Origin of the sequence: Zobellella iuensis, from assembly GCF_016746085.1 — a bacterium.
Classification (GTDB): domain Bacteria; phylum Pseudomonadota; class Gammaproteobacteria; order Enterobacterales; family Aeromonadaceae; genus Oceanimonas; species Oceanimonas iuensis.
This window is the reverse complement of record NZ_JAERTZ010000008.1, coordinates 1-113,287: the sequence shown is the minus strand read 5'-3', so window position 1 is coordinate 113,287 and position 113,287 is coordinate 1. Positions and strand designations below refer to the sequence as shown.

At 63.8% G+C, this 113,287-nt stretch carries 105 protein-coding genes (1 of these 105 cut by a window edge); 72 read left to right on the top strand and 33 right to left on the bottom strand.

The window, feature by feature from the left end:
• Positions 1-10: the 5' end (the start) of an aspartate/glutamate racemase family protein gene (locus JKV55_RS03450; RefSeq protein WP_202082351.1), read on the bottom strand. 659 nt of this gene lie to the left of the window's left edge; only the first 10 of its 669 coding nucleotides appear in the window; it begins with the start codon at positions 8-10; the stop codon falls past the left edge of the window.
• A 17-nt stretch (positions 11-27) separates the two neighbouring features.
• Positions 28-510: a ribonuclease E activity regulator RraA gene (gene rraA, locus JKV55_RS03445; RefSeq protein ID WP_202082350.1), complete on the bottom strand. Its 483-nt coding sequence runs from the start codon at positions 508-510 to the stop codon at positions 28-30.
• 250 nt (positions 511-760) lie between these two features.
• On the opposite strand from rraA (JKV55_RS03445), the gene JKV55_RS03440 reads away from it, so the two are divergent.
• From JKV55_RS03440 to JKV55_RS03370, 15 genes are all read left to right on the top strand, one after another.
• A complete protein-coding gene (locus tag JKV55_RS03440; protein WP_202082349.1) occupies positions 761-1,831 on the top strand; it encodes an isocitrate/isopropylmalate dehydrogenase family protein in 1,071 nt (356 codons plus the stop codon).
• Between the two features lie 72 nt (positions 1,832-1,903).
• Positions 1,904-3,172: a 3-oxo-tetronate kinase gene (gene otnK, locus JKV55_RS03435; protein ID WP_369409616.1), complete on the top strand. Its 1,269-nt coding sequence runs from the start codon at positions 1,904-1,906 to the stop codon at positions 3,170-3,172.
• Positions 3,169-3,804: a 3-oxo-tetronate 4-phosphate decarboxylase gene (gene otnC, locus JKV55_RS03430; RefSeq protein ID WP_202082347.1), complete on the top strand. Its 636-nt coding sequence runs from the start codon at positions 3,169-3,171 to the stop codon at positions 3,802-3,804. The genes otnK and otnC overlap by 4 nt, the downstream gene beginning before the upstream one ends.
• Positions 3,805-3,813: 9 nt before the next feature.
• Positions 3,814-4,698, top strand: a complete 885-nt coding sequence (locus JKV55_RS03425; RefSeq protein ID WP_202082346.1) for a LysR family transcriptional regulator — start codon at positions 3,814-3,816, stop codon at positions 4,696-4,698.
• A gap of 126 nt (positions 4,699-4,824) precedes the next feature.
• Positions 4,825-7,512: an aconitate hydratase AcnA gene (gene acnA / locus JKV55_RS03420; protein WP_202082345.1), complete on the top strand. Its 2,688-nt coding sequence runs from the start codon at positions 4,825-4,827 to the stop codon at positions 7,510-7,512.
• 31 nt (positions 7,513-7,543) lie between these two features.
• Entirely contained in the window at positions 7,544-8,041 is a 498-nt protein-coding gene (gene rraA / locus JKV55_RS03415) for a ribonuclease E activity regulator RraA (protein ID WP_202082344.1), read from the top strand.
• Positions 8,042-8,383: 342 nt separating this feature from the next.
• A complete protein-coding gene (locus tag JKV55_RS03410; protein WP_202082343.1) occupies positions 8,384-9,367 on the top strand; it encodes a Bug family tripartite tricarboxylate transporter substrate binding protein in 984 nt (327 codons plus the stop codon).
• Entirely contained in the window at positions 9,367-9,810 is a 444-nt protein-coding gene (locus JKV55_RS03405) for a tripartite tricarboxylate transporter TctB family protein (RefSeq protein WP_202082342.1), read from the top strand. Before JKV55_RS03410 ends, JKV55_RS03405 begins: the two co-directional genes overlap by 1 nt.
• Entirely contained in the window at positions 9,810-11,327 is a 1,518-nt protein-coding gene (locus tag JKV55_RS03400) for a tripartite tricarboxylate transporter permease (RefSeq protein WP_202082341.1), read from the top strand. The genes JKV55_RS03405 and JKV55_RS03400 overlap by 1 nt, the downstream gene beginning before the upstream one ends.
• Positions 11,328-11,514: 187 nt before the next feature.
• Complete coding sequence (locus JKV55_RS03395; protein ID WP_202082340.1) at positions 11,515-12,426, top strand: LysR family transcriptional regulator; 912 nt, start codon at positions 11,515-11,517, stop codon at positions 12,424-12,426.
• Between the two features lie 146 nt (positions 12,427-12,572).
• Complete coding sequence (gene aptA, locus JKV55_RS03390) at positions 12,573-13,916, top strand: omega-aminotransferase AptA (RefSeq protein ID WP_202082339.1); 1,344 nt, start codon at positions 12,573-12,575, stop codon at positions 13,914-13,916.
• Between the two features lie 52 nt (positions 13,917-13,968).
• On the top strand, positions 13,969-15,459 hold the full coding sequence (locus tag JKV55_RS03385) for a CoA-acylating methylmalonate-semialdehyde dehydrogenase (RefSeq protein WP_202082338.1): 1,491 nt from the start codon (positions 13,969-13,971) through the stop codon (positions 15,457-15,459).
• 203 nt (positions 15,460-15,662) lie between these two features.
• Positions 15,663-16,325 (top strand): dienelactone hydrolase family protein, encoded by a 663-nt coding sequence (locus JKV55_RS03380; RefSeq protein WP_202082337.1) that lies wholly within the window; start codon positions 15,663-15,665, stop codon positions 16,323-16,325.
• A 139-nt stretch (positions 16,326-16,464) separates the two neighbouring features.
• Positions 16,465-17,649 (top strand): AAA family ATPase, encoded by a 1,185-nt coding sequence (locus JKV55_RS03375; RefSeq protein ID WP_202082336.1) that lies wholly within the window; start codon positions 16,465-16,467, stop codon positions 17,647-17,649.
• A gap of 3 nt (positions 17,650-17,652) precedes the next feature.
• Positions 17,653-18,189: a TroA family protein gene (locus JKV55_RS03370; protein ID WP_202082335.1), complete on the top strand. Its 537-nt coding sequence runs from the start codon at positions 17,653-17,655 to the stop codon at positions 18,187-18,189.
• A gap of 129 nt (positions 18,190-18,318) precedes the next feature.
• Here JKV55_RS03370 and amaA read toward each other — a convergent pair whose 3' ends face one another.
• Together amaA and amaB are read right to left on the bottom strand one after the other, a co-directional pair.
• Positions 18,319-19,599, bottom strand: coding sequence for an L-pipecolate oxidase (gene amaA, locus JKV55_RS03365; RefSeq protein ID WP_202082334.1), 1,281 nt, complete (start codon positions 19,597-19,599; stop codon positions 18,319-18,321).
• A gap of 170 nt (positions 19,600-19,769) precedes the next feature.
• Positions 19,770-21,263 carry an L-piperidine-6-carboxylate dehydrogenase gene (gene amaB, locus JKV55_RS03360; RefSeq protein WP_202082333.1) on the bottom strand — a complete coding sequence of 498 codons (1,494 nt, stop codon included), beginning with the start codon at positions 21,261-21,263 and terminating at the stop codon, positions 19,770-19,772.
• A 125-nt stretch (positions 21,264-21,388) separates the two neighbouring features.
• Between amaB and gcvA the strand changes: the two genes are divergently transcribed.
• From gcvA to nhaC, 4 genes are all read left to right on the top strand, one after another.
• Positions 21,389-22,273, top strand: a complete 885-nt coding sequence (gcvA, locus tag JKV55_RS03355) for a transcriptional regulator GcvA (RefSeq protein ID WP_202082332.1) — start codon at positions 21,389-21,391, stop codon at positions 22,271-22,273.
• Between the two features lie 224 nt (positions 22,274-22,497).
• Positions 22,498-23,751, top strand: coding sequence for a 2-aminoadipate transaminase (locus JKV55_RS03350; RefSeq protein ID WP_202082331.1), 1,254 nt, complete (start codon positions 22,498-22,500; stop codon positions 23,749-23,751).
• An 86-nt stretch (positions 23,752-23,837) separates the two neighbouring features.
• Complete coding sequence (gene hglS / locus JKV55_RS03345) at positions 23,838-25,193, top strand: 2-oxoadipate dioxygenase/decarboxylase HglS (protein WP_202082330.1); 1,356 nt, start codon at positions 23,838-23,840, stop codon at positions 25,191-25,193.
• 181 nt (positions 25,194-25,374) lie between these two features.
• Positions 25,375-26,904, top strand: coding sequence for a Na+/H+ antiporter NhaC (gene nhaC, locus JKV55_RS03340; RefSeq protein ID WP_202082329.1), 1,530 nt, complete (start codon positions 25,375-25,377; stop codon positions 26,902-26,904).
• Between the two features lie 611 nt (positions 26,905-27,515).
• On the opposite strand, the gene JKV55_RS03335 is transcribed toward nhaC, so the two are convergent.
• The 3 genes from JKV55_RS03335 to JKV55_RS03325 form a co-directional block, all read right to left on the bottom strand.
• Positions 27,516-28,406: a dihydrodipicolinate synthase family protein gene (locus JKV55_RS03335; RefSeq protein WP_202082328.1), complete on the bottom strand. Its 891-nt coding sequence runs from the start codon at positions 28,404-28,406 to the stop codon at positions 27,516-27,518.
• A gap of 113 nt (positions 28,407-28,519) precedes the next feature.
• On the bottom strand, positions 28,520-29,161 hold the full coding sequence (locus tag JKV55_RS03330; protein ID WP_202082327.1) for an FMN-binding negative transcriptional regulator: 642 nt from the start codon (positions 29,159-29,161) through the stop codon (positions 28,520-28,522).
• A gap of 140 nt (positions 29,162-29,301) precedes the next feature.
• The gene (locus JKV55_RS03325; protein ID WP_202082326.1) at positions 29,302-29,994 is read right to left on the bottom strand and encodes a B3/B4 domain-containing protein; all 693 of its coding nucleotides are present in this window, start codon (positions 29,992-29,994) and stop codon (positions 29,302-29,304) included.
• A gap of 43 nt (positions 29,995-30,037) precedes the next feature.
• Here JKV55_RS03325 and JKV55_RS03320 point away from each other — a divergent pair, with 43 nt between their 5' ends.
• The 7 genes from JKV55_RS03320 (at position 30,038) to JKV55_RS03290 (ending at position 37,705) form a co-directional block, all read left to right on the top strand.
• On the top strand, positions 30,038-30,655 hold the full coding sequence (locus JKV55_RS03320) for a helix-turn-helix domain-containing protein (protein WP_202082325.1): 618 nt from the start codon (positions 30,038-30,040) through the stop codon (positions 30,653-30,655).
• Between the two features lie 118 nt (positions 30,656-30,773).
• Positions 30,774-31,859, top strand: a complete 1,086-nt coding sequence (locus tag JKV55_RS03315) for a fatty acid desaturase family protein (protein WP_202082324.1) — start codon at positions 30,774-30,776, stop codon at positions 31,857-31,859.
• Between the two features lie 24 nt (positions 31,860-31,883).
• A complete protein-coding gene (locus JKV55_RS03310) occupies positions 31,884-32,198 on the top strand; it encodes a MocE family 2Fe-2S type ferredoxin (RefSeq protein ID WP_202082323.1) in 315 nt (104 codons plus the stop codon).
• Between the two features lie 7 nt (positions 32,199-32,205).
• Positions 32,206-33,435, top strand: coding sequence for an NAD(P)/FAD-dependent oxidoreductase (locus JKV55_RS03305; protein ID WP_202082322.1), 1,230 nt, complete (start codon positions 32,206-32,208; stop codon positions 33,433-33,435).
• Complete coding sequence (locus JKV55_RS03300) at positions 33,432-34,271, top strand: sugar phosphate isomerase/epimerase family protein (protein ID WP_202082321.1); 840 nt, start codon at positions 33,432-33,434, stop codon at positions 34,269-34,271. The genes JKV55_RS03305 and JKV55_RS03300 overlap by 4 nt, the downstream gene beginning before the upstream one ends.
• Positions 34,272-34,581: 310 nt before the next feature.
• Positions 34,582-35,592, top strand: coding sequence for a LacI family DNA-binding transcriptional regulator (locus tag JKV55_RS03295; RefSeq protein WP_202082320.1), 1,011 nt, complete (start codon positions 34,582-34,584; stop codon positions 35,590-35,592).
• A 670-nt stretch (positions 35,593-36,262) separates the two neighbouring features.
• On the top strand, positions 36,263-37,705 hold the full coding sequence (locus JKV55_RS03290) for an SLC13 family permease (RefSeq protein WP_202082319.1): 1,443 nt from the start codon (positions 36,263-36,265) through the stop codon (positions 37,703-37,705).
• Between the two features lie 62 nt (positions 37,706-37,767).
• Here JKV55_RS03290 and JKV55_RS03285 read toward each other — a convergent pair whose 3' ends face one another.
• The gene (locus JKV55_RS03285; protein ID WP_202082318.1) at positions 37,768-38,691 is read right to left on the bottom strand and encodes a LysR family transcriptional regulator; all 924 of its coding nucleotides are present in this window, start codon (positions 38,689-38,691) and stop codon (positions 37,768-37,770) included.
• 248 nt (positions 38,692-38,939) lie between these two features.
• Here JKV55_RS03285 and ttdA point away from each other — a divergent pair, with 248 nt between their 5' ends.
• The 3 genes from ttdA to JKV55_RS03270 all read left to right on the top strand — a co-directional run bounded on the left by ttdA (position 38,940) and on the right by JKV55_RS03270 (position 41,673).
• Positions 38,940-39,845: a L(+)-tartrate dehydratase subunit alpha gene (gene ttdA / locus JKV55_RS03280; RefSeq protein WP_094038451.1), complete on the top strand. Its 906-nt coding sequence runs from the start codon at positions 38,940-38,942 to the stop codon at positions 39,843-39,845.
• Entirely contained in the window at positions 39,842-40,450 is a 609-nt protein-coding gene (ttdB, locus tag JKV55_RS03275; RefSeq protein ID WP_106728134.1) for a L(+)-tartrate dehydratase subunit beta, read from the top strand. The genes ttdA and ttdB overlap by 4 nt, the downstream gene beginning before the upstream one ends.
• Before the next feature lie 227 nt (positions 40,451-40,677).
• Positions 40,678-41,673, top strand: coding sequence for a TAXI family TRAP transporter solute-binding subunit (locus tag JKV55_RS03270; RefSeq protein WP_202082317.1), 996 nt, complete (start codon positions 40,678-40,680; stop codon positions 41,671-41,673).
• Positions 41,674-41,935: 262 nt separating this feature from the next.
• On the opposite strand, the gene JKV55_RS03265 is transcribed toward JKV55_RS03270, so the two are convergent.
• A complete protein-coding gene (locus JKV55_RS03265) occupies positions 41,936-42,679 on the bottom strand; it encodes a FadR/GntR family transcriptional regulator (RefSeq protein WP_202082316.1) in 744 nt (247 codons plus the stop codon).
• 384 nt (positions 42,680-43,063) lie between these two features.
• Between JKV55_RS03265 and JKV55_RS03260 the strand changes: the two genes are divergently transcribed.
• The 14 genes from JKV55_RS03260 (at position 43,064) to JKV55_RS03195 (ending at position 59,120) form a co-directional block, all read left to right on the top strand.
• Positions 43,064-44,044 (top strand): tripartite tricarboxylate transporter substrate binding protein, encoded by a 981-nt coding sequence (locus JKV55_RS03260; RefSeq protein ID WP_202082315.1) that lies wholly within the window; start codon positions 43,064-43,066, stop codon positions 44,042-44,044.
• Between the two features lie 65 nt (positions 44,045-44,109).
• Positions 44,110-44,589: a tripartite tricarboxylate transporter TctB family protein gene (locus tag JKV55_RS03255; protein WP_202082314.1), complete on the top strand. Its 480-nt coding sequence runs from the start codon at positions 44,110-44,112 to the stop codon at positions 44,587-44,589.
• A gap of 19 nt (positions 44,590-44,608) precedes the next feature.
• Positions 44,609-46,135 (top strand): tripartite tricarboxylate transporter permease, encoded by a 1,527-nt coding sequence (locus tag JKV55_RS03250; RefSeq protein WP_202082313.1) that lies wholly within the window; start codon positions 44,609-44,611, stop codon positions 46,133-46,135.
• Between the two features lie 3 nt (positions 46,136-46,138).
• Positions 46,139-47,083: a 2-hydroxyacid dehydrogenase gene (locus JKV55_RS03245; protein ID WP_202082312.1), complete on the top strand. Its 945-nt coding sequence runs from the start codon at positions 46,139-46,141 to the stop codon at positions 47,081-47,083.
• A 178-nt stretch (positions 47,084-47,261) separates the two neighbouring features.
• On the top strand, positions 47,262-48,305 hold the full coding sequence (locus JKV55_RS03240) for a type 2 periplasmic-binding domain-containing protein (protein WP_202082311.1): 1,044 nt from the start codon (positions 47,262-47,264) through the stop codon (positions 48,303-48,305).
• A 78-nt stretch (positions 48,306-48,383) separates the two neighbouring features.
• Entirely contained in the window at positions 48,384-48,827 is a 444-nt protein-coding gene (locus JKV55_RS03235; RefSeq protein ID WP_202082310.1) for a tripartite tricarboxylate transporter TctB family protein, read from the top strand.
• A 19-nt stretch (positions 48,828-48,846) separates the two neighbouring features.
• Positions 48,847-50,379, top strand: coding sequence for a tripartite tricarboxylate transporter permease (locus tag JKV55_RS03230; RefSeq protein ID WP_202082309.1), 1,533 nt, complete (start codon positions 48,847-48,849; stop codon positions 50,377-50,379).
• Between the two features lie 8 nt (positions 50,380-50,387).
• A complete protein-coding gene (gene garD, locus JKV55_RS03225) occupies positions 50,388-51,932 on the top strand; it encodes a galactarate dehydratase (protein WP_237332636.1) in 1,545 nt (514 codons plus the stop codon).
• Positions 51,933-52,106: 174 nt separating this feature from the next.
• A complete protein-coding gene (gene kdgD / locus JKV55_RS03220; protein WP_202082307.1) occupies positions 52,107-53,018 on the top strand; it encodes a 5-dehydro-4-deoxyglucarate dehydratase in 912 nt (303 codons plus the stop codon).
• Between the two features lie 69 nt (positions 53,019-53,087).
• A complete protein-coding gene (locus tag JKV55_RS03215; protein ID WP_202082306.1) occupies positions 53,088-54,413 on the top strand; it encodes an enolase C-terminal domain-like protein in 1,326 nt (441 codons plus the stop codon).
• A 50-nt stretch (positions 54,414-54,463) separates the two neighbouring features.
• Positions 54,464-55,213, top strand: coding sequence for a FadR/GntR family transcriptional regulator (locus tag JKV55_RS03210; protein WP_202082305.1), 750 nt, complete (start codon positions 54,464-54,466; stop codon positions 55,211-55,213).
• A 67-nt stretch (positions 55,214-55,280) separates the two neighbouring features.
• On the top strand, positions 55,281-56,852 hold the full coding sequence (locus JKV55_RS03205; protein WP_202082304.1) for an aldehyde dehydrogenase (NADP(+)): 1,572 nt from the start codon (positions 55,281-55,283) through the stop codon (positions 56,850-56,852).
• A gap of 249 nt (positions 56,853-57,101) precedes the next feature.
• Entirely contained in the window at positions 57,102-58,046 is a 945-nt protein-coding gene (locus JKV55_RS03200) for an AEC family transporter (protein ID WP_202082303.1), read from the top strand.
• A 138-nt stretch (positions 58,047-58,184) separates the two neighbouring features.
• Positions 58,185-59,120 (top strand): CysB family HTH-type transcriptional regulator, encoded by a 936-nt coding sequence (locus JKV55_RS03195; RefSeq protein ID WP_202082302.1) that lies wholly within the window; start codon positions 58,185-58,187, stop codon positions 59,118-59,120.
• 23 nt (positions 59,121-59,143) lie between these two features.
• Here JKV55_RS03195 and JKV55_RS03190 read toward each other — a convergent pair whose 3' ends face one another.
• A complete protein-coding gene (locus JKV55_RS03190) occupies positions 59,144-60,343 on the bottom strand; it encodes a YeeE/YedE family protein (protein WP_202082301.1) in 1,200 nt (399 codons plus the stop codon).
• 129 nt (positions 60,344-60,472) lie between these two features.
• Entirely contained in the window at positions 60,473-61,396 is a 924-nt protein-coding gene (locus JKV55_RS03185) for a sulfurtransferase (RefSeq protein WP_237332635.1), read from the bottom strand.
• Between the two features lie 292 nt (positions 61,397-61,688).
• Between JKV55_RS03185 and JKV55_RS03180 the strand changes: the two genes are divergently transcribed.
• The 3 genes from JKV55_RS03180 (at position 61,689) to JKV55_RS03170 (ending at position 63,515) form a co-directional block, all read left to right on the top strand.
• On the top strand, positions 61,689-62,561 hold the full coding sequence (locus tag JKV55_RS03180; protein ID WP_202082300.1) for a hypothetical protein: 873 nt from the start codon (positions 61,689-61,691) through the stop codon (positions 62,559-62,561).
• A 131-nt stretch (positions 62,562-62,692) separates the two neighbouring features.
• Entirely contained in the window at positions 62,693-62,947 is a 255-nt protein-coding gene (locus tag JKV55_RS03175; protein ID WP_202082299.1) for a hypothetical protein, read from the top strand.
• Positions 62,934-63,515: an RBBP9/YdeN family alpha/beta hydrolase gene (locus JKV55_RS03170; RefSeq protein WP_202082298.1), complete on the top strand. Its 582-nt coding sequence runs from the start codon at positions 62,934-62,936 to the stop codon at positions 63,513-63,515. Before JKV55_RS03175 ends, JKV55_RS03170 begins: the two co-directional genes overlap by 14 nt.
• A 78-nt stretch (positions 63,516-63,593) precedes the next feature.
• On the opposite strand, the gene JKV55_RS03165 is transcribed toward JKV55_RS03170, so the two are convergent.
• The 5 genes from JKV55_RS03165 to JKV55_RS03145 all read right to left on the bottom strand — a co-directional run bounded on the left by JKV55_RS03165 (position 63,594) and on the right by JKV55_RS03145 (position 68,144).
• Complete coding sequence (locus JKV55_RS03165) at positions 63,594-64,661, bottom strand: sulfate/molybdate ABC transporter ATP-binding protein (RefSeq protein ID WP_202082297.1); 1,068 nt, start codon at positions 64,659-64,661, stop codon at positions 63,594-63,596.
• A gap of 18 nt (positions 64,662-64,679) precedes the next feature.
• Positions 64,680-65,546, bottom strand: coding sequence for a sulfate ABC transporter permease subunit CysW (gene cysW / locus JKV55_RS03160; protein ID WP_202082296.1), 867 nt, complete (start codon positions 65,544-65,546; stop codon positions 64,680-64,682).
• Positions 65,547-65,564: 18 nt separating this feature from the next.
• On the bottom strand, positions 65,565-66,401 hold the full coding sequence (gene cysT, locus JKV55_RS03155; protein WP_237332634.1) for a sulfate ABC transporter permease subunit CysT: 837 nt from the start codon (positions 66,399-66,401) through the stop codon (positions 65,565-65,567).
• 48 nt (positions 66,402-66,449) lie between these two features.
• Positions 66,450-67,475 carry a sulfate ABC transporter substrate-binding protein gene (locus JKV55_RS03150; RefSeq protein ID WP_202082295.1) on the bottom strand — a complete coding sequence of 342 codons (1,026 nt, stop codon included), beginning with the start codon at positions 67,473-67,475 and terminating at the stop codon, positions 66,450-66,452.
• Positions 67,476-67,859: 384 nt separating this feature from the next.
• Positions 67,860-68,144 carry a TRAP transporter small permease subunit gene (locus tag JKV55_RS03145; RefSeq protein WP_202082294.1) on the bottom strand — a complete coding sequence of 95 codons (285 nt, stop codon included), beginning with the start codon at positions 68,142-68,144 and terminating at the stop codon, positions 67,860-67,862.
• Here JKV55_RS03145 and JKV55_RS03140 point away from each other — a divergent pair.
• From JKV55_RS03140 to JKV55_RS03120, 5 genes are all read left to right on the top strand, one after another.
• Positions 68,143-68,916 carry a sulfatase-like hydrolase/transferase gene (locus tag JKV55_RS03140; protein WP_202082293.1) on the top strand — a complete coding sequence of 258 codons (774 nt, stop codon included), beginning with the start codon at positions 68,143-68,145 and terminating at the stop codon, positions 68,914-68,916. The two genes, JKV55_RS03145 and JKV55_RS03140, sit on opposite strands and share 2 nt — an antisense overlap.
• 294 nt (positions 68,917-69,210) lie before the next feature.
• Positions 69,211-70,230: an isopenicillin N synthase family dioxygenase gene (locus tag JKV55_RS03135; RefSeq protein WP_202082292.1), complete on the top strand. Its 1,020-nt coding sequence runs from the start codon at positions 69,211-69,213 to the stop codon at positions 70,228-70,230.
• Between the two features lie 43 nt (positions 70,231-70,273).
• Positions 70,274-71,101, top strand: a complete 828-nt coding sequence (locus tag JKV55_RS03130) for a MetQ/NlpA family ABC transporter substrate-binding protein (RefSeq protein ID WP_237332633.1) — start codon at positions 70,274-70,276, stop codon at positions 71,099-71,101.
• Positions 71,102-71,151: 50 nt separating this feature from the next.
• Positions 71,152-72,084, top strand: a complete 933-nt coding sequence (locus JKV55_RS03125; RefSeq protein ID WP_237332632.1) for a methionine ABC transporter ATP-binding protein — start codon at positions 71,152-71,154, stop codon at positions 72,082-72,084.
• The gene (locus tag JKV55_RS03120; protein ID WP_237332631.1) at positions 72,081-72,752 is read left to right on the top strand and encodes a methionine ABC transporter permease; all 672 of its coding nucleotides are present in this window, start codon (positions 72,081-72,083) and stop codon (positions 72,750-72,752) included. The genes JKV55_RS03125 and JKV55_RS03120 overlap by 4 nt, the downstream gene beginning before the upstream one ends.
• A gap of 82 nt (positions 72,753-72,834) precedes the next feature.
• Here JKV55_RS03120 and JKV55_RS03115 read toward each other — a convergent pair whose 3' ends face one another.
• Positions 72,835-73,998, bottom strand: coding sequence for a trans-sulfuration enzyme family protein (locus JKV55_RS03115; protein WP_202082290.1), 1,164 nt, complete (start codon positions 73,996-73,998; stop codon positions 72,835-72,837).
• A 91-nt stretch (positions 73,999-74,089) separates the two neighbouring features.
• Positions 74,090-75,100: an isopenicillin N synthase family dioxygenase gene (locus JKV55_RS03110; RefSeq protein ID WP_202082289.1), complete on the bottom strand. Its 1,011-nt coding sequence runs from the start codon at positions 75,098-75,100 to the stop codon at positions 74,090-74,092.
• Positions 75,101-75,457: 357 nt separating this feature from the next.
• On the opposite strand from JKV55_RS03110, the gene JKV55_RS03105 reads away from it, so the two are divergent.
• The 10 genes from JKV55_RS03105 to JKV55_RS03060 all read left to right on the top strand — a co-directional run bounded on the left by JKV55_RS03105 (position 75,458) and on the right by JKV55_RS03060 (position 88,425).
• The gene (locus JKV55_RS03105) at positions 75,458-76,396 is read left to right on the top strand and encodes a homocysteine S-methyltransferase family protein (RefSeq protein ID WP_202082288.1); all 939 of its coding nucleotides are present in this window, start codon (positions 75,458-75,460) and stop codon (positions 76,394-76,396) included.
• A gap of 27 nt (positions 76,397-76,423) precedes the next feature.
• Positions 76,424-78,010: an ABC transporter substrate-binding protein gene (locus JKV55_RS03100; RefSeq protein WP_202082287.1), complete on the top strand. Its 1,587-nt coding sequence runs from the start codon at positions 76,424-76,426 to the stop codon at positions 78,008-78,010.
• 92 nt (positions 78,011-78,102) lie between these two features.
• Complete coding sequence (locus tag JKV55_RS20200; protein ID WP_202082286.1) at positions 78,103-79,050, top strand: ABC transporter permease; 948 nt, start codon at positions 78,103-78,105, stop codon at positions 79,048-79,050.
• Positions 79,051-79,063: 13 nt separating this feature from the next.
• On the top strand, positions 79,064-79,885 hold the full coding sequence (locus JKV55_RS03090; protein ID WP_202082368.1) for an ABC transporter permease: 822 nt from the start codon (positions 79,064-79,066) through the stop codon (positions 79,883-79,885).
• Positions 79,878-81,521: an ABC transporter ATP-binding protein gene (locus JKV55_RS03085; protein ID WP_202082285.1), complete on the top strand. Its 1,644-nt coding sequence runs from the start codon at positions 79,878-79,880 to the stop codon at positions 81,519-81,521. Before JKV55_RS03090 ends, JKV55_RS03085 begins: the two co-directional genes overlap by 8 nt.
• A 291-nt stretch (positions 81,522-81,812) precedes the next feature.
• The gene (locus tag JKV55_RS03080; RefSeq protein ID WP_202082284.1) at positions 81,813-83,429 is read left to right on the top strand and encodes an ABC transporter substrate-binding protein; all 1,617 of its coding nucleotides are present in this window, start codon (positions 81,813-81,815) and stop codon (positions 83,427-83,429) included.
• Complete coding sequence (locus JKV55_RS03075) at positions 83,426-84,406, top strand: ABC transporter permease (protein ID WP_202082283.1); 981 nt, start codon at positions 83,426-83,428, stop codon at positions 84,404-84,406. The genes JKV55_RS03080 and JKV55_RS03075 overlap by 4 nt, the downstream gene beginning before the upstream one ends.
• A 27-nt stretch (positions 84,407-84,433) precedes the next feature.
• On the top strand, positions 84,434-85,333 hold the full coding sequence (locus tag JKV55_RS03070; RefSeq protein ID WP_202082282.1) for an ABC transporter permease: 900 nt from the start codon (positions 84,434-84,436) through the stop codon (positions 85,331-85,333).
• The gene (locus JKV55_RS03065; protein ID WP_202082281.1) at positions 85,330-87,006 is read left to right on the top strand and encodes a dipeptide ABC transporter ATP-binding protein; all 1,677 of its coding nucleotides are present in this window, start codon (positions 85,330-85,332) and stop codon (positions 87,004-87,006) included. The genes JKV55_RS03070 and JKV55_RS03065 overlap by 4 nt, the downstream gene beginning before the upstream one ends.
• Before the next feature lie 33 nt (positions 87,007-87,039).
• Entirely contained in the window at positions 87,040-88,425 is a 1,386-nt protein-coding gene (locus JKV55_RS03060; protein WP_202082280.1) for a flavin-containing monooxygenase, read from the top strand.
• Positions 88,426-88,427: 2 nt separating this feature from the next.
• Here JKV55_RS03060 and tauD read toward each other — a convergent pair whose 3' ends face one another.
• The 7 genes from tauD to JKV55_RS03025 form a co-directional block, all read right to left on the bottom strand.
• Complete coding sequence (gene tauD / locus JKV55_RS03055; protein ID WP_202082279.1) at positions 88,428-89,261, bottom strand: taurine dioxygenase; 834 nt, start codon at positions 89,259-89,261, stop codon at positions 88,428-88,430.
• A gap of 55 nt (positions 89,262-89,316) precedes the next feature.
• Complete coding sequence (gene tauC / locus JKV55_RS03050) at positions 89,317-90,135, bottom strand: taurine ABC transporter permease TauC (protein ID WP_202082278.1); 819 nt, start codon at positions 90,133-90,135, stop codon at positions 89,317-89,319.
• A complete protein-coding gene (tauB, locus tag JKV55_RS03045; RefSeq protein ID WP_202082277.1) occupies positions 90,132-90,929 on the bottom strand; it encodes a taurine ABC transporter ATP-binding subunit in 798 nt (265 codons plus the stop codon). The genes tauC and tauB overlap by 4 nt, the downstream gene beginning before the upstream one ends.
• 18 nt (positions 90,930-90,947) lie before the next feature.
• On the bottom strand, positions 90,948-91,940 hold the full coding sequence (gene tauA / locus JKV55_RS03040) for a taurine ABC transporter substrate-binding protein (RefSeq protein ID WP_202082276.1): 993 nt from the start codon (positions 91,938-91,940) through the stop codon (positions 90,948-90,950).
• A 253-nt stretch (positions 91,941-92,193) separates the two neighbouring features.
• Positions 92,194-93,543 (bottom strand): chromate efflux transporter, encoded by a 1,350-nt coding sequence (gene chrA / locus JKV55_RS03035; protein WP_202082275.1) that lies wholly within the window; start codon positions 93,541-93,543, stop codon positions 92,194-92,196.
• Positions 93,540-94,475 carry a chromate resistance protein ChrB domain-containing protein gene (locus JKV55_RS03030; RefSeq protein WP_202082274.1) on the bottom strand — a complete coding sequence of 312 codons (936 nt, stop codon included), beginning with the start codon at positions 94,473-94,475 and terminating at the stop codon, positions 93,540-93,542. Before JKV55_RS03030 ends, chrA begins: the two co-directional genes overlap by 4 nt.
• A 166-nt stretch (positions 94,476-94,641) precedes the next feature.
• Positions 94,642-95,517: a LysR family transcriptional regulator gene (locus tag JKV55_RS03025; protein ID WP_202082273.1), complete on the bottom strand. Its 876-nt coding sequence runs from the start codon at positions 95,515-95,517 to the stop codon at positions 94,642-94,644.
• Between the two features lie 191 nt (positions 95,518-95,708).
• Between JKV55_RS03025 and ampC the strand changes: the two genes are divergently transcribed.
• Positions 95,709-96,896, top strand: coding sequence for a class C beta-lactamase (gene ampC / locus JKV55_RS03020; RefSeq protein WP_202082272.1), 1,188 nt, complete (start codon positions 95,709-95,711; stop codon positions 96,894-96,896).
• 145 nt (positions 96,897-97,041) lie between these two features.
• On the opposite strand, the gene JKV55_RS03015 is transcribed toward ampC, so the two are convergent.
• Positions 97,042-98,604 carry a sensor domain-containing diguanylate cyclase gene (locus JKV55_RS03015; RefSeq protein ID WP_202082271.1) on the bottom strand — a complete coding sequence of 521 codons (1,563 nt, stop codon included), beginning with the start codon at positions 98,602-98,604 and terminating at the stop codon, positions 97,042-97,044.
• Positions 98,605-98,999: 395 nt separating this feature from the next.
• On the opposite strand from JKV55_RS03015, the gene JKV55_RS03010 reads away from it, so the two are divergent.
• The 6 genes from JKV55_RS03010 (at position 99,000) to recR (ending at position 103,852) form a co-directional block, all read left to right on the top strand.
• Positions 99,000-99,191 (top strand): hypothetical protein, encoded by a 192-nt coding sequence (locus tag JKV55_RS03010; protein ID WP_202082270.1) that lies wholly within the window; start codon positions 99,000-99,002, stop codon positions 99,189-99,191.
• A gap of 106 nt (positions 99,192-99,297) precedes the next feature.
• On the top strand, positions 99,298-99,690 hold the full coding sequence (locus JKV55_RS03005) for a YbaN family protein (RefSeq protein ID WP_202082269.1): 393 nt from the start codon (positions 99,298-99,300) through the stop codon (positions 99,688-99,690).
• A 70-nt stretch (positions 99,691-99,760) separates the two neighbouring features.
• Positions 99,761-100,306 (top strand): adenine phosphoribosyltransferase, encoded by a 546-nt coding sequence (gene apt / locus JKV55_RS03000; protein ID WP_202082268.1) that lies wholly within the window; start codon positions 99,761-99,763, stop codon positions 100,304-100,306.
• A gap of 6 nt (positions 100,307-100,312) precedes the next feature.
• Complete coding sequence (gene dnaX, locus JKV55_RS02995; protein WP_202082267.1) at positions 100,313-102,661, top strand: DNA polymerase III subunit gamma/tau; 2,349 nt, start codon at positions 100,313-100,315, stop codon at positions 102,659-102,661.
• Between the two features lie 41 nt (positions 102,662-102,702).
• Positions 102,703-103,032 (top strand): YbaB/EbfC family nucleoid-associated protein, encoded by a 330-nt coding sequence (locus tag JKV55_RS02990; protein WP_094038499.1) that lies wholly within the window; start codon positions 102,703-102,705, stop codon positions 103,030-103,032.
• A 214-nt stretch (positions 103,033-103,246) separates the two neighbouring features.
• A complete protein-coding gene (recR, locus tag JKV55_RS02985; RefSeq protein ID WP_202082266.1) occupies positions 103,247-103,852 on the top strand; it encodes a recombination mediator RecR in 606 nt (201 codons plus the stop codon).
• Between the two features lie 201 nt (positions 103,853-104,053).
• On the opposite strand, the gene JKV55_RS02980 is transcribed toward recR, so the two are convergent.
• The 7 genes from JKV55_RS02980 to JKV55_RS02950 all read right to left on the bottom strand — a co-directional run bounded on the left by JKV55_RS02980 (position 104,054) and on the right by JKV55_RS02950 (position 108,801).
• On the bottom strand, positions 104,054-104,287 hold the full coding sequence (locus tag JKV55_RS02980; RefSeq protein WP_202082265.1) for a hypothetical protein: 234 nt from the start codon (positions 104,285-104,287) through the stop codon (positions 104,054-104,056).
• Positions 104,288-104,391: 104 nt separating this feature from the next.
• A complete protein-coding gene (gene cdd, locus JKV55_RS02975; RefSeq protein ID WP_202082264.1) occupies positions 104,392-105,228 on the bottom strand; it encodes a cytidine deaminase in 837 nt (278 codons plus the stop codon).
• Positions 105,229-105,248: 20 nt separating this feature from the next.
• Complete coding sequence (locus JKV55_RS02970; RefSeq protein ID WP_202082263.1) at positions 105,249-105,938, bottom strand: LrgB family protein; 690 nt, start codon at positions 105,936-105,938, stop codon at positions 105,249-105,251.
• Positions 105,935-106,273: a CidA/LrgA family protein gene (locus JKV55_RS02965; RefSeq protein WP_202082262.1), complete on the bottom strand. Its 339-nt coding sequence runs from the start codon at positions 106,271-106,273 to the stop codon at positions 105,935-105,937. The genes JKV55_RS02970 and JKV55_RS02965 overlap by 4 nt, the downstream gene beginning before the upstream one ends.
• Positions 106,274-106,283: 10 nt before the next feature.
• Positions 106,284-107,702: an exodeoxyribonuclease I gene (gene sbcB / locus JKV55_RS02960; RefSeq protein WP_202082261.1), complete on the bottom strand. Its 1,419-nt coding sequence runs from the start codon at positions 107,700-107,702 to the stop codon at positions 106,284-106,286.
• Positions 107,703-107,880: 178 nt separating this feature from the next.
• Positions 107,881-108,219 carry a MaoP family protein gene (locus JKV55_RS02955; RefSeq protein ID WP_202082260.1) on the bottom strand — a complete coding sequence of 113 codons (339 nt, stop codon included), beginning with the start codon at positions 108,217-108,219 and terminating at the stop codon, positions 107,881-107,883.
• 372 nt (positions 108,220-108,591) lie between these two features.
• Complete coding sequence (locus tag JKV55_RS02950) at positions 108,592-108,801, bottom strand: cold-shock protein (RefSeq protein WP_202082259.1); 210 nt, start codon at positions 108,799-108,801, stop codon at positions 108,592-108,594.
• Between the two features lie 321 nt (positions 108,802-109,122).
• Between JKV55_RS02950 and ectA the strand changes: the two genes are divergently transcribed.
• From ectA to JKV55_RS02930, 4 genes are all read left to right on the top strand, one after another.
• Positions 109,123-109,635, top strand: coding sequence for a diaminobutyrate acetyltransferase (gene ectA / locus JKV55_RS02945; RefSeq protein WP_237332630.1), 513 nt, complete (start codon positions 109,123-109,125; stop codon positions 109,633-109,635).
• Between the two features lie 68 nt (positions 109,636-109,703).
• Positions 109,704-110,975 (top strand): diaminobutyrate--2-oxoglutarate transaminase, encoded by a 1,272-nt coding sequence (ectB, locus tag JKV55_RS02940; RefSeq protein ID WP_202082257.1) that lies wholly within the window; start codon positions 109,704-109,706, stop codon positions 110,973-110,975.
• Between the two features lie 49 nt (positions 110,976-111,024).
• Positions 111,025-111,432 carry an ectoine synthase gene (locus JKV55_RS02935; protein WP_202082256.1) on the top strand — a complete coding sequence of 136 codons (408 nt, stop codon included), beginning with the start codon at positions 111,025-111,027 and terminating at the stop codon, positions 111,430-111,432.
• Positions 111,433-111,555: 123 nt separating this feature from the next.
• On the top strand, positions 111,556-112,992 hold the full coding sequence (locus JKV55_RS02930) for an aspartate kinase (RefSeq protein ID WP_369409615.1): 1,437 nt from the start codon (positions 111,556-111,558) through the stop codon (positions 112,990-112,992).
• The last annotated feature ends 295 nt before the right edge of the window (positions 112,993-113,287 follow it).

Here is a 113,287-nt window from a genome sequence, read left to right as displayed (position 1 = left end):
GTGCTGTCATCGTCATCGCTCCTGGGGTCACTGGTCGGCGGGGGTATCGAGCACGATAACCCCGTCTTCGTCGGCGTAGATCCGGTCGCCGTCGGCGATGGGCTGGCCGCCGATGTCCACCGCCAGGCCGACCTGGCCTTCGTCCCGCTTGACCGACTTGCGCGGCGAGGTGCCCAGCGCCTTGATGGCGATGTCCAGCCCGGCGAGGGCCGCCTTGTCGCGGATGCAGCCGTTGATGATCACGCCCGCCCAGCCGTTGTTCAGCAGATCTTCCGCGATCACGTCGCCCAGCAGGGCGCAGCGGTGGCTGCCGCCGCCGTCGACCACCAGCACCCGGCCTTCGCCCGGCTGCCTGCTCAGCGCCTTGATGCGCGAATTGTCCTCGAAGCATTTCACCGTCACGGCGGGGCCGGCGCAGCGGGCGCGGGCGCCGAAGTCGATAAGGGGCAGCGCCACTACGCGCGCCTGGTCGCCGTGCTCGTCACAGAGATCCGTGGTGTTGAATGTCATTTTCCCTCCTGGGTCATTGCGGTTGGTCGAATCGTTAAAAGAGTTGCCTATATTGGATTTGTATGCAATAAAATGCAATATGTTCGTGGCGTGGAACGGAATCCATCTCCCGTTTGTGTGATGAACATTTCATTTTTACGTGCAACCAGGCAGATGTCCCATGGTTGACCGGGTCATTCGCGGAGCTTGACGCCGCGGCAATCGACCCCGCCATGGACAGCCTGAGACCAACCCATGTTAGGAGAGTGTGATGCGAATTCTGGTTCTTCCCTGTGATGGTATCGGCCCCGAGATTGTCCAGTCGTCCATGTCTGTGCTGCAGGCGGTAAACGGCAAGTTCAACCTGGGCCTGCAGTTCGATTACGACGACGTGGGCTTCAAGAGCCTCGAACAACACGGCACCACCCTGCGCGACCAGGTGCTGGAAAAAGCCAAAACCTACGACGGCATCATCCTCGGTACCCAGTCCCACGCGGATTACCCCGCGCCGGAACAGGGCGGGCGCAATGTGTCGGCGGGCTTCCGTATCGGGCTGGATCTCTACGCCAACGTGCGCCCGGCCCGCACCCGTCCCTTCCTGGCCTCCAACATGAAGGAAGGCAAGCGCATGGATCTGGTGATCATGCGCGAGGCCACCGAGGGCTTTTACCCGGATCGCAACATGACCCGGGGCTGGGGCGAGGTGATGCCGAGCCCCGACATGGCGCTGTCCACCCGCAAGATCACCCGCCACTGCAGCGAGCGCATCGCCCGCCGGGCGTTCGAGCTGGCCATGAAGCGCAACAAGAAGGTCACCGCCATCCATAAGTCGAATAGCTTCCACATGACCGACGGCCTCTTCCTGGAGTGCGTGCGCGACGTGGCCAGGGACTTTCCCGAGGTGGCGCTCGACGATCTGCTGGTCGATGCCTCCACCGCCCACCTGGTGCGCAGCCCCGAGCGCTTCGACGTGCTGGTGGCCACCAACTTCTACGGCGACATCATCAGCGATCTGGCCAGCGAGCTGTCCGGCAGCCTGGGCCTGGCCGGCTCCATCATGGCCAGCGACACCCACTGCTGCGCCCAGGCCCAGCACGGCTCCGCCCCCGACATCGCCGGCCAGGACAAGGCCAACCCGGTGTCGATGATACTGTCGGTGGCCATGCTGCTGGACTGGATGGGCGAGCACCACGGCAAGCCGGCCCTGTCGGACGCGGCCCGGGTCATGGAGCAGGCGGTGGACCGGGTGCTGGAGGATCCCGCCCGCCGCACCGCCGATCTCGGCGGCCGGCTCGGTTGCCGCGCCTTCGGCGAGGCGGTGGCCGAGGTCATCAACGGCTGACGGGCCCGGCTCATGGAGTGAACCCAGGCGACGGGCCGGCGGCAGGCCGGCCCGTCCATCAAGGAGAATATGGTGAACAAACCCTTGCTCGGCTGTATCGCCGACGATTTTACCGGCGGGACGGATCTGGCCAGCACCCTGGTCGCCAGCGGCATGCGCACGCTGCAGGTGATCGGGGTGCCGCGCGAGCCGGTGCCCGCCGATATCGACGCCATTGTCATTGCCCTCAAAACCCGCACCCAGCCCGCCGGCGAGGCGGTCGCGGACTCGCTGGCCGCGCTGGACTGGCTCAAGGCCGCCGGCTGTCGGCAGTTTTTCTTCAAGTACTGCTCCACCTTCGATTCCACCCCCGAGGGCAACATAGGGCCGGTGGCGGATGCCCTGCTGGCCGCGCTGGAGTGCCGCTTCGCCCTGGCCTGCCCGGCCTTTCCCGCCAACCAGCGGACCCTGTACCAGGGCTACCTCTTCGTCGGCGAGCTGTTGCTGAGCGAGTCCGGCATGCGCCACCACCCCCTGACCCCCATGACCGACGCCAACCTGGTGCGGGTGCTGCAGCGGCAGACCGCGAGATCGGTGGGGCTGGTGCCCTGGCACACCGTCTCCCGCGGGGCGCCGGCCATCCGGGCCGCCTTCGACCAGCTCGAACAGGCGGGGCATGGCTACGCCATCGTCGACGCCCTGGACGACGGGCATTTGCGGGCCATCGGCGAAGCCGCCGCCGGGCACCGGCTGATCACCGGGGGCTCGGGGGTGGCGCTGGGCCTGGCGGAAAACTTCCGCCGCGCGGGCCTGCTGGGCGATAACCGGCAGGCCGGTGCGCTGCCCGGGTTGGAAGGGCCGTCGGCGGTGCTGTCCGGCAGTTGTTCGCTGGCGACCAATGCCCAGGTGGAGCACTGGCAGCGCCATCGGCCCAGCTTTCAGCTGGATCCGCTGCGCCTGGCCGAAGGGCGGGATCTGGTGGCGGAGGCGCTGGCCTGGGCCGCGCCCCTCGTCGCCCGCGAGCCGGTGCTGATCTACGGCAGTGCCCGGCCGGAGCAGGTCAGGGCCGCCCAGGAGCAACTGGGCGCGGCCCGGGCCGGGGAGCTGGTCGAGCAGGCGCTGTCGCGCATCGCGGTGGGGCTGCGGGAGCTGGGCGTGAGCAAGCTGGTGGTGGCCGGCGGCGAAACCTCGGGTGCCGTGGTCAAGGCGCTGGAGGTGCGCGCCCTGCGCATCGGCACCCTCATCGATCCCGGGGTGCCCTGGACCCGGACCCTGGGCGACCGGCCCCTGCTGCTGGCGCTGAAGTCGGGCAATTTCGGCTCCGTCGACTTTTTCGAGAAAGCCCTGGGGAGGGTGGAATGAACGAACACAAGCAACGGGAAGAGATAGTGCTGCTCGGCAAGTCCATGTACGACCGCGGCCTGACCCACGGCGGCACGGGCAACATCAGCGTCCGGCTGGACGATGGCTGGCTGCTGACGCCGACGGGCTCGTCCCTGGGCCGGCTGGATCCGGCCCGGCTGTCGAAGCTGGACTGGCAGGGGCGCCATATCGGCGGCGACCTGCCGTCCAAGGAGGCCATGCTGCACCTGGCCATGTACCAGGAGCGGCCGGTCAGCGGCGCCGTGGTGCACCTGCACTCGACCCATTCGGTGGCGGTGTCGGTGCTGGACCAGCTGGATCCGGAGGACGTGCTGCCGGCCATCACCGCCTACTACGCCATGCGGGTCGGCAAGCTGCCCCTGGTGCCCTATTACGCGCCCGGGGACCCCGCCCTGGCCGAGGCGGTGCGGCGTTTTTCCGGCCGGCACCATGCCATGCTGCTGGCCCACCACGGCCCCGTCGTGGCCGGCTCGGATTTGCATGCCGCGGTGGATGCGACCGAGGAGCTGGAAGCCACGGCCCAGCTGTTCCTGCTGCTGTTCCAGCACAAGTTCAAAACCCTGACGCCGGAGCAGGTGGCCGATCTGCAACGCCGTTTCGCCAAGCGCTAGGAGGCCGCCATGATGCGCTACGACCTGCTCAGCCTGGAGATCTTCATGGCCGTGGCCGAGCAACGCAACCTGACCCGGGCCGCCGAGCGTTGCCACCTGGCCACCTCGGCGGTGAGCAAGCGCATCAGCGAGCTGGAGGCCAGGGTGGGGGCGCCGCTGTTCGTCCGCGCCCCCCGGGGCATGGAGCTGACCCCGGCCGGCCAGTCGCTGCACCATCATGTGCGGCAGCTGCGCGCGACCCTGCAGCAGATGGACAGGGAGCTGAGCGAATACGGCGCCGGCGTCACGGGCCACCTGCGCCTGCACGCCATCACCTCGGCCCTGGCCCAGCAGCTGACCCTCGACATCGCCGGCTTTATGCAGGCCCATCCGATGATCCGCTTCGACATCGAGGAGGGGGTCGGCACCGGCGTGGTGACGGCGGTGGCCGACGGCCGCGCCGACCTCGGCATCATCGCCGAGCAGACGCCCACCCTGGGGCTGGCCAGCCGACCCTACCGCAGCGACGAACTGGTGCTGGTGATGGCGGCCCGCCATCCCCTGGCGGAGCGTACCCGGGTGAGACTGGCCGAGGCCCTGGCGTACGAATTTATCGGCTCCCATCCGGACAGCTCCCTGCAGCAGCTGCTGTCGGTCCAGGCCGCCCTGCTGGGCCAGGCGCTGCGCCAGCGGGTGCGGGTCGGCAGTTTCGAGTGCATGTGCCGCATGGCGGCGACCAACCTGGGCATCTGCCTCTTGCCTCGGGATGTGGCGGCATCGCACCGGCAGGCCCTCGACCTGCGCCTGGTGGGCCTGGAAGACGGCTGGGCGCGCCGGCAACTGCTGCTGGTCGCCCGGGACTTCGGCCAGTTGCCGGCCGTGGCGCACAGCTTTGTCGAGCACCTTTGCGGATAGCGTTCGCCGTTGGCGAACGCGGGCTTGGCCAATGCTCAATTTTCACGGCCCCGGGGCCTTTCTAGAATCAAGCCCAACCCGGTCCTCCGGCGAGGATCCCTGGCAAATTTGGTAATGGTGATACCCATGATGTTGACAAACCCCAGTCCCGACCACCTCAGCGAGCTGCAGATCGACGGCCGGCGCTACGCCTACGTGGATCTGTACAAGCTGCTCGAGCCGGCGGCGCTGTGCCGCCTGCCTTATTCCCTGCGTATCCTGCTCGAGAACGTGGCGCGCTGCTCCCCCGAGATGCTGGACGAGGTGCTCGCCTGCGCCCGGGGCCAAGGGGCCGCCTGCGAGGTGCCCTTCTACCCCAACCGCCTGATGTTCCACGACACCACCTGCCTGCCGGCGCTGGCCGACTTTGCCGGCATGCGCGACCGGGTGGCGGAGCTGGGCGGCGATCCCGGCGCCATGAACCCCATGATACCGGCGGTGCTGACCATAGATCACTCGGTTATCGTCGAGCACTATGCCGAGGAGGCGGCGGTGGAGCGCAACCTGGACATCGACTACCGGCGCAACGGCGAGCGTTACCGCTTCATCAAGTGGGCCCAGCAGAGCCTGGACAACTTCAGGGTGGTGCCGCCGGGCACGGGCATCATCCACCAGGTGAACATGGAATCCCTCGGCACCGTGGTGTGGGAGAGCCGCACCGAAGACGGCACGCCGCTGCTGCACCCCGACGACATGGTGGCCACCGACAGCCATACCCCGATGATCAACGCCATCGGCATCCTCGGCTGGGGCGTGGGCGGGCTGGAAGGGCAGGCCGCCATGCTGGGCGAGCCGGTGCCGATCCGCTTTCCCGAGGTGATCGGCATCCGCCTGCGCAACCGGCTGCGCCCCGGGGTCACCGCCACCGATCTGGCGCTCAAGGTCACCGAACTGCTGCGCCGCAAGGGGGTGGTGGGCAAGTTCGTCGAATTCTGCGGCCCGGGCCTGGCGGAGCTGGGCTGGGCGGCGCGCGGCACCCTGTCCAACATGGCGCCGGAATACGGCGCCACCGTGGTGTTCTTCCCCTTCGACGACGTCACCATGGAGTACATGGAGCTGACCGGCCGAAGCCCCGGGCTGCGCGCGCAGATCCGCGGCTACCTCGAGGCCCAGGGGCTGTGGCGGCGGGACGCGCTGCCGCAGCCCGAGTTCGCCGAGCTGATCGAGCTGGATCTGGCGGACATCGCCCCGGCGGTGGCCGGCCCGCACCAGCCCCACCAGTGGCAGCCGCTGGCCGAGGCCGGCGCCTCCTTCCGCCGCGAGGTGCTGGGCCTGGGCGAGGGGGTGATCGCCGGCACCCTGGACCCGGACGCCCGCTTTGTCGAGCCGGCCTTCGGCGAGGCGCTGGGGCACGGCGCCGTGTCCATCGCCGCCATCACCAGCTGCACCAATACCGCCAACCCGGCGCAGATGATCCAGGCCGGGCTGTTGGCCCGCAACGCCCGCCGCCGCGGCCTGCGCCCCAAGCCCTGGGTCAAGACCTCGCTGTCGCCGGGTTCCCGGGTGGTGGCGGACTACCTGGAGCAGGCCGGGCTGCTGGCGGACTTTGCCGCCCTCGGCTTCTCCCTGGCCGGCTTCGGCTGCATGACCTGCATCGGCAACTCCGGCGCCCTGGAGCCGCGGCTGGACCATCTGGTGGAGCAGGGGCTCAGGACGGCGGTGGTGCTGTCGGGCAACCGCAACTTCGAAGGCCGGGTCAACCCCAGAGTCCAGGCGGGCTACCTGGCCTCGCCGGCGCTGGTGGTGGCCTACGCCCTCATCGGTACCGTCGACACCGACCTGACCCGCGCCCCCCTGGGGGTGGACGAGGAGGGGCGGGAGGTCTACCTGCACGAGCTGATGCCGGGCGAGGAGGAAATCCAGCAACTGGTGGCCGCCAGCCTGCACCCGGAGCAGTTCGCCCGGCGCAACGCCAGCCTGTGGGACGGCACCCATCACTGGCGGGAGCTGTCGGCCGAGGGCAGCGTGCGCTTCCCTTGGGATCCCGGCTCCACCTACCTGCGCCGCCCCATCTATACCCAGGCCATCGCGCCCGCGCCCGGGGCCAGCCTGGCCATCGACAACGCCCGCGCCCTGCTGGTGCTGGGCGACAACGTCACCACCGACCATATCTCGCCGGCCAGCGCCATTCCGGCCGACAGCCAGGCCGGCCGCTGGCTGCTGGCGCGGGGCGAGTCGCCGCGGGATCTCAACCAGTATTCCACCCGCCGCAGCAACCACGAGGTGATGATGCGCGGCGCCTTCGTCAACCGGGCGGTGCAGAACCGGTTGCTGCCGGAGCAGCCCGGCGAGGGCGGCTGGGCCAGGGCGGCGGACGGCCGGCTGCTGCCGGTGTACGAGGCGGCGCTGAGCTACGCGGCCGAGGCGGTGCCCCTGGTGGTGTTCGCCGGCTTCAACTACGGCGCCGGCTCCAGCCGCGACTGGGCCGCCAAGGCGCAGGCCACCCTGGGGGTGCGGGCGGTGGTGGCGCAAAGTTTCGAACGTATCCACCGCAGCAACCTGATCGGCATGGGGGTGTTCCCCATCGAGTTCGAGCCCGGCATCGATGCCGCGCGGCTGGCGCTGAAGGGCGACGAGCGGTTGTCGTTCGGCGGCCTGGACGCGCTGGCGGTGGGCTGCAATGCGGTGGAGCTGGAGATTGACCGGGTCGACGGCCGTTTCGAACGAGTCGGGTTGCGGCTGCGGATCGACTCCCGCCAGGAACTGCGCTACCTGAGCCAGGGGGGCATCCTGCCCTACGTGGTGCGCAAGGTTACCGCCGACACCCGTAACTGATTCATATGGACAACAAGAAGAGGACACAGGCATGAACACAACGGAATTATGCGATCGGCTGGGCGAGAGGATCGGCTTCCTCACTCCCCGGCTGCGGGATCTGGGCGGCCGGCCGCGTTTCGCCGGCGAGGTGGTCACGGTGAAATGCTTCGAGGACAGCTCCCGCATCAAGGAGCTGATTGAAACACCGGGGCAGGGCAAGGTGATGGTGGTGGACGCCGGCGGCAGCGAGCGCTGCGCGGTGTTCGGCGACATGAGCGCCGCCACCGCCATCCGCAACGGCTGGGAGGGGGTCGTCATCTACGGCTATATCCGCGACGCCGAGCCCATCGCCCAGATGGATCTGGGCATGCGCGCCCTGGGCGTGGTGCCCATGGGCTCGACCCGGCGCGGCCTGGGGCTGACGGAACTGGCCATCGACATCCAGGGCGTGCGCTGCCAGCCCGGCGACTACCTGGTGGCGGACGAGGATGGGGTGGTGGTGATGCCCGCGGCCCTGGCCGGCGAGGCGCTGGCGGCCGGGGCCTGACCCCTTGGGTCTGGCCGGGCGGCTCCGCTGGCGACGATTTGGGAAAACTGGATAAAGGCACGCTTAAGTTCACCCTGGCGCTGGCCGGGCGAGAGCCCGGTTCCGCTTGGATTCGGGCAATATAATGGCGGGATGCGCGCCTTGTCGGCGGTATTGTGCTCTAAATCATGAATTGTATTTTTAGTTTCAAAAGTGCAATTGCAATGTTGACGACTCGTTAAATCAGGAGTAGATTGCATTTTAAGGCGTAAATGTACAGTTAGTTGAGGGGCCTCGGCCTGGTACTGCGCTTAACCCTTATCTCCGAGAGATAAATCGTGTGTAACAAGGAAGGACGAACCTATGCATGTTAACAGTCTGAAAATGGTAGCCGCGGCAGCCTGCCTGCTTTCCACCAGCCAGGTGATGGCGCTCGAAGCCCCCAAGCGGGTCGAGTGCATCGCCCCGGCCGGCCCCGGCGGCGGCCTGGATTTTATCTGCCGCAGCATCGGCAAGGCGCTCAATGATCTGGACATCGTCAGCGGCAATATCCAGGTGACCAACATGCCCGGCGGCGGCCACGGCGTCGGCTATGCCCATACCGTGTCCAAGCGCAAGGGCGATGCCGGCGTGTTCGTGGCCACCAGTACCGGCACCACTACCCGCCTGGCCCAGAATGCCTACCCGGGCCTGGATTCCTCCATGGTCAACTGGGTCGCGGCCATGGGCGCCGAGCCGGGGGTGATAGCGGTGCGCAAGGATTCTCCCTACCAGTCGCTGAGCGAGGTGCTCGATGCCATCGGCCAGAACCCGGGCAGCGTGACTTTCGCCGGTGCCAGCCCGCTCGGCGGCGACGACAACCTGCGGGTGCTGCTGACCGCCAAGCGGGCCGGCGTCGATGAGCTCAAGGATCTGCGCTACCTGTCGTTCAACAACGGCGGCGATGCCCTGGTGCAGGTAGTGGGCGGCCATGTGGACGTGTTCTCCGGCGATCTGTCCGAAGCCATGGGCTTTTTCGACTCCGGCGATCTGCGCATCCTGGCGGTGCTGGCGGACGAACGGCTGGACGGCAAGCTGACCGCCGTGCCCACCGCCAAGGAGCAGGGCGTTGACGTGACCTGGCTGAACTTCCGCGGCGTCTATGTGGCGCCGGGCATCAGCGACGAACAGTACAACTGGTGGCAGCAGACCTTCAGCAACCTGTATGAAACGCCCGAGTGGAAGAAGGTCATGCAACAGAACGGCCTGATCCCCTTCCACAAGACGGGGGCGGAGTTTACCGATTACGTCAACGCACAGATCGGTGAAGTGCGCCAACTTTCACAAGAACTGGGGATTATCAAGTAATGATTAACGATCGCGTCCTGGGGCTGCTGGGCTTGATCCTGGCCGTGGTTTACGGCCTTCATGCCCAGGAGTTTCAACCGGCGTTCGGCGGCGGCGGGGCCATTGGCCCCTCCGCCTTTCCAACGCTGTTGGCCGTATTGCTGGCCATCTCCTGTATCTACCTGATGGTAAAACCCGATCCCGACGAAGCCTGGCCGCCCCTGAAAACCCTGGTCGAGCTGGCGCTGATCCTGGCGGTGCTGCTGGGTTTTGTCGTCATCCTTGAACCGCTGGGCTTCATCCTGTCCGCGGGGCTGGCGGTCACCCTGCTGGCCTGGCGGATGAACGCCAGCCTCAAGCCGGCCGCCCTGGTCGGGTTTTGCAGCAGTGTGTTCATGTTTGCGCTGTTTACCTACGGGCTGGATCTTGCCCTCCCGGTGGGCACCTTGTGGGGAATGAACTGATGGATATCTTGCAGTTGCTGATGCAGGGCTTTGCGGTGGCCCTGACACCGGAAAACATGATGTATGCCCTGATCGGCGCCTTTCTGGGTACCCTGATCGGCTGCCTGCCGGGCCTGGGGCCCGCCAACGGCATCGCCATCCTGATGCCGCTGTGCTTCTCGCTGGGGCTGGGCGCCGACAGCGCACTGATCATGCTCACTTCCGTCTATGCCGGCACCATGTACGGCGGCCGGATTTCCTCCATCCTGCTCAACATTCCCGGCGACGAGCCGGCCATGATGACCTGCCTGGACGGCTATCCCATGGCCCGCAAGGGCAGGGCGGCCGAGGCGCTGGCGCTGTCGGCCATCGCTTCCTTCATCGGCAGTTTCCTGGCGGTGATTGGCCTTATCATCATGGCGCCGCTGCTGGCGAAGTTCGCCCTGCACTTTGGCCCGGCGGAGTATTTCGCACTCTTTATCCTGGCCTTCGCCACCCTGGGCGGCATTACCGGCAAGAACCCGATGAAAACGGTGCTGGCCACCGCCCTCGGGCTGATGCTGTCGACCATCGGCGTCGACATGACCACCGGGGTGGAGCGCTTTACCTACGGCAACCTCCACCTGTACGAGGGAATCGACTTTATCGTCATCATCGTCGGCCTGTTTGCGGTGTCGGAGCTGTTCATCTTTATCGAGTCCCATGCCAAGCAGGACCGGGACATGATCAAGGTGGAGAAACTCAAGCTCACCGCCAGGGACATCCTCGGCGTACTGCCGACCTCGTTGCGGAGCAGCCTGCTCGGCTTTATTTCCGGGGTGTTGCCGGGGGCCGGCGCGTCGCTGGGCAGCTTTATCAGCTACACCCTGGAGAAGAAGGTACTGGGCAAGAAGGGTCACTTCGGTGAAGGGGATCCCCGCGGCATAGCCGCGCCCGAGGCCGGCAACAACGCCGCCGCCAACGGCGCCCTGGTACCCATGCTGACCCTGGGCGTGCCCGGCAGCGGCACCACCGCCGTGCTGCTGGCGATGCTGGTTACCCTCAACATCCAGCCGGGTCCGTTGATGTTCCAGCAGAACGCCGACGTGGTCTGGGGGGTGATCGCCGCCCTGCTGTTCGGCAACATACTGCTGCTGTTCATGAACATCCCGATGATCGGCGTGTTCGTGAAGATACTGTCGGTGCCGTCCAAGTACCTGATGCCGATGGTGACCATGGTGGCGGTGGTGGGGATCTACTCCATCAGCAATTCGACCACCGAGCTGTACATGATGATCGGCTTCGGTGTGCTGGGTTATGTGCTGCGCAAGCTCGACATTCCGCTGGTGCCGATCGTGCTGGGCACCCTGCTGGGCCCCACCATGGAGGTCAACCTGCGCAATGCCATGAGCCTGTCCGGCGGCGATGTCGGCATACTGTGGAACAGCGCCATTTCCGTCTCCATCTGGAGCATCGCCATCATCGGCCTGCTGGCGCCGGTGGTAGTCGGCCCCCTGCTGCGCCGCAAGATGAAGGCCGCGCACGAAGTGGTGGAATAACAAGAAGATCTCGTTTGTTGCTGATGTTCAGCAAGGCCCCGCCGGTGATGGCGGGGCTTTTTTTGTGTGTGGTGCGGGAGGCCGGGTCTTTGCCATCGGTAACCGAGGGAGCCGGCGAGGCTTGCACCGGCGCCATGGTTGAGTTAACTCTGTAGTAACCTCGCTTTTGTTGAGTAAATGCAAAACCATGAGATCAAAAACACTCTTGTCCCAGGTGACCGACTTCGATCTGCGCCTGTTGCGCCTGTTCAAGGTGGTGGCGGAGTGCGGGAGCTTTTCCGCCGCCGAAAGCGCCCTGGGGGTGACCCGTTCGGCGGTGAGCCTGCAGATGAGCGATCTGGAAAAGCGCCTGGGCATGCGCTTGTGCCAGCGTGGCCGGGCGGGCTTTGCCCTGACCGACGAGGGCAGGGAAGTGCTGCGGGCGGGGGAGGTGCTGCTGAGCGCGGTGGAGAACTTTCGCGCCGAGATCAACCAGATCAACCGGCAATTGCGGGGCGAACTCAATATCGGCATCGTCAACAACCTGGTGACTCAACCCCATATGGAGATCACCCGCGCCCTGAAGGCGCTGCGCGAGCGCAGCGACGAGATCCGGGTCAACATCAGCATGAGCACCCCCGGCGAGATAGAGCGGGGGCTGTTCGACGGCCGCCTGCACGTGGGCGCCATTCCCCTGACCACGCCGCTTTCGGGCCTGGACTACCGCCTGCTCTATGAGGAGCGCTCCAGCCTGTATTGCAGCCGCGAGCATCCGTTGTTTCACGCCGAGGTGGAGCCGGACGACGACACCCTGGGCTCGGTCGACGCCGTGGTGCCCGGCTACCCCATGACGACGGAAGTCCTGGGCCTGCACCGGCAACTGAACTGCACCGCCACCGCCTCCGACCGGGAGGGCATCGCTTTCTTGATCCTCACCGGCAGCTACATCGGCTATCTGCCGGATCACTATGCCGCCAACTGGGTCGCCAAGGGGCAGATGAAGCCCCTGTGTCCGGAGCGGTTGTTTTTTGACTCCAAGCTGGCCGTTGTGACCCGCAAGGGACGCCGCCCCAATCTGCTGCTGGAGAGCTTTCTCGACTCCCTGCAAGCCCCCCGCTGAATGGCGCCCCTGCCGCCCTGGTGCCCGGGCTGGAAAGTTAAGCATTGGCTTACCTATGGTTAAATACATTTGAATTTAACTTAACCAAACCGGGCGCCAGAATGGTCCTGTTATCGCTTTCCATCAACGGCAGCAGGGATTGGATCATGGCTAAACAGGATATTTTGCAGCGCGCCGGCCTGAGCCCCGCGCAGCTCGACGCCTACTGGATGCCCTACACCGGCAACCGCCAGTTCAAACAGGATCCGCGCATCATCGTCGGCGCCGAGGGGGGCTACTACCGGGATGTGTACGGTCGCCGCATTTTCGACGGCCTGTCCGGGCTCTGGACCTGCGGCGCCGGCCACAACAGGCCCGAGATCGCCGAGGCGGTGGCCAGGCAGCTGCGCGAGCTGGACTATGCCCCGGCCTTTCAGTTCGGCCATCCCAAGGCGTTTGAGCTGGCCCATCGCCTCCGCGAGCTGACTCCCGCCGGCCTAGACTACGTCTTTTTCACCGGCTCCGGCTCCGAGAGCGCGGACACCGCCCTGAAAATCGCCCGGGCCTACTGGCGCAAGAAGGGCAAGGCCGGCAAGACCAAACTGATCGGTCGCGCCAAGGGCTACCACGGCGTCAACTTCGGCGGCATCAGCCTGGGCGGCATCGGCCCCAACCGGGCCCTGTTCGGCCAGGGGATAGACGCCGACCATCTGCCCCATACCCTGCTGAAGCAAAACGCCTTTACCCGCGGCATGCCGGAGCGGGGCGCCGACAAGGCCGAGGATCTGCTGGAGCTGATTGCGCTGCACGACGCTTCCAATATCGCCGCGGTGATCGTCGAGCCGCTGGCCGGCTCCGCCGGGGTGATACCGCCGCCGGTGGGCTATTTGAAGCGGCTGCGCGAGATCTGCGATCAGCACGACATCCTGCTGATCTTCGACGAGGTGATCACCGGCTTCGGCCGCATGGGTTCCATGACCGGCGCCGAGGAATTCGGGGTGGTGCCGGACATCATGAACCTGGCCAAGCAGCTGACCAACGGCGCCGTGCCGATGGGGGCGGTGATCTGCCAGGGCGAGATCTACCACACCTTTATGGAGCAGGGCGGGCCCGACTACCTGCTCGAGCTGCCCCACGGCTACACCTATTCCGGCCATCCGGTGGCCTGTGCCGCGGCGCTGGCCTCGCTCGATATCCTCCAGCAGGACCAACTCGTTCCCCGCGTGAAGGAGATGGCGCCGTATTTCGAGAATGCGCTGCACGGCCTGAAAGGCACCCCTTATATCAGCGATATCCGCAACTACGGCCTGGCCGGTGCCCTGCAGATCGAAAGCTACCCCGGCGAGCCGGCGCGCCGCCCCTTCGAGATTGCGATGAAGTGCTGGGAGAAGGGTTTTTACGTGCGCTACGGCGGCGACACCATCCAGCTGGGGCTGCCCTTTATCGTGGAGCGGGAAGAGATAGACCGGCTGGTCAACGCCCTGGGCGAGGCCATCGGCGAACTGGGTTGAGCCCCGGCCACCGCCGCGAAAGACAAAAATTCATATCAAGCGAGGTACATGGATGAAGATTATCGGCCACCTGATCAATGGCGCCATCGTGACCGACGGCACCCGCACCCAGGATGTGTTCAACCCCTCCACCGGCGAGGTCGCCAAGCAGGTGGCCCTGGCCGGCAAGGCCAGGGTGGAGGACGCCATCGCTGCCGCCCAGGCCGCCTTTCCGGCCTGGCGCAACACCCCGCCGCTGAAGCGGGCGCGGGTCATGTATCGTTTCAAGCAACTGCTGGAAGAGCATGCCGAGGAAATCTGCCGGCTGATCGGCGAGGAGCACGGCAAGATAGCGCACGACGCCATGGGCGAACTCACACGCGGTATCGAGAACGTCGAATATGCCTGCGGCGTGCCCGAGCTGCTCAAGGGCGAGCACAGCAAGAACGTGGGCCCGGCCATCGACTCCTGGAGCGAGTTCCAGCCGCTGGGCGTGGTGGCCGGCATCACCCCGTTCAACTTTCCCGCCATGGTGCCGCTGTGGATGTACCCCATGGCCATCGCCTGCGGCAACTGCTTTGTGCTCAAACCCTCCGAGCGGGATCCGGGCTCGACCCTGTACATCGCCCAGTTGCTGATGGAAGCGGGCCTGCCGGCCGGGGTGATCAACGTGGTCAACGGCGACAAGGAAGCGGTCGACACCCTGCTGGACGACCCGCGGGTGCAGGCGGTGAGCTTCGTCGGCTCCACTCCCGTTGCCGAATACATCTACGCCAGGGCCAGTGCCAACGGCAAGCGCTGCCAGGCGCTGGGCGGAGCCAAGAACCACGCCATCCTGCTGCCCGATGCCGACATGGACAACGCCGTCAGTGCCCTGACCGGCGCGGCCTTCGGCTCTTCCGGCGAGCGCTGCATGGCGCTGTCGGTCGCGGTGGCGGTGGGCGACGCGGCCGCCGAGGCCTTTATAGAGAAGATGAAGGCGCAGATGCAAAGCCTCAAGGTTGGCGCCTTCAATGACAAGCGCAACGACTTCGGCCCGGTGATCACCCGCGCGCACATGGAAAAAGTAGTCGGCTATATCAACAGCGCCGAGGAGCAGGGCGCCGAGATAGTGGTGGACGGCCGCCACCCGAGCGTGCCCGGTTTTGACAACGGCTTTTTCGTGGGCGGCACCCTGATCGACCGGGTCACCCCGGACATGCTCTGTTACCGGGAGGAGATCTTCGGCCCGGTGCTGCTGGTGGTGCGGGTGGCGACCATGCAGCAGGCGATGGAGCTGATCGATGCCCACGAATACGGCAACGGCACCTGCATCTTCACCCGCGACGGCGAGGCGGCCCGTTACTTCAGCGACAATATCCAGGTGGGCATGGTCGGCATCAACGTGCCGCTGCCGGTACCGGTGGCCTACCATTCCTTCGGCGGCTGGAAGCGCTCGCTGTTCGGCGATCTCTATGCCTACGGCCCCGACGCCGTGCGCTTCTACACCCGGCGCAAGACCATCACCCAGCGCTGGCCCTCGGCGGGGGTGCGCGAAGGGGTGCAGTTCGCCTTTCCGTCCTGAAGTCACACCGTCGGGCGCTGTTTCGCCGCCCGGCGGTTCTCCTTTTTCTGCCCATCTCTAATGATAAATTTCAGACCCTTTCGCCCGGCGAGCACCGTCACCGCCCTTCCGATGCCATAGTTGAAAGAGGAGGGGCGCCGCCGGCCCGGGCCGGGCGGTTGGGGCGAACGGCGGCGTCGCCTGTCGGCGCGAGGAGGTGGATTATGGACGGGGCAGTGGTTCGGCGCGAGGTGCGGCTTAATGCCGCCGGTGTCACCCTGGACGGGTTTCTGGCGTTGCCGGTGGGAGGGCAGGCCCTGGTGCTGTTTGCCCATGGCAGCGGCAGCAGCCGGTTCAGCCCGCGCAACCGGCTGGTGGCGGAGCGGCTCAATGCCGCCGGTATCGGTACCCTGCTGTTCGATCTGCTGACGGCGGATGAGCACCGCATCGACGAGGTGACGCGTGAGTTCCGCTTTAATATTCCGCTGCTGTCCCGGCGGCTGATCGGCGCCATCGACTGGGCGGACGGCGAGGCCGATACCCGGGCCTTGCGCCTCGGGCTGTTCGGATCCAGCACGGGCGCCGCGGCGGCCTTGCTGGCGGCCGCCGAACGTCCCCGGCGGGTGGCGGCGGTGGTGTCCAGGGGAGGGCGGCCCGATCTGGCGGGCGCGGCCTTGCCCAGGGTGCAGGCACCGACCCTGCTGCTCGTTGGTGGCGAGGATCATCAGGTGCTCGGCCTTAACCGCGAGGCGGCGCAACAGATGCGGAGCCGCCCCCGGCTGGAAACCGTGGCGGGCGCCAGCCACCTGTTCGAAGAGCCGGGCACGCTGGACAGGGTGATCCAGTTGGCCATCGACTGGTTCGTGCGCCATCTGTGCCGGGATTGAGCCGGCATTGCCGAGGTACCACCCTGCGCTTTCTTCCGCTTCTTGTTCCTTGTGCTCGACCCAAAATTGTCGGTAAGGGCTTGCCAGGCTGGCTGTTAAAGTGAAAGAATCAACAAAACTTTGTGGAAATTGAGAGAATATGATTGCTTCACTTCGGTTCAGCAACTTCTACAGCTTTGCCGACGACACCCTCGTCGACTTCACGCTGGGCAAGAAGCCTACGCCTTCCGGCTATGATATCGAGCTGGCCGATGCTCGCCTGAACAAGGTTATCGCCGTGGTGGGGGCCAACGGCTCGGGCAAAACCCAGTTCATCAAGCCGCTGGCGTTTTTAAGCTGGTTTATCTGTGATTCCTTTCTTAACAGCGATCCGGATCAGGACATCGTCTATGCGCCGCATGCGCTTTGCTCCGAAGAAGAAACCCGGATGGAGCTTGATTTTATCCTCGACGGCACCGAACACCGCTATCAGCTGGTGATGAAGGAGCACAGGGTGGTGAGTGAGGCACTCTTTGTTCGCACCAGCAGCCAGTTCAGCTATGTGTTCAAGCGCGAGCAAAGCGGGGACGGGTATCACTTTCGGCAAAAAGGGTTTCCCTTTCCCAGGGCGCAGGCCGAGAGCCTGCGCGCCAATGCTTCCCTGCTGGCGGCAGCGCACAGCTACGACATCAAGGAAGCCAGGCCCTTTATTGAATATTTTCGCCGCATCGTCACCAACGTGGCCAGTAGTGGCCGGCGCCACTTTCAGCATGGGGCCGTGGTACATGCGGCCGAATTGTACGAAAAGGCGCCCGAGCTGAAGGCGCGCATGGCCGAGGTGATGCGTGAATTCGACCTGGGGCTTGATGGCGTGGCCATCAGAAAACTTGAAGGCACCACCCAAGACGGCAAAACCGAAAGTTTCTACATGCCTTTTGGCGAGCATCGCACTACGTCGGGGGACGCGTTTGAACTGCCCTTTTTCGAGGAATCCAGCGGTACCCAGTCGGCCTTTGTGCTGCTGGAGCGGGTGCTCAGGGTGTTGCATCAGGGTGGCCTGGCGGTGATCGATGAAATAGACAACGATTTGCACCCGCACCTGGTGCCCATCATGCTCGACTGGTTCCGGTTTGAGCACAGTAATCCGCACCAGGCTCAGATCGTCTTTACCTGCCACACGCCCGAGGTACTCAACCGTTTGCAAAAGCACCAGGTTTACCTGTGCGAAAAGCAGGATCAGTGCTCCACTGCCTGGCGGCTGGATGAGATGGCGGGCCTGCGCGCCGACGACAACCTTTACGCCAAATACATGGCCGGCGCCCTGGGCGCCGTCCCGGATGTATAAGCCATGAGCAAGCGCAAAGGCAGAAGCGTAAAAAAGCACCTGGTGGCGCACACCACGCTGCTGGTCGTGGGTGAGGGCGCGGACGACAAGGCCTTTATTACCCACATGAAAACCTTGTTCTGCCCCAGAGGCAGCGGCCATAGCGTCAAGGTGGAAGCCGGTGATGGCGGCTCGGCAGGCAACATTATTACCAACGTGATCCGAACCCACAGGAACAGTGATTTTGACCGCCGTATTCTGGTGCTGGACTCGGATCTTCCGCCGGCTCAGGCCGAACGCCGCAAGGCGGAGCAGGCCGGTTATGGCATTATCCTCTGGCGCCCCCAATGCCTGGAGGGCGCCCTGCTGGAAGTGTTGGGCGAAAGAATAGGCGCTCACGAAAACAGCCAGCAGCTCAAGCAGCGCCTTCACCCCCGCCTGGCCGACAGGCATACCGAACCGGCGGCCTACGCCGTGCTGTTTCCCAGGCCGGTGTTGGAAAAAACAACCAATGAGTCCGTTTGCTCCCTGCGCCATTGCCTTGAAAACAAACAGAATTAATCGACGTCATACCTCCTGAACCGCCGAAGCATCCGCCGCCCTGATGCGCCGCCACCTCAACCAGGCCCTGAGGGTGAAGCGGGCATTCCGGCTGGAGCCCCGAACGGAATGCCCGGCCATCATTAAGCCTCAGCTCACCAGGCGCAGGCACTGCCCGGTATGGTAGAGGGTGAAGCCGCTTTCGTAACCGGCGCTCAACAGCGACTTTGCGCGTATCGCTTGGTGGCTGCGGATCGGCAACGGCAACAGGGCGTCATCGCCGGTGGTCAGGTAGCGGGCGAACCCCTTGCCGACAATGGTGCCGGTGGTGACGCCGCGGCCATTGTAGCCGGTCACCGCCACTATGCCCGGCGCCGGCTCGAACAGGCGCAGGGTGTGTTCCGGCGTAAAGGCGATCCGTCCGGTCCAGGTGCATTCCCATTCGAGCCGGCCCAGTTGCGGAAAGTAGTGCTGCTGCACCCGATCGGCCCAGCAGCGCAGGTAAGGCAAGGGTTTGCCGTCCCCGCGGCCCAGGCTGCCCAGCAGCAGGCGGCCCTCGGCGTCACGCCGGATGCTGCTCAGCACCATGCGGGTATCCCAGGCGCCCTGCCGGCCGGGCAGGATATCGCCGGCGAGTGCTTCCGGCAGGGGGCGGGACGCCACCTGGAAGTAGTAGCCGGCAAAGAAATGGTCGCGCACCTGGTTCCAGTGATCTTCGGTATAGGCGTTGGTGGCGATGACCACCCGGGGCGCCCGGATGCTGCCTTGGGGTGTCATCACCTGCCAGTCGTCCCCTTGGCGGCTGATACCGGTGGCGGGGCTCTGGGTATGCAGGCGCACACCGGCCGCCATCGCCGCCCGGGCCAGGCCCCGGGTATAGGCAGCGGGGTTGAGGGTGCCGGCGCGGTGGTCGAGCAGGGCCCGCCGGATGCGCCGGGTGCCCACCTGTTGGTGGCAGGCTTCGTCTTCAAGCAGTTCCACGGGGGCGCCGCGGCGCTGGAACTGGGCAAGCCGGCGCGCCAGCTCCTGTTCGCCCTTGGCGTTGTGGGCCAGGTGCAGGTTGCCGGTACGGGTGGCGTTGCATGCGATGCCGTGGCGTTCGATCAGCGCAAAGACCTCCGCCGGGGCACCGCCGAGCAGGGTGTTGGCGCGTTCGCCGTCTTCCTCGCCCAGGGTCTTGATGATGTCGTCCGGCGGTATCCACAGCCCGGCATTGACCAGGCCCACGTTGCGGCCCGAGCCGCCGGTGGGGATCTCGCTCGCCTCGATCAGGATTACCGCCACCCCGGCCTCGGCCAGGTGGAGGGCGGTGCTGAGCCCGGTGATACCGCCGCCTATGACCACCACCTCTGTGGTGTGATGGTCCTGCAGGGGAGCCAGCGCCGGCGCCGGCTCGGGTGAAGTGTCATGCCACAGGCATCTCTCTTTCATGCATACCTCCTTATGTCGATCTCCCCTTGTGCAGGATAGAGAGTGCGAAAACCCGGCGAGTCGCAAGCGACAGCCAGGCTTCCCGGCCATGAGCCCGGTGTTCGACGCGGGTCGCGCCACTGTTCCCGGGATCATGTCCCTAGTTATTCCGTAACGCAATTGCCAGGGCGTCAGTCGAACTTGATGCCCTGGGCCAGGGGCAGTTCGCGGGAGTAGTTGACGGTGTTGGTCTGGCGCCGCATATAGATCTTCCACACGTCCGAGCCCGACTCGCGGCCGCCGCCGGTTTCCTTCTCGCCGCCGAAGGCGCCGCCGATCTCGGCACCGCTCGGGCCTATGTTAACGTTGGCGATGCCGCAGTCGCTGCCCATATCGGAGACGAAGGCTTCCGCCTCGCGCACATCGGTGGTGAAAATACAGGAAGACAGGCCCTGGGGCACGTCGTTGTTCATGGCCAGGGCCTCGTCGAACTCGCGATAGCTCAGCACGTAGAGGATGGGGGCGAAGGTCTCGCTCCTGACCAGATCGTCCTGGCGCTCGACCTCGACGATGGCGGGCGCCACGTAGTAGCCATTGGGGTAGACGTCGGCCAGTTGCCGCCCGCCGCCGAACACGGTGGCGCCGCGCTGGCGCGCCTGGGTCAGGACAGATTGCATCTGGTCGAACGCCTGGGCATCGATCAGCGGACCTACCAGGTTGCCTTCCATCGGGTTGCCGATGCTGATGCCTGCATAGGCCTTCTTCAGCCGTGCTATTACTTCGTCGCGCAGTGATTGGTGGACGATCAGGCGGCGCAGGGTGGTGCAGCGCTGTCCGGCCGTGCCCACGGCGGAGAAGAGGATGGCGCGCACCGCCATGTCGAGATCGGCGCTGGGGGCCAGGATCATGGCGTTGTTGCCGCCGAGTTCGAGGATGCTGCGGCCGAAACGGGCGGCGACGCGGGGCGCGATTTCGCGGCCCATGCGGGTGCTGCCGGTGGCGCTGATCAGGGGCACCTGGTGAGAGTCGGTCAGCCTTTCGCCGGCCTCGCGGCCACCGATGATGACCTGGCTGAGATCGTCAGGCGCATCTGCACCGAACTCGGCCATGGCCCGCTCCAGCAGGGCCTGGCAGGCGAGGGCGCTGAGCGGGGTCTTCTCGGACGGCTTCCACAGCAGGCTGTTGCCGCACACCAGTGCCAGGGCGGCATTCCAGGCCCAGGGCGCCATCGGGAAGTTGAAGGCGGTGACCAGGCCGATGGGGCCCAGCGGATGCCAGCTTTCGCGCATATGGTGGCCGGGGCGCTCGGAGGCGATGGTCAGGCCGTACAACTGGCGGGACTGGCCGACGGCGAGGTCGCAGATATCGATCATCTCCTGAACCTCACCCAGGCCCTCCTGCAGGATTTTGCCGCACTCCAGGGTGACCAGGGCGCCCAAGTCATCCTTGTGGCGGCGCAGCTGTTCACCAAACAGGCGGACCAGCTCGCCCCGGCGCGGCGCGGGCACCTGGCGCCAGGCTGCAAAGGCAACCTGGGCACGTTCGATGCGGGCGTCCACCACCTCGGCGGATTCAAAACTGAGCCGGCCGATTTCGGCGCCGTCGGTGGGAGAGGTAACGGGGTAATCCCCCTGGCGATACAAAGACTCGGCTACGCCCAGGCGCTGCATAATGGTGTCAATCATTCATCCTCCTAATGATGTTTCCAGATTGATAGACAACACCGGCAGTATTGCCTTCGGGCTTGATCTAGATCAAACGACGCTTTATAACGATATCATTCCATTTTTTCTTGATTTGGGTCCCAAGCATGAATCGTCGCCATCTGCCTTCCCTCTCCGCCATGCAGTGCTTCGAAGCCTCGGCACGTCATTTGAGCTTCACGCGCGCGGCGGTGGAACTCAGCCTGACCCAGAGCGCCGTGAGCAAGCAGGTGGCCCAGCTCGAGTCGCTCCTCGAGCACCCGCTTTTCCGCCGGGTACGCAAGCGGCTCCAGCTTACTCCGGAGGGCTCGCTCTACCTGACCGAGGTGCGCAAGATCCTGACCCAGGTCGAGATGTCGACGCGCTACATGCAGTCCTACGGCGGCCAGAGCGAGGTGCTCAACGTCACCACCCTGCCGACCTTCGGTGCGCGCTGGCTGATCCCCCGGCTCAACGGCTTCCGTTTCCGGCATCCCGACGTCTACCTGAACATCAACAACAGGACGGAGCCGTTCGACTTCGAGGAGGAGCGCATCGACGTCGCCTTCTTTTTCGGCCAGGGCTCCTGGCCGAAAGCCGAATGCCTCAAGCTGCTGGATGAAGAAATGGTGGCGGTCTGTTCGCCGTCCGTTATTCCCGCGGAAGGCATTCAGGACCCCTTGGAGCTGACCCGGCTGGTGCTGCTGCAGCAGGCGACGCGCCCCGAGGCCTGGCACGACTGGTTTGAAGGCCAGGAGCGCTACACCAGCCACAGCTACCACGGACCACGCTTCGACACCTTCTATATGTCTCTGCAGGCGGCCCGTTCGGGGTGCGGCGTTGCGCTGGTGCCACGCTTCCTGGCCGAGGAGGAGCTGCAGGCCGGGCAACTGGTCATCCCCTGGCCATTCTCGCTACGCAGCCGCAACGCCTATTACCTGGCCTATCCGGAGCACAAGGCCGACGTCGGCAAGGTAAAAAACTTTATCGAATGGATACTGGAACATCGATAAAGGCAGAAGGAGACAGGCGTCGGCCACCGTCATCACATTCCTCCAATTCATGTTCTAGGAGTTGTCCGCTTTCACACCAAGTGCCTGAACGGATGGACAAAAAACAACCTATCAACCAATTCATTATTTTTTGGAATGAATTGGTCCTTTTTTTTCGTTTGCGGCCCATGGCGGGGTCTGTTTTTATCGTTACCTCTTTCTTCAGGAGTTAACGGGGACCCTATATGGATTTAGCATGCATCAGCCAGTCGCTCGGCGTGATCCACCCCATCTGCATGGAACGCGGCCGCAATGCCGAGGTTTGGGATGAGCAGGGCAAGCGCTACATCGATTTCGTCGGCGGCATCGGTGTGCTCAACCTGGGACATGGCCATCCGGCGGTAGTCGAGGCGATTCGGGCCCAGAGCGACAAGCTGCTCCATTCCGCCTTCAACGCGGTGCCGCACCGCGGTTACCTGGCGGTGGCCCGGCAACTGGCCGAGTTCGTGCCGGTGTCCTACCCGCTGTCGTGCATGCTGACCAACAGCGGCGCCGAAGCGACCGAAAACGCCCTCAAGGTGGCCCGTGCCGCCACCGGCCGGCAGGGGGTGATCGCCTTCGACGACGGTTTCCATGGCCGTACCCTGGCGGCGCTGAACCTGAACGGCAAGGTCAAGCCATACAAGCATCGTCTCGGCGCCTTGCCCGGTCCGGTGTACCACCTGCCCTTCCCGAGCCGCGATAGCGATGTTGGCGCCGATCAGGCCATGGCGGCGCTGGCGCGCCTGTTCGAGGTCGAACTGCCGCCGGAAGAGGTGGCCTGCATCATCGTCGAGCCGGTGCAGGGCGAGGGCGGCTTCCGCCTGCTGTGTGCCGATTTCGCCGCCCGCCTGCGCGCGCTCTGCGATGCCCACGACATCCTGCTGGTCTTCGACGAAATCCAGTCGGGCTTCGGCCGCACCGGCAGCCGCTTCGCCTTTTCCCACCTCGGGGTGGAGCCGGATCTGTTGCTGATGGGCAAAAGCATGGCGTCCGGGCTGCCGCTGGCGGCGGTGGCCGGCCGGGCGGAACTGATGGATGCCCTGCCCAAGGGCGGGCTGGGCGGCACCTATTCGGGCAACGCCCTGGCCTGTGCCGCGGCCCGGGTAGTGATGGATCTGATGAGCGAGCAGCAACTGCGCTTGTGGGGTGCGCGCCAGGAGCGGGCCACTCTGGCGGCATACCAGGCCTGGCGGGCCTCGGGGCGCTACCCCATGCTGGGCCGGCTGACCGGGATCGGCGCCATGCGCGGCATCGTTTTCGAAGACACCGCCAACGCCACGGGCAGCGAGCATCTGGCGGCCCTGCTGGATGCGGGCCGGGAACTGGGAGTGCTGCTGATGCCGAGCGGTCGTCGCCGCAACGTCCTGCGCTTGTTGCCGCCATTGACCACCGAGCCAGAGGTGCTGGCTGAAGGGCTGGCCTGCCTGGAGCGGGCGCTGGAGACGCTGCGCCCATGATAGCCCGGCTGGGCGCACGATGGACAACCCCGATTTACCCAAGACAGCAATGTCATCCCGATAGGAACAACGGAGACGAATGAAGCATGACCACCTATTTATCCTGTGACGAGATCCGCGACCGCTTTGCCGGCGCCATGTCGGCCATGTACCAGGCCGAGGTGCCGCAATACGCCACCCTGCTCGAGCTGGTGGAGCAGGTGAACCGGGAAACCCTCGCCAACCATCCCGCCCTGGCGCAACGCCTGGCGGAGGGCGGCGAGCTGGAGCGGCTCGGCGTCGAACGCCATGGCGCCATTCGCGTCGGTACCGCCGGTGAGCTGGCCATGTTGCGCCGCCTGTTTGCGGTGATGGGCATGTATCCGGTCGGTTATTACGATCTTTCCGAGGCCGGCGTGCCGGTGCATTCCACCGCCTTCCGCCCGGTAGAGGACACGGCCCTGGCCCGCAATCCCTTCCGCATCTTCACCTCGCTGTTGCGGCTGGAACTTATCGAGGATCCCAACCTGCGCGAGCGGGCCGCCGCCATCCTCGCCGCGCGGGACATCTTCACGCCGGGCGCGCGGGAATTGATCGATGCGCACGAACGTCAGGGCGGGCTGACCGAGTCGCAGGCGGAGCGCTTTGTGACGGAGGCCATCGAGACCTTTCGCTGGCACCGGGACGCTACCGTCGACCTCGACACCTATCATGCCCTGCACACCGAGCATCGCCTGATCGCCGACGTGGTCTGCTTTCGCGGCCCGCACATCAACCACCTGACCCCCCGCACGCTCGATATCGACGCGGTACAACAGCGCATGCCGGCGGCGGGCATGGACCCCAAGGACGTCATCGAGGGGCCGCCCCGCCGCAATTGCCCCATCCTGCTGCGCCAGACCAGTTTCAAGGCGCTGGATGAAGCCATTCGCTTCGCCGGTGAACAACAGGGCTCCCACACCGCGCGTTTCGGCGAGATAGAGCAGCGCGGCATTGCGCTGACCGCCAAGGGGCGGGCGCTTTATGATCGGCTGCTTGCCGAGTCGCGCGGGCGGACGACGGGGCTCGACAACGCCAGCCATCAGCAGGTGCTGGCGGAGGTGTTCGCCGACTTCCCCGATGACGAGGCGCAGCTGCGCCGCCAGGGGCTGGCCTTCTTCGACTACCGGCCGACGGCCGCCGGCAAAGCCGCCGCCGGCGTGGACAGCCGGGACATGGAAGCCTTGATCGAACGCGGCCTGGCCACGGCCAAACCGATGACTTACGAGGACTTTCTGCCGGTGAGCGCGGCGGGCATTTTCCAGTCCAATCTCGGCGGCGGCCAGAGCGAGGCCTACGAGGGTAATGCCAACCGGGGCGCCTTCGAGCAGGCGCTGGGCGCGACGGTAATCGATGAACTGGCGCTCTACGCCGAGCGCGAGTCGTCCTCCTACCGGGCGACGCTGCAGGCATTGGCCCAATAACCACTATGACGGGGAAGGGGGCGGCCATGCCGTCTCTTTCCCCCTGTTCAGACCAACACCGAAGAGGTAAGCAACGACAGCACAAGTTAAATCGCCGTTCCCAATACCGCTGCACTTGGATGGCAGTGAACCCAGGGATCGTAACCGACTATCGAGTGGATACTCCACAGGGAGAAATAATATGAATAAATCAATAACATCAACAGATTGCAAACTGCCGAGCCTGCCATTGGCACTCACCCCCATCGTCCTCACCCTGCTGGTGCTGGGCGTCCAGCTGTTCTATTTCGGCGACTTCACGCCCCATATCCCCCTGGCCATCGGCCTGGCCATCACCGCCTTGCTCGGCATCACGCTCGGCCTGAGGTGGCGCCAGATAGAGGAGGGCATCTTCCACGTTATCCACGTTTCCTTGCCGTCCGTGTCGGTGCTGATCTGTGTCGGCATGACCATAGGGGTCTGGATTGCCAGCGGTACCGTCCCCACCCTCATCTATTACGGCCTGACCGTGCTCTCGCCGCAGCTGTTCCTGGCGGCGGCCATGATCCTCTGCTCGGTCGTGTCACTGGCGCTGGGCACCTCCTGGGGCACCGTCGGCACCGTGGGGCTGGCGCTGATGGGCATCGGGGCGGGCTTCGACATCCCGATGTACTGGACCGCCGGCGCCGTGGTGTCCGGGGCCTTCTTCGGCGACAAGATCTCGCCGCTGTCGGATACCACCAACCTGGCCCCGGCGGTAACCGGCACCGATCTGTTCTCCCATATCAAGAACATGCTGCCGACCACCATCCCGGCCATGCTGGTTGCCTTTGTCATCTATCTCTTCGCCGGTTTTTCCCTGATCGGTCCGGAGAGCGCCTCCTTCGACAAGATCAACGCGATCACCGCTTCCCTGCAGCAAAATTTCGTGATCTCGCCCTGGCTGCTGCTGCCGGCGCTGCTGGTTATCGTGCTGGCGGTCAAGCGCATGCCGCCGATCCCGTCGCTGTTTGCCGGCGTGCTGGCCGGCTCGGCTGCCGCCATGCTGGTGCAGGGCGTGGGCCTGCATGACATTTTCACCTACGGCAACAGCGGCTATTCGATCAGCACCGGCGTCGGCGAGATAGACAGCCTGCTCAGTCGGGGCGGCATCCAGTCGATGATGTGGACCATCTCCCTGGTGCTGATCGCGCTGGGCTTCGGCGGCGCCCTGGAAAAGACCCGCTGCCTGGAAGCCATCATCAAGGTGATCATCGGCAAGGTACGCGGTTTTGCCGGGGTGCAGACGGCGGCGATAGGGACTTCCGTTGCCACTAACCTGGTGGCCGGCGACCCCTACCTGTCCATCGCCCTGCCGGGCCGGATGTATGCGCCGGTGTACCGGGGCATGGGCTACTCGCCCCTGAACCTGTCCCGCGCCATCGAGGAAGGCGGTACCCTGGTTTCCCCCCTGATCCCCTGGAATGCCGGCGGCGCCTTCGTCATCGCCGTGCTCGGGCTCGGCATCGCCGAAGGCAATATCGAGAACCTGCTGTACATCCCCCTGGCCTTCGCCTGCTGGCTGTCGCCGATACTGGGCATCGCCTATGCGTATTGCGGCTGGTTTTCGCCGCGCGCCAGCGAGGCCGAGCGCCGGGAGTGGGCGGAAAAAGGTGAGCTGATCGCCGATCTGGGCGGTAGCAACGGCGCGGCGGCCGGGCGGCTCGGCGCCGGCGAAGCGCTCAAGAGCTGATGCCAGGCGGGTGGGATGCACTTCTACACCCGGCGCAAGACCATCACCCAGCGCTGGCCCTCGGCGGGTGTGCGCGAAGGGGTGCAGTTCGCCTTTCCGTCCTGAAGTCACACCGTCGGGCGCTGTTTCGCCGCCCGGCGGCGCTTCCTGGCTTGCCCATCTCTAATGATAAATTTCAGCCCCTTTCGCCCGGCGAGCACCGTCACCGCCCTCCCGATGCCATAGTTGAAAGAGGAGGGGCGCCGCGGGCCCGGGCCGGGCGGTTGGGCAAACGGCGACATCGCCTGCCAGCGCGAGGAGGTGGATTATGGATGGGGCAGTGGTCCGGCGCGAGGTGCGGCTTAATGCCGCCGGTGTCACCCTGGACGGATTGCTGGCGTTGCCGGTTCAGCCCGCGCCCCATTCGGTCACAGGTGCTTTAGAAGGAATGCCCGGCCATCACACCGGCAGCGCGACATCTCACCGGTAGGTGCCCGTTTACGTGGCACAAACCTGCTCCTGGGGCGCAGGCGGCCCGCCTGCTTTCGCGCGCAGCGCGAACCCCTGGCCAGGAAAGCAACGCGCCAGCCTCGGACATAATCCCTACGCGGGCCGCCTTCCCTGCGGAGACCTTACGCCAACGCCGGCTCCGCCAGCCATTCGGCGAGCCGTTGCCGGTCGTGCCCGGCCAGGGTGTTGAGCGGCAGCGGCAGGCTGGGCGCCTCGACCAGACCCAGCAGCTCGGCGGCGGTCGCGGTGACCCGCAGGCTGCCGTACTGGCGGAACAGCTCCCACTTTGGCTGCAGCCGGTCGGACAACTGCAGGGCCCCGTGGGCGTCGCCGGCCCGGGCGGCCCGGGTGATGGCCAGAGCCGTCTGGGGGAAGAGGCCGCCTATTACCGAATACCAGGCCTCGCAGCCGGCGTTCAGCCCCCTGGCGGCCAGGGCATCGCCGCTGATGCCTATGGTCAGGTGCGGGGGAAGCTGGGCGCGCAGGCGCTCGACGCGGGCCCGGGCGGCCTCGGCGTCGTCCGGCACGCCGGGGATCTTGATGGAAGCCACCCGCGGCAGCCCCGCTATCCGGCCGTGCAGCTCGTCGCTGAAGGTGAAGTGGGTCGTGCCGGGGTTGTCGTAGACACAGAGCGGCACGGACAGGGTGCGGGTCACGTCCCGGTACAGGCCGAACACCTCGTCGTCCGACAGTTTCTGGTACGACACCGGCGCCAGCAGCACGCCGGCGGCCCCCGCCTGCTGGGCGTCTTCGGCCAGCTCCTGCACGGCGCGGGTGCGCAGGGCGCCGATGCCGGCGATCACCGGCACCGTCCCCGCGTGCCGCACCGCCAGCTGCACGACACGGGCCCGTTCGGCCCGTGTGAGGTAGGCATAGTTCCCCGTCGAGCCGAGCACGCCGATGGAGTCGACCCCGGCGCCGGCCAGGCGTTCGACCAGGCGGATAAAGGCGGCTTCGTCGATGCCGCTCTCGTTCATGGGGGTGAGGGGAAATGCACTGAGGCCTGCAAACATGGTCGATTCTCCTGGTAACAAAGTTGCTGACAAGGGTTGGCTGCCCCGTGGTTGAACACCGACGCCCATCATCCAGGGCATGCTGCCGATGTTGCGGTATCGGCAGCCGTTATTTACTCATTCTTTGTGCCCGGCACCTGGGCGAGCATCGCCTCGCCGATCACATGGTTTCCACAGGCACTGAGCGCCTGGCCGGCACCCAGTCTGTCTTGTTCTACTTCGTCCTGCCCAAGCTTGTGCTTGCCGACGAGGCGGATGATGTCGATCCGCAGGCCGATGATCTGCTCGAGCAAAGCGTCGATGTAGTCTCGGGGAGCGTCCGCCATCTTCCAGGGTGAGGGTTGCGATGCTTCGTGAGTGCGGGTCAGCCTGGCCACCACGCCCCGCACATACTTTTCGTCATCGAGGAAGTGGATACGGCCATGGGCGTGGACAACCCTATAGTTCCAGGTGGGTACCTGTCGGTGCGACTCGTGTTTGGTCGGATACCAGTTGGGCGAGATATAGGCATCGCCCGCCCGAAAAGCCACCAGCACTTGGTCGCCATTCTCGACGTCTTGCCATATCGGGTTGGCCCGTGCGATATGGGCCTTTAATACGCCCTGTTCGCCTTCACTCGCCACCAGCTCGAAGGGAAGGTGGTTGGCATCCAGGCCATGCTTGCCATGGGTGATCAGGGTTCCGAACGGATGCTTTTCAATGCATTCGTGCAGTATCTGGGTTCGGGATTCATTGAAATGGACGGGTAAATACATATTTGCTCCAAGACAGGCTGAGAGAGAGGAGAGTAGCAAACACCCTCCTGTCAGCCTTCCTTTTAATAAAACAATGGGCTTTCGACTCAGGTTTTTATTCATAACGGTAACCCGTGCCCGTTACCAGCAACACGCTGTTGCTAGCCCTCGACGCCGACCAGCCGGGACTCTATGGTGGCACCCGGCATCATAAGGTGTAATCCCTGGATCAATTGCTCGCCTGCCTGGTGCAGTGCAGCCAGCGGCATGGCCGGCAGGCTTTCCAGAATAAACCACATCTGCCTGGCGTCGGCACCCAGCCGGGTCCTCACTCCCTGCCGCCAGTTCCAGCGCCGGCAGGTCACCCCGATGTCGTCACGCCATACCACTTCCCCTAGTTCGGGGGATTCGTGAGCCGGCGCTCCGTCCTTCATGGTGTCGAACAGCTCGGTGCCGTCCGCGACGACCAGCCGGGGCGTGCCGGCATAGGCCGCCAGGTTCTCGCCGCCGACGGGAACGGCGTACTGGATGCTGATGGCGTTGTACAGATCGACCACCGGATCGATGCTCGGCAACTGCTGGTCGCGCCGTACCCGCTTGAGCAGGGCCTCGGCGGAGCAGGGGGTGCGCTGGGGCTTGGCGCCGAACCGCCTGAACACCTCGGCCCAGGCCTGCAGGTGCGCCTCGGCCCAGGGCGCGCCTCCCGTGCTCAGCGACTGGCAGGCGCGATTCAGGGCGTCGGCGCCGATGTGCGGGTTGATGATCTCGGCTGCATCGACGCTGATGCTGAGAGCGCGAAAGCCGGGCGCCAGAGCGGCGATAGCGGGATCTATTGACGGCAGTACGGTGTGCATTGCAGAATCCTCTAATGACCAATTTATTCCATGCTAACGACCGATGACCAATAAAGTCAATATATCGACCGATCCGGGCGCCGATGTTCAGACCGTCAGCCAGGCCGTCGCCACCCGGCTCAAGGCGCACAGAAAAAGGCAGAAGCTCTCCCTGGACGAACTCTCCCGGCGCGCCGGGGTCAGCAAGGGCATGCTGGTCGAGATCGAGAAGGGCAGCGCCAATCCCAGTATCGCCATCCTCTGCAAGGTGTCGGCGGCACTCGGGGTGTCGGTGGCGGACATTGTCAACGTGGCCAGCGCACCTTCGGTGCACCTGATTGAAAACAAGGACATCGCCACCCTTTGGACCGGCCCTGGTGGCGGCTCCGCGCGCCTGCTCGCCGGTACCAGCGGACCCGACATGATCGAGCTGTGGCGCTGGGAAATGCAGCCCGGCGAGCGCTTCGAATCCGCCGGACATCCACCGGGTACCGTCGAGTTGTTCCATGTCGAGCAGGGGCAGCTGACGCTCAGGGTGGGGGAGACCGAGCTGCTCGTCGCCGCCGGCTGCTCGGCGGTGGCCAGAACGGATGTGCCCCATCACTATGCGAACGAGGGCGAGCTTGGGCTGGTGTTTTCGATGACGGTGGCCGAGCTGCACGGCCGGACGGCTCAGCCCTGAGGGCATGAACGGGCCCTGATGCTTTTGCATCAACGCCGTGCTGTCTAACGGTTAACGTTTTGTTTACTTTTCCTGTCGAGGGGCCCGCCTGGGCCGCACCACAGACAGGAACAACACCATGACCGCATCCGCAAGCACACGCGACTACCGCCTCACCGGCCCGAGCGCCCGGGAGGCGGTGGCCCGGGGCCTGGCCTCGGCCCGGTGGTACCAGACCCCGGTACCGCGCAAAACCCTCAAGGCGCTGATGCAGCGCCAGGACCGCAGCGCCATCCGCGACACCCTGCTGTGGTGGGCGCTGCTGCTGCTGTTCGCTACCTTGAGCGTGCTGGCCTGGGGCAGCTGGCTGGCGGTGCCCTGTTTTCTGGTTTATGGCGTGCTGTACAGCTCGGCGTCGGACGCCCGTTGGCACGAGTGCAGCCACGGCACCGCCTTCCGCACCCCCTGGATGAACGATCTGGTCTATCGCCAGGCCAGCTTCATGATCCTGCGCGAGCCCTCCGTCTGGCGCTGGAGCCACGCCCGCCACCACACCGACACCATCATCGTCGGCCTGGATCCGGAGATTAACGCGCCCCGTCCCACTCCGGTGCTGCGCCACCTGCTCGGGATGCTGGCCATTCCCGCCGTGCTGGGCACCCTGCAAAGCCTGCTGCGCCACAGCGGCGGCCGGCTCACCGAGGACGAGCGGGCCTTCATTCCCGAGATGGAGTGGCCCAAGGTGTTCCAGCAGGCGCGCATGTACCTGGCCCTGCAGATGGCCGTGCTGCTGCTGGCGGTGGGGCTGCAGTCCTGGCTGCCGGTGATGCTGGTGGGGGTGCTGCCCACCATGTACGGCGCCTGGCTGGCCTACCTGTTCGGGCTGACCCAGCACGCCGGCCTGGCCGACAACGTACTGGATCACCGCAAGAACAGCCGCACCATCCGCATGAACCCGGTGTTCCGCTTTATCTACTGGAACATGAACTACCACACCGAGCACCACATGTACCCCATGGTGCCCTATCACGCGTTGCCGGCCCTGCACGAGCAGATAAAGCACGATCTGCCGCCGGTGTATCCCAGCACCTGGGCGGCCCTGTGCGAACTGGTGCCGGCCCTGTGGCGCCAGCGCCAGGACCCGGATTATTTCGTCGACCGGCCGCTGCCGGCGGCGGCCGAACCACCCGCCGACGCTGACCTGCGGCCGGCCCATTCCCTGTAAGTCCCCCTGGGGGAGGAGAGCAAGATGAGCAACTGGATAGACGTGTGCGCCTTCGACGATATCGACGAAGAGGATGTCATTCGGGTCGACCGCGGCGAGCGGACCCTGGCCATATACCGCAGCCCGGACGACGAGGTGTTCGCCACCGCCGGGCTCTGCACCCACGAGGCGGTGCACCTGGCCGACGGCCTGGTGATGGGCGACATCATCGAGTGCCCCAAGCATAACGGCCGTTTCAACTACAAGACCGGCGAGGCCAAGAACGCTCCCGCCTGCGTCCACCTCAAGACCTATGCTGCCAAAGTGGAAGGCGGCCGGGTCTACGTCTGCCTGGATTGAGGTGAGCATGGACGAGCGCATCATCATCATCGGCGCCGGCGAGGCAGGCATCCGCGCCGCCCTCACCCTGCGCCAACAGGGCTGCCGGACGCCGATCACCCTGTTCGGCGACGAGCCCCACGCCCCCTACGAACGGCCGCCCCTGTCCAAGGCCGGGGGCGGCGAGCCGGTAGCCATCGGCGACCTGGTGGCCATGGAGCGGGTCGAGCTGCGCCTGGGCGAGCGGGTGGAACATATCGACCGGGCCCATCGCCAGCTGGTTACCCAGCACGGCGAGCGCCTGCCCTACCGGCAACTGCTGCTGGCCACCGGCGCCCGTGCCCGGCGGCTGGTGCTGCCCGGCCTGGCGGCGGACGCGGCCCTGACCCTGCGCACCCTGGACGACGCCCGCCGCATCTTCGCCCGGGTGGCCCCGGGCAAAAGGGTGGTTATCGTCGGTGGCGGCTTCGTCGGCCTGGAGCTGGCCGCCGCCCTGATCGGCAAGGGCGCGCGGGTCAGCCTGCTCGAAAGCCAGCCCCGGCTGCTGCAGCGGGCGGTGCCGGCGGAACTGGCCCGCATCGTCGAGGAGGAGCATCGGGCGCGGGGCGTGGCGCTTTACCTGGGCGCGGGCATAGCGCGGGCCGAGCCCCGGGGCGAGGGCGCCCGGCTGACGCTCGATGATGGCCGCGAGCTCGAGGCTGAGCTGCTGGTGGCCGGCATCGGGTCCGAGCCCAACACCCAGCTGGCCGCCGGCGCGGGGCTGGCGCTCGACAACGGCATCGCCGTGGATGCCGAGCTTCGCACCAGCGATCCGGCCATCTTCGCCGCCGGCGACTGCTGCTCCTTTCCCCATGCCCTGTACCAGCAGCGGCTGCGGCTGGAATCCTGGCGCTGCGCCCGGGAGCAGGGCGAAACCGCCGCCCTCAACATGCTGGGCGGCCGGCACGCTTACGCCCCGGCGCCCTGGTTCTGGTCGGATCAATTCGATCTGGGCCTGCAGATAGTGGGCCTGTCCCATGTTGCCGAGCGCACCCTGTGCCGGGAGCTGGGCGAACGGGCCCGGCTGCTGTTCCACCTGGACCGGGACGGCCGGCTGCTGGCCGCGAGCGGCATCGGCCCCGGCAACGCCGTGGCCAAGGACATCAAGCTGGCCGAGCGGCTGATCAACCTGCGGGCCCGCCCCGATCCCGTGCTGCTCGCCGATCCCGGCGTCAGGCTCAAGCAACTGTTGTCCACCGCCACCGGGGAGGTCGCATGAAACTCTTGATCCTGCAATCCATGTGGGCCATGGAAAACATTCTGCCGGGCGGCGACACCCTGCCGCTGCCCGAGGCGGTCCGGCGCATTGCCGAGCACGGCTTTGCCGGGGTGACCGACCACTTTACCGATCGCCGCCACGTGCAGCGGCTCACCCAGGAGCTGCGGCCGCTGGGGCTGACCGCCGAGGCCCAGTGCTTCCCTCAAAGCGTGGACGAGCTGCAACCGACCCTGGAGCTGGCGGCCGAGTTCGGCTGCCACCACGTCACCATCCAGCCCGATGTACGCACCCGCGACAAGCAGGCGGCGATGGCCCTGCTGCGGGGCTGGCAGCGGCTGGCGGAGCAGGTGGACTTTCCGGTGCTGGTGGAAACCCATCGCTACCGGCTGACCAACGATCTGTTCTTCACCCTGGAGCTGCTGGAGGAGCTGCCCAGCCTCCGGCTGGTGGGGGACTTGTCCCATTACGTGGCCGGGCACGAGCTGCCGCTGGTGGAGGGCGATCCCCTGGCCGAGGCACAGCTCAGGGAGATCATGCGCCACTGCCACGCCTACCACGGCCGGGTGTCCAACTGCGAGCAGGTGCAACTTCCGATAAGCTTTGCCCAGCACCAGCCCTGGCTGGCGCAGTACCGCCGGCTGTGGCGCTGGGGCTTTGCCAACTGGTGCGAGCGGGCCGCCCCCGGCGACAGCCTGGCCTTTACCTGCGAGCTGGGCACCCGTCCCTATGCCATCACCGGCGCGGACGGGCAGGACATCACCGACCGCTGGGCCGAATCCCTGCAACTCAAGCAACTGGCCGAAACCATCTGGGCGGAAGTACGGCGGGGCTTGTAGGTCGAATTTATTCGACCGAATATGGCGCTGCTGGTGAGGTGGTCGATTGAAATCGACCCTACGGTGGCCCCTGGGCGGACCCGGTGCAACCGGGACTTGTAGGGTCGAATTTATTCGACCGGATGCGGCGCTGCTGGTGAGGTGGTCGATTGAAATCGACCCTACGGTGGCCTCTGGGCGGACCCGGTGCAACCGGGGCTTGTAGGGTCGAATTTATTCGACCGGATGCGGCGCCGGCTCTGTGCCGGGCTCCCGCCTTGTGCTGAAATGGCGTCCTTACCGGCAACAACCTGATGCAAGGCGGAGCAGCGTGAAAAAAACCACCATCGTCGAGATCGCCGAACGGGCGGGCGTGGGCCGGGCCACGGTGGACCGGGTGCTGAACGAGAGGGGCAACGTCACCCCGGTCACCGCCGAGCGGGTATTGCAGGCGGCCCGGGAGCTGGGGCTGAAACGCACCCTGCCGGACGCCTGGCAGCCGCTGCGCCACCTGGAGGTGGTGCTCTGCGACAACGGCGCCAGCTTCTTCCGCCGGCTGGAGCAGGGTTTTGTGCGCGCCGCCGAGGTGCTCGGCAAGCGCCAGTTGGTGCTGCACCGCACCCTGGTGCGCGAGCCGGAGCCGGAACGGCTGGCCCGGCTGCTGGAGCAGGCGGCGTCGCGGCGCGACGGCATCGTCCTGTTCGGCCCCGCCCATCCGGCGGTGGCGGCGGCGGTCAACCGCGCCGGCCAGGCCGGCGTGCCGGTGGTCACCCTGGCCACCGTGCTGCCCAACACCCATCCGCTCTGCCATGTGGGCATCGATCAGTACGCCGCCGGGCGCACCGCCGGCTGGCTGCTCGGACAACTGTGCCGGGAGCCGGGGGAGGTGCTGGTGGTGTGCGGCCGGCTGGAGCTGACCGCCCACCGGGAGCGGGTGCGCGGCTGCCTGGAGCGGCTGGCCCAGTCCAGCCCCCAACTGCAGCCCCGGGTGCTGGCAGGGCGCGAGCAGAACGAATTGATCGACTCCCTGGTGCGGGAGCGGCTGGCGGCGGGGGAGGTGGCCGGGCTGTACAACACCGGGCCCGGCAACGGCATCATCGCCGGCCTGCTGGAGCGGCGGCAACTGGCCGGGCGCTGTGTCTTTATCGGCCACGAGCTGCACCCCACTACCCAGGCCCTGCTGCGCCAGGGCAAGATGCACCTGACCCTGGATCAAAACCCGGAGCTGCACGCCTTCCGCGCCCTGGAGCTGCTGATCTGCCACCTGGAACGGACCCCGCCGCCCGCCGCCGGCGGCCGCATCGACTTTACCCTGTACACCCCGGAAAACCTGGGCGACTGAGGGCGGTGACGCCGGATCGCGAGTGGCCGGCTTTGCCCCACTGTGGCTCTCGTCGCCAGACGGGCCACCGCGGATGTAGAGAGACGATGCTTTCGAGTCATCTTGAGCAAAATGTCGCTCAAAAAAGCCAGATTCAATGATTTTTGAGCAAAACTTTGTGCAAAGAGCGGGGCAGTGGCAGCTCAATCCTGGCGGTGTTCAACGCCATCCTCAAACCCTTCGGCCTCAAGGAAGGGCCTGCTGCCGCGCAGCCCGGCACCGGGCATGAATTATTGAGCTCATTTCAATAATGAAGTGAATCCACGTTAATCCATTACATCTTGCAGGGAGTTATATTAACAACACGTTAACGGTTTGTGGCGATTGAGGCCTGACGTTAACGCCAGGCAAGGTATATAAGGATTATGATTGCATCCGCCCCGGATGCAATAAACAGACTCGTCCCTATTTATATGCCAATGGAAATAGCTGAAAGGGTTTTTACCGGCCCAAACAGAAAAGGGAGTTATCGGCCATGTCATCCGTCAGGACATTCTGGAATCAAATGTGGGCTTGGAACGATCAGGCCAAAAGAACGCTGAGGTTTATTCTCACACTGGGATTGAGTCCGGGAAACCAGGATTCGGCCGCGGACAATAAAAGATCGAGGAGTTACAGTAACGCGCAATGGATGGGGCTGCTGATGGGGCCGGCCCTGTTCTTTATTATCAATGCCTTTTTCGCGCCGGCAGGCATGTCGGCCGGGGCGGTGGCGGTATTGGCCATCGTGACCTGGGTGGCGACCTGGTGGATCACGGAAGCCATTCCCATTCCGCTGACTTCCCTGTTGCCGCTGATCCTGTTCCCGCTGATGGGCGTAATGAACACGGGCGCGGTGTCCGCCTCCTATGGCGATCCGCTGATCTTCCTGTTCGTGGGCAGCTTCATGATGGCGCTGGCCATGGAAAAATGGAACCTGCACCGCCGGATCGCGCTCGGCATCATTTCCTTCATCGGCACTAACCCGAACATGATTATCCTCGGATTCATGACGGCCACCGCCTTTCTGTCGATGTGGATTTCCAACACCGCCACCACCATGATGATGGTGCCCATGAGCCTGGCGGTCACCAAGCACCTTGCCGACGCCATCCAGAAGAACAGCCCCGGGGTGGACACCACGCCCGGCAACTTTCCCTTCGGCACGGCGATGATGCTGGGCACCGCCTATGCCGCCACCCTGGGTGGCTTCGGCTCCCTGATCGGCGCCCCCGCCAACACCATACTGGCGGCCACCGTCAAGAAGCTGTACGACGTGGAGATCTCCTTTGCCCAGTGGCTGCTGTTCGGCATTCCGCTGGTGGCCATACTGGTGCCGCTGATCTGGCTGTACCTGGTTAAGATTGCCTTTCCGATGAAGGTCAAGCATCTCCCCGGTGGCGTGGAGGTGATTAGAAAGGAGAAGAGGGAACTGGGCAAAATGAGCTTCGAGGAAGCGGTGGTGCTGGCGGTGTTCTCGCTGGTCGCCCTGGCATGGATAACCCGCAGCTTCGTGCTCAAGGCCCTGATCCCCGGCATCGACGACACCATCATCGCCCTGTGCGGCGCCTTGGTGCTGTTTATCCTGCCGGCCAGGAACGCCGTCGGCACTATCCTGGACTGGGACACGGTGAAGAAACTGCCCTGGGGAATACTGTGGCTGTTCGGCGGCGGCCTGGCCATTGCCGGCGGTATCACCAGCTCCGGCCTGGATCAGTGGATAGGCGGGCAACTGGTCAACTTCACCGAGGTGCCGCTGTGGCTGACCATAGCGCTGATCGTGGGCGTGATCACCCTGCTCACCGAGTTCACCTCCAACACCGCCACCGCCACCATGGTGTATCCCATCGTGGCCGCCGGGGCCGCCGCCCTGGGCATGGATCCCATCATCCTGATGGTGGCGGCCTGCATGGGGGCGACCTTCGCCTTTATGTCGCCGGTTGCCGCGCCGCCCAACGCCATCGTGTTCGCGACCGGTTACCTGAAGATAGGTACCATGGTGAGGGCCGGGATATGGCTGAACCTGCTCGGCGTGGTGTTCTCGGTGATCATCATCTCGTACCTGGTGCCGCTTATCTTCGGCGGCATGCTCTGAGCCTCGGGGCGGTAATATAAAATGACGAAGGGCGGCAAGGGATGCCGCCCTTTTTTCGTTGCCTACCAAATGGAAGGGTTGTCATCCCGCTCCTGCCTTTCCGGCAAGAAGGATTCCTGCAAGTAATCGAGAAAGGCCACGACCTTGGCCGAGATGTTCAGTTTTTCCAGGTAAACCGCGTAAATGTCCGCCGGCGGGGTGACGTAGTCCTCCAGTATCAGCTCCAGCCTGCCGCTGCGCAGGTAGCGGGCCAGATCCCATTCCGCCCGCATCAGGATCCCGTGGCCGTCCAGGGCCCACTTGAGCGCCACCTCGCCGTCGTTGGTGCTGGCCTTGCCGCTGACCCGGATGTTTTCGGTCTTGCCGTCCTTGGACAGGCGCCACAGGCCGTAGGCGGCGTCGTTCTGCCGGAGCACGATGCACTGGTGCCCGGACAGCTCGGCGGCCGTGGCCGGCCGGCCGTGCCGCTTGAGGTAGCCGGGGGCGGCGCACAGCAAGCGGCGATTGGCGGCGATTTTCCTGGCGAACAGCCGGGAGTCGGGGATTTCGCCGAAGCGGATGGCGATGTCGATGGCCTCGTCGGGCAGGCTGATGGGCCTGTCGGTCAGTGTCAGCTGTATTTCCACCTCGGGATAAAGCTGCATGAATTCGGACGCCACCGGGGCGATATAGGAGCGGCCGAAGCCGAGCGGGGCATTGATGCGCAGCAAGCCCTTGGGGGTGGTGCGGCTGTGGGCAACCAGCCCTTCCATGTCCGCGATGTCCGTCAGTATCCGCTGGGCGTGGTGCAGGTAGATCTCGCCTTCGTTGGTCAGGCTGATCCTGCGGGTGGTCCGGTTCAGCAGCCGCACCCCCAGCCGGTCTTCCAGGCTCGACAGCCGCTTGGTCACGGCGGAGGGGGTGACGTTCATCTCCCGGGCGGCGGCGGCCAGGCTGCCGGCCTTGGCCAGCAGGACGAAGAAGCCCAGCTCGGAAACTTGGTTCATTGTTGACCTCAAGGAAAGAATGAAGTGAGCCCTAATCAACCTCAACATTTGATTAACAGCTTACAATGCAATTGTACCATATGAACATCCCTTCCATAAAAAGGGATTAACCACATGGATATTGAATGGATGCGGCAATAACGCATCGGGTTTTAACCGGGAACCAATTCAAATGACGTGCCTCTTGTCTTTATTTTGGACAAGCCGACAGGAAATGCCGATTTCTGAACAAGAAGAGGATAGCCGTAATGAGCTTAAATCATGACGAAGCCGTAGGTAAATTGACTGATGTCATCGCCAAGTTTACCAGTTATATCGGTAAGCGACTGCCGACGGATGTAAAGGAAAAACAGGCCGAGCTGAGAAAAAAAGAAACCAACCCGCTGGCCATCGCTATTTTCGATACCATGGCGGAGAACCAGGATGCCGCCGACAAGCTGAATAGACCCAGCTGTCAGGATACCGGTGTGATTCAATATTTCCTTACCGTCGGCGCCAAGTTTCCCTATTTGGGCGAGCTGGAAGAAATACTGCGCAATGCCACCATTGAAGCCACCCGTATCGGCCCCCTGCGGCACAACGCGGTGGAAACCTTCGACGAAAAGAATACCGGCACCAACGCCGGCTCCAAGATCCCGTGGCTGGACTGGGATATCGTCCCCGGCGACGACAGCGCCACCATCGAAGTCTATATGGCCGGCGGCGGCTGCACCCTTCCCGGCTCCGCCAAGGTATTGATGCCCGGCCAGGGATATGAAGGCGTGGCCGAGTTCGTGTTCGATGTGATCACCTCCCGCGGCATCAATGCCTGCCCGCCCTTGCTGGTCGGCGTCGGGGTGTCCACCTCGGTGGAAACGGCGGCGCGCCTGTCCAAGAAGGCCATACTGCGCCCGGTGGGCAGCAAGAATGCCAACGACAACGCCGCCCTGATGGAAGAGCTGCTGACCGACGGCCTCAACGAAATAGGCATCGGCCCCCAGGGCCTGACCGGCAACACCAGCGTAATGGGGGTCAACATCGAGTCCTCCGCTCGCCATCCTTCCACCATCGGGGTGGCGGTGTCCACCGGCTGCTGGGCGCACCGCCGCGGCACCATCCGCTTCAATGCCGACCTGTCGTATGAAGTCTTGTCACATCAAGGAGTTGTGTTATGAAAAAAGTACTGACTACCCCCATCAGAGACGAAGATCTCGAGTCCCTCAACGTGGGCGACGTGGTGTACCTGACCGGGCAGTTGGTAACCTGCCGTGATGTGGCGCACCGGCGGCTGATCGAGCTCAAGCGCGAGCTGCCGGTCGATCTGAAGGGCGGCGCCATTTTCCATGCCGGCCCCATCGTCCGGGAAAAAGAAGACGGCGGCTTCGAGATGGTGTCCATCGGTCCCACCACCAGCATGCGCATGGAGAAGTTCGAGAAGGCCTTTATCGAGCAGACCGGCGTCAAGCTGATTGTCGGCAAGGGCGGCATGGGCGAGGAGACGGCCCAGGGCTGCCTCGAGCACAAGGCGGTGCATGCGGTGTTCCCCGGCGGCTGCGCCGTGGTGGCGGCCACCAAGGTCGAGGCCATAGAGCGTGCCGAATGGCAGGATCTGGGCATGCCGGAAACGCTGTGGGTCAATCGTGTCAAGGAATTCGGCCCGCTGATCATCTCCATCGACACCAAGGGCAATAACCTCTTCGAGCAGAACAAGGCCCGCTTCAACGAGAAGAAAAAACCGGTGCTGGAAAAAATCTACGAGCAGGTCCGCTTCATCAAGTAAGCCGCAACACGCCATGGGGCCCGGTATCCGGGCAGGCCAAGGGGCCGGAGCGCGGCGGCGGGAGGCAAGGGTGGCGACCGGACGGACCGGGCAGGCATGCTGTGGCGGGGGCTCGGTATGTCGGTGGTGGAAGTCCGGTCGCCGCCGGCTCCGGCCGCCGCGCTCCGGCGCGGAATTGGCGCCTGACGGATACGGGACCCCGCCCCGGCATAAATAAGGAAATCACCATGACGTTGACGCAACGGTTCAACCCCTTCAGGGCGCTGGCCTCCCTGATCCTGTCCGCCCTGGCGGCTGTCGGCATCAACGCCCCGGTCGCGGCCGAGCCCCTGACTTTCTCCGGCGGCCCCGACGGCAGTACTTTCCAGTCGTTCTCCGAGGGCATCGCCAGCCGGTTGTCGAGCTCCATGGAGGGGGTGGACGTGTCCAGCCTGTCCTCCGCCGGCTCGGTGGAAAACCTGCGCCGGGTCGACGCCCGGGACGCCGACTTCGGCATCGTCTATGCCGGCGACATTTACCTGGGGATGCAGGGCAAGCTGGACAACGACCCCCGCCGCTACCGCAACGTCCGGGCCGTCGCCTACCTGTACGGTGCCCCGGCCCACCTGATCGTGCGGGATGGTTCCGGCATCACCGACGTAGCCCAACTGGCCGGCAAGAAAGTGGCCGTGGGGGCGGTTGGCTCCGGAGCTGCCGCCTCTGCCCGGCGCTTCTTCGAGGGGGTGGGACTGTGGGACAAGATTGAGCCCCAATATATCGGCAACAACCAGGGCGCCGCCGCCTTGGGAGAAAGCCGGATCGATGCCCTCTGGGTGTTCGCCGGCTTTCCCAACGAGTCTGTCAATCAGGCCGCCAACAGCAACAGGATCCGCCTGCTGCAGCTGAACGAGGCCGCCGAGAAAGGCACCCTGTTCCATGATCATCCCTACTACGCCACAGTGATCATCCCCGCCGGTACCTATCCGGGCGTGGATTACGACGTGGTCACCATCCAGGATTCCGCCCTGTGGGTGGCCGGCCCTCATATGGACAAGGACAGGGTTTACCAACTGACGGGCAGCATCTACTCGCCGGAAGGCCTAGCATACCTGCACCAGGTGCATGACGCCGCCAGGGCCATGACCATGGCGTCCGGGCTGAATGGCGTGGTGAACAAGGTCCATGAAGGCGCGGCCCGCTTCTGGACGGAAAATGGACTGACCCTGACGCAGAGCCAAAAGTAAGCCGGTGTACCACTCCATCGGTACGAACTCATGGGAGGTACGACAGGCGCAGGGCGTGCTCTTGCAGTTCCCACCGTGCTCCATGAACAGGGCCTGGCAGGATCATGGATGTGATCCCGCTCCCTGTTTGGCCGTTGCATTAGCATTTGTATGATGTATGATTAATGAGCCTGGTACAGCCAGGCCATAGCACAACGCACAACGGAAACTTGTAAAAAACGGGGCATCTTGGCCGCCTTTCCCGCCGGGGGAGGCGGCTTTTTTATGTCTTGGGCTCCAGCAGTTTCAGGATGCGCAGCCGGCTGTTGATCAGGTGCATGCGCATGGCGGTGCGGGCCGCGTCCGCGTCTTGGCGGACGATGGCGTGGTAGATGTCCTCGTGCTCCTGGCCGATGCGGTTGAGCAGCGAGGCCCGATCCTGGGTGCTGAGCCTGGCGCTGCGCAGGTGGTTGCGCGGGATCAGGGCGTTGCCGAGATGATTGATGAAGTCGAGGAAGTAGCGGTTGCCGGTGGCCTCCGCCAGCAGCAGGTGGAAGCGGGCATCGTGGGCGGTGTTGTCCCGGCCTTCCTGCAGCGCCTGCAGGAACAGCCGGTGGGTTTCGCTGATCTGCTGCAGCTGTTCCGGGGTGCGGTGCAGCGCCGCCAGCGCCGCCGACTCGGACTCCAGGCTGGCACGCAGCTGCAGCAGCTGCAGCAGATCCTGCACCGTCAGCTCGAGCTCGGGATCGATCAGCGGCTTGTGCCGGGGCGGCGGGGTGAGCACGAAGGTGCCGGCGCCCTGGCGGCGCTCGATCAGGCCGCGCTCGCGCAACTGGGACATGGCTTCCCGCACCACGGTGCGGCTGACCCCGTGCTCCCGGGCCAGCTCCGACTCGGTGGGCAACTGGTCCCCCGGCCGGAACCGGCCCGAGGCCATCTGCCCGCTCAGCCGCTCGACGATGGCCTGGCTCAGGCTGGCGGGTTTGGTGCGCAGGGGGTCCGACTGGGGGGTATTGCTTTTGTTCATGGCGCTCTATCGGGGTGGGACAGGGGCCCAGTATAGCCAAATGTCATATGTCTGAGTATTCATTGTTGGCCAGCGGCCGGGCTTCCTGCCTCCGAGGTGGGCCTTGCATTTTATCCCCTGATTTTTAACGCTTTTCGTTACCTTACCGGCCTTTCCCAAGTGGTGGCGGGGGGCGCAGGCGGAAAAAACGGCAAAATTTGTCTGATCTTTTACTCCGAACCACTTGAAACATCATACATATGACAATAATATGTTGTACAAATGTTGCCTGTGACGGTGTTTAAAGGCAGTTTTCAGATTAAATGTCTGACAACTTGCCGGCCGGGTGGCGCATTTACCGCCGGTGGCGGTCGCGATGGACGACAACAGACTGTGAGGTATGGAATGAAACAAGCACGTAAACGGATGAACACCGCCCTGAAAGGGGCCGCCTGGCTGTCGATGATGGCCCTGGCCTTGCCGCTGTATGCCGCCGGGGCCTACCCCGAAAAAACGGTGCAGGTGATAGTGCCGGTGGGGGCCGGCGGTGACACCGACCTCAACGCCCGGCTGTTCGGCAAATACCTGGAGGCGGAGCTGGGCCAGTCGCTGGTGGTGGTCAACGTCAGTGGCGGCGGCGGCACCATCGGCATGAAGCGGGTGAAGGAGGCGGCGCCGGACGGCTATACCGCGCTGTTTTTCCATGGCGAGGCGATGATCCCCAAACTGGCCGGCCTGACCAGCGATGGCATCGACGCCCTTGCCATGGTGGGCATCGGCATCGTGGACGACACCACGGTGCTGGCCACCCACAAGGGGGCGCCCTATCAGACCCTGGCCGAGCTTGTCGACTATGCGCGGGCACACCCTTATGAGGTGGACTTCGGCATCCTCACCGGCGGCTATCCGCACCTGATCGGTGTGGCCCTGGAGCAGCTCGCCGGCATCAAGTTGAACATGGTGGACGTGGGCGGCAACGCGGCCAAGACGGTGGCGCTGAAGGGGCAGAAAATCGACCTGATCAACACCCAGTACGGCCTGACCAAGGATTACTTCGACAACGGCGACTTCGTCAACCTGGGGCTGATGGCGGAGCAGCGCAACCCGCTGTTCGGCGAGGTGGCCACCACCGCCGAGCAGGGCCTGCCCGCCGCCTTCAACAAGTTCTTCTTTTACGCCATGCCGCCGGGCACGCCGGCCGAGATCGTCGGCACCTTCTCCGCCGCCATGAAAAAGGTGGTCGAGAATCCGGCCTACCAGCAGGAGGCGGCCCGCCTGTTCGTGACGCCCACCTACCTGGATCCGGTGCAGGCGGGCGAATACGCGGACGCCCAGTACCGCTATTTCGCGCAGTTCCAGGAGCTGTTCCTGGCGGGCAGCCACTGAGCCTGACGAGGCAGGGCATGGTTCCGGCGGGGACCATGCCGCCCGGCAACGAGGAGAAGAAACGGATGGCGGATATCAGGGATATGGTGACCGGCGGCTGTGTGATCGGCCTGGGGGTGGGGCTCTTCCTGCTCGGCGGCGAGGTCAGGGACTTCGCCCGCACCGGTATCGGCGCCGGTTTTCTGCCGCGGGTGGCGGCGGTGCTGCTGGTCATGCTCGGCGGCGTGCTGCTGGCCAACGGCTGGCGCCGGCCGGCCACGGCGGGGGCGGCGATCCCGGCCCCGGAGGCGGCGCCGGTGTGGGGCGGCTGGGGTGCGGTGCTGGCTTCGGCCGGGTTGATGGGGGCCTATGTCGCCAGCCTGGACGGGCTCGGCTTTATCATCGCCTCCGCGCTCTATGTGTTTTTGCAGACGCTGATCCTGTGCAAGAACGCCAGGCGCCGTTACCTGTGCTTCGGCCTGGTCTCGGTGCTGGTGCCGGTGGGCGCGTACTGGCTGTTCGTGCGCGTGTTCGAGGTGATGATCCCGGCCGGCCTGCTCGGCTAGTGGAACAAGGATGACGCAAATGTTAATGACAGGCATTCTTTCCGTATTTACGCCGGAGGCGCTGCTGCTGATTTTCGGCGGCACCCTGGTCGGCATCATGATGGGGGCCATCCCCGGCCTGACCGTGACCATGGGGGTGGCGCTGTTTCTGCCGGTGACCTTCGGCATGGCCCCGGTCGAGGGCATTTCACTGCTGCTCGGGCTCTATATCGGCGGCACCTCGGGCGGGCTGATTTCGGCCATACTGCTGAAGATCCCGGGTACCCCGGCGTCCATCGCCACCACCTTCGACGGCCACCCCATGGCGGCCCGGGGTGAGGCGGGCCGGGCGCTGGGCATCGGTATCGTCTACTCCTTCCTGGGCGGGGTGCTGAGCCTGCTGGTGCTGTTTTTCGTGTCGCCCTGGCTGGCCGATGTCGCGCTGCAGTTCGGGCCCTACGAGTACTTCGCCATCGCCCTGTTTTCCCTCACCCTGGTGGCCGGCCTGTCGGGCGGCTCCCTGGTGCGGGGGATGATCGCCGCCCTTATGGGGCTGACCATCGCCTTCGTCGGCATGGCGCCGATCACCGCCTACCCGCGCTTTACCTTCGGCCTGAGCGAGCTGGACGGCGGCATCGGCATGCTGCCGGCGCTGATCGGCCTGTTCGCCGTGGCCCAGGTGCTGGAGCAGGCCGAGAGCCGCAAGGCCCAGGAGACGCTGCAGGTGGCCGGCTACCGCATTCGCGGCTTTGGCTTCAGCCTCCGGGAGTTTCTCGGTCAGGGCGGCAACCTGTTGCGCTCCTCCGCCATCGGTACCGGCATCGGCATACTGCCGGGCCTGGGCGGGGCCGTGTGCAATATCCTGGCCTACGGCGCCGCGAGGAAGCGGGCACCCGACCGGGAGCGGTTCGGCCAAGGCGCCATGGGCGGCATCGTGGCCAGCGAGTCGTCCAACAACGCCTCGACCGGCGGCGCCCTGGTGCCGCTGCTGACCCTGGGCATCCCCGGCGACAACACCACGGCGATACTGCTGGCCGGCTTCATGATCCACGGCATCACCCCGGGGCCGTTGCTGTTCGACACCGACGCGGTGCTGGTGTACGGCATCTTCACCGCCCTGCTCATCGCCTATGCGTTCATGCTGGTGATGATGTTCGGCGGCATGCGCGGCTTTGTGCGCATCCTCGCCGTGCCCAAGCATATACTGCTGCCGGTGATCATGGCGGTGTGCGTGATCGGTGCCTACGGGCTCAACAACCGCCTGTTCGACGTCTGGACCATGCTGGCGTTCGGGGTGCTCGGCTTCCTGATGAAGAAGGCATCCCTGCCGACCACGCCGCTGCTGCTCGGTTTTATCCTCGGGCCCATCATAGAGGTGAACCTGCGGCGTGGGCTGATGATGAGCCGGGGCGACTTCACCCCCTTCGTGACCGAAACCATTTCCGGCGCCCTGTTGGCGCTGACCCTGGCGGTGGTGGGCTACACCCTCTACCGGGAATGGGGCCAGCTGCGCCGGCGCCGCCTTCTCACCCATCAGGCCGGATCCGGCCTGCCCAATCAGGAGTAATACATGGACAAGACAGAAGTACTGGTGGTGTGGCCGAACCGGCCCGCCCAGATGCAAATGCTGGAACAGCGCTACCAACTGCACCGGCTGGACCTGGCGGCCGATCCGGAGGCCCTGCTGGCGGAGGTGGGCGGTCGCGTCCGGGCGGTGGTTACCTCCCACGGCGGCGGTTTCCCGAAACACCTGCTGGACCGGCTGCCCAACCTGGAAATCGTGGCCTCGTCCGGGGTGGGGGTGGACACCCTCTGCGTGGCGGACTGCCGGGCCCGGGGCATACCGGTGACCCATACCCCGGACGTGCTGACCGAGGACGTGGCCGACATGGGGCTGCTGCTGCTGCTGGCCACGGTGCGCCGGCTGCTGCCCGCCGAGCGTTGGGTGCGGCAGGGGCACTGGCAGCAGCGGGGCATGATGCCGCTCAACCGTTCGGTCACCGGCAAGAAGCTCGGCATAGTGGGGCTGGGCCGCATCGGCAAGGCCATCGCCCAGAGGGCGGAAGCCTTCGGCATGGAGATCTGCTACTACGGCCGCCGCCGGCAGGAAGGGGTGGCCTATCCCTGGTATGGGAATCTGGTGCAACTGGCCCGGGAAGTGGACATCCTGATGCCGGTGCTGCCCGGCGGGGAAGAAACCCGGGGCATCATCAGCGCCGAGGTGCTGGGCGCCCTGGGGCCCGAGGGCTATTTCGTCAATATCGCCCGCGGCTCTGTGGTGGACGAGCCGGCCCTGGTCGCGCTGCTGCAACAGGGTGGGCTTGCCGGCGCCGGGCTGGACGTGTTCGCCGACGAGCCCAGGGTGCCCACGGCCCTGCTGGACCTGGACAACGTGGTGCTGCAGCCGCACTGTGCCAGCGGCACCGAGGAAACCCGCGGCGCCATGGCGCAGCTGGTGGTCGACAACCTGGCGGCCCATTTCGCCGGCCGGCCGCTGCTGACCCCGGTCGGCTGAGGGGAGGGGCCGGCCGATGATTTGTTAACGGTTTTTACAACTGTGATCGGGTTCACGTAACAAGTGTTGCACCTGAGTTTGTATGATGTACGATGAATAACAACCCCGCCGGAGCGAGCCTGGCTCACTCCGGCAACAGGGGGCCCATGTACCATACACAAGCGATAGGGAAGGACACATGAAAGGATTAATGTTTGGCGTGCACCTGGCAGTATGCGGACTGGCGGCAGTGACCGCAACCCAGGCCCTGGCCCAGGAGAAACTGATCAAGGGCAACGTCAGAGTCGTTATCGGCTCCACCTCCACCGGTGGGGATACCTATCAGAACGCCAGCATCATCGCCGAAGAGCTGGCCAAGAAGCTCGGCGTCAACGTCAAGGTCGACGCCGTGGGCACCTCCGCCGCCTTCAGGGCCCTGGCCCGGGGCGCCAACGGCAATACCCTGATGTTCTTCCACGATCAGTCCTATCTCGGCAATCTCTACGGTATTCGCGGCTATGACGACATCTTCACCGAATACAAGGTGGGCCCCATGGTGTCCATCAACCCGGGCGACGCCTTCCTGACGCCCAAGAACTCGCCCTACCAGACGGTGGAAGACATCATCGACGCCGTCGGCCAGGACAAGCAGGTGCGGGTGGCCATCCAGCCCGGCGGCGTGTCCGAAATCGGCTATTCGGCGCTGAAGAACGCGGTCATCCTCACCCACCCGGACAAGGAAGGCAACCTGGTGGCGGTGAACACCGGCTCCCAGGCCGACAAGAACCAGCTGCTGTTCGACGGCCAGGCGGATCTGATCCACGGCTCGGTGCAGGCCAACGAGCAGTACACCCGCTTGCCGGCGAACGATCAGAAGGCGATGAGCTTCGCCTGGCTGATGGCCCGCCAGGGCACCCTGGCCCAGGCCAACGAGGAAGGCTTCGGTGAAACCAACCGCGAGGCGCTGCTGGGCTTTGCCGAGCCCAATATCAGCGTGACCCTCAACGGCCGCGATAGCTTCACCTTCGACAAGGAATTCTTCTTTATCTACAACAAGAACATCAAGCCGGAAATCGTCGGCTATATCGACCAGGCCCTGGCCGAGATCTATGCCGAAGGCCAGGTGCAGCAAAGCTTCAAGCAGAACTTCTTCATTCCCAACTTCATGCCCGCCGCCGAGTCGGAGCAATACCTGAAAGAGAAGGCCGGGCAGTACAAGAAGATCATCCAGGCCATCCAGTAACCGGGGGCGGGGTTGCTCCTTGCGAGGAGCAGCCCCGCAGTTCCCGTCGTTGAATTGAACGTTCATATAGGTGTCGATATGGAAAGTCGTCTTTCTTCCATGCTCGAGGTGTCGATCGATTTCGGACAGTCACATCTTTTCTTCCCCAAGATAGTCATAGGCACCTTGCTGGTACTGTTGACCATGATTGTGCTGGTGTACGGCCGCGGCTTCTACCGCGATGTCCGTGCCGGCAAAAGATCCCTCGCCTTTTTCAACGAACACTCGGACAAGTTCCGGCTGTTCGCCACCCTGGCCCTGACCGTGGCGTATTTCCTGCTGATGGACTGGGTCGGCAACCTGTTTCCCAACATGGGGTTCGGCTTCCTGTTCGTGTCCATGCCCTTCATGTTCCTGATGTCGCTGCTCTATGCCCACGACATCTGTAAGAAGAAGCTGACGGCCATTGCCGCCAACGCGCTGATCGCCCCCCTGGTGGCCTGGTACGTATTGGCCAACCTGTTCAACATTTCTCTGCCCTAACTGAGCGAGGATTTACAAGATGGACTTTTTATCGCTCCTGTCGCCCATGTTTTTCGTGCTGGTGGCCTGCGGTGCCCTGATCGGCATTATCTTCGGCGCCATCCCCGGTATGACCGCCACCATGGCGGTGGCCGTGTGCCTGCCGCTGACCTATTCGCTGGGGCTGGAGGAAGCCCTGGCGCTGCTGCTCGGGCTCTATGTGGGCGGCATTTCCGGCGGCCTGGTGCCCGCCATACTGCTCAACATACCGGGCACGCCGTCCTCCATTACCACCACCTTCGACGGCTACCCCATGGCCAAGCGGGGGGAGGGGGAGCGGGCGCTCAAGATCAGCATCGTCGCTTCCCTGTTCGGTGGCCTGTTCAGCGCCCTGGTGCTGTTCCTGTTCGCGCCTGTGCTGGCGGATTTCGCCATCAAGTTTTCCTATATCGAGAAGTTCCTGATCATCTTCTTCGCCCTCACCGTGATCGCCTCCCTGTCCAAGAACATGCTGGTGGGCATCTTCAGCGGCGTGCTGGGGGTGCTGCTCAGTCTGATCGGCACCTATGACATCTCCTCCGGCGGCAACGGCGAGCCGCGGCTGATGTTCGAGTTTATGGAGCCCTACCTCGACAACGGCTTCTCCCTGCTGCCGGTGCTGATCGGCCTGTTCGGCCTGGCCACCATCCTGGAAGACGCGGAAAGAGGCGTCCGTGGCGAGGGCGCGGACGGCAAGATCAACCTGAGCAAGGGCAAGCGCTTTTCCCTCGGGGTGTTCCGCGGCCAGTTCGGCAACCTGATACGCTCTTCCTCCATCGGTACCTTCGTCGGCATGCTGCCCGGCGTCGGCGGCAGCGCCGCTTCCGTGCTGGCCTATACCCAGGAGAAGAACTTCTCCAAGGAGCCGGAAAAGCTGGGCAAGGGCGCGCCCGAGGGGCTGGTGGCTTCCGAGTCGGCCAACAACGGTCTGACCGGCGGTGCCCTGATCCCGCTGCTGTCCCTGGGCATCCCCGGCGACAGCACCACGGCGGTGCTGATCGGTGCCTTCACCCTGCAGGGTATCCAGGTGGGGCCACTGTTCATCGGCGAGAACCTGGACACCTGGTACGTGATGATGGCCGGCCTGCTGATCGCTAACCTGATGATGTTCGCCATCATGTTCTTCGCCATCAAGTACGTGGCCCGGGTGGTGCTGGTGCCCAAGTACATCCTCTACCCCATCATCGTGATGATGTGCGTGGTGGGGGCCTATGCCATTAACTACGGCATCATGTTCGATGTCTGGACCCTGCTGATCTTCGGCATCTTCGGCTACGTGGCGCAAAAAATCGGCATCGAGCTGGCGCCTCTGGTCATCGGCTTTATCCTCGGCGCATCGGCGGAGATCTACTTCGTCAAGAGCCTGGAATCCTTCGGATCTTTAAGCATCTTCTTCACCAAGAGTCCCATTGCCCTGGTGCTGTGGCTGCTGATCCTGGCTTCCATCGCCTTCTCGGTGTTCGTGGCCTTGAAGTCCAGGCGCTCCCGGGCCGCCGTCGCCGCCGGCCACTGCCCCCATCAAACCGAATCATGAGGTCCCCCATGCAACTTACCATCAAGGTCAACGACATCGACAACGTCGCCATCGTGGTCGAGGCCGCCGGCCTCAGGGCCGGCACCGAGCTCGACGACGGCACCCGCCTGCGGGAGCCGGTGCCCCAGGGCCACAAGGTGGCGCTGGAAGACATCCCCGAAGGGGGCGACATCGTCCGCTACGGTGAAATCATCGGCCAGGCGCTGCAGCCCATCGCCCGAGGCGCCTGGATCAACGAAACCATGGTGCGGCTGCCCCGGGCGCCGGCGCTCGACGAGCTGCCCCTGGCCACCCGCGCCGCACCGCTGCAGGCGCCGCTGGAGGGCTACACCTTCGAGGGCTACCGCAACCCGGACGGCAGCGTCGGCACCAAGAACGTGCTGGCGATCAGCACCAGTGTGCAGTGCGTGGCCGGCATCACCGATTATGTGGTGCGGCGTATCAAGCAGGAGCTGCTGCCCCGTTATCCCAACGTGGACGACGTGGTGGCCCTAACCCACAGCTACGGCTGCGGGGTGGCGATCAATGCCCCGGCGGCCATAGTGCCCATCCGTACCCTGCAGAACCTGGCACGTAACCCCAACTTCGGCGGCGAGGTGATGGTGATCGGCCTGGGCTGCGAAAAGCTGCAACCGAGCCGGCTGCTGCCCGAACTGCCGGAAGGGCAGGTCATCCAGGTGGGAGAGGGGCGGGAGCCGATCCTCAGCCTGCAGGACGAATCCCTGCACGGTTTTGCCGACATGGTCGAGGGCATGCTGGCGATGGCCCGCCGGCACCTGGAAAAGCTCAACCGCCGGCGGCGCGAGACCTGCCCGGTATCGGAGCTGGTGGTGGGGGTGCAGTGCGGCGGCAGCGACGCCTTCTCCGGGGTGACCGCCAACCCGGCGGTGGGCTTTGCCGCCGATCTTATCGTGCGCGCCGGCGGCAGCGTGATGTTCTCGGAAGTGACCGAGGTGCGCGACGCCATCCACCTGCTGACCCCGCGCGCCGCCGACCAAGCCGTTGGCCGCGCCCTGCTGCGGGAAATGCAGTGGTACGACGACTACCTCAACCAGGGCCAGGCGGATCGCAGCGCCAACCCCTCGCCGGGCAACAAGAAGGGGGGGCTCAGCAACGTGGTGGAGAAGGCGCTCGGCTCCATCGTCAAGTCCGGATCCAGCCCCATCGTCGACGTGCTGGGCCCGGGGGAGCGCATCCGCCGCAAGGGGCTGACCTTCGCCGCCACCCCGGCCAGCGACTTCGTCTGCGGTACCCTGCAGCTGGCCTCGGGCATGAACCTGCAGGTGTTCACCACCGGCCGGGGCACCCCCTACGGCCTGGCCATGGCGCCGGTGATCAAGGTGGCCACCAACCGGGCCCTGGCCCAGCGCTGGCACGATCTTATCGATCTGGACGCGGGGCGCATCGCCACCGGCGAGGCCAGCATAGAGCAGGTGGGCTGGGAGCTGTTCCAGCTGATCCTGGAGGTGGCCAGCGGGCGCCGGCAGGTGGCGGCGGACGCCCTCGGTCTGCACAACGATCTGGTGCTGTTCAACCCGGCGCCGGTGACCTGAGAGCGGGATCACAGCGGCGTTAATAAAGGGTTAAGTTACGCTTGAAAGTTAGTTTGTATGTTGTATGATGTATTACAAGCAACAGGCAATCATACTGTTACCGAAAGTTGAACCAGTAAACGGGATAGGACTCCGGGAGGGGACTGCCCGGCAACCGAACAAGGAACCAGCAAAATGGCATTTTCTGTAGAGCAAATCAGACAAGCACTGGGTAACGGCTTACTGTCCTTCCCCATCACCGACTTCGACGACGATGGCCGTTTCGATGCCGAGAGCTATCGCCAGCGCATCGAGTGGTTTGTCGGCAACGACGTGTCCGCGGTGTTCATCGCCGGCGGCACCGGCGAGTTCTTCTCCCTCTCCTTCGAGGAATACCAGGACATCTGCCGCATCGCGGTGGAGACCGTGGCCGGCCGGGTGCCGGTGATCGCCAGCGCCGGCCGCAGCATCCCCGACGCCAAGGCCTTCTGCAAGGCGGCGGAAGCGGCCGGGGTCGACGGCATCCTGCTGATGCCGCCCTACCTGACCGAATGCCCGGCGGAAGGGGTGGCCGACTACGCCAAGGCGGTGATCGACAGCACTTCCCTGCAGGTGATCTACTACAACCGCGGTAACGGCATCCTGGACGCCGAAAGCGTCAAGCGGCTGGCGGCTTCCTGCCCCAACCTGGTGGGCCTGAAGGACGGCGTGGGCAACATCGCCGCCCTGAACGACACCATCAAGACCGTCGGCGACCGCCTGGTGTACATCGGTGGCGTGCCCACCGCCGAGATCTTCGCCGAGGCCTACCTGGCGATAGGGGTGAACACCTATTCCTCCGCCGTGTTCAACTTCATGCCGGAAATGGCCAACCGCTTCTACAAGGCCCTGCGCGGCGGCGACCAGGCCACGGTGAACGGCATCATCAAGGACTTCTTCGTGCCCTTCTGCCGCCTGCGCGACACCAAGAAGGGCTACGCGGTCAGCCTGATCAAGGCGGGCGCGGACCTTATCGGCCGCCCGGCCGGCGACGTGCGGGCGCCGCTGACCATGCCCTCGGCCCAGGACAAGAAGGCGCTGGAAGCCATTATCAACGCCAACCGTTAATGGGCCGGCCTTCCCCGTGTCGGTGGGGCGCGGGGAAGGCGGAAGGAACCCTATATCAAGGAGCAACAGATGTTCAGCACCATTAAGAAAATGACGGTCGTGCCGGTGGCTGGTTACGACGGCTTTTTGCTCAACCTGAGCGGCGGCCATGCGCCCTGGTTCATCCGCAGCGTGGTGGTCCTGGAAGACAACGCCGGCCGCATCGGCCTCGGCGAGGTACCGGCCACCCAGGGCATCCTGGATACCCTGGAGCGGTGCCGCGAACTGGTGGAAGGCCAGAGCGTGGGCCACTACAAGGCCATCATCAGCCGGGTGCGCCAGGCCACCTCCGGCCAGGCCGACGACGTGCGCGGCAACCAGACCTTCGACCTGCGCATCGCGGTGCATGTGATCACCGCCATCGAATCGGCGCTGCTGGATCTGGCCGGCCAGAATATGGAACTGCCGGTGGCGGATCTGCTGGGCCAGTTCGGCCAGCAGCGGGACGAAGTGGAAGCCCTGGGCTACCTGTTCCTGCTGGGTGACCCCAAGAAGACCGACCTGCCTTATCCGAGCTGCGACAAACCCCGGGACGACTGGGATCTGGTGCGCACCCAGGAGGCGCTGACCCCGGAAGCGGTGGCCAGGCTGGCCAAGGCGGCCTACGCCCGCTACGGCTTCAAGGATTTCAAGCTCAAGGGCGGGGTGCTGGACGGCCGCCAGGAGGCGGAGTGCATTGCGGCCCTGTACGAGGCCTTCCCCGAGGCGCGGCTGACACTGGACCCGAACGGTGCCTGGACCCTGCAGCAGGCCATCGACTACCTGACCCCGATCAAGCACATGCTGAGCTATGCGGAAGACCCCTGCGGCCAGGAAGGCGCCTGGTCCGGCCGCGAGACCATGTCGGAGTTCAAGCGCCGCACCGGCCTCAAGACCGCCACCAACATGGTCGCCACCGACTGGCAGCAGCTGCGCAACGCGGTGCGCCTGGACTCGGTCGACATACCGCTGGCGGACTGCCATTTCTGGACAATGCAGGGGGCGGTGGCCGTGGGCGAGCTGTGCCACGAGTGGGGCCTGACCTGGGGTTCGCACAGCAACAACCACTTCGACATTTCGCTGGCGATGATGACCCACGTGGCCGCCGCCTGCCCGGGCGAGATCACCGCCATCGACACCCACTGGATCTGGCAGGACGGCCAGCGTATCACCAAGGAGCCCCTGTTGATCCGCGACGGCAAGATCAAGGTGCCCCGCAAGCCGGGCCTCGGCATCGAGCTCGACTGGCAGCAACTGGAGCGGGCCAACGCCCTGTACAAGACTCTGGACGTGGGCCAGCGCGACGACGCCATGGCGATGCAGTTCCTGATCCCGGGCTGGCGTTTCGACCCGAAAAAACCCTCGCTTGTCCGCTGAGGGAATGACGGGGATAATCGGGTGAAATAAATGTTATCGGACATCGGTTTATGAGCAATCACGATCTTAATGCACAGACACCCTTTCAGGTTGAACGGGTGCAACAATCCGGCAGTCTGGCCAAAAACGTGGCCGGGCAACTGGAAAAGATGATCATGCAGGGCCAGATTGAGGTTGGTCAGAAACTGCCGACCGAAAACAGCCTGTGCGACATGTTCGGCGTGAGCCGCACCGTGATCCGCGAGGCCATCACCCAGTTGAAATCCTTGAACCTGGTGGAAACCAAGCGCGGCGTCGGCACCACTGTGCTGCGCAGCACGCCGGCCGACAGCTTCTACGCCCGCGCCATCAACCCCACCGCGGTGGAAGACATTCTGCACGTGCTGGAACTGCGGCTGGCGCTGGAGCCCGCCGCCGCCGAGTGGGCGGCGCTGCGGCGCGACGAGGAGGATCTGCGCCAGATCGAGCAGCACTTGCTGGCCTTCCAGCAGGCGCGCCGGCAGCACGGCCAGGCCCGGGAAGAGGATTTCGCCTTTCACCTGAGTATTGCCGCGGCCAGCAAGAACCCGTTGATCCATAACATTTACGAGCAATACAACAACAATATTATCCCTCGCTCAAAGATCCTTAAGGAAAACATCGATCAGGAGGCGGCTGAAAAGTACCTGCTGCGGGTGGAGCAGGAGCACGTCGACATCTTCGAGGCCATCAAGGCCGGGGATGCCGTCGCCGCCAGGGCGGCCATGCACCAGCACCTGTTCCGCTCCTACCAGATGTACAAACAATACAAGGCGGGCTGACGGGCCCGCCGGACGAGGCTTCCTGAACGACGGAACCATTACTCCGCATTATTGACAGAGGTTACCCATGGAAATTCGAGGTGAGATGCTGATTGGTGCCCAATCGGCAAAGGGCTCGGCCGCGCCGGTGTTTGCCATCAACCCGGCCAGCGGAGCGCAGTTGCAGCCCGGTTTTGCCGGTGACGACGGCGTCCTGGTGCGCCAGGCCTGCGAGCTGGCTGGCCAGGCCTTCGACGACTATCGCGCCCGGCCGCTGGAAGAGCGCGCCCGGCTGCTGGAAGCCATCGCCAACCAGATACTGGCCCTGGGTGATGCCCTGATCGAGCGGGCCATGGCCGAAACCGGCCTGCCGCGGGCTCGGCTGGAAGGGGAGCGGGGCCGCACCGTCGGCCAGCTGCGCCTGTTCGCCGCCGTGGTGCGGGCCGGCGACTTCATCGATGCCCGCATCGATCCGGCCCAGCCCGAGCGCCAGCCGCTGCCGCGCGCCGATCTGCGCCTGCGCCACATTCCCCTGGGGCCGGTGGCGGTGTTCGGCGCCAGCAACTTCCCGCTGGCGTTTTCCGTGGCCGGCGGCGATACCGCCTCGGCCCTGGCCGCCGGCTGCCCTGTGGTGGTTAAGGCCCACTCCGCCCATCCCGGCACCTCCGAGCTGGTGGGGCGGGCGGTGCAGCGGGCGGTGGCCGAGTGCGGCCTGCCGGAAGGGGTGTTCTCGCTGCTGTTCGGCTCCGGTAACCTGGTCGGCTCGGCGCTGGTGAGCCATCCCGCCATCAAGGCGGTGGGTTTTACCGGCTCCCGCGGCGGCGGCACCGCGCTGATGCGGCTGGCGGCGAGCCGGCCCGAGCCGATCCCTGTCTATGCGGAGATGAGCAGCATCAACCCGGTGTTCCTGCTGCCCCAGGCGCTGGAAGCCCGGGGCGACGCCATCGCCAAGGGCTTTGTCGGCTCCCTGACCATGGGCGCCGGCCAGTTCTGCACCAACCCGGGCCTGGTTATCGCACTGGAAGGGCCGGCGCTGGCTCGCTTCCTGGCCACGGCGGAAGCGGAACTGGCCGGGGTGGCCAGCCAGACCATGCTGACCCCGGGCATCCATCGGGCCTACAGCGAAGGCGTGGGCCGGCTCGAGGCGCATCCCCAGGTAAGCGTGCAGGCCCGGGGCCAGGAGGGCGACGCCCCCAACCAGTGCCGGGCCGGGCTCTATGTGACCGATGCCGACGCCTTCCTGGCCGAGACGGCATTGCATGAAGAAGTGTTCGGTTCGGCCTCACTGGTGATCCGTTGCCGCTCGCTGGCGGACTTCGGCCGGGTGGCCGAGGCGCTCGAAGGGCAGCTGACCGCCACCCTGCAACTGGACGAGGGCGACGTGGATTCGGCCCGCGCCCTGCTGCCGGTGCTGGAGCGCAAGGCCGGCCGTATCCTGTGCAACGGCTACCCCACCGGGGTGGAGGTGTGCCATGCCATGGTGCACGGCGGCCCCTTCCCGGCCACCTCCGACAGCCGCACCACCTCGGTGGGCAGCGCCGCCATCTCCCGCTTCCTGCGCCCGGTGTGTTACCAGGATCTGCCGGCGGCGCTGCTGCCGGCGGAGCTGCGGGACGACAACCCGCTCGGGCTGCGGCGCCTGCTGGACGGCAGCTACTGAGCCTTTGATTGTTAACGCCCCGGCCAGGGGCGTTTTAGTGTGCGGACAAGCCTGCGTATTACTCTGTGGTCACTCCCGCGAAGGCGGGAGTCCAGTGCAATATTTCATGGATCTCCGCCTTCGCGGAGATGACCAGGGTTAAACGGCCATGACAAAGGGAAATGTTTGGCGAAAAAACGGGAGCTAGACTTTGCCGACAAACCTTGATGCCCCGTCCAGGGGCGTTTGCCATTGTACGGGAGCCCATTGATGAATAACGAGATCTTCGCCCAGGTGTTCGCGGTGACCGCGCCGGTGTTCACCATGGTGCTGCTGGGCGCCCTGCTCAAGAAAATCCGCCTGATCGACGATGCCTTTATCGGCACGGCCTCGATGCTCACCTTCAAGGCCACCATGCCGACCCTGCTGTTTTTGAGCATATTGCGGGCGGATCTGAGCACGGCGCTGCAGCCCTGGCTGGTGGGCTATTTCTGCATCGCCACCTGCCTGACCTTCGCCGGTGCTTGGGCCTGGGCGGCGAGGCGGGTGCCGGCGGCGGAGCGGGGCATATACGTGCAGGGGGCCTTTCGCGGCAACTGCGGCATCATCAGCCTGGCGCTGGCGGCGGGGCTGTACGGCGACTACGGCCTCTCGGTGGGCGGGGTCATGGCCGGGCTCATCATAGTGGTGTTCAACGTGCTCTCGACCCTGGTGCTGTCGGTTTACGGCGGCGGCTACCGGACCACGGCCTGGACGGTGCTGCGGGATCTGGCTCGCAATCCGCTGATCATCGCGGTGGCGGCAGGGCTGCTGGGCTCGGTGGCTGGGCTTTCCCTGCCACACTGGCTGCTGGTGTCCGGCGACTACTTCGCCGGCATCACCCTGCCGATCGCCCTGATCTGCGTGGGCGGCAGCCTGTCGCTTTCGGCCTTCTGCCGGTCCGGCAGCCTGGCGCTGGGAGCCAGCCTGATCAAGGTGCTGTGGTCGCCGCTGCTGTTCACCCCCCTGGCCTGGGCGCTGGGCTTCGGCGGGCGGGAGCTCGGCATCCTGTTCCTATTTCTGGCCAGCCCCACGGCGGCGGTGAGTTACGTCATGGCCAAGGCGGCGGGCAGCGACGGCCGGCTGGCGGCCAGCATCATCGCCATCTCCACCCTGTTGTCGGCGGCCAGCGTCATGGCCGGGCTTTTCCTGTTAGGTTTGCTGGGCATAGCCTGAGTTGCCCCATCCTGGCCCCGAGCAGCCGAGCCTGTTACTACCAATACTGCTATAGATATCGAAAAAGATTATTTATGAATATATGAATGGGATTTTATATTTCATAAAGGAATAAGAAATCAGAGGCCAGGCAGGATCATGAACCTACAGCAGTTACGGATAGTACGGGAAACGGCGCGGCGGCAGTTCAACCTGACGGCGGTGTCGACGGCCCTGTTCACTTCCCAGTCCGGGGTCAGCAAGCACCTGCGGGATCTGGAGGAGGAACTGGGCGTGACCCTGTTCGAACGGCGGGGCAAGCGGCTGCTGGGGTTGACCGAGCCGGGCGAGCTGGTGCTGGGCTCGGTGGAGCGGATCCTGGCCGAGCTCGACAACATGCGCCAGGCGGCCCAGCAGTTCGTGCACAGCGACAGCGGCAGCCTGCGCATCGCCACCACCCATACCCAGGCCCGCTACGCGCTGCCGGCGGTGCTCAAGCAGTTCCAGCAAAAATTCCCCAAGGTGCGGCTGGCGCTGCACCAGTGCGGCCCCGACGAAATCGCGGAGCTGCTCAAGGCCGGCGAGGTGGACGTGGGCATTGCCACCGAGGGCCTGCTGGCCAACCAGCGGCACTTCGCCTGCTTTCCCTACTACCGCTGGCATCACGGCGTGGTGGTGCCCGAGGCGCACCCCCTGGCCCGCCTGCCGCAGGTTTCGCTGGCCGATATCGCCGCCTTTCCGGTGATCACCTACCACGAGGGCTACACCGGGCGGAACAACATTGACGAGGCGTTCCGGACGGCGGGCATCCAGCTCGACATCGCCATGTCGGCCCTGGACGCCGACGTAATCAAGACCTATGTGGAGCTGGATCTGGGTATCGGCATCATGGCATCCATGGCCTTCAACGAGCGGCGGGATCAGGGGCTGCGGCTGCTCGACTGCCACCACCTGTTTCCCACCAACACCACCTACCTGGGGGTGCGGCGGGGCTCCTTTCTGCGCGGCTATGTCTACGACTTCCTCGGCCTGTGCAGCCCCGGGCTGACCCGGGAAGCGGCCGACGAGGCCATTTTCGGCGCCGAGGAGAGCTGAGGGGAGGAAAGCCTCCCCAAGCATTATCCCGGCAGGCGCCGGCGCAATCCCAGGCCCGCGAGCAGCCCCAGCAGGCAGCACAGCAGGAACACCCAACCCGACAGCGCGGCCGCCATGATGCCCGACAGCAGGGTGCCGACGGTGCAGCCCAGGGCCACCATGGCGCCCCAGCCCATCAACACCCCTCCCGCCAGGTTGCGGCCTATCTCCGTCAGGGTGGGCCGCCGCGGACGCCAGTCTCCGGCCAGCAGGGCCGACGCCCAGGAGGCCAGCACTAGGCCGGCCACGAAAACGCCGTTGTTGGACAGCAGGCTTTGCTTGATCACCGTCATGCAGCCGGAAAAGCCGTCCAGCCCTTCCAGTCGCGTCGGCAGCAGTCCCAGTTGATCCGCGCCGGTGCGCGCCAGGCTGCCCAACTCGGCGGTGACCCCGAGCGGGGCGACGCGGAAGTAGGCCACCACTCCCAGCATGCCGATCAGAATGCCGCCGACAAAGGTGGGCCAGCGAGCTCCGAACAGCAGTCGATAGAGCGACGCGTCGCCGCCAGCCGGGCTTCGGGGAGGGGCCCGGTGAAACCTCAGCAACACCAGGGCGAGCACGGCCAGCACCGCCAGTTGCAGCAGCACGGTGGCACCGTAGCCCAGGTGCCCGGGCAGCCAGACCACCGGCGCCTGTTGCAGGCTGCCGAGATAAAGCGGGTTCCAGCTGATAAAGCCCAGTATGAATCCAGCCAGGGCGCCGAGCAGGGCGAAGGGCGAGGCCAGGGCGCCTTCACCCAGGCGATAGAGGTGGGCACTGATACAGGATCCGGACAGGCTCATGCCCAGGCCGAAGCTGAAGGCGCCGGCCGCCAGCACCCAACTGACCGGCCCGATATGGGCGCCGGGCGGCAGGCGCCCGCTGCCCGGGTCGGGCACGAAGGCGCCGAACACCGCCGCGTAGCCGAGGGTACCGACCGCCAGGGCGGCGAGCAGCCCCAGCAGCCCGGAGGCGTTGCGTTGCTCGATAAAATCCCGGCTGATGCAGAAAAAGCAGAACCGCGAGCGCTGCAGCACCAGGCCGAACAGGGCGCCACTCAACAGGGAAAAGGACAGGGCATCGCCGTCGGCACGTGACGCGAGCGCGAAGCCGCCCCAGAGCAGCGCACCGCCGATGGCCGCGGCCAGCCACCACCGATGGGGCATCGCCGGGGTGGAGGATGAAACGACAAGAAAACCAGGCATAACGAAGAGTCCCAATAAAAAAACGGGTATCAAAGGCTGATACCCGTGCCGGCCTGCTCAGGTCCTGGCAAGATGGAGCAGCCATGGCGGCCTGCAACGGAACAAGGAAGCATCAAGCAATAACGGAATTCAGAGCCCGCCCCAGACGGTACCGGCCGGGTTGGTCACAGGAACCCCCACGCTGTTGCCGTATTCGGTCCAGGAGCCGTCGTAGTTGCGCACCTCGTAGCCGAGGATCTTGCTGAGCGCGAACCAGGTGTGGCTGGAGCGCTCGCCGATGCGGCAATACACGATCACCGGCTTGCTGCCATCGACACCCACGGACTGGTAGAGGGCGCGCAGCTCGTCGGCCGGCTTGAAGCTGCCATCCGCCGCCACCGCGCTGCTCCAGGGCACGTTCACCGCACCGGGCACATGGCCGGCCCGTACCGCCAGCTCCTGCACCCCGGCCGGTGCTATCACCTTGCCCTGGTATTCATCGGGCGAGCGGATATCGATCAGGGCCTGGTCTTCACGCCCTTCCGCCACCGCCACCACGTCCTGCAGGCGTGCCCTGAGCCGAGGGTTGTAGCCGGTCAGGGTGATGTTGCCGCCGTTGTAACGGGCGGCGCGGGTATCCAGTGGGCGGCCTTCCGCCTCCCATTTGTTGCGTCCGCCGTCGAGCAGCTTGACGCCCTCTACCTGGTAGACATCGAAAATCCAGGCGCCCCAGGCGGCGAACCAGTTGTTGTTGTCCCCGTAGAGCACCACAGTGGTGCCGTCGGAGATGCCCGCGTCACGCAGCAGTTGCTGGAAATTTTCCTGGCTGGCGATGTCCCGCTTCACCGGGTCGACCAGATCGCTGTGCCAGCGGAAGTTGACGGCGCCGGGAATATGGCCGCGCTCGTAAACGCCGGGCGTGACGCTGACTTCGACGATACGGATTTTGTCGTTATTCAGGTTCTGCTCCAGCCAGTCGGTACTGACCAGTACCTCGTTTCCGGCATGGACCTGAAAGGCGAGCAGGCCAGTAACGGCCACCACCATGCGCTGAACGCGTTTTTTCCATTTCATATTCGACTCCTTGGTATTGACTGAAATAGGGAAAGTAGCATCGATAATTAACGAGAGCGGCAAGGGAGTAAAACAACCATTCATGGATTGGATATCGATAAAAATGGATAAGGGATAAATATTTTTCGGTATTTATATATCGGTTATTTTGCTTTAGGAAATAGTTTTTGGCACGGTATGCTCAAGATGGACTTTTACCCGGAGGAAACAAGAATGCCCGTCATCTTTAATGATTGCTGTAGAAAGAAAATGTTGTTCTTAACCGGCTTCTACCATATTTCAGGAGGCAGCGATGCTATTGCCCGACCCCTATGACGATGTGCTCGAACAGCTTTATCTTCTCCACCCCCGCTCGGTACTGCGGGAGCTGGCCGTGCTGCGCCGGCAAGGCGAAGAGCTGGTCGCCGGCCTCGGCGGTCTCAATATCACCCCCCACCACGGCGGCATCTTCGGCGCCTACCGGCACCGCCCCTTGTTCAATGAAACCTCGCTGCGGGTGACCGGCGAGTCGGGCAACCATATCAACCCGGATATCCTCTACCTGCAGGCCTGGAACGAGGCGGACATCCTGTTCCTGGATCGCTTCCTGCGCATGGTTCATGTGCTCCATCACCAGCTCCACCGGCGCCAGGGTGGGCTTATCGTCGATGTGCATCCGCGCCATATCGGCTCCCTGCCGGGGGATCACGGCAAGGTATTCGGCCGGCTGCTGCAGCGAGTGGGACTGACACCCAGCGCGGTGATCCTGCGCCTGGCCGCCGCGCCCTTGCTGGCCGAGGGACATGTGCAAAAGGCCGCCCGCAGCTTTATCAGGCACGGTTACCGGATCCTGGCCGAGGCGGTGCCCCAGGAGCCCGAGGCCTTGTCGCGACTGGCCAGCATCGGAGTGCACTGGGTGTCGCCGGACCTGGACATCAAACACCCGGGTGCCCGTCGCCGCCGGCTGCGGCTGTGGCTGCAACAGGCGCACCGGACCGGTCTGCTCAGCCTGGCACCGGCCTCGACGACGCAGCTGGCGCAGGAGGGTTTCCGGCAAATGGGGTTTCTATTGACACGTACGCCATCAGCGCCGCTCCAGGATGCTATTACGCCGGTTCCCATGACTCGGGTCGGGAATATGGTTCCGGCCAGTGCGGAAGACAATCCGCCCTCCTGGTTGTTGTAATTGTCATCGCTTGTATGACGGCGGCTATTGCCATTACCATGGAAACCGAAATATAAAGCATAAATTCTTGGTTTTATTGCGGCGTAATAGCACTAACCTTAATGACACCTTAGGATTCATCAGGAGTCGGCATGAGTGTCTTGTATCAGGATGCCTATTGTTATCAGGGTAAAATCATGGAACTGTACCGTGGGCCGGCGATATCGGAGCTGGATGTGCGCACGGCACAAGGTATGTTGTCCGTATTCGTCGCCAGCCGCCTGATTGACGAATTGGCACTCAGGCCCGGTCTCAATATCAGCGGGGACGCCATGACCCTGTGCGTCCGTACCGGGATGGATGACGGCAGGGCTGATTATCGGAGGAAGCATCATGTGGATGCATGACGGCCCGAATGAAGTCGACTTTATCATGGTGCCGGGCTGGAAGGGTTCGGGCCCCGAACACTGGCAAAGCCACTGGCAGCAGTTATTGCCGGGGGCGAAACGGCTGTCGGTGCAGAGCTGGGACAAGCCCGATCCGGACGACTGGATCCGCAGCCTGGATGGGATGATCCGCCGCGCCCGCCGCCCGGTGGTGCTGATCGCCCACAGCCTGGGCTGCGTGACCATTGCCCACTGGGTGGAATGCCATGGGCGCGAAGCCGCGTTGCGGGTGGCGGGCGCCCTGTTGGTGGCGCCGGCGGATGTGGAGCGCCCGGGGGCACCGGACGAACTGCGTCCCTTCGCGCCCCTGCCGCGCACGCCCTTGCCCTTTCCGGCGCTGATCCTGGGTTCGGAAACCGATCCCACCGCCAGCAGCCGGCGGGTATGGCAGTTCGGCGACTGGTGGGGGGCCGAGACCCATATCCTCGGGGACGTGGGTCATATCAATACCGAGTCCGGGCACCGCCAGTGGCCGGAGGGAATGCGTTGGCTGGCGCGGTTGCCGCTGGCGGCCGGGGTGAATGCATAAGGCCGGGACAAGAAGAGCCACGGGAGATAAACAAGGGGGAGGCCGCGGCCTCCCCCTTGCTTGAGCTTTTTTGAGGATTCAGGCGCTGTGCTGGTCGAGGAACACCTTGCTGCGCAGCGGGCGCAACCAGGCATCGTCGCCCTGCAGCAGTCCCAGGGTGCGGAAGTGGGTCTTGGGCAGCTCGGCCTGGATCAGCCCCTTGGCGTCGTCCGCCCTGAGCTCCAGCCGGACGGTGGGGCCGACCACGGTCAGGCTCTCGAGCACCGCGTGCAGGGCGTCCGGCGCCGGGCCGGCCAGTACCTCTATCTCGTGGGGGCGAACGTAGGCCAGGCCGGTTTCGTTTTCCACTTCCTTCAGCTCCGGTACCGGCAGGCGCAGCCCGCCGATGGTGGCGGCGCCCTGGCCCACCCGGGCGTGGAACAGGTTGACGTTGCCGAGGAACTGGTACACGAAGGGATTGGCCGGGTGATCGTACACCTCTTCCGGCGAGCCTTCCTGCTCGACCCGGCCCTGGTTCATCACCACCACCCGGTCGGACACCTCCAGCGCTTCTTCCTGATCGTGGGTCACGAACACGCTGGTGACGTGAATTTCGTCGTGCAGCCGGCGCAGCCAGCGGCGCAACTCGGCCCTGACCTTGGCGTCGAGGGCGCCGAAGGGTTCGTCCAGCAGCAGCACCTTGGGCTCCACCGCCAGGGCGCGGGCCAGGGCGATACGCTGGCGCTGGCCGCCGGACAACTGGGACGGGTAACGGTCGGCGGTCCAGTCCAGCTGCACCAGCTCCAGCAGGCTCATCACCTTCTTGCGGATGGCGGCCTTGTCCGGGCGCAGCCGGCGCGGGCGCACGGTCAGGCCGTAGGCCACGTTTTCGAATACCGTCATGTGCTTGAACAGGGCGTAGTGCTGGAACACGAAGCCCACCCCCCGGTGGCTGACGTGCAGATCGGTGGCGTCTTCCCCGTAGAAGGAGATGCGGCCGGAATCCGGCTGCTCCAGGCCGGCAATCATGCGTAGCAGGGTGGTCTTGCCCGAGCCGGAGGGGCCGAGCAGGGCGGTGAGCTGCCCGTCCGGCAGGGTCAGGTTGATGTTGTCTACCGCGACAAAGTCGCCGAAGCGCTTGTTTAAATTTTCAATCTTGATGCTCATGGGTCAACTCGCAAAATGTCAGTGGTTACGCTGTTCGAGCCACTCCACCCCGGATTTGAGGGCGATGGTGACCAGGGCCAGGCCGGTGAGGATGGAGGACACCGCGAAGGCGGCGGTGAACATGTACTCGTTGTAGAGCACCTCGATATGCAGGGGCATGGTGTTGGTTTCGCCCCGGATCCGCCCGGAAACGATGGCTACGGCCCCGAATTCGCCCATGGCGCGGGCGTTACAGAGGATGATGCCGTAGATGAGGCCCCACTTGATGTTGGGCAGGGTCACGTACCAGAAGGTCTTGAGGCCGCTGGCGCCCAGGGTGAGGGAGGCTTCTTCCTCCTGCTTGCCTTGTTGTTGCATCAGCGGGATCAGCTCGCGCGCCACGAAGGGCAGGGTGCCGAAGGTGATCACCAGCACTATGCCGGGTACGGCAAAGATGATGCGCAGCTCATGGGCGCTGAGCCAGTCACCCAGCCAGCCCTGGGAGCCGAACAGGATCACGAAAATCAGCCCCACCACCACCGGCGAGATGGCGAAGGGCATGTCGATAATCGACAGCAATATAGGCTTGCCGCGAAACTCGAACTTGGCGATGGCCCAGGCGATGGCCACCCCGAAGATGACGTTGGCGGGCACCACCAACAGCACCACCAGCAGGGTGAGGCGGATGGCGGCGGCGGCGTCGGGTTCGGTCACGGCGGCGAGCCAGACCGACAGCCCCTGCTCGAAGGCGCCGTACAGCACCACCAGCAGCGGCAGCACCAGGAACAGCGCCAGAAAGGTGAGGGCGATGCCGGTGAGGGTGCGCCTTACCCAGGCGGGCTCTTCGGTGGCCCGCTGCCAGTCGCTGCCGGTGGCGACCGGGGCGGAATGGGTCAGTGTGGTCATGGTATGGTCTCCGACAAATCAGTGGGCAAAGCGGCGGCTGGACCACCACTGCAGGAAATTGATCACCAGCAACATCACGAAGGCGGCCAGCAGCATCACGGTGCCGATGGCGGCGGCGCCGTTATAGTCGTACTGCTCGGCCTTGGCCACGATCAGCAGCGGGGTGATCTCGGTCTTGTAAGGCAGGTTGCCCGAGATAAACACCACCGAGCCGTATTCGCCGATGGCCCGGGCGAAGGCCAGGGCGAAGCCGGTGAGCAGGGCCGGCAGCAGGGCGGGCAGTATTACCCGGCGTACCGTGGTCAGCCGGCTGGCGCCCAGGCTGGCGGAGGCTTCCTCCAGCTCGGCTTCCAGATCCTCCAGCACCGGCTGCACGGTGCGCACCACGAAGGGCAGGCCGATGTAGGTCAGCGCCAGCACCACCCCGACCTGGGTATAGGCGATGCGGATGCCGAAGGCATGGAAATACTGGCCCACCCAGCCGGTGCTGGCGTACAGGGTGACCAGGGCGATGCCGGCCACGGCGGTGGGCAGGGCGAAGGGCAGGTCGATAAGCCCGTCCACCAGCCGCTTGCCGGGAAAGGAATAGCGTACCAGCACCCAGGCCACCAGGGCGCCGAACACCAGGTTGATGGCGGCGCCGATAAAGGCGGCCGAGAACGACAGTTTGTAGGAGGCCACCACCTGGGGATGGCTGATGGCGCGCCAGAACTCCTCCCAGCTCATCAGGCTGGTGTAGAGCAGCAGGCTGCCGACCGGGATCAGGAAAATAAAGGTCAGGTACAACAGCGAAAATCCCAGGGTCAAACCGAACCCCGGGATCACGCTCCGACGCCTGGTGGAGGAAAACATCATATTGCACTCCTTTAACGGGGCCCGAGGGCCCCTGAGTTCTGTTAACGGTTAACGCTTGGCGATGCTTTCGAGGATCTGGTCGAACTTGCCACCGTCGTTGAAGTGGGTGTCCTGGGCCTGCTGCCAGCCGCCGAACAGCTCATCCACGGTGAACAGCTCAAGCGCCGGGAAACGATCGGCAAACTCGGCGGCGATTGCGGGGTTGGACGGGCGGTAGTAGTGCCTGCCGGCCAGGCGCTGGGCGTCATCGCTGTAGAGCCCTTCCAGGTAGGCCTGGGCCTGGGCGCGGGTGCCCTTGCGATCCACATTTTTATCCACCACCGTGACCGGTGGTTCGGCCAGGACGCTGAGCGAGGGCACCACTATCTCGAACTGCCCCTTGCCCAGTTGTTCCACCGCCAGGAAGGCCTCGTTTTCCCAGGCGATGAACACATCCCCCAGGCCACGCTGCACAAAGGTGTTGGTGGCGCCGCGCGCGGCGGGATCCAGCACCGGCACGTTTTTGAACAGTTTTTCCACGAATTCATAGGCTTTCTGCTCGTCGCCGCCATCTTGCTTGAGGGCGTAACCCCAGGCGGCCAGGTAGTTCCAGCGGGCGCCGCCGGAGGTTTTGGGGTTGGGGGTGATCACGGCCACGTCGTCGCGGATCAGGTCGTCCCAGTCCTTGATGTTCTTGGGGTTACCGTCGCGCACCAGCAGCACTATGGTGGAGGTATAGGGCGAGCTGTTGTTGGGCAGGCGGGACTGCCAGTTTTCCGGGAGCAGCTCGCCGTGCTGGCGCAGGGCGTCCACGTCGTAGGCCAGGGCCAGGGTGACCACGTCGGCGTCCAGGCCGTCGATCACCGCGCGGGCCTGGGAGCCGGAGCCACCGTGGGACTGGCGCACATTGAGCGACTGGCCCTGTTCGGCCTGCCACTGCTCGCTGAACCACTGGTTGTATTCCCGATACAGCTCCCGGGTGGGATCGTAGGACACGTTGAGCAGATTGGCGGTTTGTGCCTGGGAGGCAAAACCGGCCAGGGAAAGCAGGCTGATGCCGGCCAGTTGTTTGAGGGTACGATTGAGTTTGGACATCCTTTTGTCTCCTGAGTCGATGATGGTATCGGTGTCTGGAGAGGATGTTAGGGCAGGGGTTAACCTTTAAAAACGAAATAAAAAATAAATTCTTATCTGAAAAATGAATAAAGAGGGGGGGTTGGCAAAGGGACGGAGCATCAGTGTACGCAGGGCTGAATTTGTAGATATAAACGCCAATAATGGCGCATGTTTTAGAGCAAGATATGGACAAATGGGGTGTCCGGGTACTGCAGCTCGTCAACGGGGTGGCTTGGAGCGCCAGAAAACGGCCTGAGGCCGCTTTCTGGCGTCGGTAACAAGGTAAGTGGGGGCGTGTTCAGCGATAGTTAAAGGCGTCGGGCAGCAGGAAACTTGCAATCAAGGTCAGGATTGGCGGCATGCTCAGATATCCTCCTGCGGATGAGGGACCGTGCGTCCCGTGAGCAGGCAGCGCAGATCATCATAAACGACCTCGATGGTGAACAGCGCCATCGCCAGTCCCGATATCGGCATGGCCGCGAACACATAGGCCAGAGGCATGCCGAGCGCGATGGACGAGCGGCGCCAGCCCATGCCGGTAAAGATATGGCCGTGAACGACCAGAACATAGTTCACCGGCAGGTAGGCCAACACCGCCGAATGGGAGGCGCTGTCGGACGCGCAACGGCAGGCCTCGGCGCGCGCCATGGAGGTCTACGCCGCCATGGTCGAGCGGATGGACTGGAATATCGGCCGGGTACTGGCTTACCTGCGCGACAGCGGGAAACTGGATAATACGGTGGTGCTGTTCCTGTCCGACAACGGGGCCGAAGGGGCCTTGCTCGAGGCCTATCCGCAGTTAGCTCCCAACCTGGAGCAGGTGATTGCCGAATACTACGACAACAGCCTGGACAATATCGGCAACGCCAACTCCTATGTCTGGTACGGACCGCGCTGGGCCCAGGCCGCCACGGCACCGTCGCGGCTGCACAAGGCTTTCACCAGCCAGGGCGGTATACGGGGGTCGGCGTTGCTGCACTATGGGGGATTCCGGCGCCAGCGGCAGATAAGCCATGCCTTCGGTTCCGTGATGGATGTGGTGCCGACCCTGCTGGAACTGGCGGGTGTCGTCCATCCGGGGCGAGAGTACCGAGGGAGACCGATCGAGGCGCCGCGCGGCCGCTCCTGGCTGTCTTATCTGCAGGACGAGGCCGACTATGTCCATGACGCCGACAGCGTGATCGGCCGGGAGCGGTTCGGGCGCAAGGGCAAATGGAAACTGGTGTATATACCGGCGCCGAGCGGTCTGGCAACCTGGCAACTGTACGATCTGGAGCGGGATCCGGGGAAGGTACGCGATCTGGCGGACAGCCAGCCGGAAAAACTCACGGAGCTGCCGGCCGACTGGCATGATTATATGATTGAAACCGGGGTCATTGAATTCGAGCGACGGGGAATCACGTTCGGGGGCATTATTTAGCATTGCTTCTATGTGCATTGAGGGGCAGAGGTTGCCCCTTTTTTATTACCGCGCTTTTGGCCCGTTCTGATTTCATCTAAGCGTTTTTATTCAATAGCAATCCTTTTTTAATTGGTAAACAAGAGCGGTGCCCTGGTTTATAACTGGCTGTGTCCTCAGGGATATAAATGTTCCTGTATTGAAATGTGATATTGAAAGAGGTGGTGATGGCTCTTTGTCGTTGTTGTTGCTCACAACTGGGAATCTTGGTAATCAAAGCGCGATTGGAATGTTATCGTCAATATGGAGTGAAATATGAAGCGGGGGTATTCTTCGGATAGTCTGCCCATACTGGATTTGTCCCGATATGATGCGGGGACGATTCAAAAGACGCAATTTCTTGCCGATTTGCGCGGTGCCGCCCGGGACGTCGGTTTTTTCTATCTGACAGGTCACGGCATTTCGGCCGAACTCTTGTTACAGGTACAACATCTTTCCCACCGTTTTTTTGCCCTGCCGGAACAGGAGAAGCTGGCGGTGGCCATGGTGAATTCCCCTCATTTTCGCGGTTACAACCGGGCCGGGGCCGAACTGACCGGTGGCGCGCCGGACTGGCGCGAGCAATTCGACATTGGCGCCGAACGGGAGGCCTTGCCAGCCGCACCTGATACTCCCCTCTGGACGCGTCTGCAGGGCCCCAATCAGTGGCCCCGGTCCTTGCCGGAACTTCGGCCGACGCTGTTGCGCTGGCAGGCGGAGATGACCCTGATGGCGCGGCGCCTGGCCCGCGCCTTCTCCGAGGCCCTGGGGTTGCCGGAGTCCGCATTCGACAGCCTGTACGAGGACAAACCCAACCAGCATATCAAGCTGTGCCGCTATCCGGGGCAGGCGGGCCAGGCCCAGGGCGTGGGGGCGCACAAGGACGCGGGCTTCCTGACGTTTTTGTTGCAAGACCGCCAGCGGGGTCTGCAGGTCGAGGTGGAGCCTGGCCGGTGGATCGATGCCGTGCCGCTTGAGGGCACCCTGGTGGTCAATATCGGCGAACTGCTGGAGCTGGCCACCGATGGTTACCTGAGGGCCACCACGCACCGGGTATTGGCGCCACCCTCCGGCGAGGACCGGCTATCTGTCGCCTTCTTTCTGGGCGCCCGGCTCGATGCCGTGGTTCCCCGTTATGCGCTGCCCGCGCCATTGGCGGCACAGGCCCGGGGAGTGGCGACCGATCCCGCCAATCCCCTGTTCAGGGAGGTGGGGTTCAATTATCTCAAGGGGCGACTACGTTCCCATCCCGATGTGGCGCTGCGCCATTATCCGGAGCTGGAACATCATCTTTGATAATAGTTTTTAATATTTTTTATTTTATATCTGGAGATTGACCATGTTTAACAGCCTAATGAGTCGTGCCATCAGTGTTGCGTTGTTTTCTTCTTCCCTTTCCGTGGCGGGCGTAAGCCAGGCCGCGGAGGTATTGCGGGTGGCGGCGGATGCCGTACCCCATGCGGAAATATTGCAGTATATCCAGAAAAACGAACCGAACTTGAAATTGCGGATCATCGAAATTTCCAGTGGCGTAAATTCCAACGAGCTGCTGGCCCATGGGGATGTCGATGCCAACTACTTTCAGCACGTGCCCTATCTCAGGGCCCAGGAGCAGGCACTGGGGCGTGAGTTCGCCATTGCCGCCACTGTACATATCGAGCCTCTGGGGATCTACTCCAGCAAATACCGGCAATTGAGCGAGCTGCCGGACAAGGCCAGGGTCGCCGTTCCCAACAACGTGACCAACCTTAGCCGAGCCCTGTATCTGCTGCAAGATCAGGGCCTGATCACCCTTAAAAAGGGGTTCAATGATCCGGCGCGGGACCAGGCGACACCCAAGGACATCGCCGATAACCCCAAAAGCCTGGAGATCCTGGAAGTGGAATCGCCCTTGATCCCCCGGGCGCTGGCCGATGTGGATCTGGGGGTGATCAACGGCAACTACGCGCTCGAGGCGGGCCTGGTTCCCGCCAAGGATGCCCTGGCCCTGGAAAGCGAACAGAACAATCCTTATGCCAACATACTGGTGACCACCCCCGAACTGGCGGAGGATCCCCGCATTCGCAAGCTGGCCGATGAGTTGCAGTCGCCGGAGGTGGCGGCCTTCATCAAGGAGAAGTACGCCGGCTCGGTGATTCCGGTACGAGATGGGGACACCAATTCATGATCGTTATCGAACATCTGAACAAGGTTTATCGGCATGCCGGTAGTCATACGATGGCGTTGAAGGATGTGTCGCTGACCATTCCCACCGGTTCGGTGTTCGGCATTCTGGGGCGCAGCGGAGCCGGTAAAAGTACCCTTATCCGCTGTCTGAACCTGCTGGAGCGGCCCTCGGCGGGCCGCATCCTGCTGGACGGGCGGGATCTGACCCTGCTCGACAAACGGGAGCTGCGACTGCAACGCCAGCGCATCGGCATGATTTTCCAGCATTTCAATCTGCTGCATGCCCGCAACGTGGCCGACAACGTGGCCGTTCCGCTGGAGATCATCGGGGTGCCCAAGGCGCAGCGGCGGGCGCGGGTGGCCGAGTTGCTGGAACTGGTGGGGCTGGGCAACAAGGCGGATGCCTTTCCGTCGCAACTGTCTGGCGGGCAGAAACAGCGGGTGGGCATTGCCCGTGCCCTGGCCGCCAATCCGCGCTACTTGCTCTGCGACGAGGCGACCAGCGCCCTGGACACGGAGACGACCGCTTCCATACTGGCGTTGTTGCAGGATATCAACCGACAACTGGGACTGACCATAGTGCTGATCACCCACGAACTCGAGGTGGTAAAGGCGATCTGCGACGGGGCCGCCTTGCTGGATCAGGGGAGGGTGGTCGAAACCGGGCCGCTGGCGGAGCTGCTGACGAGAGCGGATTCCCGGCTTGGGCGGGCCTTGTTGCCTTACTGCGATCCGGGGCACAACGGAGAAGCATCGGTGGCCGAACTGACCTTCTGGGACACCACAGTGGCTTCGCCGGTACTGAGTGAGTTGCTGCGGCAGTCCGGCATCGGCGTGACGCTTCTGAGCGGCGGTGTCGAAGCCGTCGCTGGCAAGCGCATTGGACGGCTGCGGCTTGGTCTGCACAGCCCGGCGGACGGGCAAGCGCTGAGTGACTTGCTGCGGTCACTGAATGAACGTGGAATCGCCGCGGAGTGGGTATGAACACTGGCATGGATTGGTATGAACTGGCGGCGCTGGTGTTTGGCGCCACCCTGGAAACACTGTACATGGTGGCGGTGGCCGCCCTGCTGACCTTGCTGATCGGCTTGCCGCTGGGGGTCTTGCTGTTCATCACCCGGCAGGGGGGCACACTGCCCTTGCCGGGAGCTTGCTCGGTACTGGGCACTGTCGTCAATGTCGGGCGTTCATTGCCCTTTATCGTGCTGTTGATCGCCTTGATCCCCCTTACCCGCTGGATAGTGGGTACTACCCTGGGCAGCACGGCGGCCATAGTTCCCATTACCATAGGCGCCTTTCCCTTCTTTGCGCGGGTGGTGGAAGCCGCCCTGGACGAGGTGGAGAAGGGACGGATTGAAGCCATATTGGCGATGGGGGGCTCGGTACGTCACGTGGTGTTCAAGGTGCTGCTGCCCGAAGCCTTGCCCGCCTTGCTGGCCGGTCTGACGTTGACGGTGGTGATGCTGGTCGGCTTTTCATCCATGGCCGGCGTGCTCGGTGGCGGTGGCCTGGGCGATCTGGCCATCCGCTATGGCTATCAGCGGTTCAACAATGACGTGATGATGGCCACGGTAGTGGTGCTGATCCTGATAGTACAGGGCATCCAGATGGTGGGGGATCGACTGGTGCGTGCGCTGGCCCACCGGCGCTGATAACGCGACCCTGTCGGCAAGGCCCGCTCAAGGATCCTTGAGCGGGCCTTCTTTCTTGTTGCTGAAACCTGACGCCGGGGTATTAAAGCGAATCCAGCGCCTGTTGCAGATCGGCAATCAGATCGGCCGGATCTTCAACGCCGATGCTGAGCCGGACCAAGTCGTCGGTGACGCCGGCATTGGCCCGGCTGTCCGCATCCATGGCGGCATGAGTGGTACTGGCCGGATGGCAGGCCAGGCTTTCCAGATCACCCAGGCTGACGGCCTGGGTAAAGAGTGCCAGTTTGTCCAGGAAGCGGCTGGCGGTATCGAAACCACCGTTCAGCTCGATGCTGATCATGGCGCCGAAGGCACCGATGCTTTCGGCCAGCACCGAATGGCCAGGATGGCCGTGCAGGCCGGGATAAAGCACTCGGTGCACCCGAGGGTGTGCGGTTAAAAATTCGGCCACCCTGGCGGCGCCAGCCAGATGGGCGTCCATGCGCAGGGCCAGGGTGCGCAAGCCCCTCTGTAACAGATAGGCTTCCTGAGGGCCGATGGCCGCACCGAGGTGCTTCAGGCCCAGGGTGCGGATGGGTTGCATCAGCTCGCGCCGGCCGGCCACCACGCCGGCGATAATGTCGCCGTGGCCGCTCAGGTACTTGGTGCCGCTGTGCAGCACGATATCGATACCGGCCGTCAGCGGTTTGAACAGGTAGGGGCTGAGGAAGGTGTTGTCGCAGACGGTGATGGCGCCGACCCTGTCGGCGGCGGCCTTGATCTTGCGATGGTCGTTCACCTTCAGGTCGGGATTGGTCAGTGGTTCGAACAGCACCAGGCGGGTGGCCGGATCGAGGTCGGCCAGCAGGTGCCCGTCATCGCGGTAGCGGCGGACTTTTATGCCGGCACGGCTCAGGGTTTGCTGCAGAAACGCCGCCGTGCCGCCATAGACGGGATCGATGACGGCGACTTCGTCTCCGGCACTGGCCAGGGCGTAGAAAACGCTGCTGACGCCGGCCATGCCACTGGCCAGCACCAGTGCCTCGTCGGCGCCTTCCAGGCTGGCCAGTTGCCGTTCCAGGGCCGATACCGTCGGGTTCGCCATCCGGCTGTAAATGTATCCCTCCTGCTCGCCGCCGAAGCGGGCCCGGCCGGTTTCGGCGCTGCCATAGCCGAAGGTGCTGCTCAGGTATATCGGGGTATTCAGGGCGCCGGTTTCCCGGTCCGGTCCCGCGCCGCTGTGTATGAGTTGTGTCTTGAAATGCATATTTTTGGTTGTCGCCGATTCGGTGATGATAATAGGTTGTTTCAATCTGGACCTGGGCTGACCGTCGAGACAGTGCGCTCGGTACCCTGGGTCAAGCCGGCACGGCCAGATCCCGGTAATGAGCCTGGGCCACATCGGGGTGGGAGCGCAGGCGCCCTTTCAGCACGTTTTGACCCACCTGGTAGAAGAGGGGATTGAGCGGGTCGCTGGCCGGCCCTTTGGCCAGTTCCGCCAGATGTGACGGGAGCGGCAACAAGGGAACGGTCGCATCGAGCCGGGCGGCCATGAAAAAGGCGCAGGAGAGGCGTTCTATTCCCGCCGGCGGGCTGACCACCCTGTGGTAGGTGGCCCGCAAATAACCGTTGGACGCCAGTTCCAGCAGTTCGCCGATATTGACCACAAAAGAGCCGGGTAAAGGGCGGGCTGCCAGCCAACCGTCCTCGGTCAATACTTCCAGGCCGGACTGCTCGCCTTGCAATACCAGGGTGAGATAACCGGGATCCTTGTGGGCGCCGACGCCTTGCTCTTCGTCGGGCAAGCTGCGGCCCGGATAGCGGATCAGCTTCATGTGTTGGTAAGGTGCATCCTGAATCGTCTCGTCAAAGATGTGTTCCGGTTGTTGCAGCACCAGGGCGAAGGCCCGTAACAGGGTGACGGTGATATCGCTCAGTTCCTGCTGCCATTGCAGCAAAACGGGGCGCATCTGCGGGAGTTGTGCCGGCCACTGGTTGGGGCCGTGCAGGCGCCACCAGGTCGGCTGGTCCCGAGCCTGGGGCCGTACGGGCTCTTCCCGCATGATATCGAACTGTTCGCGCGAATCCGGCCGTCCCAGGGTGACTTCCCCCTGCAGGCGGGTGTAGCCACGAAAGTGCGGTGAATGACGCATTTCAACCTCCAGTTTCTGTGCCAACGGCAGGGCGAAAAAATCCGCCGCCAGCTGCATGACCTGCCGCTGCTGTTCGTTCGTTAACCCATGGCCGACCAGATAGAAAAAGCCGACATTGCGTGCCGCTTCGCCAAGGTCATCCAGAAAGGATTGCCGCCGTTCTCCGCCAGCGTGGAAATCACTCAGATCAAGTACAGGTAGTTGCAATTCTTTCATAACTCATTCCTCGTTTAAGTGAAAAGTGGCTGTATTTTATTTTCATTAATCTGCTCGGCTAACGAATTAAAAGCTAATAGATATCCATTTTTTAAGATAATGCCGCGGCTGTGCTCGTCGGTGGTGGCAATATCTGGTTTTCTTATATGTTTATCTGTTTTTTTGGGGCCAGTTTGTCATAGGGTCAGGGTGAACGCTGTCGACGGTACAATTATTTAGATATTCATATCGATAATTTATGTTTTGAAATTTTATTTGGTCATGGGATTTTAGCCGCTCAAATCCAGCCGCTATGTGGTTGAGGCGATATTTTGAGCGTCAGCTTTGGGTGCGCGGTCATTTAAAAAGGATAAACGGATGTCCGGATTAATCACGATACTTGATGGGGGAATGGGGCGCGAGTTATTGAGACGAGGCGCCCCGTTCCGACAGCCGGAATGGTCCGCCTTGGCGTTGATGGAAGCGCCCGCCGTGGTGGGCCAAGTACACGATGCCTTCATCGATGCGGGGGCCGAGGTCATCACGACCAATTCCTACGCGCTGGTCCCCTTTCATATCGGTAGCGAGACCTTCGCCAGCCGTGGCCTTGAGCTGGCCAGGCTGGCCGGCCGGTTGGCGCGTGCGAGCGCTGACAAGTCACCGGGCCCGGCGAGAGTCGCCGGCTCATTGCCACCACTCTTCGGTTCCTATCAGCCCGAACTCTTCGATGAGATCCAGGCTCCGGCCATTATTGGGCCCTTGGTGGAGGGGTTGTCACCCTATGTGGATCTGTGGCTGGCGGAGACCTTGAGTTCGGTTGCCGAGGTGAGGGTGGTCGCGGATGCCCTGCAAGGCGATGCCCGACCGCGCTGGTTTTCCTTCACGCTCGAGGAGGACGGCAGCGGGGCCGGGGGCGAGAGAAGGGTGAGGCTCCGTTCGGGCGAGTCTATCGAGCAGGCGGTGGAGGCAGCCATGGAGGCAGGGGCCAGTGCCTTGCTGTTCAACTGCAGCCAGGCCGAGGTGATGGAAGCGGCCATCGGTCGGGCTCGGGCAGTGCTCGACGCCGGAAGGCTGTCTCTGCGGCTGGGCGTATATGCAAACAGCTTCGTCCCCCAGGAGAAAGAGCAGGTGGCGAATGAAGGGCTCAGCACCCTGCGCGATGACCTGGATACAGCGGCTTATCTGGCGTTTGGCGAATCCTGGAAAAAGGCCGGGGCCGACATTATCGGCGGTTGCTGCGGCATTGGCCCTGAACATATCCAGGCGCTTGCTCGTGCTCTTGGCGGCGACCGGCCAAGCCGAAGTTCCGAGTATTGATACCTTGTTACCTTGAGAGAAGATCCCATGACCAAACTTTCCGATATCCCCAGCGACTTGTCCGTCGATGGCCATAGCCGTCGTCTCTTCCTTCAGCAAACCTCGGCGGTAACCGCCGGTGTCCTTGCCGGAATGATACTGCCGGGCAGCGTCCTGGCCAGCCTGGCCCCAAAAACGCCACAACGCGGTGGCCATCTGATACTGGGCATCGATAACGCGTCCAGCAGCGACCGTATCGATCCCGCATTTTATTTCGAACAATATATGTACCACATCGGCCGTCAGCTGTTTAACACCCTGACCGAGCTGGATGATGATGGCTCACTCAAGCCGGGGCTGGCGGTGGAATGGACTCCTCGGCAACAGGGCGCGCAGTGGCTGTTTACTCTGCGCGATGGGGTCACCTTTCACAACGGAAAGACGTTGGCGGCGGCCGATGTGGTTTATTCACTCAATCATCATCGCAAGGAAGACTCACAGTCCGCCGTGCGCGGTTACATGAGCCAGGTAACCGGCATCGAGGCCGTCGACAACAAGCAGGTAGTCATTACGCTGCATTCTCCCAACGTGGATTTTCCTTTCCTGCTGGCCGAGGTTAACTTCGCCATTACCGCCGCGGGCGAGGATTTCGACAAAGGGATCGGCACCGGGCCTTACGTGCTCGAACGTTTTGAGCCCGGCGTGAGAACCCTGACGTCTCGTAACAAGGACTACTGGAAGTCGGACCGCGCCTTCGTGGACAGTGTCGAAACCCTGGCATTCAACGACAGCGCGGCCCGGGTTGCCGCCCTGCTGAGCGGTGCCGTGCACTTTATCAATCGGGTACCTCATGGAGTGGTTTCCCGCCTGGAAACCGCAAGAAGCGTTCAGGTACATCGTAATCCAGGCAGTTTCCAGGTGACCTTCCCCGGTCTTGCGGACCGCGAGCCCTTCTCCAACCCGGATGTGCGCCTTGCGCTCAAGTATGCGCTGGATCGGGAGCAACTGCTCAAATCCCTGGTCAATGGCTATGGGGAGGTTGCAAACGACAGTCCTATTTTCCCGACCAACCGCTACTTTACCCGCGACTTGCCACAGCATGCTTATGATCCGGACAAGGCACTGTTTCACTGGAAAAAGTCCGGCCACAGTAAGGAGATCGTGCTGAGCGCGGCCGAGGGGGCCAGCTTTGACGGGGCTGTCTCCGCAGCCGAAATATACCGGCAGTCGGCCATCAAGGCGGGCATTCCATTCCGTGTCAATCGTGTCCCGGCAGACGGGTATTGGTCGGAAGTCTGGCGCAACCATGCATTCTGCGCATCCGGATGGTCGAACAGACCCACCGCCGATGCCTATTTGTCGATGGTCAATCTGTCCGACGCTCCCTGGAACGAATCCAGATGGCAAAGTTCCGCACTTGATCAACTGATCATAGCGGCACGCTCGGAGCTGGATGAAGAGCGCCGCCGGCAGATTTATCACGATATTCAGCTGCTCTACAACCAAGAAGGCAGCACGGTGGTGCCGCTCTATATCGACTCGGTGTCGGGCTCGGCCGCCAATGTCCAGGGCCACTTCAATGTGCCCGGAGAGGTGGCCACCCGAGTGGTGGAGAGACTATGGCTGGAAGCGTAGTCCGGTCTTGACGTCGCCGCCTGGCCCGACAATCCCCAGCGATTCGGGCCAGCATGCCCTCCATGAACAGGTAAGAGTCCAAAAACGTGTTTGTGATAAAACTTGTCGGCCAGCGCCTGGCGCTGAGCCTTCTTTTGTTGTTGGCCGTATCCGGTCTTATTTTCGCTGGTACTCAGCTGCTGCCCGGCGATGTGGCCCAGGCCATCCTTGGGCAGGGTGCGACGCCGGAGGCTCTGGCCAACATGCGCCGTGAACTGGGCCTCGATACACCAGCCTGGCAACGCTATCTGCAATGGCTGGGTGCCATTCTGCAGGGAGATCTCGGCACCGCCTTGTCCAACAACCGCGATATCGCCGGTTCGTTGCGGGATCGAGCGGGCAACACCCTGTTTCTGGCTTTCTGGGCCTCGGTGCTGGCCGTGCCGCTGTCCGTCATGCTCGGGCTGGTCGCGGTTCGCTATCTGAACCGTTGGCCAGACAGACTGATTTCGGGCTCGGCGCTTACGGCAATTTCGCTGCCGGAATTCTTTGTTGGGTACGTCTTGATTTACTTTTTTGCCGTCCATCTGGATTGGCTTCCCAGTGTGTCCAATATCCATGGCAACATGAGCTTGGGCGAGCGAATGAAGGCCATTGCCTTGCCGGTCATCACGCTGACCTTGATTACCCTGGCTCACATGATGCGTATGACACGGGCCGCCATTCTTAATGTGATGCAATCCGCCTATATTGAAACCGCCGAACTCAAGGGATTGCGCCGATCCCGCATCATTTACCACCATGCCTTGCCCAATGCCATCGCCCCCGTGATCAATGTGATTACCCTGAATATGGCGTTTCTGGTTGTCGGAGTGGTGGTGGTCGAAGTGATCTTTGTTTATCCGGGAATGGGACAGTATCTCATCGACCATGTTGCCAAGCGCGACCTGCCGGTAGTACAGGCGGTGGGGTTGATATTCGCCGCCGTCTATATCGGCTTGAACATGGTGGCTGACATCGTTGCCATTCTGGCCAATCCGCGACTGCGCTACCCGAAGTGAAGGGGAAGGACTGATGTTCAAGCAGATGCCGGTTTCGGCAATGGCCGGTCTGTTAATGACCTTGTTTTTTATCATCATCGCCCTGTTCGCGCCCTGGATTGCCCCCTATGGCATAGCGGAGATCGTCGGCGAGATGTGGGCGCCGCGTTCGACGGAGTTCCTGTTGGGGACCGACCACCTGGGGCGTGACTTGTGGTCGCGGCTTGTCTATGGGGCGAGAACCACCATGACGATTGCGGCGCTGTCTACCGGATTGGCCTTTGCCTTGGGGGTGACATTGGGGATCTGGGCCGCAGTAGTGGGGGGCTGGATTGAGCAACTGACATCTCGACTGGTTGATTTGGTGATGTCAGTACCGACCTTGATTCTGGCATTGGTCATCCTTTCCGTGATGCCTGGCTCCATGCTCACCTTGATCCTGATCATGGGGCTGCTCGACGCGACCCGGGTCTTTCGCATCGCACGCGCCCTGGCGGTGGATATTAATGTGCTGGATTTCGTCGAGGCGGCACGGCTGCGAGGTGAAGGCAAAGTCTGGATCATTTTCCACGAGATTTTGCCGAATGCCTTGTCACCACTCATCGCCGAACTGGGGCTGCGTTTTATCTTTGCCGTGCTCTTCCTGTCGTCCCTGTCGTTTCTCGGGCTGGGGGTCCAGCCACCGGCGGCGGATTGGGGCAGCATAGTACGCGAGAACCGCCAGGGTATCGTGTTCGGTGTACCGGCGGCCCTGATGCCGGCGGCAGCCATTGCTTTGCTGGCCATTTCCATCAATCTGGTCGCGGACTGGCTGTTGCGACGCACCACCGATCTTAAAGGAGGCCGCCATGGCTGAACCTTTGCTTGAAATCCGCCACCTCAGGATGGCGGCCACTTTCCATCCGGCGGGAGAGGCTCCCCGCGAAATTACCGTGGCCGATAACGTCAATCTGACGCTGGCGCCAGGCAAGGTGTTGGGGCTGATTGGCGAGTCAGGCGCCGGCAAGTCAAGCATCGGCTTGTCGTCGGCGGGTTATGCCCGAAAAGGGGTGCGGATCACGGCCGGCGAGGTGTTCATCAGGCAACGCGATATTCTCCGGCACGGGGGGCAGGCGTTGCGCCGGCTGCGGGGCAGGGAGGTCTGTTACGTCGCGCAGTCGGCGGCGTCCGCCTTCAATCCCGCCCGGCGGCTGATGGATCAAGTGATCGAGTCCACTCTGCAGCATGGCCTGGCCAGCCGGCCCGAAGCCATTGCCAGGGCCATAGAGTTATTCCGCCAGCTTGGGTTGCCTGATCCGGAGCATTTTGGCGAGTGCTATCCTCATCAGGTATCAGGGGGGCAACTGCAGCGAGCCATGACGGCCATGGCACTGTGTCCCAGGCCCGCGCTGATTATCTTCGATGAGCCCACTACCGCCCTGGATGTCACTACCCAGCTCGATGTGCTGGCATCCATCAAGAAGGCCATTCGTGAAACGGGAGTGAGTGCGCTCTATATCACCCATGATCTGGCGGTGGTCGCCCAGGTGGCCGATCACATCATGGTGTTGCGTCAGGGAAAAATGGTGGAATATGGCGAGACCCGCCAGATCATCGAGGCTCCCCGTGAGGAATACACGCGGGCCTTGGTCGGGAAGCGGGCCATGGCTCGCCTTGACAAGCCTGTTTGTTCATCGTCGATCCTGACGGTGGACTCTGTGGTGGCGGCCTATGCCAAGGGCACGGCGCCGACCCTGGACAAGGTCTCGCTGTCGCTGGCCCCGGGGCAGACCCTGGCCGTGGTGGGGGAGTCCGGATCCGGCAAGTCGACCCTGGCAAGGGTGATTACGGGTTTGCTTCCACCCCAGGAAGGAAGGGTCTATTTTGACGGCCATCTTTTGGCCCCGACGGTGAAAGGACGAAGCAAGCAAAGCCTGCGTCAGCTGCAGATGATTTATCAGATGGCCGACACCGCGATGAATCCGCGCCATACGGTGGGCACCATTATCGGTCGACCGCTGAGTTTCTATTTCGGACTGCAGGGCAAGGCAAGGCGGGAGCGGACATTGGAATTGCTGGATGCCATCGAGCTTGAGCCTGACTATATTGACCGTTACCCTGACGAACTCTCCGGTGGTCAGAAACAGAGAGTATGTATTGCCCGTGCCTTGGCGGCGGAGCCTAGCGTGATTATTTGCGATGAAATCACCAGCGCCCTGGATCCCCTGGTTGCCGACGGTATCCTGCAATTGCTGCTCCGGTTGCAAAAGCGGAAGCAGGTCGCCTATCTATTCATTACTCATGACCTGATGACGGTAAGGGCCATCGCCGACGTTATTTCGGTCATGCATCAAGGCCGGGTGGTACGCCACGGGCGCCATGAAGAGGTGTTGACCCCTCCTTTTGATGACTATACCCGCAAGCTATTGGCGTCGGTACCGCAGATGCGGCTCGGCTGGCTTGAGGAGGCGCTGGCGATGAAGTCAGACTCTTGCGATAACCTCAGAAATTGAAAATATCAATTTGTTGATAACTTATCCATGAGAAGTTTTTTGTTCTTTGGATGTTTTCTTGGGAATTATTATTGTTCTTTCTTATATGTAATTCAGCTTTCTGGTTTAAAGTAAATGAATAATTCTTGCTTTTTATTTGGCTGCTTACGGTATTAGTCTAGGTCTGGAGTGATCGGTCATTGGGCGTGGTTCTCCATGTCCGGTTATTCACTCTAATTACATTAACCAATATTTTGGCCGGGAGGGGAAATGACGCTTTCACGTCGTGCGTTATTGAAAAATATATCGGCAATGACATTGATGCTGGGGGTACCCGCCTGGGCGGTGTCCGATGTCGTGGCCAGTCTGGCGGAAACGGACGATGGCGATAGTCACTCTCTTGGGGACAAGATCCTCAACCTGGTGATCAACCCGGAGCCACCGACCCTGGTTTCTTTCGCCAATACCAGCGGCACCAGCGTGGTGACCAGCAGCAAGGTGCTGGAGGGGCTGCTGCACTATGATGCCGCGCTGCAGCCCAGGCCCCAGCTGGCTACATCCTGGACGATCTCGGAGGATGGCCTGAGTTACCGCTTCCAACTGCGTGAAGGCGTGCGTTGGCACGATGGCGCACCGTTCACCGCCGATGACGTGGTGTTTTCCATCAACACCGTCAAGCGTTACCATCCCCGTGGCAGCGCCACCTTTGCCCATGTCATCGGGGTCGAGGCCGAAGGCCGCCATGGCGTCGTTATCCGTCTGGCCAAGCCTGCTCCCTATCTGATTCTGGCCTTTGCCGGTGGCGAAACCCCCATGCTGCCTTCCCACCTGTACCGGGACGGCGATTTGCTCACTCACTCCCTCAACCATGCGCCCGTGGGCACGGGACCCTTTATATTCAAGCATTGGGAACGGGGCAGCCATATCCTCTACGAGCGCAACCCCCATTACTGGGGAGAGGAGCTGCCCCATATCGACCGGCTGGTTTTCCGGATTGTCCCGGATGTGGCGGCACGGATGAATGCCTTCCAGAGTGGCGAACTCGATCTGGGGCCGGGCAACCCCATACCATTGAGCGAAATTCAGCACCTGCATAGGTATCCTCACCTGGCGGTCACGACCGAAGGGTATCAGGACAACCCTGTGGTGAGCATGCTGGAGTTCAACCTCGATCATCCGATCCTCGCCAACCTCAAGGTGCGCCAGGCCATCGCCCATGCCATCGACAGGGAGGTCATCAAGCGAGTGGTGCATTACGGTTATGCCGATGTATCCGTGGGGCCCATCGCGGCGACGAGCTTTCCCCGCTACCGCCATGAGGGAAAGGATCCCTATCCCCATGATCCTGAACGGGCCAACCAGTTGCTGGATGAAGCCGGTCATGTCGCCAAGGGCGGCAAGCGCTTCTCCCTGACCCTGGATTTCAACCCTTTTGACGACAGTTTCCAGCGGACCGCGGTGTATCTGCGCAGCGCCCTCTCCCGGCTGGGGATAGGGGTGGAACTGCGGGCCCAGGATCCCGCCAGCTATATCCGCCGGGTGTATGCCGAACGGGATTTCGACTTCACCGTCAGCGGGGTGAGCACCATGTTCGATCCTACCGTGGGCCTGCAGCGTATTTACTGGTCGAAAAGTTTTCAGCCTGGTGTCCCCTTCTCGAACGCCAACCATTACCGGAATCCACGGGTGGATGAACTGCTCGAAGCGGCGGCGGTGGAAACCGACGATGAACGCAGGGCAGGGCAGTTCAAGGCGTTCCAGGACATCGTCGTTCGGGACATTCCTTCCATCGCCCTGGTCGTGCTGCACCAGACGACGGTTTATCACACCCGGGTCCATGGCTTCAACGACAGCGCCAGCGGTGTCAGGCATACCCTGGCCAATGTGGATCTAGCGCCGTCAGGGCGGCAGCGGGAGAGCGGGGCATGAGCCAGGGTGTCTTCCCATCGCTGCGACGCCGGCTGCTGCATATGGCACCGACGGTGTTCGGCATCCTGGTGCTGAATTTCCTGCTGTTGCAGAGCGTGCCGGGGGATGTGGTGGACGTGCTTGCCGCCGAATCCGGCGGGGCCAGTGCCGAGAGCATGGCGCTGTTGCGGGAACAGCTCGGGCTGACGGCGAGCTGGTGGCAGCAATTTGGCGGCTACCTGGCCGACCTGGCCCGGTTCGACCTGGGCATGTCCCTGCGTTTTAACATGCCGGTGCTTGAGCTGATCCTGAGCCGCCTGCCCAACACCCTGTTGCTGGTAGGCGGTGGCTTGCTGCTGGCGCTGGCGCTAGGCCTGGCCATGGGGGTGGCAATGGCGGTGTGGGCGGGACGCTGGCCGGAACGGGTGCTTTCCCTGCTCAATCTGCTGTTGTATTCGATGCCCGGATTCTGGTTCGGCCTTATGGTCATACTGGTGTTCTCGGTCACGCTCGGCTGGCTGCCCGCCAATGGCCACGCCACCATCGGACAATCACTCAGCGGGGGCGACTGGCTTTGGGATCGCCTGCGTCATGCGGTGCTGCCCATCGTCACCCTTGCCACCTTTTTTATCGCGGTGTACGCCCGCCTCATCCGGGCCGCCATGCTTGATCTGGCGGGGCAGGACTTCATCCGTACCGCCCGGGCCAAGGGGTTGTCGCCCGCCCGCATCTTGCTGCGCCACCATTTGCGCAATGCCCTGTTGCCGGTGACCACCATGGCGGGCATGCACTTCGCCGCCCTGTTCGGCGGCGCCGCGGTGACGGAAAGTGTCTTCGGCTGGCCGGGAATAGGGCGGCTGACGCTGGAAGCGGTGCTGGCGCGGGACTTCAACCTGCTGCTGGGGATCCTGCTGCTGTCGTCACTGCTGGTGGTGGTGATCAATGCCCTGGTCGACGCCCTGCAGCTCTGGCTCGATCCGCGCATGCGTGATCACTGACCCATACAACCAAAGAAGGAGACGCCGATGAACGAAAAGAGCCTGCTGTCTTCCATCACGGACCATGCCGGTGGGTACAGTGACCGGCCTTGGACTGTCCTGCGGGGGAGGTGGAAAGGGGATCCGATGCTGCTGCTGGGGCTGTCGCTGTTGCTGATGGTGTCGGCATTGGCCTGGGCCGCCCCCTTTCTCTACCCCGTCGATCCCCTGGCCATGGTCGGCATGCCGCTGCTGTGGCCCGGGGAAGATCCCCTGTTTCCCCTGGGCACCGACTCTCTCGGCCGGGACCTGGCCGCGGCCATGGCGCACGGCGCCCGAACTTCTTTGGTCATCGGCCTGGGGGCGGCGGGCCTGAGCCTGGTGATCGGTATCCTGATTGGCGCCCTGGGAGGCTATTTCGGTGGGTGGCTGGATATGGTGCTGCTCAGGCTGACCGAGCTGTTCCAGACCATGCCCGCTTTTTTGCTGGTCGTGGTGATGCTGGCCATCGGCGAGGCGACGCTGGGCATGATCCATCTGGCCATAGGACTGGCCTCCTGGCCCGAGGTGGCGCGCCTGGCTCGCAGCGAGTTTCGCCGGCTGCAAGGGGCCGACTTCGTGCTGGCCGCCAGGGGAATGGGTTTTTCCCACTGGCACATCATGACCAGGGAGATATTGCCGAATGCCTTGCCCCCCTTGATCGTCACCGGCTCGGTACTGGTCGCCGGCGCCATCCTGACCGAATCCGGGCTGTCCTTTCTGGGACTGAGCGATCCCAATGTGGTGAGCTGGGGAAGCATGATAGGCGCCAGCAGGGAGCAGCTTGGGTCGGCCTGGTTTCTGACGGTACTGCCGGGGTCGGCCATCATCCTGCTGGTGCTGGCATTCAACCTGCTCGGCGACGGTATTAACGACCTGTTGAATCCAAGAACGAGGAGCGCGGCATGAGCACCGCAATACTAGAAACTCGCCAACTGAGCGTGGATTATGGGGGAAGTAAGGTGGTTCGGGAGCTCGATCTGGCCCTGCATCAGGGCGAGACCCTGGCGCTGGTCGGCGAATCGGGGTGCGGCAAATCCACCACGGCGTTGGCGCTGATGGGGTTATTGCCCGCCGGTACCCGGGTCGAGGGGGAGGTGTTGCTCGAGGGGCAATCGCTGCTGCCGCTGAAGACGCGGGAATGGCGGCAACTGCAGGGCAATCGGCTGGCCATGATTTTTCAGGAGCCGCTGTCCAGCCTCAATCCCGTGTTGACGATTGGCGAGCAATTGATGGAAGTATTGTACCGGCACCGCCGATTGCGCCGGCGAGAAGGCCGGCAGGAAGTGCTGAAACTGCTGGAGATGGTTCATCTGCCCGGGGAGGGCGAGCTGTTGCGCCACTATCCCCATCAGCTGTCGGGGGGGCAGCGGCAGCGGGTCATGATCGCCATGGCCGTGGCCTGTCGGCCCCGGGTACTGATTGCCGATGAGCCGACCACGGCGCTGGATGTCACTACTCAGGCCGGGATCCTCGATTTGCTGGACGAGTTGCGCCGGCAACTGGGCATGGGGGTGCTGCTGATCACCCATGATCTGGGGGTGGTCAGCGAGCGGGCCGACAGGGTCATGGTAATGCATGCTGGCCGAGTGCTGGAGCAGCGGAGTCGACGGTGCCTGTTTGAACGGCCACGCCATCCCTACAGCCAGGGGCTGATCGCCGCTTCCCTGGGATGGCATAACCCCAGCCATTACCGCCGGCAGCGACTGGCCGAGATCCGGGTCACGCAGCATGAGGGCGAAACTGACCATCGCTTTGAACTGAGTCCGACCCGGCCCGTCGAATTCAACCGGGAGCCGGTGATCCGACAGGCTCCCCTCGTCGCCGTCGAGTCGCTGGTCAAGCATTACCCTCAGGGCACAGGCCAGTTGCGGGTGCTGGATGACATCAGCCTGCAGATCCAGCCGGGCGAGACGCTGGGGCTGGTGGGGGAGTCGGGCTGTGGCAAATCCACTCTGGGCAAGTGCCTGCTGCGGCTGATGGCGGTGGATCAGGGCCGTATTCACTTCGACGGCGAAGACATCACGCGATGTACCGAGCATCAGTTGCGGCCTTTCCGGCGGCGTGCCCAGATGGTGTTTCAAGATCCGTACGGTGCCTTGAACCCCCGGCACCGCATAGGGGATGCGTTCGACGCGGTGCAACGCCTGCTGAGCGGGGAAAACTTCCGGCAACGCCAGCAAAGGGCACGCAAGATACTGTCCGATGTTGGCCTGTCGGCCCGTAGCCTGGGCCGCTATCCCCACGAATTTTCCGGTGGTCAGCGCCAGCGTATCGTGATCGCCCGGGCCCTGCTCGGACAGCCGGATCTGCTGGTCTGCGACGAAGCCGTCTCGGCCCTGGACGTGTCGGTGCAGGCTCAAATCCTCAATCTGTTGGTAGAGCTCAAGGCCGAGTACAACCTTTCTTATCTGTTTATCTCCCATGATCTGGCCGTGGTGCGCTATATCGCCGACCGCGTGCTGGTCATGGCGCGTGGCCGTATTGTTGAGCAGGGCGACCATGAACAGATTTGGACCCAGCCTCGCCATCCCTATACCCGCAAGCTATTGGCGGCGATTCCCCGCGCCAAGAGTGGTTGATATCCCTACTCATTTCAAACAAGGCTCATCACGATGACACTGGACGATTTGGAACAACGCCTACGACAGGATCTGGAATGGCTGGACTGGCCGACGACCAACTGGGTACCGCCCCGGGAACATCAAGGCCAGGCGGTGCTCGATGTGGCCATCATCGGGGGCGGCATGGCCGGCCTGGCGGCCAGCGCCGCCTTGCGGCAACTGGGCATAGGCAATGTCAGGGTGTTCGAACAGGCTCCGCCTGGCCAGGCGGGGCCCTGGACGACCTTCGCCCGCATGGAAACCCTGCGTTCGCCCAAACATCTGGTCGGCCCCGCGCTCGGCTTGCCGTCCCTCACCTTCCGTGCCTGGTACCAGGCGCGCTTCGGTGAGGCAGCCTGGCGGCAACTGGACAAGATCCCTCGCCTGGTATGGGGCGACTATCTTGAGTGGTTTCGCCGAGTCCTGGCCTTGCCGGTACAGCATGAATCCCGGTTACTGACGGTGCAGCCCGAAGCCGGGGAGCTGTTGACGCTGGTGGTGCAACAGAATGGCGAGCGGCGACGCTACTTTGCCCGGCATCTGGTGTTGGCCACGGGCATGCTGGGCGCGGGGGCCGTGCAAATACCCGATATTGCCTGGGAATTGCCACGCACCCACTGGCAGCACAGTACCGAGGCCATCGACTTTTCCGCACTGAAAGGCCGGCGGGTGGGCGTGGTGGGCGGCGGAGATTCGGCCATGGACAACGCGGCCATGGCGCTGGAAGCGGGGGCGGCGCGGGTCGACATCTTTATCAGGGAAAGCGAGTTCGCACGCATCAACTACTGGAAGGCGATGGCTCACGAGGGCAGCTATTACGGCTTCCAGGCACTCGGGCCGGAGCAGAAGGGGCAACTGCTGGAATTTATCCGGCAACGACGCGTACCGCCGCCCCGGCACAGCTTGTTGAGAATACGCCGCCAGCCGGGTGGACATTTCCATTTCGGCAGCCCGGTGACCGGCCTGAGGCCCGACGACGACGGCATCCGGCTCACGACGCCAGGTGGCACCTTTTCCCTGGACTTCCTGATCTTCGCGACCGGCTTTCGCCTGGATCTGCAGGACAGGCCCGAGTTGTCGGCGCTGCTGCCTTATGTTCGTTGGTTAACCGGGGTGGAGCAACATTCACCGCAGGGCTATCCGGATCTGAACGACGACTTTTCATTCAGGGAGCGCTCGCCCGGTGCATGTCCTGCCCTGGAGCGGGTTCATTGTTTCAATACCGCCGCCACCTTCAGCATGGGCAAGATCAGCAGTGATATCCCGGGTATCGGCAGTGGCGCCAGGCAGTTGGCCCAAGGAATAACACGGAGTTTGTACCGTCGGGATTTCGAACGACACCAGGCGCTGTTGCGAGCCTTTGCCGATGCCGAATTACTGGGCGACGAGCTTGCCTGAGCTTACACCGGCCGGTCGCCCAGTATGGTGGCCCTGTGCATGATACGACGCTGGGGACGGTAGTCGTCCACCGCGTAGTGCTGGGTGACGCGGTTGTCCCAGAACACCAGATCGTCCGGTTGCCAGTGCCAGCGCACGGTGTATTCCGGCTTGGTGGCGTGGGCGAACAGAAAGGCCAGCAAGGACTGGCTTTCTGCTTCCTCCAGCTCGTTGATGCGGGTGGTGAAGCCCTCGTTGACGAACAGCGCCTTGCGCCCGGTCCGGGGGTGGGTGCGGATCACCGGGTGGGACAGGGGGGGATGATCGCGCCGGGCCCGTTGCCAGCGCTCCTCTGCCTCCGGGCCCTGCCCGTAGCGGCTCTGCGGGAAGGACTTGGTGAAATCGTGGGTGGCGGTCAGGCCGTCGAGCAGGTGCTGCAGGGGAGCCGACAATGCCTCGAAGGCCGCGTAGCCGCTGGCCCACAGGGTATCGCCGCCATGGGACGGCACCTGCTTGGCGGCCAGCAGGGCACCCATGGCGGGGGTGGGCAAAAAGGTCACGTCCGTGTGCCAGATGGCGTTGTCACGCACATCGGTCACTGCCGTGTCCAGTACCAGGATTTCGGGCTGCTCCTCGACCCGGGGATAGATGGGGTGAATGTGGAGATCGCCGAAGCGGGCGGCCAGGCTGGCCTGCTGGGAGGGAGACAGGGGCTGGTTGCGGAAAAACAGCACCTGGTGTTCGAGCAGGGCCTGTTCGAGGGCGTTGAACTCGTCGTGGTCGAGGGGGCGGCTCAGATCGATGCCGTCGACACGGGCGCCGAGGGCCGGGCTCAGGGGATGAAGGGTCAGGCTCATGATGAGTTATCTCTCAATGGGTAGTCAAGGCCGGCTCGGGGCCGGCGGTAGGGAATCAATAATGCTGGCCATGCCAGGGCGTCAGACGGCGCTGCAGGTGGCGGAGCAGAAACTCGAGCAGGCTGGCGATCAGGGCGATGACCAGGATGCCGAGCATCACCACGTCGGTGGCCAGGAACTGAGCGGCCGACTGCACCATGAAGCCGAGTCCCTCGGTGGCGGCGACCAGCTCGGCGGCCACCAGGGTGGACCAGCCCACGCCCAGGCCGATGCGCAGGCCGGTCAGGATGTCGGGCAGGGCTCCGGGCACGATGACATGACGGACCAGCTGCCAGCGGCTGGCGCCCAGGCTCTGGGCGGCCCGCAGCCGGTTGGGCTCAATGCGGCGGACGCCTTCGGCGGTGGCGATGGCAAGGGGGGCGAAGATGGCCAGGTAAATCAGCAGCACCTTGGACAGCTCGCCGATACCGAACCAGATCACGATGAGGGGCAGATAGGCCAGGGGCGGTACAGGGCGGTAAAACTCGATCAGGGGATCGAACACCGCCCTGACGGTTCTGGAATACCCGATCAGCACTCCCAGTGGCAGGGCGAACAGCAGGGCCGCCAGCAGCGCCAGGCCGATGCGCGACAGGCTGGCTGCGAGGTGCTGCCAGAGGGTGGCGTCCATGTAGCCGTCGGTGACCACCTGCCAGAAGCGCGTCAGTACCCGCTGGGGCGAGGGCAGAAACAGGGGGCCGATAAGGCCGAAGCCGGTCAGTCCCCACCAGAGCAGCAACAAACCGGCCAGGGTCAGCAGCGACAGCCGGGCCGGCGACCAGCGGTGGCCGGGGGAAACGACCTTGGCCGGCAAGCGGAGTTCGGCGTTGTTCATGGGTCATTCCTCCTGTCGATGTGTTGGCGCCGGGTGTCGAAGACACGTTGCAATACCTGCTCCCGGGCGGCGATGAAGTCCGGATCCGACTTGATGGCCCGGGTCGGCGTGCCTCCCAGCCATCGGCGGCCAAAGTCCAGCGGGCGCTGTTCCAGCACTCGCCCGGGATTGGGAGCCAACAGCAGCAGGTCGGTGGCCAGAAACACCGCTTCCTCGATGTCGTGGGTGATCAGCAGCATGGGGGTGTTCTCTTGCTCCCATACCTGCAACAGCAGCTCCTGCATCTGCTCTCGGGTAAAGGCATCCAGGGCGCCGAAGGGTTCATCCAGCAGCAACACCCGGGGGCGGGCGGCCAGGGCCCGGGCCAGGCCCACCCGCTGGCGCTGGCCGCCGGACAGCTGCCAGACTCCACGCTTTTCCATTCCGCCCAGGCCAACCCGTTGCAGCAGCTCCCGGGCCCTGTCTTCCCGTTCCGCCCTGGCCACGCCGGCCAGTTGCAGGCCGAAGGCCACATTGGTCAATACGTCCTGCCAGGGCAGCAGGGCGTGGTCCTGAAACACCAGGCTCCGATCCGCACCCGGTCCGGTGACGGGCCGGCCATCGAGGCTGATACGTCCGGTATCCGGAGGCAGGAAGCCGGCGATAAGGTTCAGCAGCGTCGTCTTGCCGCTGCCGGAGGGCCCCAGTGCCACCAGCAGCTGTCCGGCGGCCAGGGTCAGGTTGATCTGCTCCAGCACCGGCTGCTCCGGTTGGCCGTAATGGGCGCCCACATTGGTCAGGGACAGTGTCGCCATGGTGCAGTGCCTCCCGCTTCAGTAGGCCGAGTTCACGTAATCGGCGCTGACGAAGGCGGAGTAGTCATCCAGCACCCGTTCTATACGGCCCTGCTCCTTCAGGAAGCCGGCCGTGTCGGCAATAGCCCGGGCGGTGCCGCCCCCCAGCAGGGACTCGGACAGCTGATCTTCGGCACCGGGGAAATGGGAGCCGGCGAGCAGCTCGGGCACGTCCTCGGGGGTGGCGCCGGTCAGGCGCGCTATCTTGGCCACCGGCGCGGAGTCGGCCGTCCAGTCGGCCTGGTTGGCATGATAGTCAGCGAAGGCATCCAGGCTGACCCGGGCGAATTGGCTCAGCACCTCGGGGTGCTTATCGGCAAAGTCCTTGCGCGCCACCCACACCTCGAAGGTGGGGGCTCCCCAGCTGCCCACCTCGGCGGCGTCGGTCAGCACGGTGCCGCTGCGCTTGATCTCGCCCAGGGCAGGCGACCAGACGAAGGCGCCGTCGATGTCGCCCCGGGCCCAGGCGGCGGCGATGGCCGGCGGTTGCAGGTTGATGAGGCGCAACTGGCCGGGCGGGATCTGCCAGTGATTGAGCGCACCGAGCAGGCTGTAGTGGGAGGTGGAAACGAAGGGGGTGGCGATGGTCTTGCCCACCAAATCCTGTGGGCGTTCGATGCCGCTGCCCTCTCGCACCACCAGGGCTTCGGCGCTGTTGATCTGGGCGGCGACCAGGAAGGTGACCAACGGCAGCCCCTGGCTGGTGGCGGCGGCCAGTGGGCTGGAGCCCAGGTTACCGATTTGCACATCGCCCGAGGCCAGGGCGCTGATGACCTCGGCGCCGCTGTTGAAGGGGCGCCATGCCAGGGGCTGGCCGATGGCGGCCTCGTAGGCGCCATCGGCCTGGGGCACCTTGGTGGGATCGATGCCGGTCTGGTAGGCGATGGTGATCTGGGCCTGGGTCGAAAAGGCCAGGCCCAATCCCAGGGCCAGGGTGGAAAGCAGGGTGGTGTTCTTGCCGGAAGTACTCATAGAGGCGTCCTCGTCATCGGGATACTGGGGTGATGACGAGGAGATTAACAAGCACTTTAAATAGCAATAACGAATAAAAAATAAAATATTTAGCTTTAAAATGAATATGTAATAAGGTTTCGCAGTTTCGGGCTGCGGCGAATGCTCAACGGATATTTGACCAGGCTGCAATGGCTTATGACGGCATGCCAGCGGAACAGAGGTGCGCGTATAGCCCAAAGCTCGGTCAGGAGCTCTGGGCTATGTGCAAAGATCAAAGCAAGAGATGGACGACCAGGCCGGCCAGGGCGCTCAGGCTGAGCACCAGGATCACATTGCGCTTGTAGCGGAACAGGGCGATGGCGGCGGCGAGGGCGATCAGGGCCGATGGCCAGTCGAACAGGCCGCCAAAGCCCTGGGGCCAGAGCACGTGATAGCCGAAAAACAGCGCCAGGTTCAGGATCACCCCCACCACGGCGGCGGTGATGGCCGTCAGGGGCGCGGTCAGGTGGAGGTTGCCGTGGGTGGACTCCACCAGGGGACCGCCGGCGAGAATAAACAGGAAAGAGGGCAAAAAGGTAAACCAGGTCACCAGGGCGGCCGCGGCGGCGCCGGCCAGGAACAGGCTGTCCGGGCCGAACAGCGCCTTGACATAGCCGCCGACAAAGCCGACGAAGGCAACCACCATGATCAGCGGACCCGGTGTGGTTTCGCCCAGTGCCAGGCCGTCGATCATCTGGGTGGGGCTGGCCCAGCCATGGTGCCCTACCGCGCCCTGGTAGACATAGGGCAGCACCGCATAGGCCCCGCCGAAGGTCAGCAGGGCCGCCTTGGTAAAAAACCAACCCATCTGGGTCAGATCATGGGACCAGCCCAGGGTGGTGGTCATGGCCGCCATGGGCAACAGCCAGAGCAGGGCACCGACCAGCAGCACCCAGCCCAGCCGCGACCAGCGGAACACGGCGTGCTCCGGGGTGGGGGTGTCATCGTCGATGATCGCCGGACCGGCCGCGGTGGAGGAGGCGGCATGACCGCCGCCGGCCTGGAAGCGGGACGGGCTGATACGGCCGCCGATGTAGCCGATCAGGGCGGCGCCCAGCAGTATGGCCGGGAAGGGCAGGTTGAAGGCGAAAATGGCGATGAACGAGGCGGCGGCGATGGCCCAGAGCACCCGGTTCTTCAGCACCCGGGAGCCGATGCGCCAGGCGGCCTGGGCCACGATGGCGGTGACCGCCGGCTTGATGCCGTAGAAAATCCCCTCCACCAGGGGCACATCGCCGAAGGCCAGGTAGATCCAGGACAGGCCGATAAGGATGAACAGGGAGGGCAGTACGAACAGGATGCCGGCCACCAACCCGCCCCTGGTGCGGTGCAGCAGCCAGCCGATATAAACAGCCAGTTGCTGGGCTTCGGGCCCGGGCAGCACCATGCAGTAGTTGAGGGCGTGCAGGAAACGCTTTTCGCTGATCCAGCGGCGGCGATCCACCAGCTCGCTGTGCATGATGGCGATTTGCCCGGCCGGGCCGCCGAAACTGATAAAGCCCAGCTTGAGCCAGAACAGCAGGGCCTGCCAGAAACTGACCTCGGCTGGCGGCGCCTTGGTATCGGCGAGGGGGTGCTTCATCGGGAAATTTCCTTTTCAAAGGTGGTGAGTAAACCGTCGAAGACGGTGCCGGCGGCGGCCAGCAAGGCATCGTCATCGGCGAGGGTGTCGCGCAGGCCGGCCAGCAGGCTTTCGATGCCGCTGGCCTCGGGGGGCGGGATGCCGCCCACGTCCAGGTAATGGACGATGCCGGCCAGGCGCTGCAAGGCCGCCGTGCCGAGGCCGAAACTGGCCAGCAGCACCTCGAAGGTGACCAGGTCGCCGGCATGGCTGAAGGCGGCGCCGTCGAAGTCGAAGCCCAGCGCCTCGGGGGGACAATCCCGCACCGACGTCAGCCACAGCAAGCGGGCGCCGGGATCGATAAAGCGGCGAATAAGCCAGGCGCTGGCCAGCCGGTCGACCCAGGGGCGGGCGCGGGTGGCCCACAAGCTGTTGCGGTAGTCGGCGATATTCAGCGCCGGCAGCGGCGTGCCGGTCGGGCTGGGTTCGTCGGGGCTCATCCGGCGGGCTATGTCACGCTCCAGCTGCACCAGGGCCGTTTCCGCCTGGCGTTGGGGCTGGTCGGGGAAAAAGTCGATGGCGGCCAACTGGCCGAAACGCTTGCGCAACTTGCGTACCTGTTTGAGGTTGTCCTGGGCTGGCGTGGCGGCCAACAGTGCCTGCAGTTCGGCGAGCTCGCCCAGGAATTCCTTGAACTCCTGGCCGCGATCAAACCAGGGGACAAAATCCGGCCCTTCTTCGTTGCGGGTATCGAGCAAAAACGCGGTGCCGCCCTGTTCGCCGACATCCCGGGCGATCTGGCGAAGGGTCAGCCGCAGTTCGTCCCGTGCCGGCAGCAGGTAGACGCCGTCGCGCAGCACGGCGGCGCCGGCGGCCTTGAGCGCCCGCCAGGCCCGCATGCGCGCGGTGGCATTCTCGGTGGGCAGCGTCAGGATCAACAGTAGCCAGTTCATAGTGGTAGAGATAAAAACACTTTTGTAGAGATTGCTACAAGATTATAGATGTCTTTTTCCCTGCGCAAGAGGTCCGCCATTACGGCATGGCATGCCAGGGGGCGCTTGCCGGTGGTGATGCAGGTATCCACGGAGTGGTATCGCCTGTACAGGTTGAAAAAGCCGGTCAGGGTTTCGCGACCCCGATCACCCATTCCCTAAAAGCGGCCATGGCGGGGGTTTCGGCCCGCGACTGCAGGCGCGTAAGCCAGTAGCTGCCCAGGCTGACGGCGGTGTCGAAGGGTTGCACCAGATCCCCGGCGGCCAGGTGGCGGGAAAACATCAGGGGAGGGGCGAGGGCCAGGCCGGCCCCCTGCAGCGCCGCTTCCATCATGGCGATGGACGAGTCGAACACCATGCTCCCCGGCACCGGCAGGCTGGCCGCCACCCCGGCGGCCAGCAGCCATTCCGTCCATTCGTCGGCCCGGTAGGAGCGCAGCCAGGTTTCGTTCAGCACATCGACGGGGCTGCCGAGCCGGGCGGCGATGGCGGGAATGCACAGCACCGACAGCGAGGCCGGCAGCAGGGGGTGCGCCGCTATGCCGTGCCAGGCGCCGGTGCCGAAGCGGATGGCGTAGTCGAGCCCTTCGGCGGCGATGTCCACCCTGTTGTTGTTGGTGGAGAGGCGCAGGTCGATGAAGGGATATTTTGCCTGAAAATCCGCCAGGCGGGGCAGCAGCCAGCCCACGGCGAAGGTGCCCACGGCCCCCACGTTCAGCACTTCCCGATAGTTGCCGTCCCCGAGCCGCCCCAGGGTGTGGCTGATCTGGTCGAACGAATCGCGCAGCACCGGCAGCAGCAGTTCGCCTTCGCGGGTGAGCATCAGCCCGCGGGGCAACCGTTTGAACAGGGTCACCTGCAACTGCTGCTCGAGGCTCTTGACCTGGTGGCTGACCGCGGCCTGGGTGACGCACAGTTCGATGGCCGCGCGGGTAAAGCTCAGGTGCCGGGCCGAGGCCTCGAAGGCCCGCAGCGCCTTTAACGGCAGGTGGGGACGTACCATATAAACCCTCAAATTTTTCTAATGGCTCATGCAAAATATCGCCGTTTGTCGAGTCGGACGGAGCCCCGTATGTTAGGCGCCTGCAACGGCAGGCCAAGACCCGGGCATGCCATGCCGATACCATCCGGCCGCCTTGCGGCCAAGCCGGCAATGATGCCAGAACATCCTGAAGATGGGAGCAAAATTCCAATATGAGCAAGTTTTTAGTGGTAAAATCAGGCCTTATCGCGGCGAGTTCGCTGCTTTTTGTGGCTTCTGCCTGGGCCGTCGAGGGCGCAGAGCGGGCGCGGATTGACGCGCTGGTGAGCGAGACCATCGAGCCCCTGCTCGCCGAGCACCGGATCCCGGGGATGGCGGTGGCCCTCAGCCTCGATGGCCAGAGGTATTATTTTAATTACGGCCTCGCCGATCGGGAAGCGGGCGTGGCGGTGACGGAAGACACCCTGTTCGAAATCGGCTCCGTCAGCAAGACCTTCACCGCCACCCTGGCATCCTACGCCCAGGCGGTCGGCGCCCTTTCATTCTCCGATGCCGCCAGCCGGCATCTGCCGGCGCTGGCGGGCAGCCGGTTCGATGAGATAAGCCTGCTCGAACTGGGCACCTACACGGCGGGCGGCCTGCCGCTGCAATTTCCCGACAAGGTGCAAAGCGAGGAGGACATGCTCGACTATTACCGTCGCTGGCAGCCGGACCAGGTCGCCGGCAGCCACCGGCTGTACTCCAATCCGAGCATCGGCCTGTTCGGCTACCTGGCCGCCCGGAGCCTGGGCGAGCCGTTCGAGGAGCTGATGGAGCAACAGCTGTTTCCCCGGCTCGGCCTGAGCCACAGCTACCTGCGGGTACCGCCGGCGCAGCAGGCACACTATGCCTGGGGCTATTCGAAGGAGAACGAGCCGGTGCGGGTGAATCCGGGCATGCTGGATGCCGAGGCCTACGGGGTAAAAACGAGCGCGGCCGACTTGCTGACCTTCGTCGAGGCCAACATGGACGACGCCGCGCCGGAGCCGGCCCTGCACCAGGCCATGGCGGACACCCGGGCGGGCTACTTCCGCGTGGGCGACATGACCCAGGGCCTGGGATGGGAAAGCTACGACTACCCGGTCACCCTTGAGCGGCTGCTGGCCGGAAACTCGGCGCCGATGATCCTGGAGGCCAACGAGGCGGTCCGGCTCAGCCCGCCGTTGCCGCCGCGCAACGCGGCCTGGTTCAACAAGACCGGCTCGACCAACGGCTTTGGCGCCTATGTCGCCTTTGTGCCCAGCCAGAGGGTCGGCATCGTCATGCTGGCCAACCGGAACTACCCCAATCCGGAACGCATCCGGGCCGCCCACCGGATCCTGACGGCGCTGGCGGCCGATCCCGGGAGCCGGCCCGATTGATAGACGCCCGGCGCAAGATCCGGGGTGCCGGCGGGGGGAATGGGGGGCTATGCGTGGCTGCCCCCGGCTCGACAAGCATGCGAATCGCCTGGCCGCCCTGCTATTGTCCCACGGCCCGCTGCCGGGCGGAGTGTTGGCGCCGGTGTCAGGCGACCATGGTGCGGTTGCGTCCCTGCTGCTTGGCCAGGTAGAGCGCCTTGTCCGCCATTTTCAGGGTGCTGTCGATGGTGGCGGGGCTGCCCGGCCAGTGGGCAATGCCCAGGGAAATGGTGATATGGCCCACCTCCGGGTACCGGGTCTTCTGGGTCTGCCCTCGGAGCCGTTCGGCCACTTCCCTGGCCGTGCGCGTATCGGCGCCGGGCAGGAACAGCAGGAACTCTTCTCCTCCGCTCCGGCACAGGGCGTCGTCCTTGCGGGCATGGTTTTGCATCAATTTCGCCAGCGATTTAATCATCTGGTCTCCCACGTCGTGGCCATGGGTGTCGTTAACTTGCTTGAAGTGATCGATATCCAGGGCAACGATGGCAAAGGATTGCTCCGTTTCCTGAAAATGATCGAGCACCTTCTGCATGCCCCTGCGGTTGAGCAGGCCGGTGAGAGGATCGCAGTGACTGTCGGCATGCAGCCGGCTGATCTTGTCGTTGAGCAGGCCCACCCCTTTGAGGATGGCGCGCTTTAGCAGGGCGGCTTCGAAATACCAGGAACGCACCTGGGCGATGTTGTCCTGAGCCTGTTTCTGATCCATGGCCCTGGCGTTGTGGGCCAGTTGCCGCAAGGGAGTGGAAATCAAAAGAGCGGAAAACCAGATAAAAACAAGGGTAAGCAGGGCCAGGGGCAGGCTCTTGAGAAAAACATCGAGGATCTGGCCGTCGAGCCCGGCTAGGGCGGAAGACCTGGGGCGCTGGGCGATGATGCCCCAGCCCGCCTTGGTGACGGGAGCATAGCCGGCGAGCATCTCGGTGCCGTCGGCGTCGGTTAACTGCAGGCTGCCGCTGTGGCCTTCGAGCACGGCGTCAACGACGGAGTTATCCATGATTTTCTCACCGATACAGGCCTCGTCCGGGTGGTAGAGGGCGGTGCCTTGGTGGTCGATCACATAAAGGTAGGAATCATCGCTGTAGTAGTGGCTGCCCAGCATCTGGCTGAGCAGGCTGTGATCCTGCAGATAAATGGAGCCACTGACAAAGCCCAGGTAAGTACCCTCAGCGGTGAAAATGGGATGGGACATGCTGATCAGATGATGGCCGGTGACGGAGACAAAGGGGGCGCTGATCAGCGGCCTTTTCGCCTCGAGCGACTGGCGCACGACATCGGAGCCGAGTCTGAGGCCCTGCAACTGCAGCGCTTCTGGCTCGGCGGCCATGACCATGGCCCCGGCATCGACCACCACCACGGAGTTGAAATTTCTGGCTTGTTGGTGCAGCCGCCGGGCTTCCTGTTGCAGGGCCTGCTCGTCCCCCGCCGTGGTGCCGAGCAGTGTGGCACTGTGGGCCAGTTGATGCTCGGCGGATTCCAGAAAATTATTGGTCGTTTCCGCCAGCTTGGCGGCGTACACCCGGTGTGACTCCAGGGTATTGGCAATCAGCAGGTCGCGCTGCACCTCGTAGGAGGCGTAAAAGCTGTTTCCCAGGGTGAGCAGTGCGCTGATCATGGCCAATGCCAGGATAAGACGGCGCAAGTCCAGGCGTAGAAAAAAAGGAGGCTTCATGGGGGAGGCGTATTCCTGCTGCGCGCGAGCGTCAATCCTGTCCGAATGAGGCCGAACATTCTAATGGAGTTGGCTGGTCAAAAGCTACCCTTACAAAGAGTAAGTGAAAGCCGGCTGAGCCGCCGCGCTGCCCGCTTTCCGTTTGCATCGTCATCCGGCCTGCCAGGCTCCTGGCGGCCGCCACTGTGGTAACGGCCCATAAAGTGGCCTTTTCTTGCAGAAAAATCATCGGCATCCCGGTCATGTTTTATGAGGGCCGGGGACAACGCCAATACGTAGTGCCCAAGCGTCCGGCGCGCCTGCGCTGGCGGTGGGGTTGTCGTCCGGATTGTGCCGGCTCTGCAGGGCGCGATCGTTACCGCAGGGCTGCCAATAGAAGAGAAGGGAGAAGCATCATGAAAGTCATCACTTCACTCATGGTGGCCGCCGTGTTCGCCTTGGGAGCCGTGCCCGCGCAAGCGGCGCACCTGGCGCCCGAACAGCCGACCATCCAGACCCTGTCGGCCAGGGGTGATGGCGTGGACAACCGTCATTGCACCCTGATGAAACAGCAAGGCAAAAGGCCGCCTGCCTATTGCGGGCCCTGAGTAGTGCCAGCCCCTGCCGGCCAACGGCAGGGGCTTCTGGGCGGGATGGGGTTTCCCGCAGCGCCCGCTTCCTGCTATGCTCAGGCTGTGAACAAAGGAGGGCCGGATGCGGATATTGTTTGCCCTGCTTGGCAGTATTTCATTGGGCTTGGGGGTACTGGGGGCGTTTTTGCCGGTGTTGCCCACCACGCCGTTCGTGTTGTTGTCGGCCTTTTTGTTTGGCAAGTCTTCCCCCCGGGTGCACAGCTGGCTGGTGAATCATCCCTGGTTCGGCGGCATGATCCGCGACTGGCAAGCCCATCGCGGCCTGCGCGCCCATGTGCGCAGAAGAGCCCTGCTGATGATGGCGCTCAGCTTCTCTTTTTCCATCTATATAGTGCCGCTGTGGTGGGTCAAGGTGGGCCTGGTGCTCACATTTTTGGCGCTGCTGGTGTGGTTTTTGCGCTTACCCCTGGTCCCCGACCAGCCTGCGGTTGCAATGAAACAGACTAGGCCCTAAGCTAGCCGCAATTCAACCTTATATGCCATGCCCGTGCCGTATCCGGGCCTAACAAGGCTGCCTGTCCGTTATGAAACAAGAAACCCTGAAGCTGATTGCCGACAGTATCGTCACCATTCCCGATTACCCCAAGCCGGGCATTATGTTCCGCGATATCACCAGCCTGGTGGAAAATGCCGAGGCCTTTCGCCTGACCATAGACACCCTGGTGGAGCAGTATCGCCATTCCGGCATCAACAAGGTGCTGGGTACCGAGGCCCGGGGCTTTATCTTCGGCGCCCCGGTGGCGGCGGCCCTTGGCGTGGGCTTTATTCCGGCGCGCAAGCCGGCCAAACTGCCGCGCGAGGTGATAGAGGTGGCCTACGATCTGGAGTACGGCCAGGACCGGCTGCAAATCCATGTGGACGCCATCGCGCCCGGCGAGAAGGTGCTGATCGTCGACGATCTGCTGGCCACCGGCGGCACCGTGGAAGCGGCGGTCAAGCTGGTACGGCGCTGCGGCGGTGAAGTACAGGACGCGGCCTTCGTCATCGCGCTGCCGGCGCTGGGCGGGGTACAGAAGCTGACCAAACTGGGCGTCAAGGTGACCAGCCTGGTTGAATTCGACGGTCATTAATTCCCGATGAGTTACCAGGTTCTCGCCAGAAAATGGCGACCCCGGCGTTTTGCCGAGGTGGTGGGCCAGCAACATGTGCTCACCGCCCTGGTCAACGCCCTGGCCCAGGGGCGGCTGCATCATGCCTACCTGTTCAGCGGCACCCGCGGTGTCGGCAAAACCTCCATCGCCCGGCTGCTGGCCAAGGCCCTGAACTGCGAAACCGGTGTAACCCCGGAGCCCTGCGGCCAGTGTGCCAGTTGCCAGGAAATCGAGCAGGGGCGCTTCGTCGACCTGCTGGAAATAGACGCCGCCAGCCGCACCAAGGTGGAAGACACCCGCGAGCTGCTCGACAATGTGCAATACCAGCCGGCCCGGGGCCGCTTCAAGGTGTACCTGATCGACGAGGTGCACATGCTCTCCCGGCACAGCTTCAATGCCCTGCTCAAGACCCTGGAAGAGCCGCCGCCCCATGTGAAGTTCCTGCTGGCCACCACGGATCCGCAGAAGCTGCCGATCACCATTCTCTCCCGCTGCCTGCAGTTTCACCTGAAGAGCCTGGAGCCGAGCCTTATCGACGGCCAGCTGCGCCATATCCTGCAACAGGAGCAGTTGCCGTTCGAGCCCGAAGCCACCGCCGCCCTGGCGCGGGCGGCCGACGGCAGCCTGCGCGACGCCCTGAGCCTGACCGACCAGGCGCTGGCCTTCGGCAACGGCCGGGTGCAGCTGGCCCAGGTGGAGGCCATGCTCGGCAACCTCAATCGTCAGCAGTTGCTGGCGCTGGTGGAGGCGGTGCTGGCCGGTGACGGCGAGGCGCTGCTGGCGCGGGTGGCCGAGCTGGCCGGCATGGGGCCGGATTATGATCAAATCCACAAGGAGCTGATCGGTTTCTGGCACCAGCTGGCGCTGGCCCAGGTGGTGCCGGCCCACAACCTGCCCCATGCCGCCGAGCTCAACCGCCTGGCACCACTGGTGCCGGCCGAGCAGATCCAGCTCTATTACCAGATTTGCCTGCAGGGCCGTAAAGACCTGCCCTTTGCCCCCGACGGCCGCTCGGCGCTGGAAATGACGCTGTTGCGTACCCTGGCGTTTCGCGCCGAGGCGCCGACCGCGACGGCCCCGGCCGCCGGAGCCGCCCCCGCAAAAAAGCCTGAGCCGCCGTTGCCCGACGCCGCCCCGCAAGGGACGGACGACGATGAGGCCATGGCGGCCACCCTGTTGCAGGAGCAGGCCGAAATCCTGACCGAGGCCGGCCGCATGGGCCATCCGGCCACCCTTGCCAACGGCGAGGCGCCGGCACAGACTGCTGCGCAACCGCAACCGCAACCGCAACCGCAACCGCAACCGCAACCGCAACCGCAACCGCAACCGCAACCGCAACCGCAACCGCAACCGCAACCGCAACCGCAACCGCAACCGCAACCGCAACCGCAACCGCAACCGCAACCGCAGGAGCCTGTCCGGGAAGCGGCGCAGCCGGCAGCGCCGGGCGATGCTTCGCCGGTGCCCGAAGCGGTAACGGACGAAGCCGCCGCCGAAGTGGCCCGCATCCGCCGCCTGCTGCAAACCCGTAACCGGCTGCGCAGCCAGGAGCCGGAAAAGTCGGCGGCGCCGGCGGCCAAGGCCGAGGCCAAACCGGCCCAGGCGACAGTGCCGGCCACGGCCACGACCCAATCACGGCCGGTACCGGCACGGCCCGCCGCCGAGCCCAGGCCGGCGGCGGACGAGCTGCCGCCGCTCGATGCCTATGAAGACATGCCCTGGGACAACGACGACCTGCCCCCCTGGCAGGACGAGTCGATGGCGCCCGTAAGCATGGCCACCGAGCGGGTGCCCGCCCGTGCCGGGCCTGCTCCCGCTCCGGCCAGTACAGCGCCGCGTCCGGTGCCGGCTCCCAAGGCCGCCCCCGTGCCCTCAGCCTCGGCAACGAGCTCCGCCGCGCCCGCCGGAGCAGAAGGGCCGGCGCCGCTCAAGGCCGCCAGCCTGCTACCCCAGGCCGAGGACGAGTGGACCCGGCTGGTGGCATCCCTGCCCCTGGGAGGCCTGCTGCGGCAACTGGCCATGCACAGTACCCTGGTGCGTCACGGCGCCGAATGGCGGCTGTGGCTGCGTCCCGCCCACCGCCACCTGCTGACCGACAAGACCCGGCAGGAGCTGGAAACGGTGCTCAAGGAGCGGCAGCAAGCGCCGATCAGCCTGGCGGTGGACATCGGCGAGGGAGAGGGGCAGACTCCTTTTGAAATTGAACAGCTGTTGTACCAGGCGGCCAAGGTGCGTGCTAAAGATGAAATCGAGGCCGATGATGCGGTACAATTTTTTATCTCGCGCTTTGCCGCCGTGCTCGACAACGACAGCATTGAACCCATGGCGCAGTAAGGCGCTGCGTTTGTTAACCCATCAATTAAGAGTAACGACCTATGTTTGGTAAAGGTGGACTTGGAAATATCATGAAGCAGGCCCAGCAGATGCAGGAAAAAATGCAGAAGCTGCAGGAAGAGCTGGCCCAGATGGAAGTGGTGGGTGAGGCCGGTGCCGGCCTGGTCAAGGTCACCATGACCGGCAGCCACTCGGTACGCCGGGTCGAGCTGGACGACAGCCTGCTGGAAGACGACAAGGAACTGCTGGAAGACCTGATGGCCGCCGCCGTCAACGACGCCGTACGCCGCATCGAAGAGCAGAACAAGAGCCGCATGGCCGAACTGACCGGCGGCATGCAACTGCCCCCGGGCTTCAAGATGCCGTTCTAAAGCCCGAAGCCGTGAGCTGGAAGCTGGAAGAATTAAGATTGACGTCTGCCAACAGCCGTTTATGTTTCAGCTTCTAGCTTCTAGCTTCTAGCTTCTAGCTTCTAGCTTCTAGCTTCTAGCTTCTAGCTTCTAGCTTCTAGCTTCTAGCTTCTAGCTTCTAGCTTCTAGCTTCTAGCTTCCAGCTTCCAGCTTCCAGCTTCCAAAGAGTGTTTCCATGCGTTTTAGCCCCCTGTTGGATGAACTGATCAAAAGCCTGCAAGTGTTGCCCGGCGTCGGCCCCAAGTCGGCCCAGCGGATGGCGTTTGCGTTGCTGGAACGTCAGCGTGCCGGTGGCCGCCGGCTTGCCCATGTGCTGGATCAGGCGCTGGAGCATATCGGCCATTGCCGTCAGTGCCGGACCTTTACCGAGGAAGAAATCTGCCCCCTCTGTGCCAACCCCAAACGGGTCATCAGCGGACAGCTGTGCATAGTGGAAAGCCCGGCCGACGTGGTCGCCATCGAACAGACCGGCCAGTACCAGGGCCGTTACTTCGTGCTGATGGGGCATCTGTCGCCCCTTGACGGGGTGGGGCCGGAAGAGCTGGGGCTGGACAAGCTGGCCGACTGGCTGGCCGCCGAGCAGTTCGAAGAGCTGATCCTGGCCACCAATCCCACAGTGGAAGGGGAGGCGACCGCCTACTTTATTGCCGATATCGCGCGTGGCCATGGGGTTAGGGTCAGCCGCATCGCCCACGGTGTGCCCATCGGCGGCGAGCTCGAACTGGTGGACGGTAATACCCTCAGCCATTCGCTGATGGGGCGCAAGGCCTTCGCCGATTGAAATAGGACCCACCGGGCCCATTTCAATGGACCGTTTCACCACCGGCGCTGGGTTCGGTCGACTGAGGTCGACCCTATGGGTGGAGTGCCGGATTCACCGGGTTCGTGGTAGGGCCTACTTCAATGGACCGTTTCACCACCGGCGCTGGGTTCGGTCGAATAAATTCGACCCTACGGGGACCCTGCGGGCAGGGGGCTCGGCTCAGGGATAAAAGGTCAGGTTGGCGATGCGCACCAGCACGCCCGCGAATAACAGTATGCCGCCGTAGCGCAGCCACTGGTATTCGCTCAAGGTCAGATCCTTGGCCCGGTTGAAGACGATTTTCGGCAGGGCCAGCCAGTCCTTCTTGCGGCCGCCGTAGCGCAGGGTGCCCACCAGTACCAGCACCACCCCGGCCAGCAACAGCAACACTTCGATGATTTTCAGCCAGTGCATGGCGCTCCTTTCCGGCACCGCTCGGCGCCCTTGTGTTAGCAATATGTTGCACTCAGTGTAGCCGGCCGGGCGCCCGCCCGGCCATTAGCCAAAGGTCGCAGGCGCTAAATCACCAGGCTGTAGAGGGCGACGGGGCTGAGCCGGGCCAGGGTCTGGGCGGCGGTGTCGTGCTGACGGATGCCGGCCGCGGCTTCCACCATCACCGCCTGGCGGATCCGTGCCGGCGTTGCGCCCTGCAGCAGCACCTGGCTCAGGGCCAGCTGCATGGGGCTCAGGCTTGGGTTGAAGGCGGCATTTTCCAGGTAGCGGCCGCGGCAGACGCGGCCGTCGTCCAGCAGCAGCGCCACCCCGGCCCGGTTCTGGCTGTAGGGGGCGTAGCTGGCGTTGGCCTCGGCCAGCGCAGCCAGGATCAGCGGGTCTTCGGTATCGAAGGCGAGGCTGCCGGCGGGCGCGGTGAGCATGCCGCCGTCGATGCCCAGATCCGCCGGGCCGAAGGCGTGGGGCAGCAGCTCGGCCAGGCTCTGGCGCCTCTCGGGAAGGACGATGGCCAGGCTGTCCTGGTTCAGCTCGTTCATAAACTGGCGGCAATGGCCGCAGGGGCTGGCGGTGACCACCACCTGGTCGATGCGGCTTTCCCCCCAGAGGGCGGCGTGGCCGATGGCGGATTGCTCGGCGTGCAGGGAATGGTTGAGCGGCAGGCCGTCCACTTCCAGGTTGGCACCCAGGTACCAGTACCCGGAGCCGGCCACCGCCAGGGCGCCGACCCGGAAGCCGGACACCGTTGGCTGTGCTTTTCGCTGGGCCAGGGGCAGCAGGGCCAGGGCCAGCTCCTCCTGCCCGAGGCCGGTGGCCTGTTGCAGGGCGTCTATCTGCGCCGGGCTGAAGCGGCAGAGGGTATCGAGTTGCAGTTGTTGCAGTGCCTTGTCGAGGGGTTGGGCCATCACAGCCTCCTTAGTGGGACTCAGGACATGAACCAAAGGTACAGATGAAACAGCGGCGGGGCCAGCACGGCGGTGGCGATGCCGCACACCACCATGGCCAGGGAGGAAAAAGCGCCCTGCACCGCGCCCACCTCGGCGGCGGCGCCGGTACCTATGGCATGGGCGCCGGCGCCCATGGCCAGGCCCTGGGCTTCCGGATGGTGGATACCCGCCAGCCGCATCAGCGGAAAACCGAGGATGGCGCCCATCATGCCGACGATGATCACCAGGCCGGCGGCGATGGCCGGAATGCCGCCCATGGCCTGGCTTACGCTCATGGCCAGGGGAGTGGTGATGGACTTGGTGGCGATGGAGGCCAACAGCGCCGGGTTGGCGTGCACCAGGGCGCCGATCAGCAGGGTGGTGCCCACCGAGATCAGCACCGACAGGCTGCAGCACAGCAGTATGGGCCACCACTGGCGGCGAATTTTGGCCGCCTGCTGGTAGAGCGGCAGGGCAAAGGCCACCACCGCCAGTTCCAGCAGCAGGCTGAGCGGCCGGGTGCCGGCCTGGTAATCGGCGGGATCCTGGCCGGTGAGCAGCAGCAGGCCGATGATGGCGAGTGCCGGCAGCAGTATGGGGTTGATAAGCGGGCTTTTCAGCCGGCGGGCCAGTTTCTTGACCAGCAGGTAGAGCAGGGCGGTCAGCGGTATGGCGAGCCAGAGCATCATGGCTGCATCCTCTGGTAGAGCCGGCCCACCACCAGCAGGATCAGCACCAGGCCGCTCAGGGCCGAGCCGATGATAAGCCCCAGGCCCTGGCTCAGCACGTCCACATAGCCGAGCAGGCCGGCCGCCACCGGAATGAACAGCAGCGCCATGTGGCGCAGGATCAGCTGGCCGCCGTCATGGATCCAGGCCAGCGGGATCAGCTGGGTACTCAGCAGCAAAAACAGCAGGAACAGGCCGAGTATGCTGCCCGGAAAGGCAAAGGGCAGCAGGGCGGCGAGGCCCTTGCCCACCAGCAGGCAGGCCAGGATCAGCGCAAAGTCGCGTATCAGTTTCATGGCGTGACCCTTACAGGGATTGCACGTAACGGGCCACCGCCTGCAGCAGGGCCAGCTTGCGTTCATCATCCTGATGCTCGATCACCAATTGTTCCAGTCGGTGCATATAGGGTTCGGCCTGGGCCTGCAGCCGGTCCTGGCAGTGCAACCGCCAGCGCTGCCATTCCTGTTCATTCAGGGTATGGGGATAGTTGCGCGCCCGGTAACGGAACAGCAACTCGGGCAGGCGGGCATCGTTGAACTGCAGCGGCAGGGTGGCCAGCACCTCGGGGCGGCTGGCGCGCACCATGGCCATGGCGGCCTTGTCGGCGTCGTTGAAAAAGCCGCCCTGATACAGGGCCGCGTCCACATCGGTCACCGGGGCGAACTCCCGCTCCTGCTGGTACAGCTCCACCAGCTTGGCGCGGATTTCCGGGTGGCGGCGCAGCAGATCCAGGCTCTGGCGGCAGCGGACGCGATCGATACCGAGCTGGTCGGCCCGTTGCTCGGTGAGGGCCGCCGCCTTGGCCAGCACCGGGCACTTGTTGATGTGCACCAGCTTCACCGGCACCGGGGCCAGCTCGCCCAGATCTTCCCGCCGGGTATAGAGCCGCTCGCGCAGCTGTTCCACGTCCAGCTCCAGCAGGGGGCTCAGATCCATCGCCAGGTTGACGCAAATCACCGCGTTGGCGTTGTCCGGGTGCCAGGCCAGGGGCGCAATCCAGCTGGCGCAGCCCTGCCAGGCCGAGAACATGCCGGACACATGCACCAGGGGCTTGTTGCCGATCACGTCGATCAGCGCCTTCACCTTGTGCTTGTTGCGCAGCTCGAACAGATAGTCGAACAGCTTGGGCTGGGCCTGGCGCAACAGCCGGGCCAGGGCAATGGTGGCACGCACGTCGGCCAAGGCGTCGTGGGCGTTGCCGTGGTCGATGCCGTTGGCCGCGGTCAGCCGTTCCAGCTTGAAGCTGGGTTTGCCGTCCTCGTCTTCCGGCCAGTGGATGCCCTCCGGGCGCAGGGCGTAGAAGGCGCGCACCACGTCCAGCAGATCCCAGCGGGAATTGCCTTGCTGCCAGCTGTAGGCGTAAGGGTCGTAAAAGTTGCGGTACAGGGTGTGGCGGGTGACTTCATCGTCGAAGCGGATATTGTTGTAGCCGAGGATGCAGGTGTTGGCTTTGCTGAACTCGTCGTGGATGCGGGCGATAAAGTCGGCTTCGCACCGCCCTTCCTGCTGGGCCTTCTGCGGGGTGATGCCGGTGATCAGCGTCGCTTCGGGGGAGGGCAGGTAGTCACTGGGCAGCCGGCAGTAGAACATCACCGGCTCGCCGATTTCGTTCAGCTCGGCATCGGTACGAATGCCGGCAAACTGCACCGGCCTGTCCAGGGACGGACTGATCCCGGCCGTTTCGTAGTCGTGAAAGTAGAAAGTGGGCTGCGCCTGTTCGCTCATAATGGTTCTGATGCATCTGCCTTTACGGATGGGCCATTATGCGTGAGCGGGGCGGTGAACCCAAGCCAAGATGAAACGGAAACCGGGGAGAACACCACGACTGCCGGCGTTTTATCCTGATTGCCCTGCGCCGGGCTCCAACAAAAAGGCCGGAAGTGATCCGGCCTTGGTCAGGGAGTTAATCGGCGGTGTCTTCTACCGGCTCGTAGTCTTCGTCGCCGCTGCCTGATGCCATGGGGGTACACAGGCGGTGTACGCGCTTGGGACCTATGACCTTCAGGTACTTCAGCCAGACTTTGGCATGGCGGCTTTCCGGGGCTACCCCTTGTTGAACCTGCTCGATAAAACGTTGCTCTTCATCGGTGGCCGGTGCCTGCTGTCCGGTATACAACCCCAGCATGGCATGGCCGCATTGCTCAAGCAATTGGGCTTCCGCCACCGTAAACTCGCCACAACGACGCAACCCGCGAGGGAAGTGGGCGAAGTCCTGAAAAGGCTTGGGTGACTCAAAGCTCATATTCACTCTCACTCTAAGTGGCTCTATAGATCGCGGAAAGTATGGCACCGCATGCCGGGACGCAAAATCAATTTTTTTCACAAGTCATTAAAAATCTTTGCATGGATGTTTTTTGGCATGCTCCTGCTCGAATTTCACGCGGGGAAAGGCGGTCACCAAGCGGCTGCCTGGCCTGCAGGTCGGCTCCTGCCGTGGTGGTGGGCCTGCTCGGAAGATGGCGGGGTATCGTGAGTTTTAGTGCTAGAAGCCTGTTATTCATCGATTTTAGGCGGCAATCACGGCGTCGGTCATGCGTCTTCGCAGGTATCCCTCGGCCCGGTTCGGATTGTCAACCCATGGGCTGGGCGGCACCGCTGTGCCGCCTGCTTGGGATCAAATCAGTTCCACTTCTTCAGCCTGTGGTCCTTTTTTGCCCTGGGTGACCACAAAGCTGACCGGCTGGCCCTCTTTGAGGGTTTTAAAACCATCACCCTGTATGGAGGAGAAGTGCACGAACAGATCCGCTCCCGAAGCGCGGGAGATGAATCCAAAGCCTTTTTCCTCGTTGAACCATTTTACGGTCCCTGTTTCTTTGGTGCTCATAGTGTATTTCCGTGTTGGTCTGACAGCGCGGCGACAACAGCATCGCCGCTGCATTCATAGTAGCAGCTGCCACCGGCGCGGGCCCGGAGCGGCCATTAATTTTCTGCCATGCGGCGGGTGGCCGGGCGGGGAGGGGCGTATCAGCAGGGGCTTCAAGGGGGTTATTGCTCGCTTTTTAAATCAGAATGAAATGCTAAAATGAATGCTGTTCAAATTAATTTAACGGCGATCGGCTTGCAATTTATCAATGGTTTGTTAGGTTAATAAAGGATTTTTACTTCGCCTACTAACTAAAACTGATTAGGCCCATAAATGATGAGCATGGACACGGATACTACTGTTGAGCTGCAACTGCTGTTGCGCCACCCCAAGTCTACCGACGGTTACCAGGTGAATCGCCTGATCGCCCGCTGCAAACCGCTGGACACCAACTCAACCTATTGCAACCTGCTGCAATGTCTGCATTTTGCCGACACCTGCATGCTGGCCGAAGACGAAGAAGACGGCAGTTTGCTGGGGTTTATCTCTGCCTACCGCAAGCCCTCAGAGCCAAACACCCTTTTTGTGTGGCAGGTAGCCATAGATAAGCGCGCCCGCGGCGAAGGCCTGGCCCGCACCCTGCTCGAGACCATACTGGGCTCTGCCGCCTGCGAGGGCGTCACCCATGTCGAGACCACCATCACCGCCGACAACGCCCCTTCCTGGGCGCTGTTCGAGAGCCTGGCCCGCAACCGGGGCAAGGGCCAGGGCGGGCGTCATGTGCTCTTCGATCAACAACGCCACTTCAACGGCAACAGCAGCAGCGAAATCCTCTACCGCATCGCCCTCGGCTGACCCGGTCAGCCATCCGTTCGCGTTATTTTCGATGTTTAGATTTGAACTCGGGACTTTAAGGAGTCGAGATGAGTATTTTTGATGTAATGGAATCCAGTGTACAAAGCTACGCCCGCTCTTTTCCGGTGGTGTTCAACCAGGCCCGGGGGGTGTGGTTGCACGACCAAGGCGGCAAGCGCTACCTGGACTTCCTGGCCGGCGCCGGCACCCTGAACTACGGCCATAACCATCCCGTCCTGAAAGCGGCATTGATTGAGTATATCCAGGCCGACGGCATCGCCCACGGCCTGGATATGCACACCTCCGCCAAGGCGGCCTTCCTGAGTGCATTGCAGGACATCATCCTCAAGCCGCGCGACATGGAGCACGTAGCCCAGTTTACCGGCCCCACCGGCACCAACGCGGTGGAGGCGGCGATGAAGCTGGCGCGCAAGGTGACCGGCCGGGAGAACATCGTGGCCTTCACCAACGGTTTCCACGGCGTCAGCCTGGGCGCCCTGGCCGCCACCGGCAACCAGCATCACCGCGGCGGTGCCGGCACCGTGCTGGCCAACGTGAGCCGCCTGCCCTACGACGGCTACCCCGGCGCCGGCGAAGACAGCCTGCTGCTGTTCGAAACCATGCTGAACGACAATTCCAGCGGCCTGGACAAGCCGGCCGCGGTGCTGTTCGAGGTGGTGCAGGGCGAGGGCGGTTTGAACGTTGCCTCTGTCGAATGGCTGCAGCGCCTGGAACGCCTCTGCCGCCGGCACGACATCCTGATGATCGCCGACGATATCCAGGCCGGCTGCGGCCGCACCGGCACCTTCTTCAGCTTCGAGCCCGCCGGCATCAAGCCGGACATCATTACCCTGTCCAAATCGCTGAGCGGCATGGGCCTGCCCTTTGCGCTGGTGCTGATGCGCCCCGAACTGGACCAGTGGGAGCCGGGCGAGCATAACGGTACCTTCCGCGGCAACAACCATGCCTTTGTTACCGCCCGCAAGGCACTGGAAACCTTCTGGCGGGACGACGCCTTCGCCCTCGAGGTGAAGGCCAAGGGCGAGCTGCTGAGCCGCCGCCTGCAGGCCATGGTGGACAAACACCCGCGGCTGTTCGACAAGGTGAAGGGCCGGGGCATGATGCAGGGCATCGCCTGTGCGAGCGGCGACATCGCCGGGGTCATCACCGCCAAGGCGTTCGAGCGCGGCCTGGTTATCGAAACCGCCGGTCCCGATGATGAAGTGGTCAAGTGCCTGTGTCCGCTCGTCATTACCGAAGCCGAGCTGACCCAGGGGCTGGACTGGCTGGAGCAGGCCGTCGACGAGACCGCCGGCGAGCGGCTGAGCAAGGCGTCCTGAGTTTACGGCCCGCCATCAGATGTTTAATTCAGAACAGAAAGGAAACCGCATGATCGTACGTACTCTTGCCGAATGTGAACAAAGCGAGCGTCGGGTAACATCCGAGACCGGCACCTGGGAAAGCACCCGGATGCTGCTGAAAAGCGACAATATGGGCTTTTCGTTCCATATCACGACCATCTATGCCGATACCGAAACCCACATCCATTACCAGAACCACCTGGAGTCGGTGTACTGCATGAGCGGTAACGGCGAGATCGAAACCCTGGCCGACGGCAAGGTCTATCCCATCGCGCCCGGCACCCTGTATATCCTGGATCAGCACGACGAGCACCTGCTGCGTGGCGGCAGTGAAGACATGAAACTGGCCTGCGTGTTCAACCCGCCGCTCACCGGCAAGGAAGTGCACGACGCCGATGGTGTCTACCCGCTGGAAACAGAAACCGCCGGCAACTGAGGCTGAACGGGGGCTCCGGCCCCCGCTACGGACATTTTCACTGGGCAGGGGCATCCCCAGGCCCACTGAAAATGTGCGACCCGCAGCTACCAACGTCATATAAAAGAACAAACGGGAGTCATTGTGGTACACACGGTAGAAAAGATCGGCGGCACCTCCATGAGCCAGTACCGGGCGGTGCGGGACAACATAGTGCTGCACAACCGCGACAACGGCGACTACTACCGGCGCATGCTGGTGGTGTCGGCCTTCGGCGGCATTACCGACGGCCTGCTCGAGTGCAAGCGCACCGGCGCGCCGGGGGTGTACGCCACCTATGCGGATGCGGAGGACGACGGCGCCTGGGAGCAGGCGCTCGACAACGTCAGCCAGCGCATGGCCCAGATCAATGAAGAGATGTTCGGCGCCACCCCGGAGCGGATGCTGGCGGACGCCTTCCTCAACGAGCGTATCGCCGGCATTCGCGACTGTCTGCATCACCTGCGCCGGGTGTGCGCCTTCGGCCAGTTCCAGCTGGCCGAACAGTTGCAGACCATCCGCGAACTGCTGGCGGCCATGGGCGAGGCCCACAGCGCCCACAACCTGGTGCTCTACCTGCGCCAGAGTGGGGTCAACGCGGTATTGATGGATCTGACCGGCTGGCGCACCGACGAGGCGCTGCCGCTGGACGAGGTGCTCCGCCAGGCCCTGGCCCGGGTGGAGCTGGCCAGCCAGCTGCCGGTGGTCACCGGTTATGCCCACTGCAAGGAAGGGCTGATGAGCAGTTTCGACCGGGGCTACAGCGAGATGACCTTCAGCCGGCTGGCGGTGCTCAGCGGCGCGCGCGAGGCCGTCATCCACAAGGAATACCACCTGAGCAGCGCCGATCCGCGCCTGGCGGGGGAGGATCAGGTCATTCCCATCGGCCGCACCAACTACGACGTGACCGACCAGCTGTCCAACCTCGGCATGGAGGCCATTCACCCCCAGGCCGCCAAGGGACTGCGCCAGCAGGATATTCCGCTGCGGGTGCGCAACACCTTTGAACCGGAGCACGAAGGCACCCTGATCACCACCGATTACCGCAGCCCTTCGCCCTGCGTGGAGATGGTGGCCGGCCGTCGCAACCTGTTTGCGGTGGAGCTGTTCGATCAGGACATGGTGGGGCGGGTGTCGCACTATGCCGAGGGCTTTACCGATGAGCTGGACAAGATGCAGCTCAACCTGGTGGCCAAGGACATGAACGCCAACACCCTGACCTATTATGTGGCCGGCAACCGCAAGCAGGTGCGTCGCCTGGTCGCTTCGCTGCAGCGCCGGTTCGAAAATGCCGAGGTCAACACCCACAAGGTGTCGCTGGTATCGGCGGTGGGCAGCGACATGAGCATGCCCGGCCTGCTGGCCCGCTCGGTGGGGGCCCTGAACCGGGCGGACGTGCCGGTACGGGCGGTGCACCAGTCGCTGCGGGCGGTGGAAATGCAGTTTATCGTGGACGACGAATACTACGAGCAGGCGGTGGTCTCCCTGCACGACGAGCTGGTGCAGACCCACGCCGACACCGTGGCCCTGGCGGTCGCCTGATAGGGCGTGAAGAAGCCATATATTTGGTTCTTCGCCTGCACCGTTGTTTCGTATTCGTCACCTCCGCGAAGGCGGTGGTCCATGGCATGGTGCACCGGACTCCCGCCTTCGCGGGAGTGACCACCTATTGCTCCGGCGCATTGTCAGGATCCGGCTCTCACGCATGACATGAGAGCCGGAGCATACTCTTCCAGCTTCCAGCCTGGCTTTTAGTCACAAGTTTTTGTTGACATTTTTCATATTTTTACACGGGCTTGGTGCACCATACTCATGGCCGCCAAGCTCTTTTCTTACC

Bases quoted from the DNA above. Each gene is read 5' to 3' on its own strand.
- JKV55_RS03335 (WP_202082328.1), bottom strand. From the start codon at position 28,406: ATGTTTGCAGGCCTCAGTGCATTTCCCCTCACCCCCATGAACGAGAGC.
- JKV55_RS03120 (WP_237332631.1), top strand. From the start codon at position 72,081: ATGAACACTGGCATGGATTGGTATGAACTGGCGGCGCTGGTGTTTGGC.
- JKV55_RS02970 (WP_202082263.1), bottom strand. From the start codon at position 105,938: ATGATGCTCTGGCTCGCCATACCGCTGACCGCCCTGCTCTACCTGCTG.
- JKV55_RS03060 (WP_202082280.1), top strand. From the start codon at position 87,040: ATGACACTGGACGATTTGGAACAACGCCTACGACAGGATCTGGAATGG.
- amaA (WP_202082334.1), bottom strand. From the start codon at position 19,599: ATGAAAGAGAGATGCCTGTGGCATGACACTTCACCCGAGCCGGCGCCG.
- JKV55_RS03105 (WP_202082288.1), top strand. From the start codon at position 75,458: ATGTCCGGATTAATCACGATACTTGATGGGGGAATGGGGCGCGAGTTA.
- JKV55_RS03135 (WP_202082292.1), top strand. From the start codon at position 69,211: ATGAAGCGGGGGTATTCTTCGGATAGTCTGCCCATACTGGATTTGTCC.
- JKV55_RS02990 (WP_094038499.1), top strand. From the start codon at position 102,703: ATGTTTGGTAAAGGTGGACTTGGAAATATCATGAAGCAGGCCCAGCAG.
- rraA (WP_202082344.1), top strand. From the start codon at position 7,544: ATGAACACAACGGAATTATGCGATCGGCTGGGCGAGAGGATCGGCTTC.
- JKV55_RS03145 (WP_202082294.1), bottom strand. From the start codon at position 68,144: ATGGCGCGCGCCGAGGCCTGCCGTTGCGCGTCCGACAGCGCCTCCCAT.
- JKV55_RS03285 (WP_202082318.1), bottom strand. From the start codon at position 38,691: ATGAACCAAGTTTCCGAGCTGGGCTTCTTCGTCCTGCTGGCCAAGGCC.
- JKV55_RS03090 (WP_202082368.1), top strand. From the start codon at position 79,064: ATGTTCAAGCAGATGCCGGTTTCGGCAATGGCCGGTCTGTTAATGACC.
- JKV55_RS03405 (WP_202082342.1), top strand. From the start codon at position 9,367: ATGATTAACGATCGCGTCCTGGGGCTGCTGGGCTTGATCCTGGCCGTG.
- aptA (WP_202082339.1), top strand. From the start codon at position 12,573: ATGGCTAAACAGGATATTTTGCAGCGCGCCGGCCTGAGCCCCGCGCAG.
- rraA (WP_202082350.1), bottom strand. From the start codon at position 510: ATGACATTCAACACCACGGATCTCTGTGACGAGCACGGCGACCAGGCG.
- tauD (WP_202082279.1), bottom strand. From the start codon at position 89,261: ATGAGCCTGACCCTTCATCCCCTGAGCCCGGCCCTCGGCGCCCGTGTC.
- JKV55_RS03300 (WP_202082321.1), top strand. From the start codon at position 33,432: ATGAAACTCTTGATCCTGCAATCCATGTGGGCCATGGAAAACATTCTG.
- JKV55_RS03305 (WP_202082322.1), top strand. From the start codon at position 32,206: ATGGACGAGCGCATCATCATCATCGGCGCCGGCGAGGCAGGCATCCGC.
- JKV55_RS03125 (WP_237332632.1), top strand. From the start codon at position 71,152: ATGGCGTTGAAGGATGTGTCGCTGACCATTCCCACCGGTTCGGTGTTC.
- dnaX (WP_202082267.1), top strand. From the start codon at position 100,313: ATGAGTTACCAGGTTCTCGCCAGAAAATGGCGACCCCGGCGTTTTGCC.
- otnC (WP_202082347.1), top strand. From the start codon at position 3,169: ATGAACGAACACAAGCAACGGGAAGAGATAGTGCTGCTCGGCAAGTCC.
- JKV55_RS03350 (WP_202082331.1), top strand. From the start codon at position 22,498: ATGGATTTAGCATGCATCAGCCAGTCGCTCGGCGTGATCCACCCCATC.
- JKV55_RS03190 (WP_202082301.1), bottom strand. From the start codon at position 60,343: ATGCCTGGTTTTCTTGTCGTTTCATCCTCCACCCCGGCGATGCCCCAT.
- JKV55_RS03180 (WP_202082300.1), top strand. From the start codon at position 61,689: ATGCTATTGCCCGACCCCTATGACGATGTGCTCGAACAGCTTTATCTT.
- JKV55_RS02950 (WP_202082259.1), bottom strand. From the start codon at position 108,801: ATGAGCACCAAAGAAACAGGGACCGTAAAATGGTTCAACGAGGAAAAA.
- JKV55_RS03230 (WP_202082309.1), top strand. From the start codon at position 48,847: ATGGACTTTTTATCGCTCCTGTCGCCCATGTTTTTCGTGCTGGTGGCC.
- JKV55_RS03170 (WP_202082298.1), top strand. From the start codon at position 62,934: ATGTGGATGCATGACGGCCCGAATGAAGTCGACTTTATCATGGTGCCG.
- JKV55_RS02965 (WP_202082262.1), bottom strand. From the start codon at position 106,273: ATGAAACTGATACGCGACTTTGCGCTGATCCTGGCCTGCCTGCTGGTG.
- nhaC (WP_202082329.1), top strand. From the start codon at position 25,375: ATGAATAAATCAATAACATCAACAGATTGCAAACTGCCGAGCCTGCCA.
- JKV55_RS03110 (WP_202082289.1), bottom strand. From the start codon at position 75,100: ATGAAAGAATTGCAACTACCTGTACTTGATCTGAGTGATTTCCACGCT.
- JKV55_RS03250 (WP_202082313.1), top strand. From the start codon at position 44,609: ATGTTAATGACAGGCATTCTTTCCGTATTTACGCCGGAGGCGCTGCTG.
- chrA (WP_202082275.1), bottom strand. From the start codon at position 93,543: ATGAAGCACCCCCTCGCCGATACCAAGGCGCCGCCAGCCGAGGTCAGT.
- JKV55_RS03115 (WP_202082290.1), bottom strand. From the start codon at position 73,998: ATGCATTTCAAGACACAACTCATACACAGCGGCGCGGGACCGGACCGG.
- JKV55_RS03395 (WP_202082340.1), top strand. From the start codon at position 11,515: ATGAGATCAAAAACACTCTTGTCCCAGGTGACCGACTTCGATCTGCGC.
- acnA (WP_202082345.1), top strand. From the start codon at position 4,825: ATGATGTTGACAAACCCCAGTCCCGACCACCTCAGCGAGCTGCAGATC.
- JKV55_RS03195 (WP_202082302.1), top strand. From the start codon at position 58,185: ATGAACCTACAGCAGTTACGGATAGTACGGGAAACGGCGCGGCGGCAG.
- JKV55_RS03100 (WP_202082287.1), top strand. From the start codon at position 76,424: ATGACCAAACTTTCCGATATCCCCAGCGACTTGTCCGTCGATGGCCAT.
- gcvA (WP_202082332.1), top strand. From the start codon at position 21,389: ATGAATCGTCGCCATCTGCCTTCCCTCTCCGCCATGCAGTGCTTCGAA.
- JKV55_RS03015 (WP_202082271.1), bottom strand. From the start codon at position 98,604: ATGAAGCCTCCTTTTTTTCTACGCCTGGACTTGCGCCGTCTTATCCTG.
- JKV55_RS03070 (WP_202082282.1), top strand. From the start codon at position 84,434: ATGAACGAAAAGAGCCTGCTGTCTTCCATCACGGACCATGCCGGTGGG.
- JKV55_RS03385 (WP_202082338.1), top strand. From the start codon at position 13,969: ATGAAGATTATCGGCCACCTGATCAATGGCGCCATCGTGACCGACGGC.
- JKV55_RS03380 (WP_202082337.1), top strand. From the start codon at position 15,663: ATGGACGGGGCAGTGGTTCGGCGCGAGGTGCGGCTTAATGCCGCCGGT.
- kdgD (WP_202082307.1), top strand. From the start codon at position 52,107: ATGGCATTTTCTGTAGAGCAAATCAGACAAGCACTGGGTAACGGCTTA.
- JKV55_RS03215 (WP_202082306.1), top strand. From the start codon at position 53,088: ATGTTCAGCACCATTAAGAAAATGACGGTCGTGCCGGTGGCTGGTTAC.
- JKV55_RS03270 (WP_202082317.1), top strand. From the start codon at position 40,678: ATGACGTTGACGCAACGGTTCAACCCCTTCAGGGCGCTGGCCTCCCTG.
- JKV55_RS03290 (WP_202082319.1), top strand. From the start codon at position 36,263: ATGGGGCTGCTGATGGGGCCGGCCCTGTTCTTTATTATCAATGCCTTT.
- JKV55_RS03140 (WP_202082293.1), top strand. From the start codon at position 68,143: ATGGAGGTCTACGCCGCCATGGTCGAGCGGATGGACTGGAATATCGGC.
- JKV55_RS03210 (WP_202082305.1), top strand. From the start codon at position 54,464: ATGAGCAATCACGATCTTAATGCACAGACACCCTTTCAGGTTGAACGG.
- JKV55_RS03150 (WP_202082295.1), bottom strand. From the start codon at position 67,475: ATGTCCAAACTCAATCGTACCCTCAAACAACTGGCCGGCATCAGCCTG.
- tauA (WP_202082276.1), bottom strand. From the start codon at position 91,940: ATGAGTACTTCCGGCAAGAACACCACCCTGCTTTCCACCCTGGCCCTG.
- JKV55_RS03130 (WP_237332633.1), top strand. From the start codon at position 70,274: ATGTTTAACAGCCTAATGAGTCGTGCCATCAGTGTTGCGTTGTTTTCT.
- sbcB (WP_202082261.1), bottom strand. From the start codon at position 107,702: ATGAGCGAACAGGCGCAGCCCACTTTCTACTTTCACGACTACGAAACG.
- JKV55_RS03265 (WP_202082316.1), bottom strand. From the start codon at position 42,679: ATGAACAAAAGCAATACCCCCCAGTCGGACCCCCTGCGCACCAAACCC.
- ampC (WP_202082272.1), top strand. From the start codon at position 95,709: ATGAGCAAGTTTTTAGTGGTAAAATCAGGCCTTATCGCGGCGAGTTCG.
- JKV55_RS03075 (WP_202082283.1), top strand. From the start codon at position 83,426: ATGAGCCAGGGTGTCTTCCCATCGCTGCGACGCCGGCTGCTGCATATG.
- JKV55_RS03235 (WP_202082310.1), top strand. From the start codon at position 48,384: ATGGAAAGTCGTCTTTCTTCCATGCTCGAGGTGTCGATCGATTTCGGA.
- JKV55_RS03080 (WP_202082284.1), top strand. From the start codon at position 81,813: ATGACATTGATGCTGGGGGTACCCGCCTGGGCGGTGTCCGATGTCGTG.
- JKV55_RS03325 (WP_202082326.1), bottom strand. From the start codon at position 29,994: ATGCACACCGTACTGCCGTCAATAGATCCCGCTATCGCCGCTCTGGCG.
- cdd (WP_202082264.1), bottom strand. From the start codon at position 105,228: ATGGCCCAACCCCTCGACAAGGCACTGCAACAACTGCAACTCGATACC.
- JKV55_RS02980 (WP_202082265.1), bottom strand. From the start codon at position 104,287: ATGCACTGGCTGAAAATCATCGAAGTGTTGCTGTTGCTGGCCGGGGTG.
- JKV55_RS02955 (WP_202082260.1), bottom strand. From the start codon at position 108,219: ATGAGCTTTGAGTCACCCAAGCCTTTTCAGGACTTCGCCCACTTCCCT.
- JKV55_RS03175 (WP_202082299.1), top strand. From the start codon at position 62,693: ATGAGTGTCTTGTATCAGGATGCCTATTGTTATCAGGGTAAAATCATG.
- garD (WP_237332636.1), top strand. From the start codon at position 50,388: ATGCAACTTACCATCAAGGTCAACGACATCGACAACGTCGCCATCGTG.
- JKV55_RS03320 (WP_202082325.1), top strand. From the start codon at position 30,038: ATGACCAATAAAGTCAATATATCGACCGATCCGGGCGCCGATGTTCAG.
- JKV55_RS03065 (WP_202082281.1), top strand. From the start codon at position 85,330: ATGAGCACCGCAATACTAGAAACTCGCCAACTGAGCGTGGATTATGGG.
- JKV55_RS03260 (WP_202082315.1), top strand. From the start codon at position 43,064: ATGAAACAAGCACGTAAACGGATGAACACCGCCCTGAAAGGGGCCGCC.
- JKV55_RS03370 (WP_202082335.1), top strand. From the start codon at position 17,653: ATGAGCAAGCGCAAAGGCAGAAGCGTAAAAAAGCACCTGGTGGCGCAC.
- JKV55_RS03165 (WP_202082297.1), bottom strand. From the start codon at position 64,661: ATGAGCATCAAGATTGAAAATTTAAACAAGCGCTTCGGCGACTTTGTC.
- cysW (WP_202082296.1), bottom strand. From the start codon at position 65,546: ATGACCACACTGACCCATTCCGCCCCGGTCGCCACCGGCAGCGACTGG.
- amaB (WP_202082333.1), bottom strand. From the start codon at position 21,263: ATGATTGACACCATTATGCAGCGCCTGGGCGTAGCCGAGTCTTTGTAT.
- JKV55_RS03255 (WP_202082314.1), top strand. From the start codon at position 44,110: ATGGCGGATATCAGGGATATGGTGACCGGCGGCTGTGTGATCGGCCTG.
- JKV55_RS03240 (WP_202082311.1), top strand. From the start codon at position 47,262: ATGAAAGGATTAATGTTTGGCGTGCACCTGGCAGTATGCGGACTGGCG.
- JKV55_RS03425 (WP_202082346.1), top strand. From the start codon at position 3,814: ATGATGCGCTACGACCTGCTCAGCCTGGAGATCTTCATGGCCGTGGCC.
- hglS (WP_202082330.1), top strand. From the start codon at position 23,838: ATGACCACCTATTTATCCTGTGACGAGATCCGCGACCGCTTTGCCGGC.
- ectA (WP_237332630.1), top strand. From the start codon at position 109,123: ATGGACACGGATACTACTGTTGAGCTGCAACTGCTGTTGCGCCACCCC.
- JKV55_RS03200 (WP_202082303.1), top strand. From the start codon at position 57,102: ATGAATAACGAGATCTTCGCCCAGGTGTTCGCGGTGACCGCGCCGGTG.
- ectB (WP_202082257.1), top strand. From the start codon at position 109,704: ATGAGTATTTTTGATGTAATGGAATCCAGTGTACAAAGCTACGCCCGC.
- JKV55_RS03245 (WP_202082312.1), top strand. From the start codon at position 46,139: ATGGACAAGACAGAAGTACTGGTGGTGTGGCCGAACCGGCCCGCCCAG.
- JKV55_RS03030 (WP_202082274.1), bottom strand. From the start codon at position 94,475: ATGAACTGGCTACTGTTGATCCTGACGCTGCCCACCGAGAATGCCACC.
- ttdA (WP_094038451.1), top strand. From the start codon at position 38,940: ATGAGCTTAAATCATGACGAAGCCGTAGGTAAATTGACTGATGTCATC.
- JKV55_RS03025 (WP_202082273.1), bottom strand. From the start codon at position 95,517: ATGGTACGTCCCCACCTGCCGTTAAAGGCGCTGCGGGCCTTCGAGGCC.
- tauC (WP_202082278.1), bottom strand. From the start codon at position 90,135: ATGAACAACGCCGAACTCCGCTTGCCGGCCAAGGTCGTTTCCCCCGGC.
- JKV55_RS03310 (WP_202082323.1), top strand. From the start codon at position 31,884: ATGAGCAACTGGATAGACGTGTGCGCCTTCGACGATATCGACGAAGAG.
- JKV55_RS03330 (WP_202082327.1), bottom strand. From the start codon at position 29,161: ATGTATTTACCCGTCCATTTCAATGAATCCCGAACCCAGATACTGCAC.
- JKV55_RS03205 (WP_202082304.1), top strand. From the start codon at position 55,281: ATGGAAATTCGAGGTGAGATGCTGATTGGTGCCCAATCGGCAAAGGGC.
- JKV55_RS03010 (WP_202082270.1), top strand. From the start codon at position 99,000: ATGAAAGTCATCACTTCACTCATGGTGGCCGCCGTGTTCGCCTTGGGA.
- JKV55_RS03440 (WP_202082349.1), top strand. From the start codon at position 761: ATGCGAATTCTGGTTCTTCCCTGTGATGGTATCGGCCCCGAGATTGTC.
- apt (WP_202082268.1), top strand. From the start codon at position 99,761: ATGAAACAAGAAACCCTGAAGCTGATTGCCGACAGTATCGTCACCATT.
- cysT (WP_237332634.1), bottom strand. From the start codon at position 66,401: ATGATGTTTTCCTCCACCAGGCGTCGGAGCGTGATCCCGGGGTTCGGT.
- tauB (WP_202082277.1), bottom strand. From the start codon at position 90,929: ATGGCGACACTGTCCCTGACCAATGTGGGCGCCCATTACGGCCAACCG.
- JKV55_RS03315 (WP_202082324.1), top strand. From the start codon at position 30,774: ATGACCGCATCCGCAAGCACACGCGACTACCGCCTCACCGGCCCGAGC.
- JKV55_RS03085 (WP_202082285.1), top strand. From the start codon at position 79,878: ATGGCTGAACCTTTGCTTGAAATCCGCCACCTCAGGATGGCGGCCACT.
- JKV55_RS03410 (WP_202082343.1), top strand. From the start codon at position 8,384: ATGCATGTTAACAGTCTGAAAATGGTAGCCGCGGCAGCCTGCCTGCTT.
- JKV55_RS03005 (WP_202082269.1), top strand. From the start codon at position 99,298: ATGCGGATATTGTTTGCCCTGCTTGGCAGTATTTCATTGGGCTTGGGG.
- JKV55_RS03375 (WP_202082336.1), top strand. From the start codon at position 16,465: ATGATTGCTTCACTTCGGTTCAGCAACTTCTACAGCTTTGCCGACGAC.
- JKV55_RS03400 (WP_202082341.1), top strand. From the start codon at position 9,810: ATGGATATCTTGCAGTTGCTGATGCAGGGCTTTGCGGTGGCCCTGACA.
- JKV55_RS02935 (WP_202082256.1), top strand. From the start codon at position 111,025: ATGATCGTACGTACTCTTGCCGAATGTGAACAAAGCGAGCGTCGGGTA.
- recR (WP_202082266.1), top strand. From the start codon at position 103,247: ATGCGTTTTAGCCCCCTGTTGGATGAACTGATCAAAAGCCTGCAAGTG.
- JKV55_RS03185 (WP_237332635.1), bottom strand. From the start codon at position 61,396: ATGAAATGGAAAAAACGCGTTCAGCGCATGGTGGTGGCCGTTACTGGC.
- ttdB (WP_106728134.1), top strand. From the start codon at position 39,842: ATGAAAAAAGTACTGACTACCCCCATCAGAGACGAAGATCTCGAGTCC.